109 protein-coding genes (2 of these 109 cut by a window edge) are annotated in these 110,625 nt (G+C 64.6%); 60 read left to right on the top strand and 49 right to left on the bottom strand.

Features of this window, described 5'->3' with window-relative positions; all coding sequences use genetic code 11:
- A protein-coding gene (locus tag ACO2Q4_RS10895) for an ABC transporter permease (protein WP_423319221.1) crosses the window boundary here: on the bottom strand, positions 1-373 show its beginning. The gene continues 698 nt to the left of window position 1, outside the view; 373 of the gene's 1,071 nt are visible here — the first part of the coding sequence; its start codon is at positions 371-373; the stop codon falls past the left edge of the window.
- Positions 360-1,877, bottom strand: a complete 1,518-nt coding sequence (locus ACO2Q4_RS10890) for an ABC transporter ATP-binding protein (protein ID WP_423319219.1) — start codon at positions 1,875-1,877, stop codon at positions 360-362. Before ACO2Q4_RS10890 ends, ACO2Q4_RS10895 begins: the two co-directional genes overlap by 14 nt.
- 94 nt (positions 1,878-1,971) lie before the next feature.
- On the opposite strand from ACO2Q4_RS10890, the gene dnaE reads away from it, so the two are divergent.
- Positions 1,972-5,442, top strand: a complete 3,471-nt coding sequence (dnaE, locus tag ACO2Q4_RS10885) for a DNA polymerase III subunit alpha (protein ID WP_423319217.1) — start codon at positions 1,972-1,974, stop codon at positions 5,440-5,442.
- Between the two features lie 6 nt (positions 5,443-5,448).
- On the opposite strand, the gene ACO2Q4_RS10880 is transcribed toward dnaE, so the two are convergent.
- The gene (locus ACO2Q4_RS10880; RefSeq protein WP_395132331.1) at positions 5,449-5,775 is read right to left on the bottom strand and encodes a YnfA family protein; all 327 of its coding nucleotides are present in this window, start codon (positions 5,773-5,775) and stop codon (positions 5,449-5,451) included.
- 60 nt (positions 5,776-5,835) lie between these two features.
- The gene (gene ilvC, locus ACO2Q4_RS10875; protein WP_311758201.1) at positions 5,836-6,858 is read right to left on the bottom strand and encodes a ketol-acid reductoisomerase; all 1,023 of its coding nucleotides are present in this window, start codon (positions 6,856-6,858) and stop codon (positions 5,836-5,838) included.
- A gap of 128 nt (positions 6,859-6,986) precedes the next feature.
- Between ilvC and ACO2Q4_RS10870 the strand changes: the two genes are divergently transcribed.
- The 5 genes from ACO2Q4_RS10870 to ACO2Q4_RS10850 all read left to right on the top strand — a co-directional run bounded on the left by ACO2Q4_RS10870 (position 6,987) and on the right by ACO2Q4_RS10850 (position 10,558).
- Entirely contained in the window at positions 6,987-7,442 is a 456-nt protein-coding gene (locus ACO2Q4_RS10870; protein WP_311758202.1) for an Lrp/AsnC family transcriptional regulator, read from the top strand.
- Positions 7,439-7,906 carry an Lrp/AsnC family transcriptional regulator gene (locus tag ACO2Q4_RS10865; protein WP_311758203.1) on the top strand — a complete coding sequence of 156 codons (468 nt, stop codon included), beginning with the start codon at positions 7,439-7,441 and terminating at the stop codon, positions 7,904-7,906. Before ACO2Q4_RS10870 ends, ACO2Q4_RS10865 begins: the two co-directional genes overlap by 4 nt.
- A gap of 85 nt (positions 7,907-7,991) precedes the next feature.
- Entirely contained in the window at positions 7,992-9,293 is a 1,302-nt protein-coding gene (locus tag ACO2Q4_RS10860) for a lipoprotein-releasing ABC transporter permease subunit (RefSeq protein WP_395132335.1), read from the top strand.
- Positions 9,286-9,948 carry an ABC transporter ATP-binding protein gene (locus tag ACO2Q4_RS10855; RefSeq protein WP_423319213.1) on the top strand — a complete coding sequence of 221 codons (663 nt, stop codon included), beginning with the start codon at positions 9,286-9,288 and terminating at the stop codon, positions 9,946-9,948. Before ACO2Q4_RS10860 ends, ACO2Q4_RS10855 begins: the two co-directional genes overlap by 8 nt.
- Before the next feature lie 103 nt (positions 9,949-10,051).
- Positions 10,052-10,558 (top strand): phosphatase PAP2 family protein, encoded by a 507-nt coding sequence (locus ACO2Q4_RS10850; RefSeq protein ID WP_423319211.1) that lies wholly within the window; start codon positions 10,052-10,054, stop codon positions 10,556-10,558.
- Positions 10,559-10,562: 4 nt separating this feature from the next.
- On the opposite strand, the gene ACO2Q4_RS10845 is transcribed toward ACO2Q4_RS10850, so the two are convergent.
- From ACO2Q4_RS10845 to ACO2Q4_RS10810, 8 genes are all read right to left on the bottom strand, one after another.
- Positions 10,563-11,627 (bottom strand): Hint domain-containing protein, encoded by a 1,065-nt coding sequence (locus tag ACO2Q4_RS10845; protein ID WP_423319209.1) that lies wholly within the window; start codon positions 11,625-11,627, stop codon positions 10,563-10,565.
- Between the two features lie 126 nt (positions 11,628-11,753).
- Entirely contained in the window at positions 11,754-13,724 is a 1,971-nt protein-coding gene (gene parE, locus ACO2Q4_RS10840; protein WP_395132339.1) for a DNA topoisomerase IV subunit B, read from the bottom strand.
- Positions 13,725-13,848: 124 nt separating this feature from the next.
- Positions 13,849-14,508 carry a glutathione S-transferase family protein gene (locus ACO2Q4_RS10835; RefSeq protein WP_395132341.1) on the bottom strand — a complete coding sequence of 220 codons (660 nt, stop codon included), beginning with the start codon at positions 14,506-14,508 and terminating at the stop codon, positions 13,849-13,851.
- Between the two features lie 34 nt (positions 14,509-14,542).
- Positions 14,543-15,715: a dipeptidase gene (locus ACO2Q4_RS10830; RefSeq protein WP_423319206.1), complete on the bottom strand. Its 1,173-nt coding sequence runs from the start codon at positions 15,713-15,715 to the stop codon at positions 14,543-14,545.
- 48 nt (positions 15,716-15,763) lie between these two features.
- Positions 15,764-16,249: a GNAT family N-acetyltransferase gene (locus tag ACO2Q4_RS10825; protein WP_423319204.1), complete on the bottom strand. Its 486-nt coding sequence runs from the start codon at positions 16,247-16,249 to the stop codon at positions 15,764-15,766.
- Complete coding sequence (locus tag ACO2Q4_RS10820; protein ID WP_423319289.1) at positions 16,246-18,075, bottom strand: M3 family oligoendopeptidase; 1,830 nt, start codon at positions 18,073-18,075, stop codon at positions 16,246-16,248. Before ACO2Q4_RS10820 ends, ACO2Q4_RS10825 begins: the two co-directional genes overlap by 4 nt.
- Positions 18,076-18,186: 111 nt before the next feature.
- On the bottom strand, positions 18,187-19,134 hold the full coding sequence (locus ACO2Q4_RS10815) for an alpha/beta fold hydrolase (RefSeq protein ID WP_395132347.1): 948 nt from the start codon (positions 19,132-19,134) through the stop codon (positions 18,187-18,189).
- A 15-nt stretch (positions 19,135-19,149) separates the two neighbouring features.
- Positions 19,150-19,434 (bottom strand): SCP2 sterol-binding domain-containing protein, encoded by a 285-nt coding sequence (locus ACO2Q4_RS10810; RefSeq protein ID WP_311758213.1) that lies wholly within the window; start codon positions 19,432-19,434, stop codon positions 19,150-19,152.
- Positions 19,435-19,570: 136 nt separating this feature from the next.
- Here ACO2Q4_RS10810 and ACO2Q4_RS10805 point away from each other — a divergent pair, with 136 nt between their 5' ends.
- From ACO2Q4_RS10805 to ACO2Q4_RS10785, 5 genes are all read left to right on the top strand, one after another.
- Positions 19,571-20,209, top strand: coding sequence for a tetratricopeptide repeat protein (locus tag ACO2Q4_RS10805; protein WP_423319202.1), 639 nt, complete (start codon positions 19,571-19,573; stop codon positions 20,207-20,209).
- A 1-nt stretch (position 20,210) separates the two neighbouring features.
- Complete coding sequence (locus ACO2Q4_RS10800) at positions 20,211-23,189, top strand: helicase-related protein (protein WP_423319200.1); 2,979 nt, start codon at positions 20,211-20,213, stop codon at positions 23,187-23,189.
- Positions 23,186-23,464 carry an RNA-binding S4 domain-containing protein gene (locus ACO2Q4_RS10795; protein WP_423319198.1) on the top strand — a complete coding sequence of 93 codons (279 nt, stop codon included), beginning with the start codon at positions 23,186-23,188 and terminating at the stop codon, positions 23,462-23,464. Before ACO2Q4_RS10800 ends, ACO2Q4_RS10795 begins: the two co-directional genes overlap by 4 nt.
- Before the next feature lie 165 nt (positions 23,465-23,629).
- Positions 23,630-23,968, top strand: a complete 339-nt coding sequence (gene fdxA, locus ACO2Q4_RS10790) for a ferredoxin FdxA (RefSeq protein ID WP_311758217.1) — start codon at positions 23,630-23,632, stop codon at positions 23,966-23,968.
- 340 nt (positions 23,969-24,308) lie between these two features.
- The gene (locus ACO2Q4_RS10785) at positions 24,309-24,818 is read left to right on the top strand and encodes a CarD family transcriptional regulator (protein ID WP_311758218.1); all 510 of its coding nucleotides are present in this window, start codon (positions 24,309-24,311) and stop codon (positions 24,816-24,818) included.
- 124 nt (positions 24,819-24,942) lie between these two features.
- Here ACO2Q4_RS10785 and ACO2Q4_RS10780 read toward each other — a convergent pair whose 3' ends face one another.
- Entirely contained in the window at positions 24,943-25,266 is a 324-nt protein-coding gene (locus tag ACO2Q4_RS10780; protein ID WP_311758219.1) for an FYDLN acid domain-containing protein, read from the bottom strand.
- Between the two features lie 140 nt (positions 25,267-25,406).
- Here ACO2Q4_RS10780 and ACO2Q4_RS10775 point away from each other — a divergent pair, with 140 nt between their 5' ends.
- Both ACO2Q4_RS10775 and ACO2Q4_RS10770 read left to right on the top strand, forming a co-directional pair.
- Positions 25,407-26,111, top strand: a complete 705-nt coding sequence (locus tag ACO2Q4_RS10775; RefSeq protein WP_423319195.1) for a M48 family metallopeptidase — start codon at positions 25,407-25,409, stop codon at positions 26,109-26,111.
- Positions 26,112-26,142: 31 nt separating this feature from the next.
- Positions 26,143-26,793: a GntR family transcriptional regulator gene (locus ACO2Q4_RS10770; protein WP_311758221.1), complete on the top strand. Its 651-nt coding sequence runs from the start codon at positions 26,143-26,145 to the stop codon at positions 26,791-26,793.
- Positions 26,794-26,825: 32 nt separating this feature from the next.
- Here the strand turns inward: ACO2Q4_RS10770 and ACO2Q4_RS10765 are convergent, their stop codons facing one another.
- From ACO2Q4_RS10765 to scpA, 5 genes are all read right to left on the bottom strand, one after another.
- A complete protein-coding gene (locus ACO2Q4_RS10765; RefSeq protein WP_311758222.1) occupies positions 26,826-28,142 on the bottom strand; it encodes a homoserine dehydrogenase in 1,317 nt (438 codons plus the stop codon).
- Between the two features lie 64 nt (positions 28,143-28,206).
- Positions 28,207-28,740: a hypothetical protein gene (locus ACO2Q4_RS10760; RefSeq protein WP_423319193.1), complete on the bottom strand. Its 534-nt coding sequence runs from the start codon at positions 28,738-28,740 to the stop codon at positions 28,207-28,209.
- Positions 28,728-29,552, bottom strand: a complete 825-nt coding sequence (locus tag ACO2Q4_RS10755; protein WP_311758224.1) for a glycosyl transferase — start codon at positions 29,550-29,552, stop codon at positions 28,728-28,730. Before ACO2Q4_RS10755 ends, ACO2Q4_RS10760 begins: the two co-directional genes overlap by 13 nt.
- A 58-nt stretch (positions 29,553-29,610) precedes the next feature.
- Entirely contained in the window at positions 29,611-30,099 is a 489-nt protein-coding gene (locus ACO2Q4_RS10750) for a GNAT family N-acetyltransferase (RefSeq protein ID WP_395132359.1), read from the bottom strand.
- 102 nt (positions 30,100-30,201) lie between these two features.
- Complete coding sequence (gene scpA, locus ACO2Q4_RS10745) at positions 30,202-32,346, bottom strand: methylmalonyl-CoA mutase (protein WP_423319190.1); 2,145 nt, start codon at positions 32,344-32,346, stop codon at positions 30,202-30,204.
- A gap of 57 nt (positions 32,347-32,403) precedes the next feature.
- Here scpA and ACO2Q4_RS10740 point away from each other — a divergent pair, with 57 nt between their 5' ends.
- Complete coding sequence (locus tag ACO2Q4_RS10740; RefSeq protein WP_311758227.1) at positions 32,404-32,928, top strand: DUF4174 domain-containing protein; 525 nt, start codon at positions 32,404-32,406, stop codon at positions 32,926-32,928.
- Between the two features lie 99 nt (positions 32,929-33,027).
- Entirely contained in the window at positions 33,028-33,216 is a 189-nt protein-coding gene (locus ACO2Q4_RS10735) for a hypothetical protein (protein ID WP_311758228.1), read from the top strand.
- Here ACO2Q4_RS10735 and ACO2Q4_RS10730 read toward each other — a convergent pair.
- The 8 genes from ACO2Q4_RS10730 to ACO2Q4_RS10695 form a co-directional block, all read right to left on the bottom strand.
- The gene (locus ACO2Q4_RS10730; protein WP_311758229.1) at positions 33,182-33,841 is read right to left on the bottom strand and encodes a hypothetical protein; all 660 of its coding nucleotides are present in this window, start codon (positions 33,839-33,841) and stop codon (positions 33,182-33,184) included. The genes ACO2Q4_RS10735 and ACO2Q4_RS10730 overlap by 35 nt on opposite strands.
- An 80-nt stretch (positions 33,842-33,921) precedes the next feature.
- Positions 33,922-35,919, bottom strand: coding sequence for an acetyl-CoA carboxylase biotin carboxylase subunit (locus ACO2Q4_RS10725; protein ID WP_423319187.1), 1,998 nt, complete (start codon positions 35,917-35,919; stop codon positions 33,922-33,924).
- 115 nt (positions 35,920-36,034) lie between these two features.
- Complete coding sequence (locus tag ACO2Q4_RS10720; protein ID WP_311758231.1) at positions 36,035-36,247, bottom strand: hypothetical protein; 213 nt, start codon at positions 36,245-36,247, stop codon at positions 36,035-36,037.
- Between the two features lie 66 nt (positions 36,248-36,313).
- Positions 36,314-36,559: a hypothetical protein gene (locus ACO2Q4_RS10715; RefSeq protein ID WP_311758232.1), complete on the bottom strand. Its 246-nt coding sequence runs from the start codon at positions 36,557-36,559 to the stop codon at positions 36,314-36,316.
- 127 nt (positions 36,560-36,686) lie between these two features.
- Entirely contained in the window at positions 36,687-37,097 is a 411-nt protein-coding gene (locus tag ACO2Q4_RS10710; RefSeq protein ID WP_395132367.1) for a hypothetical protein, read from the bottom strand.
- A 93-nt stretch (positions 37,098-37,190) separates the two neighbouring features.
- Entirely contained in the window at positions 37,191-37,325 is a 135-nt protein-coding gene (locus ACO2Q4_RS10705; RefSeq protein ID WP_311758234.1) for a hypothetical protein, read from the bottom strand.
- Between the two features lie 181 nt (positions 37,326-37,506).
- Positions 37,507-38,184, bottom strand: coding sequence for a DUF6497 family protein (locus ACO2Q4_RS10700; RefSeq protein ID WP_395132369.1), 678 nt, complete (start codon positions 38,182-38,184; stop codon positions 37,507-37,509).
- 23 nt (positions 38,185-38,207) lie between these two features.
- Positions 38,208-39,740: an acyl-CoA carboxylase subunit beta gene (locus ACO2Q4_RS10695; protein ID WP_395132370.1), complete on the bottom strand. Its 1,533-nt coding sequence runs from the start codon at positions 39,738-39,740 to the stop codon at positions 38,208-38,210.
- Between the two features lie 153 nt (positions 39,741-39,893).
- Here ACO2Q4_RS10695 and alr point away from each other — a divergent pair, with 153 nt between their 5' ends.
- From alr to ACO2Q4_RS10665, 6 genes are all read left to right on the top strand, one after another.
- Complete coding sequence (gene alr / locus ACO2Q4_RS10690) at positions 39,894-40,913, top strand: alanine racemase (RefSeq protein ID WP_423319288.1); 1,020 nt, start codon at positions 39,894-39,896, stop codon at positions 40,911-40,913.
- On the top strand, positions 40,910-41,668 hold the full coding sequence (locus ACO2Q4_RS10685) for an MlaE family ABC transporter permease (RefSeq protein WP_311758238.1): 759 nt from the start codon (positions 40,910-40,912) through the stop codon (positions 41,666-41,668). The genes alr and ACO2Q4_RS10685 overlap by 4 nt, the downstream gene beginning before the upstream one ends.
- A complete protein-coding gene (locus tag ACO2Q4_RS10680) occupies positions 41,668-42,405 on the top strand; it encodes an ABC transporter ATP-binding protein (RefSeq protein ID WP_423319183.1) in 738 nt (245 codons plus the stop codon). Before ACO2Q4_RS10685 ends, ACO2Q4_RS10680 begins: the two co-directional genes overlap by 1 nt.
- A gap of 118 nt (positions 42,406-42,523) precedes the next feature.
- Complete coding sequence (locus ACO2Q4_RS10675; RefSeq protein ID WP_311758240.1) at positions 42,524-43,627, top strand: PhoH family protein; 1,104 nt, start codon at positions 42,524-42,526, stop codon at positions 43,625-43,627.
- Entirely contained in the window at positions 43,620-44,144 is a 525-nt protein-coding gene (gene ybeY / locus ACO2Q4_RS10670) for an rRNA maturation RNase YbeY (protein ID WP_311758241.1), read from the top strand. The genes ACO2Q4_RS10675 and ybeY overlap by 8 nt, the downstream gene beginning before the upstream one ends.
- Positions 44,141-45,079, top strand: a complete 939-nt coding sequence (locus tag ACO2Q4_RS10665; RefSeq protein WP_311758242.1) for a hemolysin family protein — start codon at positions 44,141-44,143, stop codon at positions 45,077-45,079. The genes ybeY and ACO2Q4_RS10665 overlap by 4 nt, the downstream gene beginning before the upstream one ends.
- Here the strand turns inward: ACO2Q4_RS10665 and ACO2Q4_RS10660 are convergent.
- The 3 genes from ACO2Q4_RS10660 to ACO2Q4_RS10650 all read right to left on the bottom strand — a co-directional run bounded on the left by ACO2Q4_RS10660 (position 45,076) and on the right by ACO2Q4_RS10650 (position 49,423).
- On the bottom strand, positions 45,076-45,894 hold the full coding sequence (locus tag ACO2Q4_RS10660; RefSeq protein ID WP_423319181.1) for a GNAT family N-acetyltransferase: 819 nt from the start codon (positions 45,892-45,894) through the stop codon (positions 45,076-45,078). The two genes, ACO2Q4_RS10665 and ACO2Q4_RS10660, sit on opposite strands and share 4 nt — an antisense overlap.
- Positions 45,895-45,994: 100 nt before the next feature.
- On the bottom strand, positions 45,995-48,166 hold the full coding sequence (gene purL, locus ACO2Q4_RS10655) for a phosphoribosylformylglycinamidine synthase subunit PurL (RefSeq protein WP_423319179.1): 2,172 nt from the start codon (positions 48,164-48,166) through the stop codon (positions 45,995-45,997).
- Between the two features lie 354 nt (positions 48,167-48,520).
- Positions 48,521-49,423: a LysR family transcriptional regulator gene (locus ACO2Q4_RS10650; protein WP_311758245.1), complete on the bottom strand. Its 903-nt coding sequence runs from the start codon at positions 49,421-49,423 to the stop codon at positions 48,521-48,523.
- A gap of 156 nt (positions 49,424-49,579) precedes the next feature.
- Between ACO2Q4_RS10650 and ACO2Q4_RS10645 the strand changes: the two genes are divergently transcribed.
- The 8 genes from ACO2Q4_RS10645 (at position 49,580) to ACO2Q4_RS10610 (ending at position 58,872) form a co-directional block, all read left to right on the top strand.
- On the top strand, positions 49,580-52,978 hold the full coding sequence (locus ACO2Q4_RS10645; RefSeq protein WP_423319176.1) for an indolepyruvate ferredoxin oxidoreductase family protein: 3,399 nt from the start codon (positions 49,580-49,582) through the stop codon (positions 52,976-52,978).
- A gap of 64 nt (positions 52,979-53,042) precedes the next feature.
- Entirely contained in the window at positions 53,043-53,855 is an 813-nt protein-coding gene (locus tag ACO2Q4_RS10640; RefSeq protein ID WP_423319175.1) for a glutamate racemase, read from the top strand.
- 18 nt (positions 53,856-53,873) lie between these two features.
- Positions 53,874-54,317 (top strand): cytochrome c maturation protein CcmE, encoded by a 444-nt coding sequence (gene ccmE, locus ACO2Q4_RS10635; protein WP_423319173.1) that lies wholly within the window; start codon positions 53,874-53,876, stop codon positions 54,315-54,317.
- A gap of 77 nt (positions 54,318-54,394) precedes the next feature.
- Entirely contained in the window at positions 54,395-55,006 is a 612-nt protein-coding gene (locus ACO2Q4_RS10630) for a holin-associated N-acetylmuramidase (RefSeq protein WP_423319171.1), read from the top strand.
- Positions 54,997-55,527, top strand: a complete 531-nt coding sequence (locus ACO2Q4_RS10625) for a holin family protein (protein ID WP_423319169.1) — start codon at positions 54,997-54,999, stop codon at positions 55,525-55,527. Before ACO2Q4_RS10630 ends, ACO2Q4_RS10625 begins: the two co-directional genes overlap by 10 nt.
- An 86-nt stretch (positions 55,528-55,613) precedes the next feature.
- Positions 55,614-57,578, top strand: coding sequence for a heme lyase CcmF/NrfE family subunit (locus ACO2Q4_RS10620; protein WP_423319167.1), 1,965 nt, complete (start codon positions 55,614-55,616; stop codon positions 57,576-57,578).
- A 5-nt stretch (positions 57,579-57,583) separates the two neighbouring features.
- Positions 57,584-58,036 (top strand): cytochrome c-type biogenesis protein, encoded by a 453-nt coding sequence (locus ACO2Q4_RS10615; RefSeq protein ID WP_311758251.1) that lies wholly within the window; start codon positions 57,584-57,586, stop codon positions 58,034-58,036.
- A gap of 65 nt (positions 58,037-58,101) precedes the next feature.
- On the top strand, positions 58,102-58,872 hold the full coding sequence (locus tag ACO2Q4_RS10610; RefSeq protein ID WP_423319165.1) for an enoyl-CoA hydratase-related protein: 771 nt from the start codon (positions 58,102-58,104) through the stop codon (positions 58,870-58,872).
- A 3-nt stretch (positions 58,873-58,875) separates the two neighbouring features.
- Here ACO2Q4_RS10610 and ACO2Q4_RS10605 read toward each other — a convergent pair whose 3' ends face one another.
- The 3 genes from ACO2Q4_RS10605 to ACO2Q4_RS10595 form a co-directional block, all read right to left on the bottom strand.
- On the bottom strand, positions 58,876-59,568 hold the full coding sequence (locus tag ACO2Q4_RS10605) for an NUDIX domain-containing protein (protein ID WP_423319163.1): 693 nt from the start codon (positions 59,566-59,568) through the stop codon (positions 58,876-58,878).
- A complete protein-coding gene (locus ACO2Q4_RS10600) occupies positions 59,565-60,002 on the bottom strand; it encodes a DUF983 domain-containing protein (RefSeq protein ID WP_311758254.1) in 438 nt (145 codons plus the stop codon). The genes ACO2Q4_RS10605 and ACO2Q4_RS10600 overlap by 4 nt, the downstream gene beginning before the upstream one ends.
- A 78-nt stretch (positions 60,003-60,080) precedes the next feature.
- Positions 60,081-61,493, bottom strand: coding sequence for a diguanylate cyclase domain-containing protein (locus tag ACO2Q4_RS10595; RefSeq protein ID WP_423319160.1), 1,413 nt, complete (start codon positions 61,491-61,493; stop codon positions 60,081-60,083).
- A gap of 101 nt (positions 61,494-61,594) precedes the next feature.
- On the opposite strand from ACO2Q4_RS10595, the gene ACO2Q4_RS10590 reads away from it, so the two are divergent.
- Positions 61,595-61,864: a DUF3572 domain-containing protein gene (locus ACO2Q4_RS10590; RefSeq protein ID WP_311758256.1), complete on the top strand. Its 270-nt coding sequence runs from the start codon at positions 61,595-61,597 to the stop codon at positions 61,862-61,864.
- A 16-nt stretch (positions 61,865-61,880) separates the two neighbouring features.
- On the opposite strand, the gene ACO2Q4_RS10585 is transcribed toward ACO2Q4_RS10590, so the two are convergent.
- Positions 61,881-63,242, bottom strand: coding sequence for an aminotransferase (locus ACO2Q4_RS10585; RefSeq protein WP_423319158.1), 1,362 nt, complete (start codon positions 63,240-63,242; stop codon positions 61,881-61,883).
- Positions 63,243-63,420: 178 nt separating this feature from the next.
- Between ACO2Q4_RS10585 and ACO2Q4_RS10580 the strand changes: the two genes are divergently transcribed.
- Positions 63,421-63,870 carry a DUF2380 domain-containing protein gene (locus tag ACO2Q4_RS10580; RefSeq protein WP_423319156.1) on the top strand — a complete coding sequence of 150 codons (450 nt, stop codon included), beginning with the start codon at positions 63,421-63,423 and terminating at the stop codon, positions 63,868-63,870.
- Here ACO2Q4_RS10580 and ACO2Q4_RS10575 read toward each other — a convergent pair.
- A complete protein-coding gene (locus ACO2Q4_RS10575; RefSeq protein ID WP_423319154.1) occupies positions 63,849-64,190 on the bottom strand; it encodes a TfoX/Sxy family protein in 342 nt (113 codons plus the stop codon). The genes ACO2Q4_RS10580 and ACO2Q4_RS10575 overlap by 22 nt on opposite strands.
- Before the next feature lie 67 nt (positions 64,191-64,257).
- On the opposite strand from ACO2Q4_RS10575, the gene miaB reads away from it, so the two are divergent.
- The 4 genes from miaB (at position 64,258) to ACO2Q4_RS10555 (ending at position 67,147) form a co-directional block, all read left to right on the top strand.
- Positions 64,258-65,607 carry a tRNA (N6-isopentenyl adenosine(37)-C2)-methylthiotransferase MiaB gene (gene miaB, locus ACO2Q4_RS10570; RefSeq protein ID WP_311758318.1) on the top strand — a complete coding sequence of 450 codons (1,350 nt, stop codon included), beginning with the start codon at positions 64,258-64,260 and terminating at the stop codon, positions 65,605-65,607.
- Between the two features lie 97 nt (positions 65,608-65,704).
- Positions 65,705-66,202 carry a 50S ribosomal protein L21 gene (rplU, locus tag ACO2Q4_RS10565; protein ID WP_423319286.1) on the top strand — a complete coding sequence of 166 codons (498 nt, stop codon included), beginning with the start codon at positions 65,705-65,707 and terminating at the stop codon, positions 66,200-66,202.
- A gap of 12 nt (positions 66,203-66,214) precedes the next feature.
- Complete coding sequence (gene rpmA, locus ACO2Q4_RS10560) at positions 66,215-66,487, top strand: 50S ribosomal protein L27 (protein ID WP_134679265.1); 273 nt, start codon at positions 66,215-66,217, stop codon at positions 66,485-66,487.
- A gap of 111 nt (positions 66,488-66,598) precedes the next feature.
- A complete protein-coding gene (locus tag ACO2Q4_RS10555) occupies positions 66,599-67,147 on the top strand; it encodes a GNAT family N-acetyltransferase (protein WP_395132493.1) in 549 nt (182 codons plus the stop codon).
- 57 nt (positions 67,148-67,204) lie between these two features.
- Here ACO2Q4_RS10555 and ACO2Q4_RS10550 read toward each other — a convergent pair whose 3' ends face one another.
- Positions 67,205-67,726, bottom strand: a complete 522-nt coding sequence (locus tag ACO2Q4_RS10550; RefSeq protein ID WP_311758321.1) for a hypothetical protein — start codon at positions 67,724-67,726, stop codon at positions 67,205-67,207.
- 142 nt (positions 67,727-67,868) lie between these two features.
- Between ACO2Q4_RS10550 and ACO2Q4_RS10545 the strand changes: the two genes are divergently transcribed.
- Positions 67,869-68,276 carry a SufE family protein gene (locus ACO2Q4_RS10545; RefSeq protein ID WP_311758322.1) on the top strand — a complete coding sequence of 136 codons (408 nt, stop codon included), beginning with the start codon at positions 67,869-67,871 and terminating at the stop codon, positions 68,274-68,276.
- Positions 68,277-68,278: 2 nt separating this feature from the next.
- Here the strand turns inward: ACO2Q4_RS10545 and mnmA are convergent, their stop codons facing one another.
- Complete coding sequence (gene mnmA, locus ACO2Q4_RS10540) at positions 68,279-69,448, bottom strand: tRNA 2-thiouridine(34) synthase MnmA (RefSeq protein ID WP_311758323.1); 1,170 nt, start codon at positions 69,446-69,448, stop codon at positions 68,279-68,281.
- Between the two features lie 167 nt (positions 69,449-69,615).
- Between mnmA and ACO2Q4_RS10535 the strand changes: the two genes are divergently transcribed.
- The 4 genes from ACO2Q4_RS10535 to recG all read left to right on the top strand — a co-directional run bounded on the left by ACO2Q4_RS10535 (position 69,616) and on the right by recG (position 75,321).
- On the top strand, positions 69,616-69,891 hold the full coding sequence (locus ACO2Q4_RS10535; RefSeq protein ID WP_311758324.1) for a DUF1153 domain-containing protein: 276 nt from the start codon (positions 69,616-69,618) through the stop codon (positions 69,889-69,891).
- Positions 69,892-69,983: 92 nt separating this feature from the next.
- Positions 69,984-70,703 (top strand): response regulator transcription factor CtrA, encoded by a 720-nt coding sequence (gene ctrA, locus ACO2Q4_RS10530; RefSeq protein WP_423319151.1) that lies wholly within the window; start codon positions 69,984-69,986, stop codon positions 70,701-70,703.
- A gap of 98 nt (positions 70,704-70,801) precedes the next feature.
- Positions 70,802-73,234, top strand: coding sequence for an NAD-dependent DNA ligase LigA (gene ligA, locus ACO2Q4_RS10525; protein ID WP_423319149.1), 2,433 nt, complete (start codon positions 70,802-70,804; stop codon positions 73,232-73,234).
- Positions 73,210-75,321 (top strand): ATP-dependent DNA helicase RecG, encoded by a 2,112-nt coding sequence (gene recG, locus ACO2Q4_RS10520; RefSeq protein ID WP_423319147.1) that lies wholly within the window; start codon positions 73,210-73,212, stop codon positions 75,319-75,321. The genes ligA and recG overlap by 25 nt, the downstream gene beginning before the upstream one ends.
- A gap of 330 nt (positions 75,322-75,651) precedes the next feature.
- Here recG and ACO2Q4_RS10515 read toward each other — a convergent pair whose 3' ends face one another.
- Positions 75,652-76,089 carry an iron-sulfur cluster assembly scaffold protein gene (locus ACO2Q4_RS10515; RefSeq protein ID WP_423319145.1) on the bottom strand — a complete coding sequence of 146 codons (438 nt, stop codon included), beginning with the start codon at positions 76,087-76,089 and terminating at the stop codon, positions 75,652-75,654.
- Between the two features lie 69 nt (positions 76,090-76,158).
- Between ACO2Q4_RS10515 and hisI the strand changes: the two genes are divergently transcribed.
- Positions 76,159-76,524, top strand: a complete 366-nt coding sequence (hisI, locus tag ACO2Q4_RS10510; protein WP_423319143.1) for a phosphoribosyl-AMP cyclohydrolase — start codon at positions 76,159-76,161, stop codon at positions 76,522-76,524.
- Here hisI and gluQRS read toward each other — a convergent pair.
- The 3 genes from gluQRS to ACO2Q4_RS10495 form a co-directional block, all read right to left on the bottom strand.
- Positions 76,506-77,345, bottom strand: coding sequence for a tRNA glutamyl-Q(34) synthetase GluQRS (gluQRS, locus tag ACO2Q4_RS10505; protein WP_423319141.1), 840 nt, complete (start codon positions 77,343-77,345; stop codon positions 76,506-76,508). The two genes, hisI and gluQRS, sit on opposite strands and share 19 nt — an antisense overlap.
- Positions 77,342-78,682 carry a methylenetetrahydrofolate--tRNA-(uracil(54)-C(5))-methyltransferase (FADH(2)-oxidizing) TrmFO gene (trmFO, locus tag ACO2Q4_RS10500; RefSeq protein ID WP_423319139.1) on the bottom strand — a complete coding sequence of 447 codons (1,341 nt, stop codon included), beginning with the start codon at positions 78,680-78,682 and terminating at the stop codon, positions 77,342-77,344. The genes gluQRS and trmFO overlap by 4 nt, the downstream gene beginning before the upstream one ends.
- 104 nt (positions 78,683-78,786) lie before the next feature.
- A complete protein-coding gene (locus ACO2Q4_RS10495) occupies positions 78,787-79,410 on the bottom strand; it encodes a 50S ribosomal protein L25/general stress protein Ctc (protein ID WP_311758332.1) in 624 nt (207 codons plus the stop codon).
- A 174-nt stretch (positions 79,411-79,584) separates the two neighbouring features.
- Here ACO2Q4_RS10495 and ACO2Q4_RS10490 point away from each other — a divergent pair, with 174 nt between their 5' ends.
- Entirely contained in the window at positions 79,585-80,598 is a 1,014-nt protein-coding gene (locus ACO2Q4_RS10490; RefSeq protein ID WP_311758333.1) for an acyltransferase family protein, read from the top strand.
- Positions 80,599-80,616: 18 nt separating this feature from the next.
- On the opposite strand, the gene ACO2Q4_RS10485 is transcribed toward ACO2Q4_RS10490, so the two are convergent.
- Together ACO2Q4_RS10485 and ACO2Q4_RS10480 are read right to left on the bottom strand one after the other, a co-directional pair.
- Positions 80,617-81,780, bottom strand: a complete 1,164-nt coding sequence (locus tag ACO2Q4_RS10485; protein ID WP_311758334.1) for an alpha-hydroxy acid oxidase — start codon at positions 81,778-81,780, stop codon at positions 80,617-80,619.
- Between the two features lie 20 nt (positions 81,781-81,800).
- Positions 81,801-82,190, bottom strand: coding sequence for a hypothetical protein (locus tag ACO2Q4_RS10480; protein ID WP_423319136.1), 390 nt, complete (start codon positions 82,188-82,190; stop codon positions 81,801-81,803).
- Between the two features lie 96 nt (positions 82,191-82,286).
- Here ACO2Q4_RS10480 and ACO2Q4_RS10475 point away from each other — a divergent pair, with 96 nt between their 5' ends.
- The 10 genes from ACO2Q4_RS10475 to ACO2Q4_RS10430 all read left to right on the top strand — a co-directional run bounded on the left by ACO2Q4_RS10475 (position 82,287) and on the right by ACO2Q4_RS10430 (position 92,892).
- Entirely contained in the window at positions 82,287-82,871 is a 585-nt protein-coding gene (locus ACO2Q4_RS10475) for a TetR/AcrR family transcriptional regulator (protein ID WP_423319135.1), read from the top strand.
- A gap of 42 nt (positions 82,872-82,913) precedes the next feature.
- On the top strand, positions 82,914-84,842 hold the full coding sequence (dnaG, locus tag ACO2Q4_RS10470; protein WP_423319133.1) for a DNA primase: 1,929 nt from the start codon (positions 82,914-82,916) through the stop codon (positions 84,840-84,842).
- 162 nt (positions 84,843-85,004) lie between these two features.
- A complete protein-coding gene (gene rpoD / locus ACO2Q4_RS10465) occupies positions 85,005-86,996 on the top strand; it encodes an RNA polymerase sigma factor RpoD (RefSeq protein ID WP_395132509.1) in 1,992 nt (663 codons plus the stop codon).
- A complete protein-coding gene (locus tag ACO2Q4_RS10460) occupies positions 86,997-87,410 on the top strand; it encodes a BLUF domain-containing protein (protein WP_395132511.1) in 414 nt (137 codons plus the stop codon).
- 140 nt (positions 87,411-87,550) lie between these two features.
- On the top strand, positions 87,551-88,999 hold the full coding sequence (gene rmuC / locus ACO2Q4_RS10455) for a DNA recombination protein RmuC (protein ID WP_423319130.1): 1,449 nt from the start codon (positions 87,551-87,553) through the stop codon (positions 88,997-88,999).
- The gene (locus ACO2Q4_RS10450) at positions 88,996-89,421 is read left to right on the top strand and encodes a secondary thiamine-phosphate synthase enzyme YjbQ (RefSeq protein WP_423319128.1); all 426 of its coding nucleotides are present in this window, start codon (positions 88,996-88,998) and stop codon (positions 89,419-89,421) included. The genes rmuC and ACO2Q4_RS10450 overlap by 4 nt, the downstream gene beginning before the upstream one ends.
- A 100-nt stretch (positions 89,422-89,521) precedes the next feature.
- Positions 89,522-90,391 carry an ABC transporter permease gene (locus tag ACO2Q4_RS10445; RefSeq protein WP_311758342.1) on the top strand — a complete coding sequence of 290 codons (870 nt, stop codon included), beginning with the start codon at positions 89,522-89,524 and terminating at the stop codon, positions 90,389-90,391.
- The gene (locus tag ACO2Q4_RS10440) at positions 90,388-91,194 is read left to right on the top strand and encodes an ABC transporter permease (RefSeq protein ID WP_423319126.1); all 807 of its coding nucleotides are present in this window, start codon (positions 90,388-90,390) and stop codon (positions 91,192-91,194) included. Before ACO2Q4_RS10445 ends, ACO2Q4_RS10440 begins: the two co-directional genes overlap by 4 nt.
- Positions 91,195-91,250: 56 nt before the next feature.
- Positions 91,251-92,348 (top strand): ABC transporter ATP-binding protein, encoded by a 1,098-nt coding sequence (locus ACO2Q4_RS10435; RefSeq protein ID WP_423319284.1) that lies wholly within the window; start codon positions 91,251-91,253, stop codon positions 92,346-92,348.
- A gap of 97 nt (positions 92,349-92,445) precedes the next feature.
- Positions 92,446-92,892: a pore-forming ESAT-6 family protein gene (locus ACO2Q4_RS10430; RefSeq protein WP_311758344.1), complete on the top strand. Its 447-nt coding sequence runs from the start codon at positions 92,446-92,448 to the stop codon at positions 92,890-92,892.
- Positions 92,893-92,993: 101 nt separating this feature from the next.
- On the opposite strand, the gene ACO2Q4_RS10425 is transcribed toward ACO2Q4_RS10430, so the two are convergent.
- Positions 92,994-93,335 carry an MmcQ/YjbR family DNA-binding protein gene (locus tag ACO2Q4_RS10425; RefSeq protein WP_395132515.1) on the bottom strand — a complete coding sequence of 114 codons (342 nt, stop codon included), beginning with the start codon at positions 93,333-93,335 and terminating at the stop codon, positions 92,994-92,996.
- A gap of 181 nt (positions 93,336-93,516) precedes the next feature.
- Here ACO2Q4_RS10425 and cysS point away from each other — a divergent pair, with 181 nt between their 5' ends.
- The 3 genes from cysS to ACO2Q4_RS10410 are packed head-to-tail and all read left to right on the top strand — an operon-like array spanning position 93,517 to position 97,315.
- Positions 93,517-94,941 (top strand): cysteine--tRNA ligase, encoded by a 1,425-nt coding sequence (cysS, locus tag ACO2Q4_RS10420; RefSeq protein ID WP_423319123.1) that lies wholly within the window; start codon positions 93,517-93,519, stop codon positions 94,939-94,941.
- Positions 94,938-96,557 carry a citramalate synthase gene (gene cimA / locus ACO2Q4_RS10415; protein WP_423319121.1) on the top strand — a complete coding sequence of 540 codons (1,620 nt, stop codon included), beginning with the start codon at positions 94,938-94,940 and terminating at the stop codon, positions 96,555-96,557. The genes cysS and cimA overlap by 4 nt, the downstream gene beginning before the upstream one ends.
- Positions 96,554-97,315: a squalene/phytoene synthase family protein gene (locus ACO2Q4_RS10410; protein ID WP_423319119.1), complete on the top strand. Its 762-nt coding sequence runs from the start codon at positions 96,554-96,556 to the stop codon at positions 97,313-97,315. Before cimA ends, ACO2Q4_RS10410 begins: the two co-directional genes overlap by 4 nt.
- A 45-nt stretch (positions 97,316-97,360) precedes the next feature.
- On the opposite strand, the gene eno is transcribed toward ACO2Q4_RS10410, so the two are convergent.
- From eno to ACO2Q4_RS10390, 4 genes are all read right to left on the bottom strand, one after another.
- A complete protein-coding gene (gene eno / locus ACO2Q4_RS10405; protein WP_423319117.1) occupies positions 97,361-98,638 on the bottom strand; it encodes a phosphopyruvate hydratase in 1,278 nt (425 codons plus the stop codon).
- A 63-nt stretch (positions 98,639-98,701) separates the two neighbouring features.
- Complete coding sequence (locus ACO2Q4_RS10400; RefSeq protein WP_311758350.1) at positions 98,702-99,460, bottom strand: endonuclease/exonuclease/phosphatase family protein; 759 nt, start codon at positions 99,458-99,460, stop codon at positions 98,702-98,704.
- Positions 99,461-99,475: 15 nt separating this feature from the next.
- A complete protein-coding gene (locus ACO2Q4_RS10395; protein WP_423319115.1) occupies positions 99,476-100,894 on the bottom strand; it encodes a protein adenylyltransferase SelO in 1,419 nt (472 codons plus the stop codon).
- A 65-nt stretch (positions 100,895-100,959) separates the two neighbouring features.
- The gene (locus ACO2Q4_RS10390) at positions 100,960-101,298 is read right to left on the bottom strand and encodes a DMT family transporter (protein WP_423319113.1); all 339 of its coding nucleotides are present in this window, start codon (positions 101,296-101,298) and stop codon (positions 100,960-100,962) included.
- 119 nt (positions 101,299-101,417) lie between these two features.
- Between ACO2Q4_RS10390 and obgE the strand changes: the two genes are divergently transcribed.
- Positions 101,418-102,449 (top strand): GTPase ObgE, encoded by a 1,032-nt coding sequence (gene obgE / locus ACO2Q4_RS10385; RefSeq protein ID WP_311758353.1) that lies wholly within the window; start codon positions 101,418-101,420, stop codon positions 102,447-102,449.
- The gene (gene proB / locus ACO2Q4_RS10380) at positions 102,437-103,549 is read left to right on the top strand and encodes a glutamate 5-kinase (RefSeq protein WP_311758354.1); all 1,113 of its coding nucleotides are present in this window, start codon (positions 102,437-102,439) and stop codon (positions 103,547-103,549) included. The genes obgE and proB overlap by 13 nt, the downstream gene beginning before the upstream one ends.
- A 126-nt stretch (positions 103,550-103,675) precedes the next feature.
- On the opposite strand, the gene ACO2Q4_RS10375 is transcribed toward proB, so the two are convergent.
- Positions 103,676-104,563 carry a 1-acyl-sn-glycerol-3-phosphate acyltransferase gene (locus ACO2Q4_RS10375; RefSeq protein ID WP_423319110.1) on the bottom strand — a complete coding sequence of 296 codons (888 nt, stop codon included), beginning with the start codon at positions 104,561-104,563 and terminating at the stop codon, positions 103,676-103,678.
- Between the two features lie 70 nt (positions 104,564-104,633).
- On the bottom strand, positions 104,634-107,183 hold the full coding sequence (gene pepN, locus ACO2Q4_RS10370; RefSeq protein WP_423319108.1) for an aminopeptidase N: 2,550 nt from the start codon (positions 107,181-107,183) through the stop codon (positions 104,634-104,636).
- Between the two features lie 154 nt (positions 107,184-107,337).
- On the opposite strand from pepN, the gene ACO2Q4_RS10365 reads away from it, so the two are divergent.
- The 3 genes from ACO2Q4_RS10365 to ACO2Q4_RS10355 form a co-directional block, all read left to right on the top strand.
- Positions 107,338-108,012 carry a hypothetical protein gene (locus ACO2Q4_RS10365; protein ID WP_311758357.1) on the top strand — a complete coding sequence of 225 codons (675 nt, stop codon included), beginning with the start codon at positions 107,338-107,340 and terminating at the stop codon, positions 108,010-108,012.
- Positions 108,013-108,181: 169 nt separating this feature from the next.
- On the top strand, positions 108,182-110,320 hold the full coding sequence (locus ACO2Q4_RS10360) for a malate synthase G (RefSeq protein ID WP_423319106.1): 2,139 nt from the start codon (positions 108,182-108,184) through the stop codon (positions 110,318-110,320).
- Between the two features lie 206 nt (positions 110,321-110,526).
- On the top strand, positions 110,527-110,625 hold the start of the coding sequence (locus ACO2Q4_RS10355; RefSeq protein ID WP_423319104.1) for a Re/Si-specific NAD(P)(+) transhydrogenase subunit alpha. It continues 1,476 nt past the right edge of the window; the window shows 99 of its 1,575 coding nt (coding positions 1-99); its start codon is at positions 110,527-110,529; its stop codon lies beyond the right edge, outside the window.

The raw sequence follows: 110,625 nt of genomic DNA, 5'->3' as shown, positions 1-110,625 counted from the left end.
CCAAAATCATCGCGGGAAAGATCCAGACAGCATCCAGAGGATAGGCGGCCAGCGCCACCGACGCCCCGCAGATGCCGCCGATGATGTACTGCCCCTCGGCCCCGATGTTCCAGATGCCCGCGCGGAATCCCAGCGCCAGCCCTGCCGCGATCAGGATCAGCGGACCGGCCTTGATCAGAAGCTGTGGCCGGGAATAGCCGGCGGCCGGGCCGAAAAGCGGGTCCCAGAAGATGGTGCGGATCGCGGCGACGGGATCGAACCCCAGTGCGGCGAACAGCAGGCCGCCCACCAGCATCGTCGCGATCACGGCAAGGACGGGCGTCGCGACCTGCCAGCCGGTCGAGACGCTGGCGCGGGGTTCAAGCCGGAACATGGCCGACCTCCATCCCGTGGGCGCCGCCCAGCATCAGGCCGATCTCGTCGATCGTCAGGCCCTCGGTCGGGCGGGGCGCGGAAAGCCGCCCCTGGTTCAGCGCGCAGAAGCGGTCGGACAATTCCAGCAATTCATCAAGATCCTGACTTATGACGATGATCCCCGCGCCACTGGCGGCAAGGTCCAGAAGCGCCTGCCGGATCGCGGCGGCGGCCCCTGCGTCGACCCCCCAGGTGGGCTGGTTCACGACCAGCACACGCGGCCTTCCCAGGACTTCGCGGCCGATCACGAATTTCTGCAGGTTGCCGCCCGACAGCGCTCCTGCCGCCGTTCCCGGGCCGGGCGTGCGGACGTCGAAGGCCGAGATCACACGCTCGGCAAAGGCGCGCGCGGCCTTGTGGTCGATGATCCCGTGCCGGGCAAGCCCCTGCCGCGAGGCCGAGGTCAGCAGCGTGTTCTCGATCAGGCTGAACTCGGGCACGGCGGCGTGGCCAAGGCGATCCTCGGGCGCGGCCAGAAGTCCGGCGCGGCGGCGCGTTTCGGGACTGGCGGCGGACAGGTCGTTGCCCTCCAGCAGCACGGTACCGGGCGCGCTTGGGATTTCGCCGGACAGGGCCAGAAGCAGCTCCTCCTGTCCATTTCCGGCGACGCCGCCGATGCCCAGGATTTCACCGGAATGCAGCGCAAGGGCCAGATTTTTCAAGGTGACGCCTTCACCCGCCGGATGGGTCGCAAGCGCGTTAACCGTCAGAATTCGCGCGCCGGGTTTACGGCCCGTCCGGTCGATGACCCGCATCTCGGCACCGACCATCATTGCGGCAAGTTGGCGCGCCGAATGGGCGCGGGGATCGACGGTGCCGACGACCTTGCCCTGGCGGAGGATGGTCGCCCGGTCGCAATGGGTGCGGATCTCGTCCAGCTTGTGGCTGATATACAGGATCGCGGTCCCGGCCTGCGCAAGCTGGCGCAGCGTGGCAAACAGGATCTCGGCCTCTTGCGGCGTCAGGACGCTGGTCGGTTCGTCCATGATCAGCAGGCGCGGGTTTTGCAGCAGGCAGCGCAGGATCTCGACCCGCTGGCGTTCCCCTGCCGAAAGCGATGCGATGCGCCGCGCCGGATCCAGCGGCAGGCCATAGCTTTGCGACAGGTCGAGGATGCGGCGCGCGAGTTCGGGCCGAGGGGGCGGGTTCTCCATCCCCAGCGCGATATTCTCGGCCACGGTCAGTGCATCGAAAAGCGAGAAGTGCTGGAACACCATCGCGACCCCCGCCGCCCGCGCGGCGCGGGGATCGGCGGGCATGTGGGGCGTACCCATGAACGTCATCTGCCCATCGTCCGGGCGGACAAGGCCATAGATCATCTTGACCAGCGTCGACTTGCCCGCGCCGTTCTCGCCCAGCAGGGCGTGAATTTCACCGGCGTCGACGGTGAACGAGACGTCGTCATTGGCGCGGACGCCCGGATAGGTCTTGCCCAGGCCCTCAGCCTGGAAAATATTCGTCACGTCCCGCGCCTCTTCTCACTTTTCAGGCAAGCATTAGCGGTTTTCCGCCATCGGGCAATTGCACAGATGGACAGGTCGGGCCTAGATTGGCGCCATGCCGGAAAATTCGCCCCGATTCATCCACCTGCGCACGCATTCCGAACATTCGTTGCTGGAAGGAGCCGTGCCGGTCAAGAAACTTGCTGATCTTGCAGCACAAAACGGAATGCCCGCGGTCGCCCTGACCGATACGAACGCGCTGTTCGCCGGGCTGGAGTTCTCGATCAAGGCGCAGGACGCCGGGATTCAGCCAATTGTCGGTTGCCAGATGACGCTGCAGGCCGAAACGACCGGTCCCATCGTGCTACTGGCGCAAAATGAGGCAGGCTGGCTTAACCTGATGGCGCTTTCCAGCTGTCTTTACCTGCGTGAGGGCAGTTCTCTGCCCCATATTCTGCCCGAAGAGTTGGCGGCCCATGCCGAGGGGCTGATCTGCCTGACCGGCGGCGCGAACGGGCCGCTGGGGCAACTGGTGGGACAGGGGCGTATGCCAGAGGCGCGAGCCCTGCTCCAGCAGCTCGGGACTGCATTTCCGACCCGGCTTTATGTCGAACTTCAGCGCCACAAGGACGGAAACGGCGCCCCCATGCCCGAGGAACTGGCCTCGGAAGGGGGCATGATCGATCTGGCCTATGATCTCGACCTGCCGCTGGTCGCGACGAATGACGTCTATTTCCCGAAACCCGACCTGTTCGCCGCGCATGATGCGCTGATCTGCATTTCCGACCGGGCCTATGTCGATCAGACCGCGCCGCGCCGCCGCTTGACGCCGGACCATTACTTCAAGTCCCCGGCCGAGATGGCGACCCTGTTCGCCGATCTGCCCGAAGCGATCGAGAACACGGTCGAGATTGCCCGCCGCTGCGCCTTTGCCGTCAAGAAGCACAAGCCCATCCTTCCCCGCTTCGCCGAGGACGAGGTCGAGGAATTGCGCCGTCAGGCCTGGGACGGTCTGCGCGCGCGCCTTGCGATCATTCCCCATGCGGTCCCCGTCGAGGAGTATGAGGAGCGGCTGCGCTTTGAGCTGGGCATCATCGAGCAGATGGGCTTTCCCGGCTATTTCCTGATCGTTGCGGACTTCATCAAATGGGCCAAGGATCGGGGCATTCCGGTCGGGCCGGGGCGGGGTTCGGGTGCGGGCTCTCTGGTGGCCTATGCGCTGACCATCACCGACCTTGATCCCCTGCGTTACAGCCTGCTTTTCGAACGCTTCCTGAACCCCGAGCGGGTGTCGATGCCGGACTTCGACATCGACTTCTGTATGGACCGGCGGGAAGAGGTCATCCGCTACGTCCAGGAAAAATACGGCCGCGACAAGGTCGGCCAGATCATCACCTTCGGCGCACTGCTGTCCAAGGCGGCTGTCCGCGATGTCGGGCGCGTGCTGCAACTGCCCTTCGGCCAGGTGGACCGCCTGTCGAAGATGATCCCGGTCGAGGGAGTTAAGCCGGTTTCCGTGACAAAGGCGCTGGCGGATGAACCACGCCTGCGCGAGGCCGCCAAGGAAGAGGTGGTGGGCCGGCTGCTGGACTATGCCGCCAAGCTGGAGGGGTTGCTGCGCAATGCCTCGACCCATGCCGCGGGGGTGGTGATCGGCGACCGGCCGCTGGACAAGCTGGTGCCGCTGTATCGCGACCCGGCCTCGGACATGCCGGCGACGCAGTTCAACATGAAATGGGTCGAACAAGCCGGGCTGGTGAAGTTCGACTTCCTGGGCCTCAAGACCCTGACCGTCATCCAGAACGCGGTCGACCTGATCAATGGGGGCGGCCGTCCCCTGCACGTCGCTGCCGATGGGCGCCAGCTTTACGAACCCGCCGACGGGGCGGAAAATCAGATCAACGCCATCCCGCTGGACGACGTACCCAGCTATGAGCTTTTCGCCAGCGCCCGAACGGTCGCGGTGTTCCAGGTCGAAAGCTCGGGCATGATGGACGCGCTGCGGCGCATGAAGCCCACCTGCATCGAGGATATCGTCGCGCTGGTGGCGCTGTATCGCCCCGGCCCGATGGAGAACATCCCGACCTATTGCGAGGTCAAGAACGGCCTGCGCGATCTGGAATCGCTGCATCCGTCGATTGACCCTATTCTGGCTGAGACGCAGGGCATCATCGTCTATCAGGAACAGGTGATGCAGATCGCGCAGGTCATGGCGGGCTACAGTCTTGGCGGCGCCGATCTGTTGCGCCGTGCCATGGGCAAGAAGATCGCCGAGGAGATGGCCAAGGAGCGGCCGAAATTCGTCCAAGGCTCGGTCGGGAATGGCGTCGATGCGAAGAAGGCCGGCGAGGTCTTTGACCTGCTTGAGAAATTCGCCAACTACGGCTTCAACAAATCGCATGCCGCCGCCTATGCCGTGGTCAGCTATCAGACCGCATGGCTGAAGGCGAACCATCCGGTCGAGTTCATGGCCGCCGTGATGAACTGCGATATCCACCTGACCGACAAGCTGGCCGTCTATAAGCGCGAGGCGGATCGCATGGGGATCGAGACGGTCCCGCCCTGCGTCAACCGCTCGCTTGCGACCTTCAGCGTCAAGGATGGCCGCATCGTCTATGCGCTGGGTGCGCTCAAGGGCGTGGGGGTCGACGCGATGAACATGATCGTCCAGGCGCGGGGAGACAGACCCTTCCGTGACCTGCATGATTTTGCCCGCCGCGTGGATATGCGTCGCGTCGGCAAGCGGCCGCTGGAAATGCTGGCCCGCGCCGGGGCCTTCGACATGATCGAGGAAAGCCGCGCCAAGGTGCTGAAATCACTTGATGGTCTGGTGGCGTGGTCGTCGGCGGTGCAAGAGGCCGCGGCTTCGAACCAATCGTCGCTTTTCGGCGGGGGCGAGGATCTGCCGCCGCCGCGCGCCGTGGTCGCACCGATCTGGATGCCAGCCGAGAAGCTGGGCGAGGAACATGCCGCGGTCGGTTTCTATCTTTCCGGGCATCCGCTGGACGATTACCTGCCCGCGCTGCGGCGCAAGAACGTGCAGACTTTGGCCGAGGTGACACAGGCCGCGCAGGACGGGGCGCTGGTCGCCTCGCTGGCGGGAACCGTGGCCTTCCGACAAGAGAAGAAATCCGCACGCGGGACACGTTTCGCCTTTGTCGGCCTGTCGGATCCGACCGGGCTTTACGAGGTCACGGTCTTTTCCGACACTCTGGATGCTCATCGCCAGCACCTTGAGCCGGGAGAGAATGTCGTCCTGCAGGTGCAGGTCGAACCTTCGGGCGAACAGGTGAAGTTGCTGGCGCGCAGCGTGGTGCCGCTGGAACAGGCGGTGGCCGATGCCGGAGCGAACCGCCTTGCCGTCGAGATCACCGGCCTTGACGCGGTGCCGGGGATTGCAGCGGCCTTGGCCCGCATTCTGGCCGAAGTGAACGCTCCCTCGCGCGCAAGGGGTCCGATCACCCTGCGGCTGAAGGATGGCGACGATCTTGTCGATATCGAGATTACCGAGGATGCGCCCCTGACCACTCCGGCGCGGCAGGCCCTGCGGGTGGTACCGGGCGTGCTGGAAGTGCTGGAGGAATAGCGCGGCTCAGCCGCCGCGCGGCGCGAACAGGATGACCGCCGTGCCGATCAGGCAGATGGTGGCCCCGGTCAGATCCCAGCGATCGGGGCGCATCCCTTCGACGGCCCACAGCCAGACCAGCGAGGCGGCGATATAGATCCCGCCATAGGCGGCATAGGCGCGGCCGGCGGCATCGGCGGGAACCAGCGTCAGCGCGCAGGCGAACACGATCAGCGAGGCCACGCCCGGCACCGCCCACAGGGCCGAGCGATCCAGCCGCAGCCACGACCAAAAGGCGAAGCACCCCGCGATTTCGGCGATGGCCGCGATGATGAATGTCAGCGCCGTCTGCATTGCTGCGTCCTGTCCGGGAAAGAAAAGCCCCGCACGGGGCGGGGCTTTTCGGAGCAAGTCTTAGTTGCGGGCCTTGTCGACCATCTTGCCCTTGGAGATCCAGGGCATCATGGCGCGCAGCTTCTCGCCGACCTTCTCGATTTCATGCTCGTCGTTGATGCGACGGGTCGCCTTGAAGAAGGGCTGGCCGACGGCATTTTCCTGCATGAAGTCACGCACGAACTTGCCGGTCTGGATGTCGGACAGCACGGCCTTCATGCGGGCCTTGGTCTCTTCGTAGGGCAGGATGCGCGGGCCCGAGACATACTCGCCGTATTCGGCGGTGTTCGAGATCGAGTAGTTCATGTTCGCGATGCCGCCTTCATAGATCAGGTCGACGATCAGCTTCACTTCGTGCAGGCACTCGAAGTAGGCCATCTCCGGCTCGTAGCCAGCTTCGACCAGGGTTTCGAAGCCCATGCGGATCAGTTCGACCAGACCGCCGCACAGGACGGCTTGTTCGCCGAACAGGTCGGTTTCGCATTCCTGACGGAAGTTGGTCTCGATGATGCCCGAGCGGCCGCCGCCGATGGCCGAGCAATAGGACAGGGCAATGTCCTGCGCCTTGCCGGTCGCGTCGTTGTGGACCGCGAACAGGCAGGGGACGCCGCCGCCCTTGGTGTATTCGCCACGGACCGTGTGGCCGGGGCCCTTCGGCGCCATCATGATGACATCGACGCCGGGCTTCGGCTCGATCAGGCCGAAGTGGATGTTCAGCCCGTGGGCAAAGGCAATCGCGGCGCCTTCGCGGATGTTGTCATGGACGTATTTCTTGTAGGTTTCGGCCTGCAGTTCGTCGGGCATGGTGAACATGACCAGATCGGCCCAGGCGGCCGCTTCGGCAATGCCCATGACCTTCAGACCTTCGGCTTCGGCTTTCTTGGCCGAGGCCGAGCCTTCGCGCAGCGCGACGACGACGTTCTTGGCACCCGAGTCGCGCAGGTTCAGCGCATGGGCGTGGCCTTGCGAGCCATAGCCCAGCATGGCGATCTTCTTGTCCTTGATCAGGTTCACGTCGCAATCGCGATCATAGTAAACGCGCATCAGCGTCTCTCCTCATATCCGATGCCGGGGTTTTAGCAGGCAAACGGGGACAGTTCTGTGCATTCTTCGCATTCATGGTGGAAAATTCGAAAGAATCATGTCAGTCGCGATCATGAGGTGAAAAAATCATGCCTGATGAGACGGATCGGCGCATTTTGCGCCAATTGCTGGCCGATCCCGGCATCGGCAATGCGGAACTGGCCGAGCGGGCCGGCGTGACCGCGGCCAGCCTGTGGCGCCGGTTGGAACGGATGCGCGAAACCGGTGTGATCCGCGCCATCGAGACCCGCATCGACTGGCGCAAGCTCGGATACGAGGTGCAGGTCAGCCTGCGCTTCACGCTGGACAAGACCGTGCCCCGCGCATTCGACGATTTTGTCGCCGCCGCGCGACTGGTGCCCGAGGTGACCGAGATCCAGAATTTCCTGGGCTCGGTCGACCTGCGGCTTTCCGTCATCGCCCGCGACATGGCGCATTGGCAGGAGATCTATCGCGAAAGCATCCTGACGCTGCCCCATGTCTCGGATTCCGATGCGCTGATGCTGGTCAGCAACATCAAGGACGTGCAGGAGTTGCCGTTATGAGCGGCCCGGCGTTTTCCCCCGATGCCACCGACCTTGCGATCCTGCGGCTTCTCGCCGCCGATGCGACGCGCAGCGCCGCCGAGATCGGGCGCGCCCTTGGCATGACCCAGCCCGCGACATGGCGGCGCATCCGCCGTCTGACCGAGGCAGGGGTGATCGCGGGCCGGCGCATTGTGGTCGACGAGGCAGCGCTGGGTTTTGGCGTGACCGTCTTTCTGGGGGTTCGACTGGCTGCCAAGGGCCGCACCAGTCTGGAAGATTTCGAACGCGCCGCCACCGCCATCCCCGAGGTCCAGACCGTGCAGCATGTGCTGGGGCAGTTCGATTACCGCCTGCGTGTCCGCGCCCGCGACATCGCGGATTTCGAGCGCATCCTGCGGCGTCGCATCATGACCCTGCCGGGCATCGGCCAGGTCGAGGCCAACGTGATGCTGTCCGAAGAGCGCAGGCCCGGCCCGTTGTGATGCCGGGCAGGCAGTCACACCCTTGTTGGCTTGCATAAAGGCGCGGGACACGCCAATCAGGCTCGAACCGAAAGACAGGTGATCGATGGCAAATCCGGCCCCTTTCTCGCGCTATGAATTCATGATCGCATGGCGCTATCTGCGCGCGCGACGGGCCGAGGGCGGGGTCAGCGTGATGACCTGGATCAGCCTGATCGGGATCACGCTGGGCGTGATGGCGCTGATCGCCACACTGGCCGTGCGCGCGGGATTCCGGGCCGAATTCGTGGACACGATCCTGGGCGCGAATGCCCATAGCACGGTCTATTACGCGCCGACCTCGTTCTATAACGACCTGACCGAGGAAACCTATATCACCCCCGGCCGGATCGAGGATTTCGACGCGCTGGCCGCCAAGATGGCGGCGCTGCCCGGCGTGGTCCGCGCCACGCCCGTCGTGCGCGGTCAGGTCATGGCCAGCCAGAACGACGCGAACAATGTGGCCGAGGTCTATGGGCTGACGCTGGACGCGTTGAAGGCGATCCCACGGATCGCCGATCCGGCGACGGGCGTGGGGAATATCGACGATTTCGACAAAGGCATTGCCATCGGGTCGGGCCTTGCGCGGGAACTGGGGGTGAACCTTGGCGACCGTGTGCGGCTGATCTCTCCGGACGGGGCGCAGACCGCGCTGGGGACGGCACCTCGCGTCGAAAGCTATGAAGTGACCTATGTCTTCACGGCCGGTCGCTATGACATCGACCGCACGCGCATCTATATGCCGATGGCCGAAGCGCAAAGCTATTTCAACCGCGAGGGCGTGGCGGACGAAATTCAGGTCTTTGTCGATGATCCCGAAAGGGTCGATGACTGGACGCCGCAACTGCTGGAGGCGGCGGGCGACAGGGCGCAAGTCTGGACCTGGCGCGATGCCTCGGGGTCGTTCCTGAAGGCGCTGGATGTCGAGGATGACGTGATGTTCATCATCCTGTCGATCCTTGTGCTGATCGCCTCGATGAACATCACCTCGGGACTGATCATGCTGGTCAAGAACAAGGGGCGCGACATCGGCATCCTGCGGACCATGGGCCTGACCGAAGGCGCGGTCCTGCGCGTCTTTTTCCTGTGCGGGGCATTCACCGGGGTAATCGGCACCATCGCCGGGGTCGTGCTGGGGGTGATCTTCGCGCTGAATGTCGACCATGTCATGAGCTTCGTGAACTGGTTCTCGGGCGGCGGGGCTTGGGATCCGTCGGTGCGCGGGATCTATGAACTGCCGGCAAAGCTGCGCGGTATCGACATTGCCAAGGCGGTGGGGCTGTCGCTGGTCCTGTCCTTTGTCGTCACGATCTTTCCGGCGCGCCGCGCGGCGCGCATGAACCCGGTGGAGGCCCTGCGCTATGAGTGACGTTCTGGTGCTTGAGGGGATCTCCAAGACCTACGGTAAGGGCGGCCCCGCGCCGGTCCCGGTGCTGGCCGATCTGTCGCTGACGGTCGGGCGTGGCGAGGTTGTGGCGCTGGTCGCGCCTTCGGGCGCGGGGAAATCGACGCTGTTGCATATTGCCGGGCTTCTGGATAGCGCGGACGACGGACGGGTGCTTCTGAACGGGCGCGACATGACCCGACAGAACGACCGCGTCCGGACCGAGGCGCGGCGGCGCGATTTGGGCTTCGTCTATCAGTTCCACCACCTGCTACCCGAGTTTTCGGCGGCCGAGAATATCGTCCTGCCACAATTGGCCAACAGCGTCGCCGACAGCGCTGCCAAGGCGCGTGCGCAGGATCTGCTGGCCCGTGTCGGGCTGGCGCATCGCGCCGGGCATCGACCCGCGCAGATGTCGGGGGGCGAACAGCAGCGCGTGGCCTTTTGCCGGGCGCTGGCGAATTCGCCCTCGCTTCTGCTGGCGGACGAGCCGACGGGCAACCTCGACCCCGGCACCTCGGACAAGGTTTTTGACGTCCTGATGACCTTGGTGCGCGAAACGGGGCTTTCCGCCTTGATCGCGACCCACAATCTGGATCTGGCCGGACGCATGGACCGGGTGATCCGACTGGGAGAGTAGGGCGCGGGCGTTGCGTCCGGTGCTGTGCCTGCGGCAGGATGCGTGGCAAATGCTGGAAACCGGCCCATGCCGCGCGCGGCGGGTATCTGATCTGGGAGGCGGCATGACAAGGATCGTCGCGGCGCTGTGCGCCTGCTCACTGGCCATGTCGGTGTCAGCCGTGGCCGACCCGTTCGAGGATTTCGGCACGGCGATGAAATACGGTCTGCCTCTGGCCGCGGCGGTCTGCGCGGCGGATCAGGACCGGCTTGAGGATTTTGCCGTGCGCGGCGTCCTGCAAGCCGCGCTGGTCTGGGGAATGAAGCAGTATTTCGATGGTGAGCCGATTTCCCGCCGCCCCTCGGGCGAGGGCAAGGGGTTTCCTTCGGGCCACACCGCCGCCGCTTTCTTCGGCGCGTCCGACCTTGCCGGGAAATGCTTCAAGGACGACCCTTGGGCCGGGGCAGCGGCCTATGGCGCGGCCGGGCTGACCGGGTGGAGCCGCGTCCACGCCGGAGAGCACACGCCCGAACAGGTCTGGACCGGCGCGCTGATCGGCTTCACCTTTGGGGCGGCCAGCTTCGGCATCGGGACCGAGGGGGCAAGCTTCTCGGTCGGGATGCGTTTCTAAGGGATCATTGCAGGGCGCAGGCCTGCACCGCATGGCCCGCTACCAGCCGCTTGCTGTCCCTTGGGTCCGGCAGGAAGCAGGCGGGCGCGTGCCCGGGCTGTCCGTCCATCAACTCGGGGAAGATTGCGGTCAGTTCCTCGACGGCCTCGGGTGACAGTGAGCGCCGGGCTTGCGGCCCCAGGTAAAGGCTCTCGGCGGCGGCGCCTTCGGCGTAAAGGATTTCGTGCCGGTCGCAGAGCAGGTGGAAATACTCGACCTCAGGCAGACCCTCCTCGACCGTGATGCCGGGCAAACCGACAAGTTTGTTCGCTGGCACCAGCGCCTCGCCCAGGTCAAACATGCTTTGCACGATGGCCGAACGGACAAGGATCCGGTGCTGGCGCGACACCAGCAGCGCGCGGCGCGGCAGCCCATTGCCAAGCGCGCCCGCCGCGATCCGGACCGGGGCAAGCTTGCCGGTCGCTGCGACGCGGCTGCGACCGACCCAGCGGATCGGCGCGCTGCCTTGCGCGGTCACCACAAGGTCGCCCGCTTTCAGTCCTTCGACCGGAAGTGGGCCGGTCGGGGTCTCGATCAGGGTACCGCCGCAAAAGCACAGTACGTCCAGCGAGACATTGTCGACGACAAGGTCGTTGTTCGTGGTGTTGGTGGTCCCGTCGATGACCTCGACCACGACCTCGGTCACACCGTCGGGGATGGTGAAGGTGCCGGTGATGGACTGGTCCAGCGCCGCCGGGCTGCGATTGGCATAGGTGGGTCCGGTCGCATCCGTCGCGGTCTGGTTCAGCAGTTCGACCTGATTGCCATTGTCCAGGTAGAAGATGCGGACCTGCAACCGCGCCACCGCCCCGCCCAATCCCAGCTTGCCGAAATCGACGGAGAAGGTCGCGGTCTGGTTCGGCGTGACGGCCACGGTCTGGGACAAGGTTGCCCCGCCTGCCGATCCGCCGCCATTGAAGATCACGGCATTTCCGGTCGCCGCATCCAGTTGCACCTGATTGCCGGTGCCCGTGCTGATCCAGTTTTCCAAGGCGGAGGCAAAGCTGCCGTCCAGAATTCGTTCAGGCATGACGACTTCTCCTTTGGGAGGGCAAGGGGAGGAGTGGGTCTTGTCGAGTGAATCCCAACCGACCCTAGGTCCTTGCGCGAAGAAGTCTAACAGAAAATGGCTTTCGCCCCGGTCCTGCGGCCGGGGTCAGACGTCCAGTTCGGCAGTATCCGCGAATTGGGCGTTTTCCTGGATGAATTGATAGCGCAGCTCGGGTTTCTTGCCCATCAGGCGTTCGACCAGATCGCCAGTCTCTCCGCCCTCGTCCTCGTCGATGGACACCCGGATCAGCTTGCGCGTCTTGGGGTTCATCGTCGTGTCTTTCAGGTCCTTGGCGTCCATCTCTCCCAGACCCTTGAAGCGCTGCACGTCGATCTTGCCCTTGCCGCCGATGCCCTTGGCAAGCCAGGCCTCTTTCTCGGCGTCGTCGGCGACATAGATGCGATGCGCGCCCTGCGTCAGGCGATAAAGCGGCGGGCAGGCCAGATACAGGTGCCCCTTGTCGATCATCGGCCGCATCTGGGTGAAGAAGAATGTCATCAAGAGCGAGGCGATATGCGCGCCGTCGACATCGGCATCGGTCATGATGATGATCTTGTCGTAGCGCAGATCCTCGACATTGAACTTGCTGCCCATGCTGACGCCAAGCGCCTGACACAGATCGTTGATTTCCTGATTGGACCCCAGTTTCGAGCTGGCCGCGCCCAGCACGTTCAGGATCTTGCCGCGCAGCGGCAGCAGCGCCTGCGTCGTGCGTTCCCGCGCCATCTTGGCGCTGCCGCCTGCCGAGTCGCCCTCGACGATGAACAGTTCGGTCCCTTCGCGGTTGGTGGCCGAGCAATCGACCAGCTTGCCGGGCAGGCGCAGCTTCTTTGTGGCGGTCTTGCGGGCAGTTTCCTTTTCCTGCTTGCGGCGCAGGCGCTCCTCGGCGCGCAACACAAGGAAGTCCAGGATCGCGCCCGCGGATTTCGTATCCGCCGCCAGCCAGTTGTCGAAATGGTCGCGGACCGCGCCCTCGACCAGACGCGCGGCTTCCACGGTAGCCAGCCGGTCCTTGGTCTGGCCCACGAATTCGGGCTCGCGGATGAAACAGCTGACAAGGGCGCAACCGCCGGTCAGCAGATCCTCACGCGTGATGTTGGCGGCCTTCTTGTTGTTGATCAGCTCGCCATAGCCGCGGATGCCCTTGAGAATCGCCGACCAGAAGCCGGCCTCATGCGTGCCGCCTTCGGGCGTGGGCACCGTGTTGCAATAGGACTGGATGAAGCCGTCGCGGGCGGGGGTCCAGTTGATCGCCCAGTCGACCTTGCCGGGAACGCCGAATTTCTCCTTGAAGTCGACATTGCCCGCGAAGGGCCGGTCGGCATAGGTCGAAGACTTGCCCAGCGTCTCGGTCAGGTAATCGGCAAGCCCGCCGGGGAAATGGAAGGTGGCCTCGACAGGGGTCTCGCCATCATCGATCTCGGACTTCCAGCGGATCTCGACGCCCGAGAACAGATAGGCTTTGGACTTCACCATCTTCAGCATTCGCGCGGGCTTGAAGCGGTGGTGGCCGAAGATCTGTTCGTCGGCATGGAAGGTGACGGTGGTGCCGCGCCGGTTCGGGGCCGCGCCGATCTTTTCGACCGGGCCCTGGGGGATGCCGCGTGAGAAGCTTTGCTGGAACAATTCGCGGTTGCGCGCGACCTGCACGACCATCGTATCCGACAACGCGTTCACGACCGAGGCACCGACGCCGTGCAACCCGCCCGAGGTCTGATAGGCATCGCCCGAGAACTTGCCGCCCGCGTGCAGCGTGCACAGGATGACTTCCAGTGCCGATTTGCCGGGGAATTTGGGATGCGGGTCGATCGGGATGCCGCGGCCGTTGTCGCGGATCACGACCGAGTAATCGGCCAGCAGCTCGACCTCGATCCGGCTGGCATGGCCGGCCACGGCCTCGTCCATCGAGTTGTCGAGGATTTCTGCGACAAGATGGTGCAGCGCGCGTTCATCCGTGCCGCCGATATACATGCCGGGGCGCTTGCGAACGGGCTCGAGTCCTTCCAGCACCTCGATGGAGGATGCCGAATAGCTCTCGGCTGCCTTGTCCGAGACCGGAAAGAGATCGTCTGCCATCGCACCTGCTCGTCTTGTTCTTCTGAAGCGGGGTTATCTCATGCCGTGGCAGGTCTGGGCAAGGGGAAGCGGCCGGTTCCGGGAAAACCCCAAGCGATAGTGTCCCGGCCGCGATATGCTGTCTCTATTCCGGCTCGGCCGATCGGTCTTTCCACATGCGCTGGAAGGCGGGCCGGGCCTGACAGTCCTGAAGCCAGGCGGTCGTCGCGGGGAAGCGGTCCATCAACTCGTGATAGCCTTGGGCATAGCGCAGCACCTCGGCCATGTTGATGTCGGCGACGGTGAAACGACCACCGACCAGATAGGCGCCGCGGGACAGATGATCCTCGATCACCGACAGGGGGCGGACCAGCCTTTCGGCCGCATTCGCGATGGCGGCCTGATCCGCGCCCGACTGGGTCCGGCCCGGACGGTGCAGAAACAGCAGTGTCAGGGCATCCGCCTCAAGCGCGGTTGCGGCGTAAAAGCTCCATTGCAGCATCTGCGCGTCTTCGGTCGCATCGGCGGGACCGAAGGGCTGGCCGTGCTTGCGCGCAAGGTAAAGCGTGCAGGCCAGCGATTCCGTCAACACCAGATCGCCGTCGCGGATGACCGGAATGGCGCCCGCCGGAGACATCGCAAGGAAGCTGGGCGAGTGCGTGTTCAAGGGCGCGCCTTGCGCATCTGGATCGGGCAGGCGATAGGCTTGGATCACGGGCACATGTTCGAAAGGCAGGCCCAGCTCGTGGCAAAGCCAGACGACGCGCGATGCACGCGAGCGGATGACGCCATAGATGGTCAGCATGATTTCCTCCGATTTTGGGTGCAGACTGGCGCGGTCACAGCGTCTCGGCAAGATAGCGCATCATGTTGCCGCCCATGACCTTTGCGATCTGGTCGTCGGACAGGCCCGCATCCATCAGCGCCTGCGTCAGGACCGCCAGATTGGACACATCGAAGGGCGCATCGACCGAGCCGTCATAGTCCGAACCAAGCGAGACGTGATCCTCGCCCACCAGCGCGATCGCGGCGCGGATTGCCTGCGCGATGTCGGCGGGCTTGTCGCCGCAGACAACATCCGCCCAATAACCGATGCCGATGACGCCGCCCTTTGCCGCGATCGCCTTGACCAGATCATCGGGCAGGTTGCGCGGGCTGGGGCATTGGCTGTGGATGCCGGTATGGGACAGGATCGGCCGCGTTCCCGGCATGTCCAGCACGTCCTGCACCATCTGCGGGCTGGCATGGGCCAGGTCGATGATCATGCGGCGGTCCTGCATCTCGCGCACGACCTGCTCTCCGAATTCGTTAAGACCCGATCCTTCTCCGCCTTCGCCATGCAGGCTGCCGCCCAGCTCGTTGTCGAAGAAATGCGTCAGGCCGATCAGTCGGAAGCCCGCGCCGTAAAGGACGCGAAGATTGTCGAGATTGCCTTCAAGCGGGTGTGCGCCTTCTGTCCCCAGCAGGATGCCGACGGTGTGGGCGCCGTTTCGCCGCGCCTCCAGCAGGTCCTGCAGGTCCTGGGCCGATCGGATCATCGTGACCGCCTGCGGGTCCTCTTCCACCGCGCGGGACAGAGCGGCCGCCTGCGTCAGGGCGCGCTCCTTAAGGCTGAACCAGCTGGGAACCGGGCGCAGTTGGCCGATAAAAAGCGGCGTGATGTTGTCGGGCGCCTCGGCCGAGTTTTGGCTGTAGTTCTGCCCGCGCGGGCTTTTGGTGACAGTGGTATAGACTTGGACGGCCACGTTGCCTTCGGCCAGGCGCGGGATGTCGGTATGGCCGCGATCCGCGCGGCGCAGGATGTTGCGGTCCCAAAGCAGCGTGTCGGCGTGCCAGTCGCCGATGACCAGACTGTCATGCAGCGCCTGTGCCTGGGGCGAGACGGGCCAGCCTTCAGCCGGGCCGGTAACGGGGTTCAGCTTGCGTTCGACATAACCCGGTCCGAAATAGGCAACCACCGCCGCCAGGATTGCCACAAGCCCCAGCAGGGCGAAAAAGATGCGCCGGATCATGGCGTTCCTCCCAATCATTGCGGCGGCAGAATAGGCGAGGCCGTCCGGCTAGGCGACCGCCAATTTCGGCAAACGCAGCCGCAGGATGTGCTGGGGACCGATCCGGCCGCCGTGATACAGCGCGCCATCATCGACAAAGCCGCCCGCAAGATAGATCGCGCGCGCCGCCGGGTTGACGACGTTGACCGTCAGCACGCAGCTCCCGGCTGCCGGATAGTGTCGGGCAAGATAGGGGCCAAGCGCCAGCATCGCGGCTTTGCCGCTTCCGCGCCCCTGCTCGGCCCGGTCGATCATCACGGCCCGCAGGCCAAGCTCTCCCTCTGCGGCAAAATCGAAGCGCGAGGGATATTCGCGATCGATCTTGAAGAAACCGACCGGCAGGGCGCCGCGGGTGACGGCGTGAAAGTCGCAGCCGGTTTCCTCGGACGCGAAATGTCCTGCGATGGTCCCGCAGAACGGCTCCTGTTCGGGCGTGACCCTGATATGGGCCACGCGATCGTATTCGTCCCGGCCGATCGGCTCGAGATGGATCATGCCTCCATCGCCTCAAGCTCGTCGATGAAGCCTTCGATCATCGACAAACCCTTGTCCCAGAATGCGGGGTCCGAGGCGTCAAGGCCGAAGGGTGCCAGCAGATCCTTGTGATGCTGCGAGCCGCCCGCCGCCAGCAGGGCGAAATACTTGTCCTGGAAGTCGGGAAGCCCGTCCTCATAGGCGGCGTAAAGCGCGTTCACCAGGCCATCGCCAAAGGCATAGGCATAGACGTAGAAGGGCGAGTGGACGAAATGCGGCACATAGGTCCAGAAGGTTTCATAGCCCGGCATGAACTCGAACGCATCGCCAAGCGATTCCCCCTGCACCGACATCCAAAGCGCGTTGATGTCGTCCGGGGTAAGCTCTCCTTCCGCGCGGGCGGCGTGAAGCTTGCACTCGAAGTCATAGAACGCGATCTGACGCACGACGGTGTTGATCATGTCCTCGACCTTGCCGGCGAGCAGGGCCTTGCGCTGGGCGGGGTCGGTGGTCTTGGCCAGCAGCGCGCGGAAGGTCAGCATCTCGCCGAAGACGGAAGCTGTTTCGGCCAGCGTCAGCGGGGTCGAAGCCAGAAGCTCGCCCTGTGCGCTGGCAAGGCGCTGGTGGACGCCGTGGCCCAGTTCATGCGCCAGCGTCATCACGTCGCGCGGCTTGCCCAGATAGTTCAGCAGCACAAAGGGATGCACGGTCGTCACGGTCGGATGGGCGAAGGCACCGGGGGCTTTGCCCGGCTTCACGCCCGCATCGATCCAGCCCTTGTCGAAGAAGGGCTCGGCCAGATCCGCCAGCTTGGGGGAAAACCCGGCATAGGCGTCAAGAACCGTCGCGCGCGCGTCAGCCCAAGGGATCAGCCGCGGAGTTTCGTTCGGAAGGGGGGCATTGCGGTCCCAGACCTGCAGCTTGTCCAGCCCCAGCCATTTCGCCTTGAGCCGGTAATAGCGATGCGACAGGCGCGGATAGGCGGCGGTGACAGCATTCCTGAGCGCCTCGACCACCTCGGGTTCGACATGGTTCGACAGGTGCCGCGCGGTTTGCGGGGTCGGCATCTTGCGCCATTTGTCCTCGATCGCCTTTTCCTTGGCGAGCGTGTTGTGGACGCGGGCGAACAGCTTGATGTTCTTGCCAAAGACCTTGGCCAGTGCATGTGCGCCAGCCTCGCGTTTTGCGCGGTCGTGGTCGGTCAGCAGGTTCAGCGTCGCCTCGATCCCCATTTCCTCGCCTTCGACATCGAAGGTCAGGCCGGCGGTCGTCTCGTCGAACAGGCGGTTCCAGGCGGCGGCACCGACGACCGAGTTATCGTGCAGGAAGCGCTCCAGCTCATCCGAAAGCTGATAGGGACGCATGGCGCGCATGCGGTCGAAGACCGGCTTGTAGCGGCCGGGACCGGCGGGATCTGCAAAGACCTCGGCATAGCGGTCGTCGGCGATGCGGTTGAACTCGAGGCTGAAGAAGACAAGCTTCGTCGTGTGTTCGGTGATCTGGTCCTGAAGGTCGCCTAGGAACTTGGCGCGCTCACCATCGGTGGTGTTCTGGTAGTAGCGCAGCCCGGCATAGGACATCAGCCGCCCGCCAAGGGTGTCGATCCGTTGATAGCGTTCGATGCATTCCAGCATCTTCGGCCCGTCCAGCGAGGCAAGGCGTCCCTCATAGTCGCGGGCGAACTGGCAGCATTCCTTGCGCAGCGCGGCCATGTCATCGGCCAGCTCGGGCGCATCCGGCGCGGGGTAAAGATCGGTCAGATCCCAGTCCGGCAGCTGACCCAGGTCGGCACCATGGGCGGCGCTGGGCAGGGCGTTCTCGTCGCGGGGAATCGTGCGGCCAAGCATCGGGGACGGAAAGCGAATCGCGGCGGAAGTCGTCATGGTCAATCCTTTCGATTGCCAAGGAATTTGGCTGTTAAGCCGTCCAGCCGCAAGGCATCGCCCGCAAGGAAGTTGTCAGACGGAGTGCGCCACTGTGCCGAAATGCTGGAGGATCGCCCGAAGGAAGGGGGTGCGCACGCTTTCCCGCTCCATCATCGGCTCATGTCGGGCACCGGGCAGAAGCATCAGCTGCGCGCCGGCCCAGCCATCGACACGGCTGCGGATTGCGCGGGCAGAGACAATGGCCTCGTCGCTGCCAAGCCCGACAAGGACGGGCAGATCGGGCGAGGGCAGGGCGGCCAGTCGCGTGCATTCGGCCAGGGCCTGCCCCAGCCAGCGATTGGTCACGCCGCCAAGGGAAAGTTCGGGCCAGGAGGCGGCCTCGGCCACGAAGCGGCCCCAACGGACCGGGTCGGTGGTCAGCAGGTTGCCGTCGAACGGGCATTTCAGCACGAAGGGTTCGTACCCGCCCGAGCCAAGCGCCGCACGTTCGTCCAGACGCAGGCGCTGGGCGAGAGCGGTCATGGCGATGGCAAGAAGCCGGGTCGGCGGACGCAGGTGCAGTCCCCACATCGGGGCGGAAAACACCGCGCTGTCGACCGGCAGCCCGTCCTGCAGCGCCGCAAGCCCGATGGCACCGCCCATCGAATGGGCCAGCAGATGCCAGGGGCGGGGAAGGTCGAGTTCGTTCGCGGCGACGACCAGTTCGACGACATCGCGCTGATAATCGCTGAAGCTGCCGATATGTCCGGGGCGGCTGTCGGCGATCAGGCGATCCGATAGCCCTTGTCCGCGCCAGTCCATTGCCAGGACATCCAGCCCGGCGCCGCAAAGGTCCAGCGCGAGGGCGTTATATTTTTCAAGATACTCGGTCCGGCCCGGAAACAGCAGCACGCTGCCCCGTGGCCGGTCCGAGGCCCAATGTCCGGCCCGCAGGCGAACCCCGTCCTCGGCCCGAAGCCAGAAAGGCCGGGCCAGGGGGTGGGGGTCGCCGGGCAGGGACCGGAAGGGCGCGGGGTCCACGGGGGATGCCGCGTCTTAGCCCAGCAGGGCGCCCAGCTTCATGGCGGTACCCATCGCGCCATCGACCTTCAGCTTGCCGGTCATGAAGGCCATGGTGGGGTTCACGTCGCCGGAAAGAAGTCCCTCGAAAGTTTCGCGGCTGGCGGTCAGAGTGACGTCCGCCTCATCATCCGCCGCGCGTGCGCCATTGGCGTCGATGTAGACGCTGCCCTCGCCCTCGATCACGAATTTGGCGGTGCCATCAAAGCCCTTGGCTTTGGGATCCAGAGCAGCGACGGCTGCCTCGACCACTTTACTCATCTGAATTCTCCCTTGACTGTGTCTGGAAATGGGTTGGGTGGAAAGTTACATAGTGGATATGCGATGGCTAGGCCCCCTTTTCCATATTGCCGTGGCGGCAGGCCTGATCCTGTCGCCGGCCATGTCGGGACATGCGTTGGCGCAACAGCTTTCGCCCCCGGATGCGCCGCAACCCAAGGATGATGGGGCACCGCCCGGCACCGCGCCCGATCCCGATTCGCCAGAGATGGCAGAACCCCCGACCGGGCTTGAACCGGCCGAGCCGGACCTGCCCACCGCCGATGCCCGCCTGCAGGAGCGTGAGGATCTGGATCTGCTGTTTGCCGAACTGGCCCAGCCGGATGGCGAGACCTGGGCGCGGGCGGAAACCGATATCCTGCGAATCTGGTCACGCTCGGGCTCGGCGGCCTTGGACTTGCTCTACAAGCGTGGAGAGGCGGCACTGGATGCAGGGGATACCGAAGCCGCGATCGGCCATCTGACCGCCCTGACCGACCATGCCCCGGATTTTGCAGGGGGCTGGTATCTGCGGGGGGTGGCGTTCTATCTGGAGGGGCAGGTCGGTCCCTCGATCTCGGACATGGCGCGGACACTGACGCTGGAGCCACGGCATTTCGGTGCCCTGACCCAGCTTGGCGCGATGTTCGAGGAACTGGGGGACGACAAGCGCGCGCTGGAGGCATATCGCGCCAGCTTGAAGATCCACCCGCATCAGGAAGATGCAGCCGACGCCGTCGAGCGTCTGGAAGACAAGACAAAGGGCACGGACGCCTGACATGCAGGACAGATCACGGGTCACGGCCGTTCTCGGCCCGACCAATACTGGCAAGACGCATTACGCGATCGAACGGATGCTGGCGCATCGCACGGGGGTCATCGGCCTGCCGCTGCGCCTGCTGGCGCGCGAGGTCTATGACCGCATCGTGAAGGCACGCGGCCCCTCGGTCGTGGCGCTGGTCACGGGAGAGGAGCGCATCGTCCCCGACCGGGTGCAATACTGGGTCGCCACCACCGAGGCGATGCCCGAGGTTGGCGCGGACTTCGTCGCCATAGATGAAATCCAGCTTTGCGCCGATCCCGAGCGCGGCCATGTCTTTACCGACCGGCTGCTGAACATGCGCGGCCTGCACGAGACGCTGCTGCTGGGAAGCGACACGATGCGTCCCGCCATCGCGGCGCTGGTGCCGGGCGTGCAGTTCATGCGGCGCGAGCGTTTCTCGACCCTGACATGGGCGGGATCGAAAAAGATCAGCCGGATGCCGCCGCGCTCGGCCATCGTCTGCTTCTCGGTCGACGAGGTTTACGCCACGGCAGAGCTGATCCGCCGCCAGAAGGGCGGTTGCGCGGTCGTCATGGGGGCGCTCTCGCCCCGGACACGAAACGCTCAGGTCGCGATGTATCAAGCCGGAGAGGTCGATTACCTGGTGGCGACCGATGCCATCGGCATGGGGCTGAACTTGGACATCAAGCATGTCGCCTTTTCGGGAACCGAGAAATTCGACGGCCGGCGCTATCGCCCGCTGTTCCCGCATGAGCTGGGACAGATCGCCGGGCGCGCTGGGCGGCATACCGAGCCGGGCACCTTCGGCATTACCGGTGATGCCGGGCATCTGGAAGACGGGCTGATCGAAGCGATCGAGAATCACCGCTTCCAGCCGATCTCGCGCCTGATGTGGCGCAACGGGGCGCTGGAATTCGGCACTGTCGACCGGCTGATCCAAAGCCTTGAGACCAGTCCCCAGTCCGAATGGCTGACCCGGGGACGCGAGGCGGACGACCTGCGCGCGCTGAAGGCGCTGGCCGCGATGCCCGAGATTCGCGATCGCATGACCCACCCCAAGGATGTCCGCCTGCTGTGGGATGTCTGCCGGATTCCCGATTTTCGCGGCATCTCGCCCGCCGAGCATTCGACGCTGCTGGCCCGCATCCTGGGCTTTCTGCAGGAAGGCGGGGTTCCCAGCGACTGGCTGGCGGGCCAGATCCAGCGCATCGACAAGGTGCAGGGGGACATTGATACCCTGTCGAAACGATTGGCATTCATCCGGACATGGACCTATGTCGCGCAGCGGAGTGGCTGGGTTTCGGACGAAAGCCATTGGCGCGCCGAGACGCGCGCTGTAGAAGATCGCTTGTCGGATGCGCTGCATGCCGCTCTGACGCAAAGATTCGTGGACCGGCGCACATCTGTCCTGCTGCGCCGGCTCAAGCAGAAGGAGAGCCTTTTGGCCGAGGTGAACGACAAGGGCGAAGTGACGGTTGAGGGCGAATTTGCCGGCCGTCTGGAAGGTTTCCGCTTCCGCGCCGATCCGAATGCAACCGGGGACGAGGCGCGGACGCTGACCCGCGCCGCCTATGAGGCCTTGCGCCCCGAATTCCATCTTCGGGCCGACAGGTTCTATAACGCTCCCGATACCGAGCTGGACTTTACCGAGCAGGGCGGCCTCATGTGGGGCAGCTCGGCCGTTGGAAAGCTCGTCAAGGGTTCCGAGGCGCTGAAGCCCGGCGTCGAGCCCTTCGTGGACGAAGAGGCCGGCCCCGAGATCATCGAGAAGGTGCGTCGCCGCCTTCAGCATTTCATCGACCGCAAGGTGGCGACCGCCTTCGAGCCGCTGAACACGCTGAAGAACGACGAGACGCTGTTGGGCCTCGCCCGCGGCTTTGCCTTCCGTCTGGTCGAGGCGCTGGGCGTCCTGCCGCGCGAAGGCGTGGCGAACGAGGTCAAGGATCTGGATCAGGACGCGCGCGGCCTGCTGCGCAAGCACGGCGTCCGCTTCGGCCAGTTCACGATCTTCCAGCCCGCGCTGCTGAAGCCCGCGCCGACCCGGCTGCGGCTGGTGCTGTGGGGACTGGATCAGGGCATGGGCGAATTCCCCGAAAGCCCGCCGCCGGGCCTGGTGACCATCCCCAATCTGCCGGACGTGCCCAAGGGCTATTACACGCTGTCGGGCTATCACCCTGCAGGCGAGCGCGCGATCCGCATCGACATGCTGGAGCGTCTGGCCGACATGCTGCGCACGCAGGACAGCCGCGCCGGTTTCGAAGCGACGCCCGACATGCTGTCGATTACCGGCATGACGCTTGAGCAGTTCTCGGGCCTGATGCAGGGCCTGGGCTATCACGCCGAAAAGGGTGAGCGTCCGAAGGCCCGCGCGGAAGCGCCCGCCGTGGTCGAGGCCGCACCGGAACCCGCCGATCACGACCGTCCGCTGACCGAGGAGGAAAGCGTCCTCGTCGCCGAAACGCGCGCCAAGTGGGAAGCCGAGCAGGCCGCCCGTAAGGCCGAGGAGGCCGCTGCTGCTGCCGCCGAGGCCGTCGAGGCCGGTGAAGTCGAGACGGTCGAGGCAGCTGCGCCCGAGGTCGAATCCTTCTATACCTTCACCTGGGCGCCGCGCCCGCGCGGCAACCGCCGTCCCGAACGTGGCGGCGAGCGTGGGGGTGAGCGCAATGGCGAGCGCCAGCCGCAGGGGCAGGGCCGCCGTTCCGGCGATGCCGGTCAGCGCCGCGAGCGCGATGCCTCGGGCGAAGCGCCGCAGGGCAAGCCGCGCGAGAACCGGTTCGAAGGCAAGCGCCGCGACGACAATCGCGGCGAGCGTTCGGATCGCGGTCCCAAGGGCAAGCCGCGTCATGACGGCGGCAAGGGCAAACCCCGCCACGAAGCCCCCAAAAGCTTCGAGGCCCGGCCCCCTAAGACCGAGAAGAAGATCGACCCGGACAGCCCCTTCGCGATTCTTGCCTCGCTCAAGAATAAGACGTGACCGAAGAGGGGACGGCCGACAGCATCCGGCTGGATCGCTGGTTGCATCACGCGCGTCTTTTCCGCACACGCACCCTGGCCGCCGACGCGGTCGGCCAGGGTGGCATCCGCCTGAATGGCAATCCCTGCTCCAAGCCAGCACAGATCGTCCGGCCGGGTGACGTCGTCACCGTTTCGGCGCATGGCCGCGTGCGCGCCCTGCGCGTCCTGTTGCTTGGCGAACGCCGCGGGCCCTCCAGCGAGGCGGTTGGATTGTACGAGGAAGTCGGGGTTTGAAGAGCCCGTGACGGCGAACCGGTTTCCGCCGGAAGGGCCTTCCTGAAAACGTCCGTCCGGCTTCGGCCCGACCTTGGCCAATGGCCGTCTTTTCCAGCGTCGCGGCCTTGAATGATCGACCGCCGAAGCGTAACTAGCCGGCAAGATACAGGATAGCTTGCCGCCATGACCTACGTCGTCACCGATAACTGCATCATGTGCAAATACACCGACTGCGTGGAGGTGTGCCCCGTGGACTGCTTCTACGAGGGTGAGAACACGCTTGTCATTCACCCGGACGAATGCATCGACTGCGGTGTCTGCGAACCTGAATGCCCCGCGGACGCCATTCGCCCAGACACCGAGCCGGACATGGAGCAGTGGGTGGAATTCAACCGGAAATACTCGGAACTCTGGCCGGTCATCACCCGCAAGAAAGAGCCGATGCCTGGTTACGAGGAAATGGACGGCCAGTCCGGAAAACTTGCGAAGTACTTCTCGGAAGCGCCGGGCGAAGGCGATTGAACCTTTCGTGACCTTGCGTCCTTTCGCCGCGATTCGCGCGGCGGGAATGCGAAGCGTTGGCGCGATTCCGCTGGCTTTTCGCTGAAATATCGGCGCAAATCGCTACGCGGCAAGGCGGGATGCCGTCCATTCCGCTACCTTTGATTTCGGCCCGATTTTGTGATATCTATATGACATAAGTCGCCGAACCGGTCGCGAGAGTGGCCTGTCCGGCGATGCTGCCTGCCCTGCCGACTGCCCGGTTAAGGGAAAAATCATCTATGCTGGCCCAGAAGGTTGGGGCGAACCCGCCTTTGGGGTTTTTTGCGCCGTGGACGGGCGCCGCTGTGAAGGAAGCTCAATGTCGAAATCCAAGAAGACTGAATTCCGCCCCGATGATTTCGTGGTGTATCCGACCCATGGCGTGGGCCGTATCGTTTCCATTGAAGAGCAGGAAGTCGCCGGCCTGCGCCTTGAGATGTTCGTCATCTCGTTCGAAAAAGACAAGATGACCCTGCGGGTCCCCACTGCGCGCGCCAGTGAGATCGGGATGCGTGGTCTGTCGACCCCTGATCTGGTTGAACAGGCGCTTGCCACGCTGAAAGGCAAGGCTCGCGTGAAACGGGCCATGTGGTCGCGCCGCGCCCAGGAATATGAACAGAAGATCAACTCGGGTGACCTGATGTCGATCGCCGAGGTCGTGCGCGACCTGCATCGCAGCGACGACCAGCGCGAGCAATCCTATTCCGAGCGTCAGCTGTACGAGGCCGCGCTGGACCGCCTGACCCGCGAGGTCGCCGCCGTCAGCGGCATCGACGAGGCCGGGGCCCAGAAGAAAGTCGGTGCCGTGCTGGTTTCGCGCGCGGCCTGATCCGACCGACATTTGTATTCGGGGCGTCCATCGGGGCGCCCCTTTTTCATGTCCGCATGGTCGGAATGAAAAACCCCCGGTCAGACTTGCTGCCGGGGGCTCTCGATTTCATGCGGCGACGGGATCACTCCTCGTCGGAATCCGGCACATCGGCAATATCGTCCAGCGACACGTCGCCGTCGTCATCGTCGTCGTCAAGCAGATCGTCGTCGAGATCGCCGGTGTCGGCATCATCGTCCAGATCCTCGTCATCCACCAGGTCGGTGCGGTCTTCGCCGCGCGCCGCGGTCTTCTCGGCGATCAGCGAGCGCGAGCGGCCGCTCGTCAGGCTTTCCAGCGAGAAGACGTTGCCGCAGGCCGGGCACGTCATCGGGTCGTTCGTCAGATCGTAAAAGCGGGTCGCACAGTGGGGGCACAGACGCTTCGTGCCCCATTCCTCTTTGGGCATGGTAATCTCTTTCCGCCGCAGTTAGGTAAATCCGCTGTCCCCTGCCACAGGTGGTGCAGGCTGTCAAAGCCTTTTCCCCTTGCGTGCGGGCACCGGTCAAGGCGCTATAGGTAACCAAGCAGGGGGACAGGTTCAAGAGCATGACCGGACAGGATGACGGGTTCCTTGTGGGCGGCGATATTCCGGTGCTTCTGCGCCGGTCGTCGCGCGCGCGGCGCATGACCCTGCGGGTCACGCGTGCCGAGGGGCAGGTGGTCCTGACATTGCCCACGAAAGCCAGCCTGACCGAGGGGCGTGCCTTCGTCGAATCCCGTGTCGATTGGCTGCGACGGATAAGAGCGACCATGCCGGTACCCAGCGTCATCCGCCACGGTGCCGTCCTGCCGGTCGAGGGGTTCGACGTGACCGTTACCCCCGCCGCAGTGCGGTCGGCGCGAATCGAGGGGGATCGGCTTCTGGTGCCCAGCGGTCGCCCGGTTGGCGTGGTCGTGGCCGCCTATCTCAAGCATCTGGCCCACGCGCGGCTGGTCCCGGCCTGTGACCACCACGCCGCCCGGCTGGGGCAACGCTTCCGCGCCATCTCGCTGCGGGACACGCGGTCCCGCTGGGGCAGCTGCACCCATGATGGTCGCCTGATGTTTTCCTGGCGGTTGGCCATGGCCCCGCGCGCCGTGCTGGATTACGTCGCCGCGCACGAGGTCGCGCATCTGGCGCATATGGATCATTCCGCGGCCTTCTGGGCGACCACCGCGCATCTTGTGCCCGATTATCAGCGCCATCGCGGCTGGTTGCGGCAGAACGGCCACGATCTTCTGGCCTGGCGTTTTCACGGGCAGGACGGTTGACCTTGGCCCTGTTTGTGATCACACGTGCGGGATGAACAAGCTTCCCATCCGTCCCGCAGAAATTTCTGCCCATGAACGCGTCTATCGCAGCCTGCGCGGCCGCATCATGCTGGGCGAGTTGCCTCCCGGCCTGCCGCTGACCTTGCGGGGACTGGCGGCCGAGCACCGCGTCTCGATGACCCCCGCGCGCGAGGCCGTGCGCCGATTGGTGGCCGAGGGCGCATTGACGCTGTCCTCTTCCGGACGGATCTCGACCCCCGAGCTTTCCGTCGAGCGGATCGAGGAACTGGCCGCGCTGCGGGCCCTGATCGAGCCAGAGCTTGCCACGCGCGCCCTGCCCAGGGCCCACCAGGCGCTGATCGACCGGCTGGCCCTGATCAATGCCGCCATCGGCGAGGCGGCCGAGGGGCATGATGCCGTGGGCTATATCCGCACCAATCTGGAGTTTCACCGCACGCTTTACCTGCGCGCGCAGGCCCCGGCCATGCTCGCGATCCTGGAGACGGTGTGGTTGCAACTGGGGCCGACCATGCGGGCACTTTACGGCCGGGTGAAGCGGCAAGAGCCGCCGCGTCATCACCGCCTGATCCTAGCCTCGCTGCGGGCCGGGGACGAACCCGGCCTGCGACTGGCGGTCCGGGCCGACGTGACCCACGGGCTGCGGCATCTGTCGCAGACCTAGATGCCCACCCACGGGGGGCGGGCGAGGGCTGTTCAGACTTCCTCGATCCTCAGCTCGACCGGCTCGCCATGGATGACGCCGGTGCGCGGCAGCGCCTCGATGGCCAGGTCGATGGCTTCGGGCGTGGTCTTGTGAGTGACGATCAGGACTGGTGCGACGCCCTCGGTGTCGTGCTTGCCATATTGGCGCATCCGGTCGATCGAGACCCCGGCATCGCCCAGCACCGTCGCGACCTTCGCCAATGCGCCCGGCTTGTCGGCCAGTTGCAGTCGCAGGTAATAGGCGGCGGGAACGGCGGTGCGGGCGCTGACGGGGGTGGAAAGCTGACTGGCGGGCTGGGCAAAGGCCGGCATGCGCACGCCACGCGCGATCTCGACGATGTCGGACAGGACGGCGCTGGCGGTCGGGCCCTCGCCCGCGCCCGCGCCGCGCAGGACGATCTGGCCGACCGAATCGCCTTCGATCACCACCATGTTGGTGCCGCCCTGAAGTTGTCCGAGCGGGCTGTCGGCGGGCACGAGGCAGGGGGACATGCGCTGTTCCAGCCCTCGTCCGGTCATCTGGGCGACGCCCAGCAGCTTGATGCGATAGCCCATGTCGGCGGCGCGGCGGATGTCGTCGATGCTGACGCGCTCGATCCCCTCGATTTCGACCGCGCCAAAGGTCGGGCGCGTGCCGAAGGCGATCGAGGCCAGGATCGCCAACTTGTGGCTGGCGTCGATGCCGCCCACGTCCAGCGTCGGATCGGCCTCAAGATAGCCAAGCTGCCGGGCTTCCTCGAACACGGTGTCATAGGGCAGGCCCGCATTCTCCATCCGAGTCAGGATATAGTTGCAGGTGCCGTTCATCACGCCCATGACGCGTCGGATGTCGTTGCCGGCCAGCGACTCGGTCATGGTCTTGATGACCGGGATCCCACCCGCGACTGCAGCTTCGAAGCGCAGGACGCAGCCGTTCGCCTCGGCCAGTTCGGCCAGCTCCTGTCCGTGGATCGCCAGCAGCGCCTTGTTCGCGGTCACGACATCCTTGCCGGCCTTCAGCGCGGCGGTGACGGCTTCGCGCGCCACACCCTCATCCCCGCCGACCAGCTCGACGAAGACATCGACATCGTCGCGCACGGCAAGGCTGCGCGGGTCGTCTTCCCAGGCATAGCCGGACAGGTCGATGTCGCGGTTCTTGGCGCGGCTGCGCGCGCTGACGGCGGTGACAGAGATGGGGCGACCCGCACGCGTTGCCAGCAGCGCGGCATGTCTCTGCAGGATCTTGACGGTGCCGGTGCCGACCGTCCCGAGGCCAGCGATGCCGAGACGAAGCGGAGAGGCGTCTTGCCCCGAGTTCTGGGCGGTCATGTGAAGCTCTTTTCTACAGGTGAGGCGGTGTTAGCGGATGGCGGATCGCGTTGCAACGCGTGGCTTAGCCGTCATCATCCCCGGACCAATGGCCCTGGATCCCGGTCGCCCGCATGACGCCCAGGACGCGGTTGCCGATCTCGACCGTGGTGCGGCCGATTGCCTCAAGCTCGGCCACGGTCAGCGCGTGGTCGAAGATCTCGCCCTTCATGTTGACGAAGGCGGGATGCCAGCGCGCGGGATCGTCGGTCGGACGCCACGAGGCGTGGCAAAGCAGGTTCCGCTGCCGCTTGATTTCATTCAGGTGCTGGGTCAGGCGATCGCGATCCGGCAATCCGGGATGGCGGCGCATGGCGGCATCCAGCTGCTCGATCAGCGTTCCCATCGAATCGTCGGCCAGGCTGGACATGCGGGAAAGCCAGGCGTGCAATTCTCGTTCGGTCAGGTCGTCAGCCAGCCGGGCCTTGTCCAGCGCATAGATGGTGCGCTTGATGATCTCTTCCAGCCAGCCGAAGGTGGCCACGCAATGCCCAAGCGTCGCCGCGAAATCGGCGGGCAGGGTATAATGCGTCGCGGGCGGGGCGCCTATTCGCGCCACAGCTCTTTCACCCAGCTGACCGGCCGCAGATAGTGGCGCAGGTGCTTCGACAGGCTTTCGCGCCGACGCCCGTCAAAGGTCGCGCGCAGGTGGTCCATCGCGGCCAGAGGCGGGGTCTTGTGGTCCCAGCGCCCCTCGATCGCGTCGGGCGGGTTCAGGTTGCCCGGAAAGATGACGATCCGCGTTCCCTTCGGGATATGCGCCTCGCGGATGTAGTTCAGCGGAAAGATCGGCACGCATTGCATGCGGAAATGCGCCAGCCAGCGCCGCGGCCAGAACTTGACGCCGCCCGGCGCGTTGCGGGTGACGAAGCGCTGTTCATAGCGGTACTTGTCCGCAGCCCCCTGCGGATCGGCGCGGAACAGATCCTGCAGCGGTTTCAGCTTGCCCACCCGCATCCGATAGACCGAGGTCTGGCCCAGCTTTTCCAGCGGTGTGTTCGGGTTCAGTCCCAGGACGGTATCGTCGGGATCACCGAAGCTGAAGAATTCATCAAGGCTGCCGGTCACGATCACGTCGAGGTCAAGGAACAGGACCACGCCCGTCACGTCGCCCAGATCGCCCCAAAGCCGCGATTTCGGCCATTTGCCACGAGTATTCACCGGGGCCTGATATTCGAACTCGGGCAGGGGGCGGACGGCGATGTCGGGATGCAGCCCGGTCCCGTCATCGGTAAAGCAGAACAACCGGAACGGGGGCGTGATGTTGCGCGCAATCATCCCGTGCAGGCGGTTGACATATTCCGGCCCGAATTTCGTGCCCCACTTGATGCAGATGATCTGCTTGACCGTGCCGTTGCGACCGTCGTTCATGCCGTCCTCGTCGTTTCACGGGACTCTTTCACAGGCCCCGCGGGCTGGCAAGGCGGGGTCACAGGATCTTCTGCAGCAACACCAGATCCAGCCAGCGCCCGAACTTGCGCCCCGACTGCGGCAGGCGACCGACCGGTTCATAGCCAAGCGCCAGGTGGAAGGCGACGCCGCCCTCGTTCTCGGCCGAGACGGCGGCGACCATGGTATGGGCGCCCCCGCTACGGGCATGATCCTCGACCGCGCGCATCAGGTTGCGGCCAAGCCCACGGCCGCGTGCCTGACCGGACAGGATGATCGTGTGCTCCATCGCGTGGAGATAGCCATTGCCGCCCCGGAACTGGTCATAGGTGGCAAAGCCCATGATCTGGTCGTCTTCCTCGGCGATCAGGAATTCGCGCCCCTTGCCACGGCGCGTCGCGATCATCTGGCCCAGGCTTTCCAGCGTTCTTTCCTCGGACGAGAAGGTGACCGTGGTTTCGCGGATCATCGGGTTCCAGAAGGCGAGGATCTCGGGCAGATCCTCGGGCGTGGCGGGGCGGATGGGCATGGTATCCTCGCATTGATGGCGCGCCGCCGATGCAGCGGCGGCGCGCCCTTCTTGTTCCACAGATATCGCCGCGACGCCAAGCGGAACCGGCAAGGCCCCGTGTCAGGCCGGTCGTGCTGCCCGGATCAGCGACAGGATGTCGCGCGCCGCCGCGGGGATGTTGGTCCCCGGACCGAAGATCGCCTTCACGCCCGCCTTCTTCAGGAAGTCGTAATCCTGCTGCGGGATGACGCCGCCACAGATCACGATGATCTCTTCGGCGCCCTGGTCGCGCAGCGCCGCGATCAGTTTCGGGGCAAGGGTCTTGTGGCCCGCCGCCTGGGACGAGATGCCGACGACATGGACGTCGTTGTCGATGGCGTCCTGTGCCGCTTCCTCGGGTGTCTGGAACAGGGGGCCGACATCGACGTCGAAGCCAATATCGGCAAAGGCGGTCGCGATGACCTTGGCGCCGCGGTCATGGCCGTCCTGGCCCATCTTCACGACCAGCATCCGGGGGCGGCGGCCCTCATCCTCGGCGAATTTCTCGACGTCGCGCTGGATCTGCGCGAAATCGTCGTCACCCTCATAGGCGGCGCCATAGACCCCGGCCAGGGTCTTCACCTCTGCCCGGTGGCGGCCGAATTCCTTTTCCATCGCCATGCTGATCTCTCCCACGCTGGCCCGGGCGCGGGCGGCCTCGACCGCCGCTTCGAGCAGGTTGCCGCCTTCCTTCGCGCGCCGCGCCAGTTCCTCAAGCGCGGTTTGGCATTTCACCTCGTCCCGGCTGGCGCGAATGCTGTTCAGCCGTGCGATCTGGGCCTCGCGCACCTTGTGATTGTCGATGTCGAGGATGTCGATCGGATCTTCCTTGGTCAGGCGATACTTGTTCACGCCGACGATGACCTCGTCCCCGCGATCGATCTGGGCCTGACGGCGGGCCGCTGTCTCCTCGATCCGAAGCTTCGGCATCCCCGAGGCCACGGCCTTGGTCATCCCGCCCATCGCCTCGACCTCTTCGATCAGCGCCCAGGCCTTGTCAGCCAGCTCTGCCGTCAGGCTTTCGACGTAATAGCTGCCGGCAAGCGGATCGATGACATTGGTGATGCCCGTCTCCTCCTGCAGGATCAACTGGGTGTTCCGGGCGATGCGGGCGCTGAATTCAGTCGGCAGCGCGATCGCCTCGTCCAGCGCATTGGTGTGCAGCGACTGGGTGCCGCCAAGCGCCGCGGCCATCGCCTCATAGGCGGTGCGGACGACGTTGTTATAGGGATCCTGCTCCTGCAGGCTGACTCCCGAGGTCTGGCAATGCGTGCGCAGCATCAGGCTGCCGGTCTTTTTGGGATCGAATTCCTTCATGATCCGCGTCCACAGCAGACGGGCCGCGCGCAGCTTGGCGACTTCCATGAAAAAGTTCATGCCGATGGCGAAGAAGAAGGACAGACGCCCCGCGAACTGGTCGACATCCATGCCGGTTTTCAGCGCCGCGCGGACATATTCGCGCCCGTCCGCCAGCGTATAGGCAAGCTCCTGCACCAGGTTCGCGCCCGCTTCCTGCATGTGATAGCCGGAAATCGAGATCGAGTTGAACTTCGGCATCTCGTTCGAGGTGTATTCGATGATGTCGGCGATGATCCGCATCGAGGGTTCGGGCGGATAGACATAGGTGTTCCGCACCATGAACTCTTTGAGGATGTCGTTCTGGATCGTGCCGGACAGGACCGAACGCGGATGCCCCTGTTCTTCTCCCGTGACGATGAAGCTGGCGAGGATCGGGATGACGGCCCCGTTCATCGTCATCGAGACCGAAACCCGGTCCAGAGGGATGCCGTCGAACAGGATCTTCATGTCCTCGACGCTGTCGATGGCAACGCCCGCCTTGCCGACATCGCCTTCGACGCGGGGATGGTCGCTGTCATAGCCGCGATGGGTCGCAAGGTCGAAGGCGACCGAGACGCCCTGCTGTCCCGCCGCCAGCGCCTTGCGATAGAAGGCGTTCGATTCCTCGGCGGTCGAGAAGCCCGCATATTGACGGATGGTCCAGGGCCGCCCCGCATACATCGTCGCGCGGGGGCCGCGGGTAAATGGCTCGATTCCCGGCAGGCTGCCAAGGTGGGGCAGGCCGGTGGTATCGGCCTCGGTGTAAAGCGGTTTGACCTCGATCCCTTCCAGCGTGTGCCAGGTCAGGCTGGCGGGATCGGCCCCCTTCAGCTCCTTCGAAGCAAGTTTTTTCCAATCATCAAGGCGGGCTTCGGGGCTTTTGCTCATCTGACATCCTTTCGCGGCGCCCGGCGGCTCTTATATGATGCAAGAGGCAAGAGGGCGATGAAACTGAAACGGCTGATCTTTCTGATTGCGGTGCCGCTGCTGGCGGCGATGGGGCCAAGGCCCCAGGGGGCCGACGATGGCCATAGCCCCTTTGTGCGCGGCGAGGTGCCTGCTGCGACCAGCGAGGCCAAGCCCATGTCGCGCAAGCTGCCCGAGGGCGAGTTGCAGATCCTGTCGGGGTCCGAGGTCGAGCCCGCGGAATTCACCTGGCAGGCCCGGCCGCTGGTCATCTTTGCCGACACGGCGGCGGACCCCGATTTCACCGCCCAGTTGGCACAGTTGCGACGCGATCCGGCCGCGTTGTTGATCCGCGACGTGGTGGTGATCACGGATACCGATCCCGCGGCAGCCAGCGCCTGGCGCAAGCAGTTGCGCCCCGAGGGGTTTTCGGTCGTGCTGATGGACAAGGACGGCCAGGTCAAGCAGCGCATGCCCGCGCCGCGTTCGGTGCGCGAAATCACCCGCGCGATTGACAAGTTCCCCCTGCGCCGGCGCGAGATCGGTCGTGCGGCGCTGCCATAGGTCGTTGCGAAACTCGCAACAAGTTCATTGCGGCAGGGGCCCGGGCACACTATCTTGAAGGCAGGGCGCAGGCTGCGCCCGAATGAAAGGGGTTCCGACATGGCCAAATCGACCTCGCCGCGCAAAGCCGACGATACCGCGTCGGCCATGGCCCCGCGCGGCAAACCCGATCCGCGTCTTGAATCGCTGATCGAGCGGCTGGCGCGCGCGCGCAGCGCCAACGAAATTACCAGCGTGATCGGCCTGAAACCCATCAAAGGCCGCTCCGGTCCGAAAATCGCGTATTGAGGCGCTCGCGCATCTGCGCCAGCTCCTGCGGCAGGGTGGTTCGTAGCCTGCTGCCCGCATCCTCGCGCTGCTGACGCAGCATCGCCTGGATCTCGGCCTCTCCGCCACGCAGGCTGGCCGTCAGGATCTCCAGAACATCAAGCCCGGCTTCGCGGGTTTCCTGAGTCAACAGGAAGTAATCCACCATCATCTCACTTGCGCGGTCGGGATGATTGCGCGCCAGGCGCCGGATGGAATCGGCCATTGCGTCCATGACTGCGACCAGGCGGTAATAGATCACCACCGGATCGATCACGGCGCCGGGCAGGACGTGGATCTCGGCCAGAACCGCCCGAAAGATCCGGTCATTGCCGCCATGTGCGATGACCAGCCGAGCATCCCCGTCCTGGATCTGCGCAAGGATACCGTCCAGGCTGTCGTCCTGGACCTGACGCTCCAGCGCGACGACATGGGCACGCACCTCGGCCACCAGGGCGCGTTGCATATCGTCCACGCGCTCGGCCCGGAGCTTGGCGTCCCGTCTGCGGTTCTGAAGGGCAACCACCCACCAGCCTGCCGACAGGAACAATCCGGCAATCAGCGCCTGCTGCGCGGGTGGGCTGAGGTAACCGTCCAGAAGCGGCATGATTCCCTAATCGCGCTGTTGAAGGATGCGGCCCGTGGCGGGCCGCAACGTGGGCAGGTCAGGACCGCCGGGGCGGGCCATCATTCGAATTCCATGATGATGTCATCGACCTTCAGGCTTTCGCCTGCGGCGGCGTTGACGGATTTGACGACACCCTTGCGCTCTGCACGCAGGATGTTCTCCATCTTCATCGCCTCGACCGTGGCCAGCGCCTGGCCTTCCTGCACCTCGTCACCGGCGGCGACGTTCACGCGCACGACCAGCCCCGGCATCGGGCAGAGCAGAAATTTCGAGGTGTCGGGCGGCAGCTTCTCGGGCATCAGGCGCGCAAGCTCGGCCGCGCGCGGGCGGCGGACATAGGTTTTCAGCTCGGCCCCCCGCACACGCAGCCTGAAGCCCGAGGGCAGCCGGTCCACCTTCATCACCAAGGGCGCACCATCCACCGCGATGCGGGCCAGGGATTGTCCCGGCAGCCAGTCGCTTTCGACGCGCAGCTTACGGCCCTCGATCTCGACGGTCGAACCCTGCTTGTCGGCGGTGATGCGAACCGGGAACTCGCGCCCGGAAACCGTCACCACCCAATGCTCCCCGACATGGCGTTCATGGTTGTCGAGCCGTCCGGAAATGCGGGTGCGCCGGATTTCCGCCACGCGATGCATGGCGGCGGCCGAGGCGGCGACCCGGATGATCTCGGCCTCGGGCAGGGCCGCGCCCAGGAACCCCTCGGGGTATTCCTCGGCGATGAAGGCGGTCGAGATGTCGCCGGAAACGAATTTCGGGTGGTCCATCACCGCCGACAGGAAGGGCAGGTTGTGGCCGATGCCCTCGACCTCGAACTCATCCAGCGCAAGGCGCATCTGCTCGATCGCCTCATGGCGGGTCGGGGACCAGGTGCACAGCTTGGCGATCATCGGATCGTAATACATGCTGATCTCGCCGCCCTCGAACACGCCGGTATCGTTCCTGACGACATGCGCGCTGTCAGCGACCTCGGCCGGGGGGCGATAACGCGTCAACCGCCCGATCGACGGCAGGAAATTGCGATAGGGATCCTCGGCGTAAAGGCGGCTTTCGATGGCCCAGCCGTTGATCTTCAGATCTTCCTGGGCAAAGGGCAGCGGCTCGCCATTCGCGACGCGGATCATCTGCTCGACCAGGTCGATGCCGGTGATCAGCTCGGTCACGGGATGTTCGACCTGAAGGCGGGTGTTCATTTCCAGGAAGTAGAAATTCTTCTGCGCATCGACGATGAATTCCACCGTCCCCGCGCTGGTATACCCCACGGCGCGCGCCAAAGCGCAGGCCTGTTCCCCCATCGCGCGCCGGGTCGCTTCGTCCAGGAAGGGCGAAGGCGCCTCCTCGATCACCTTTTGGTTGCGGCGCTGGATTGAGCATTCGCGTTCGTGCAGATAGACGCAATTCCCATGCTGGTCGGCCAGAACCTGAATTTCGATATGGCGCGGCTGGGTGACGAATTTCTCGATGAAGATGCGATCGTCGCCAAAGCTGGCTGCGGCCTCGTTCTTCGAGCTTTCGAACCCTTCGCGCGCCTCCTGATCGGTCCAGGCGATGCGCATCCCCTTGCCGCCGCCGCCGGCGCTGGCCTTGATCATCACCGGATATCCGATCTCTTTCGAGATCTTCACCGCCTCTTCGGCATCCGCGATCAGTCCCATATAGCCCGGAACGGTCGAGACGCCGGCCTCCTGGGCGATCTTCTTCGAGGTGATCTTGTCGCCCATCGACTGGATCGCGCCCGAGGGCGGACCGATGAACGCCACGCCCTCGGCCTCAAGCGCCTGGGCGAATTTCATGTTCTCGGACAGGAAGCCGTAACCCGGATGGACAGCTTCGGCACCGGTTTGCCTGATCGCCTGCATGATCTTGTCGATCACGATATAGGACTGGTTCGCGGGCGGGGGACCGATATGGACCGCCTCGTCTGCCATCTTGACGTGAAGCGCGTTGCGATCTGCATCGGAATAGACCGCCACGGTCGAAATGCCCATCTTCCTTGCGGTCTTGATGACCCGGCAGGCGATTTCGCCACGGTTGGCGATCAGGATCTTCTTGAACATGCGTTCCCCCTATGCCCGCAGGCGGAAATGAAAAAGCCGCCCCGGTACTGGACCGGGACGGCTAAATCCGATGGGCGCCGGACCGAAGCCGGGCGCGACGCTCAGATGACCAGCGTTACTGGCAGAGGCGGACGTCGTCGCAAAGCGCGCCGGCGGCAGCGCCAGCGGCAGCACCGCCAAGGACGCTATGGCCCGAGAGGTCAGCGATGACCGCGCCGGTGCCGGCACCGATAAGCGCGCGGTCGGTATCGGTCGGGTTGATGCCCTGGGTGCAGCCGGCAAGTGCCAGAAGGCCGAAAGCCAGGACGGCGGCGATTTTCTTCGACATGGTCTATACTCCGTAAAAGGGGCCGCGAGCTGACATTGCGTGCCGCGGCCAACCCGGTATTCGGGATTAGTAGCGGCGCTGGCAGACGCCGGCGTCGTCACAAAGTGCGCCCGCGCCAGCACCGATAAGTGCGCCCGTGGCGACATTCTCGTCAAGGATCTTGGCGACGGCTGCACCCGCCAGGGCGCCGCCTGCCGCACGCTGCGCGTCGGGCGAAAGGGTCGAACCGCCATACGGGCTGGGTTCGCAGGCCGCGAGACCCGCAACCAGAAGCACGGCGCCCGAAAGGCGGAGGATGACGGAATTTTGCATAGCTCTTTGCCTGTATTATTGGCCCGTTTGCGGGCCATTCGTGAATGAGGTAGTTGCAATATTGCATGGGGGTGTGTCAGCCGGAACTGACTTCCATGTGAAATGTCACAGCTACGCGGCATTCCGCTCATTCCTCGTCGTCCCAATCCTCGTCGTCGCCCCAGTCGATATCGTCCCAATCGAAGGTGGGGGCGTCCGCCGCGAAAAGGGCCGGGAAACTGGCCTGGGCGCGCTTCATGTCGATGCGCAATTCCTGCTCATAATCGACCGGATCAAGCTTTCCGATGGGCACCACCTCGCGTCCGATCAGCCAGGACAGGCGACCGGCATCAAGGTTGCCGCGCACAAAGGTTTCTTCGCCGAAACACTGGATCAGTGCGGCCATGAAGCCCTCGTCCGCCTTGCGGTCGGGCGCCCTGCGGTCGCGAAACCGCTCGCGCCGGACAAGCGGCGTTGCGCCCTTCTTGTTGGCGCGGCGAATGGTGAACTGGAAATCCGTTCCCGGAAGGCGGCCGGGAAAACCGCGATGCTTCAGCATGATCTGCCCCGTTCTTGAATAAGGTGTTCAAGCGGGCAACGGGCCGAGCGTGCGAGACGCGGGCCGCCATGCAGCCCGCGCTTGGCAAAAGGCTTAGTTGGCGCCGTATTTGCCTTGGAAGACCGGCTCGGTCGTGACCGGCGCGGGGGTGATGACTTCAGGCTCTTTCTTGGCGCAGGCTGCGGCCAGGCCGACAAGGACCAGGGCCAGGGCAAGTTTCTTCGACATGCTGTCGTGCTCCTGTTGAGCGGGACCGCAAGATCCCGACTGCTCGGTTGAGATTCGGCCACTCTGGGCGACCACTGACCGACCATATAGACCGGGTCCGGGATGGCACAGGCAGGGCCCGGACGAATGGCGCCGGGGTTGCAGGGCTGTGGCAGGGCTGCATCAGCAGGGCAAGGGCACATCACCAGGGTTCCCATTCGCAGGCATTGCGATCCGCGGGCAGGCGGAACGCCTCGAAAAGCTGAAGGACATCAGGATCATAGGTTCCGAACGAGATCTTCTTGTCGGCCAGGCTGACGATGATCTGCGTCGGCCGGGGGCCGGGGCTGGCGATCCGTGGCAGCACCCAGTTTTCACAAAGCCACACGACATCGTCATGAACCGGATCCTGCGCCAACGCGTCCGGCGCCGCCGGAAGCGCGGGTTCGTCGACCATCGCGTCGGCGTCCTCCTCAGCCTGGACATCGGCGGCAGCGGGGTCTGCGTCCGGAGTCGCTGCACCGATCTCGACCGACCTGTCGTCCAGGTATTCGCCCGCCCCATTGGCATCGGCGTCGCTGCCATCCCCGCCCTGAACCTCGGCGGTTTCGGTGTCGATCTCGATCGGGGCGCGGTCGGCGTCATCGGGTTCCGTCGCCGATCCCTCGGTCGAGGGGACGCGCGCGGCAAGGTCGGGCATTACGAAACGGAAGCGATAGGTCAGGCCTGTCCCCCCCGCGCTGTCGTGCAGCGTTTCCTGCCAATAGGCGACGGCGCCCGAAGGCAGCCTGATCGCCTCGTTCGCGTCGCCCTTGATCTCTGCCGCTGCGGGCAGGGCCAACAGGGCAAGGCTTGCGCATACCGCTGCGGGACGTGTCATCAAATCTTCTCCGGGCTGTCCAATCACAGCGGGATATTATCGTGCTTTTTCCAAGGATTGGTCAGCTTTTTTCCGCGCAGGCTGGCAAATGCCCTTGCGACGCGGCGTCTGGTCGAGCGGGGCTGGATGACTTCGTCCACGAAACCCTTTTCGGCGGCCACGAAGGGATTGGCGAAGCGGTCCTCGTAATCCTTGGTTCGGGCGGCGATCTTTTCGGGATCCCCCAATTCGCTGCGATACAGGATCTCGACCGCGCCCTTTGCCCCCATCACGGCGATTTCGGCGGTCGGCCAGGCATAGTTGAAGTCGCCGCGCAGGTGCTTTGACGCCATGACGTCATAGGCCCCGCCATAAGCCTTGCGGGTGATCACAGTGACCTTGGGCACCGTCGCCTCGCCATAGGCGAACAGAAGCTTGGCCCCGTGCTTGATGACCCCGCCATATTCCTGCCCGGTTCCCGGCAGAAAACCCGGCACGTCCACGAAGGTCAGGATCGGGATCTCGAACGCATCGCAAAAGCGCACAAAGCGCGCGGCCTTGCGCGAACTGTCGATGTCAAGGCAACCCGCCAGCACCATCGGCTGGTTCGCGACCACGCCGACGGTCTGGCCCTCGATGCGGATGAAGCCGGTGATGATGTTGCCCGCGTAATCCTTTTGGATTTCGTAGAAGTCGCCTTCGTCCGCGACCTTCAGGATCAGCTCCTTCATGTCATAGGGCTGGTTCGGGTTGTCGGGGATCAGGGTATCAAGGCTGGTCTCGATCCGGTGGGGATCGTCGAAGAAGGGCCGGGTCGGGGCCTTTTCGCGGTTGTTCAGCGGCAGGAAATCGACCAAGCGCCGAATTTCCGTCATTGCCTCGACGTCGTTTTCGAAGGCGCCATCGGCGACCGAGGATTTCTTGGTGTGGGTCGATGCGCCACCAAGCTGCTCGGCGGTCACGACCTCATTCGTTACCGTCTTCACGACATCGGGACCGGTCACGAACATATAGGACGTGTCCTTCACCATGAAGATGAAGTCGGTCATCGCCGGTGAATAGACCGCGCCGCCCGCGCATGGACCCATGATGACCGAGATCTGCGGCACCACGCCCGAGGCCAGCACGTTGCGCTGGAACACGTCGGCATAGCCGGCAAGCGAGGCGACGCCTTCCTGAATGCGGGCACCGCCCGAATCGTTCAGCCCGATCACCGGTGCGCCATTCTGCATGGCCATGTCCATGATCTTGCAGATCTTCTGGGCGTGGGTTTCGGACAGCGAGCCACCGAAAACGGTGAAATCCTGCGAGAAGACATAGACCATGCGGCCGTTGATCGTTCCCCAGCCCGTCACGACCCCGTCACCATACGGGCGGTCCGCGTCGATCCCGAAATCGACCGAACGGTGACGGACGAACATGTCGAATTCCTCGAAGGAGCCCTCGTCCAGCAGCAACTCCAGCCGTTCGCGTGCAGTCAGCTTGCCGCGGGCATGCTGGGCGTCGATGCGCCTTTGGCCGCCGCCAAGCCTTGCATCGCGGCGTTTGGCTTCAAGTTGGCCAAGGATGTCCTTCATCTGCGGTCCCCCATTTTTCGGCAAGGTAGAACCTGTGCCGCATTGCGGAAAGTAGAATTGCGAATATTTGCAAAGTCGTTTGCAAGCTCGACGTGCAAACAGCAAAATGTAAAGCCCTTGACGAAAGCCGGGCCACGGGCCATGCCGCTGCACATGGGAATGAGCATCGATCTTTCGGCCATTCAGGCCAACTGGAAATCGCTGGCCGAGCGGGCGCCCGGTGCGCGCGCGGCGGCGGTGGTCAAGGCGGACGCCTATGGGCTTGGCGCGGCGCGGGTCGCGCCGGCGCTTTACGAGGCCGGAGCGCGCGAGTTCTTCGTCGCTCTGGCGGCCGAGGGGCGCGCCCTGCGTCCCCTGCTGGGCGATGATGCCCGCATCTTCGTCCTGTCCGGGCACATGGATGGCCAGGATCTGACGGGCCTGATCCCGCTTCTGAACAGCCCCGAGCAGTTTTTCCGCGACCGTGCACTGCGGCCGCGCGGCGCGTTCGGCCTGCAGCTTGATACCGGCATGAACCGGCTGGGGCTGGAGCCGGGCGAATGGGCCGCGATCCGGTCCGAAGCGCTGGCGGCTGGCCCCAGCCTTCTGATGTCGCACCTGGCCTGCGCCGACGAACCCGAACATCCTGCCAATGCCGAACAGCTGGCCGCGTTCCGCGCGATGACCGACGGAACCGGCGTTCCGCGTTCGCTTTCGGCGACTGGTGGAATCCTTCTGGGTGCGGATTACCATTTCGACATCGTGCGGCCAGGCGTCGGCATGTACGGCGGTTTGCCCTTTGCCGAGGCGCGCCCGGTCCTGAGCCTTGATCTGCCGGTGATCCAGACCCGCGACGTCAAGGCAGGGGAATCCGTAGGCTATGGTTATAGCTGGACCGCGAAACGGCCCTCGCGCGTCGCGACCGTCGCAGCGGGTTATGCCGACGGGCTGGCGCGGGCCCTCGCGCGTCAAGGAGAGTTGCGGCTTTGGGCGGGTGAGCGCGCCTGCCCGGTTGTGGGCCGCATCTCGATGGATCTGATCACCGTTGACGTCACCGACCTGCCGGACATTCCGAAAAAGCTTGCCATCCTGAACGCGGCGCAGGGGATCGATGCCTTGGCCGACCTGTCGGGAACCATCGGATACGAGATCCTGACCTCGCTGGGGCAACGCTACGCACGGACTTATTCGTGACGCCAGTCCGGCTGATCGGAAGGGCTGCGATGACGCTGACCCGGACCACGGGCCGGGTTTCCATTTTTGCAGCGCAGGGCCTGACGCGCGTCGGCGCGCATCCGGCAGAGCTTTTGCGCCAGATCCTGCATATCGGCTGGCTGTCACTTCCCGTCGTCGGGCTGACCGCGCTGTTCACCGGCGCGGCATTGGCGCTTCAGATCCATTCGGGGGGCGAGCGGTTCCAGGCTTCGGACGTGGTGCCTGCGATCGTCGCCATCGGCATGGCGCGTGAACTTGGCCCGGTCCTGGGCGGGCTGATGGTTGCGGCGCGCGTCGCAAGCTCGATCGCGGCAGAGCTTGGAACGATGCGCGTCACCGAACAGGTCGATGCACTGGTGACGCTGTCGACGGATCCGGTCGGCTGGCTGGTCTCGCCCCGGCTTTGGGCGGCGATCCTGTCCCTGCCGGTGCTGGTCGGGGTCGGCGACGTGATCGGGATCATGGGCGGCTGGCTGATCGGGGTCAACGCGCTTGGCTTCAACTCGGTCACGTATCTTTCGAACAGCTGGGCTTATCTTGAAGGCTGGGATGTGGTCTCTGGTCTGATCAAGGGCGGCTTCTTCGGTTTCGTCGTCGCACTGTCAGGGTGCTGGTTCGGCATGAACGCCGGGAATGGGGCAGCCGGGGTGGGGCGCGCCACCACGAACGCGGTTGTCGCGGCCTCGGTCGGCATCCTGGCCGCGAATTTCGTTCTGACGGGGCTGTTCTTCTGATGATCGAGGTGCAGGGCCTGACCAAAAGCTTCGGGCCAAAGCGGGTTCTGGACGGCATCGACCTGACTTTGGCGAGGGGCGAAAGCCTTGTCGTCATCGGCGGCTCGGGGACCGGGAAATCGGTGCTGCTGCGGTCGATTCTTGGCCTTGAACGGCCGGATGCAGGCCGGATCCTGTGGAACGGCAGGCCGCTTGCCGATCAGCGCGCCACCTTCATGCAGGGCTTCGGGATGCTGTTCCAGAACGCGGCGCTGTTTGACAGCCTGCCGGTCTGGCGCAACGTCGCCTTTCGCCTGCTGCGCGAGATGCCGAAGGCAAGGGCGCGGGCGATTGCCCTGGACAAGCTGGCCCGGGTGGGCCTTGGCCCCGAGGTCGCCGATCTTTACCCGGCCGAGTTGTCGGGCGGGATGCGAAAGCGCGCCGGGCTGGCCCGTGCCATCGCCGCGGATCCGGACGTGATCTTTTTTGACGAGCCGACAACCGGGCTGGACCCGATCCGCGCCGCTGCCATCAATACCCTGATCCGCGGCATCGTGGATGAGACCGGCGCCAGCGCGATCACCATTACCCATGACATGAGTTCGGTGCGCAGCATCGGCGACCGCGTGGCGTTGCTGGATCGCGGGCGCATCCGCTGGCAGGGGCCGGTTTCGGACATGGATGCGGCCGAGGATGAATACCTGCGGGATTTCATCGCCGGTCGGGCCCTTGTGCCGGGGTCGCAAGCCGGCGCATGAATGCTTATATATGCACCAGCGCCTGCGCAGATCCGCGTCATCTCGGAACGGGGTCTTGTGCGAATCCCGCGCAGTTGCAACCATGAAGATTGTGTTCCTGACCTGACCGGAGACGAATTTGGGTCTTTCCCCGACTGCCCCCGCGACCACCACTGCCGGCGAAACCCTGCTGGAATTCCACGACAACAGGTTGCTGATCGATCTGTGCGGCCCTCATGACCGTCACCTGGCGCGGATCGAGGAGGCACTGAAGGTTCATGTCCTCCGCCGCGGCAACCTGCTTTCCGTTGTCGGCCCCGCCGATGCGCAGGCCGAGGCTGCGCAGGTGCTGCGAGCACTTTATGCCCGCCTTGAACAGGGTCGCCATGTCGAGTTGCCCGAGATCGAGGCCGCGCTGCGCATGGGCGTTGAACAGCCGCAGGAGCCGATGACGCCGGCCGAGCAGCTTGAGATGTTCCAGACCGGGCATATCGAGCTGCGCACCCGCAAGAAGACCGTCGAGCCCCGGACCGAAGCGCAAAAGGACTATGTCCGCAACCTGTTCGCGAACGAACTGGCCTTCGGCATCGGTCCGGCCGGGACGGGCAAGACCTATCTGGCGGTCGCAGTCGGGGTCACCATGCTGATCGGTGGCCATGTCGACAAGATCATCCTGTCCCGCCCCGCCGTCGAGGCGGGCGAGCGTCTTGGCTTTTTGCCGGGCGACATGAAGGAAAAAGTCGATCCCTACATGCAGCCGCTTTACGACGCGCTGAACGACTTTCTGCCCTCGAAGCAGATGCAGAAGCTGATGGAAGAAAAGCGGATCGAGATCGCACCGCTGGCCTTCATGCGCGGGCGGACGCTGTCCAACGCCTTCGTCGTGCTGGACGAGGCGCAGAACGCCACCACCATGCAGATGAAGATGTTCCTGACTCGTCTTGGCGAAGGTTCTCGGATGGTCATCACGGGCGACCGTACGCAGATCGACCTGCCGCGCGGCATCCATTCCGGTCTGGTCGATGCCGAGAAGATCCTGAAGGACATCAAGGGTATCAGCTTCAGCTATTTCACCGCCAAGGACGTCGTGCGCCATTCTCTGGTCGCGCGCATCATCGAGGCCTATGATGCAGAAGCCGAGGCGGCGCTGGCACGCGGCGAGGCATTCGACGAACGCGGACAGCGCATCCCGCGCCGGGAACCGCGCTTTGTCGCGACGACCGGGGGACAGGCGGATGTCTGATCACTTCGCGCATGACGAGCAAAGTCCGGGCATCGTTGATCTTGTGATCGAGGACGCCCGCTGGGACGATGCCGATCTGCTGGGCATGTCGCAGCGCGCAGCGCGTGCCGTCGGTTCCTGGCTGGGGCTGGAAAATTTCCAGATCGTGGTCATGGGCTGCGACGATGCGCGCATCGCCGGCCTCAATGCCGAGTTCCGCGACAAGCCGACCCCCACCAACGTGCTGAGCTGGCCCGCGATCGAATTCGACCTGCGTGCGCCGGGCGAGGTTCCCGAATTGCCCGAGGTCGACGAACTGGGCGATATCGCGATCTCGTTCGATACCTGCTGGCGCGAGGCCGAGGCGCAGGGCAAGCCCTTTGCCGACCATGCGACCCATCTGCTGGTCCATGCTATCCTGCATCTTGCGGGATATGATCATATCGACGATCAGGATGCAGAGACAATGGAGGATGCCGAGCGGTCGATCCTGTCCAGCCTTGGCATACCTGACCCCTATCTGGAACTGGAAACATGAGCAACGATCGAAGTCCCGACACCCCCGTTTCCGCGGACCCGGCCTCTTGGGCGGATGGCGTCGGCGGTGACGGGCGGGATCTTCCGCAATCGCGCGGCTTTCTTGGCCGTATCCTTGGTGCTTTCGGCGGAGGTGAAGCCGAAAGCGAGCCTTCGTCCCCGCAGGGTGCGGGGGCAAAGGGCCCCAGCAAGACTGCGCTTGGCATGGTCAACCTGCGGCGACTGCGCGTCGATGACGTTGCGGTGCCCAAGGCGGAAATCGTGGCTGTTCCGGTCACCTCGACGCTGCCGGAGCTGGTCGAGATCTTTCGCGAGCACGGGTTCTCGCGCATCCCGGTCTTCAAGGGCACGTTGGACAGCCCGCTGGGCCTGATCCACCTGAAGGATCTGGCGCTGAAATACGGCTTCGGTGCCGCGACGCCCGCCAAATTCGCGCTGCGCCCGCTTTTGCGTCCGCTGCTTTACGTCCCGCCTTCAATGCCGATCGGCGTGCTGCTGCAGCAGATGCAGCAGAAACGCATCCACATGGCGATGGTGATCGATGAATATGGCGGGGTCGATGGCGTCGTCACCATCGAGGATCTGATCGAGCAAGTTATCGGCGAGATCGAGGACGAGCATGACGAGATCGACGGCGGCCTGCTGATGCTGGAGCAACCCGGTCAATGGCTGGTGCAAGCCCGTGCCCCGCTTGAGGAGGTCGAGGCTGAAACCGGACTGCGGCTTTCCTCGGAAGAGGAGGAGATCGACACTCTGGGCGGGCTGATCTTCATGCTGACCGGTCGCGTTCCGGTCAGGGGAGAGGTCGTCCCCCATGAAAGCGGCGTCGAGTTCGAGATCATCGATGCCGATCCCCGCCGCGTGAAACGCGTCCGCCTGCGTCTGCCAAGGGCGGCCGAACCCATGCAGGCGGATCCCGAACCGCAGGCCGGTTAAAGCGCCGAGAAGGCCCTTGCATGGGTGATGGCGCTGCCCTTGGGCAGCGCCGGGCCCAGTGCCATCAGATAGGGTCCGGCATAGGGCGAGTCCAGGTCCACTGGCTGGAAGCCGAAGCGGGTATAATAGGCCGGATCGCCCATCACCACGATCGTATGCCCCGGAACCGCGGCCAACGCCGCGCGGATCAACGCGTCCCCGATCCCGCGCCTCTGCACGGCCGGGTGGACGGCCACGGGGGCAAGGGCTAGCGCCGGTCCTTCGGCCTGCAGCGGGGACAGCGCGACATGTCCAAGGATGATGCAGCCCGCCGCTTCAGCGACCAGCGACAGCGTCAGGTCGTCCTGATCGCGCAGCATTTCGACCAGTCGCGCCTCGTCCCCGCCACCGAAGGACTGGCGCAGCAGTTCCGAAATTGCCGCGGCCTCGAGCGGGTGTTCGGGGCGGATGCGGGGCAGGGTCTCTGTCCGCTCAAAGTCGCGGGTAATATCCCGGCTGCGCTGGCCCCAGTCGCTGGCCGCGGTGCGGGACTGATGCGCGGCAAAGGCCTCGGCATCGGCGAAAAGTTCGTCCAGACGCCAGACCAGCGGATCTTCGGTCTGGGCAAGATCGAAGCGCAGGTTGCCCGGCTCGGCCCGGCTCAGCTTCACATGATCGGGCAGCAGGTCCAGCGCCAGCATCATTTGCGCCATGTCCGCGCAGGTCAGCCGTCCCGACAGCGCGACCAGCGGGCGCGACAGCGTGATCTCGACCCCGCCAGTGGCCGGTGCATGATGATGATGGGGGTGGTGATGTCCGCAGGCGCAGCCGCTCATGTCAGGGGGTCCTTTCAATTGCGGGCAGGCTAGCAGGGTCGCGCGCCAAGGGCCATTGCGACAAAGGAAAGGCCGGGCACTTGGCCCGGCCTTAGTTCGTTCAGGCGATGGCGAGGTTCAGTTGCTCGACGAAGGCGCCGCGATAAAGCGCCGAGAGTTCGGTCAGCGGCGCGGCATCGGTCCCAAAGGTGACGGTCTCGCCCCCAAAGCGTCCCACGACGGCAACCGGCACACCCGCTGCCGTCGCGGCTTCGGCCAGCTTTCCGGCATTGGCTTCGGTCGCCGCGACCAGATAGCGGGCCTGATCCTCGCCGAAAAGCTGGGCAATATCCGACGAGTCGAGCGCAAGGCCCAGACCTGCGGCCTCGGCCATCTCGAACGCCGCCAGTGCAAGGCCGCCATCCGACAGGTCGGTCGCAGCCGAGAAAAGCTTGCCATTGGCGCGCAGGAACTCGCCATGCTTGCGCTCGGCGGTCAGATCGACATGGGGGGCATCGCCCGCCTCGATCCCGAAAGCTTCGGCCGCGAGGGCGGATTGGCCCAGATGTCCCACAGTGCTGCCGATCACGATGGCGACATCGCCCGCAGAGGGCAGGCCCGCGATCAGGTCGTCGAGATTGGCGATCAGACCGACGCCGCCGATGGTCGGGGTCGGCAGGATGCCCTTGCCATCCGTCTCGTTGTAAAGCGAGACGTTACCCGACACGATCGGGAAGTCGAGCGCGGCGCAGGCCTCGCCGATGCCTTTGATCGCGCCGACGAGCTGACCCATGATCTCGGGCTTTTCGGGGTTGCCGAAGTTCAGGTTGTCGGTCGTCGCCAGCGGCAGCGCGCCGCAGGCGGTCAGGTTGCGGTAAGCCTCGGCCACGGCCTGCTTGCCGCCCTCGAACGGGTTTGCCTTGACGTAGCGCGGCGTCACGTCGCTGGTGAAGGCCAGCGCCTTTTCGGTGCCATGGACGCGCACAACGCCGGCGCCCAGACCGGGGCGGCGGACGGTGTCGGCGCCGACCTGCGTGTCATATTGCTCCCAGACCCACGCCTTGTGGGCATAGCTGGGCGAGCCGATCAGGGCCCTCAGTGCCGAGATGGGCGTGATCGCGGGCAAGGCGGGCAGCGCCTCGGCTGCGGGGGTCTCGACCCACGGGCGGTCATATTCCGGCGCGCTGGAGGACAGTTTCGACAACGGCAGGTCGGCCTTGACCTCGTTATGGTGCAGGATCAGGAAGCGGTCCTCGGCGATGGTCTCGCCAACGATGGCGAAGTCGAGGTCCCATTTCACGAAGATGGCGCGAGCCTCTGCCTCTTTCTCGGGCTTTAGCACCATGAGCATCCGCTCCTGGCTTTCGGACAGCATCATCTCATAGGCGGTCATGTTGGCTTCGCGCTGGGGCACGGCCTCGAGGTTCAGCTTGATACCAAGACCGCCCTTGTCGCCCATTTCCACGGCCGAGCAGGTCAGACCCGCAGCACCCATGTCCTGGATCGAGATCACGCTGTCGGTCTGCATCAGTTCGAGGCAGGCTTCGAGCAGGCATTTCTCGGTGAAGGGGTCGCCGACCTGCACGGTCGGGCGCTTTTCCTCGATCGTGTCGTCGAACTCGGCCGAGGCCATGGTCGCGCCGCCGACGCCGTCGCGGCCGGTCTTGGCACCCAGATAGACGACTGGCATGCCGACGCCCGACGCCGCCGAGTAGAAGATCTTGTCGGCATCGGCCAGGCCCGCCGCGAAGGCGTTCACAAGGCAGTTGCCGTCATAGGATTGGTGGAAGCGCACTTCGCCGCCCACGTTCGGCACGCCAAAGGCGTTGCCATAGGCGCCGATCCCCTCGACCACGCCCTTGACCAGATGCGAGGTCTTGGGGTGTTCGGGACGGCCAAAGGACAATGCGTCCATCGCGGCGATGGGGCGCGCGCCCATCGTGAACACGTCGCGCAAGATGCCGCCGACACCGGTCGCTGCGCCCTGATGCGGCTCGATATAGGACGGGTGGTTGTGGCTTTCCATCTTGAAGACCACGGCCTGACCGTCGCCGATATCGACGACGCCCGCATTCTCGCCGGGGCCGCAGATGACTTGCGGACCGGTGGTGGGCAGGGTGCGCAGCCATTTTTTCGAGGATTTATAGGAACAATGTTCGTTCCACATGGCTGAGAAGATGCCAAGCTCGGTGAAGGTCGGCTCGCGTCCGATGATCTGAAGGATGCGCTGATATTCGTCGGGTTTCAGCCCATGCGCGGCGATGAGGTCTTCGGTGATCTGCGGTTCGTTCATTTTCGCGCCCTTTTCCCCGGATTTCGGGGCCTTTTAAGCGGCGGCGGGGCATTAGGAAAGGGGCCGCGCGCAGCATCGGTCAAGGATGATGCGGATGGCCAGCCAAAGGCCTGTTTTCTGGTCCGGGCGGTCGCTGCCGAACGGGCAAAAAAAAAGCCGGGCATAAAGCCCGGCCTAAGTCCAACAGGGAGGTTGAAGGTGATGAGAGTTTCCTCAAACCATCTCCTTCGCAGCCTCAGATATGTGCAGTAAGCGAACCATTCAAGGATGAAAGGCCGCAGATATGACATGCCGGATATGCAGTTAACGAATGGCTGTCCGACATGCCCATGACGCAGGGGAACGCTGGACCCGTCACAGATCGGTTTCCGACTGTAGGCGGCGGATCGACTGGATCTCTTCCAGCACGAAATCGCGGAAGGCCGTGACGCGGCGCGAGGTGCGCAATTCCTCTGGGAAGGCCAGGAAAACAGGAACCTCGCCGGACTCGATCTCGGGCAGGACGCGGGTCAGATTCGGGAAGTCGGCGGTCAGGTAATCTGGCAGGACGCCGATGCCGACATGGTTCAGCACGCCCTGAAGCACGCCGAAATAGTTGTTGACCATCAGCATCGAGGTCAGGTTGTGCGTCAGCAACTGCTGGACCAGCACCGCCCCCGAGCTGACCTGCGGCGTTTGCGGGCTTTGGCAGATCAGGCGATGCGGGCGCAAGTCGTCGACCGTTTCCGGCGTTCCCGCGCGTTCAAGATACTCGGTCGTAGCATAAAGCCGCATCCGGATGTTCAGAAGCCGCCGCCGGATCAGGTCCTGCTGCGCTGGCTCCTTCATGCGGATGGCAACGTCGGCCTCGCGCATGGGCAGGTCCAGAACGCGCTCTTCCAGCATCAGGTCAATCTTGAGATCGGGGTAGCGGTCGTAAAGCTTGGCCAGCCGCGGCACCAGCCACATGGTCCCGAAGCCAGTGGTCGTCGTGACCTTGAGTTCACCGAACACCTCTTCCTCGCTGTCCCGGATCCGGGCGGCGGTGGTGTCAAGCTTGCGCACCATCGATGACGTCGCCTCGAACAGCAATTCGCCCTGTTCGGTCAGGATCAGGCCGCGCGCGTGACGGTGAAACAGTGTGGTGCCCAGCGAATCCTCAAGCGCGCGGATCTGGCGGCTGACGGCGGATTGAGACAGATGCAGCACGTCGCCCGCATGGGTGAGCGAGCCCGCATCCGCGACGGCGTGGAATATTCTAAGCTTGTCCCAATCCATAATATTGCTTTCGTGTTCTATCAGCCATGCAATTTTCGCAACCCTTAGCATATAGGTGCAACCGGACAATATGGGAGGGCGCAAGATAATCCTTTATCGGTCAGCTAGGCTGACCTACAATGCCTCCATACCAGTCATCAAGCTTGGGAGGGCCAGATGAGTGTGCAGGATTTTTCCCTCGCGGACCGATTCGATCTGACGAAGCGTCACGTTCTACTGAACGGGACGCAGGCGCTGGTTCGACTGATGCTGATGCAATCGGCGAGAGACCGTGCGGCGGGGCTGGATACGGCGGGGCTGGTCACCGGCTATCGCGGTTCGCCCCTGGGCGGCGTCGACCTGCAGATGATGAAGTCGAAAAAGGAACTGACGGCCGCGCAGGTCCTGTTCCAGCCGGGTCTCAACGAGGATTTGGCCGCGACCGCGATCTGGGGCAGCCAGCAGGCCGAATTGCGGGGTGAGGGGCGCCATGATGGCGTCTTTGCGCTGTGGTACGGGAAAGGGCCGGGGGTGGATCGCACGGGCGACGTGATGCGTCACGCCAACATGGCCGGATCGTCGAAGCATGGTGGCGTCATCATGGCGATGGGTGACGATCACACCGGCGAAAGCTCGACCGTGCTGCACCAGTCGGACTGGGCCATGGTGGATGCCTATATTCCCGTCCTTTCTCCTGCAGGCGTGCAGGAAATCCTTGATTTCGGTCTTTACGGCTTTGCTCTGTCGCGCTTCGCTGGGGTGTGGACCGGTCTGAAGACCATGAAGGACACGGTTGAGGCCACCAGCGTGGTCGATGGCGATCCCTTCCGCATGAAGTTCGTGACGCCGGATTTTGTCATGCCAGAAGGCGGGCTGAACATCCGGCTGGGGGACACGCCCGTAGCGCAGGAAGCGCGGATGATCGACTACAAGCGCTTCGCTGCCGAAGCGTTTGCCCGCGCCAACCGCATCGATCGCCCGGTCTGGAACAAACCCGGTGCGCATATCGGCTTTGTCGCGGCGGGCAAGAACTGGCTGGACCTTGTCCATGCCATGTCCCTGCTGGGCATTGACGAGGCCGAGGCGGACCGGCTGGGAATTTCGACCTATAAGGTCGGGCAGACCTGGCCGATGGACATGAAATCCTTTCAGGAATGGTCCGAGGGGCTGGAGGTCATCGTCGTCGTCGAGGAAAAGCGCAAGCTGATTGAAATCCAGGTCAAGGAGGCGATCTTCGACAACCGCCACGGGCGACGCGTCCTTGGCTGGAAGCATGACCGCACGCGGGAAGAGCTGTTTCCGACCCGCTATGCGCTGGACCCGGTGATGATTGCGCAAAAGCTGGGCGGAATCCTGATCGAGGAGGGGCGCGGGACCGAGGGGATCAAGGCCGGCCTGCAACGCCTGACCGAAGTGCGTCGCAACGACAACGCCCCCGAGATCGCGACCCGGACGCCGTGGTTCTGTTCGGGCTGTCCGCACAATACCTCGACCCGTCTGCCCGAAGGCGCCCGCGCCTATGCCGGTATCGGATGCCACTATATGGTCCAGTGGATGGACAGGGACACCGTCGGCTTCACGCATATGGGGGGGGAGGGCGCGAACTGGATAGGCGAGGGGCCGTTCAGCAAAAGACCCCATGTCTTTCAAAACCTTGGGGATGGAACCTATAACCACTCAGGATCTCTGGCGATCCGTGCGGCCAAGGCAGCGGGCGCGAACATCACCTACAAGATCCTTTTCAACGATGCTGTGGCCATGACCGGCGGCCAGCCAAACGAAGGTGGGCTGACGGCGCAGCAGATCGTGCGCGAGTTGCAGGCGATGGGCGTATCGCCGGTGATCGCGGTCTATGATGAAAAGGAAGAGATCGACCGCGCACAGTTCCCCTCGGGCCTGCGGTTCGAGGAGCGGGCCTCGATGCTGGCGGTGCAGAAGGAGCTGGAGCAGGTCAAGGGCGTCAGCGCCATCGTCTACATCCAGACCTGTGCTGCCGAGAAGCGCCGCCGTCGCAAGCGCGGCAAGTTCCCCGATCCCGACCGCCGCATCTGGATCAACCCCGACATCTGCGAAGGATGCGGCGATTGCGGGGTGCAGTCCAACTGCGTCTCGATCGTGCCCAAGGATACCGATCTGGGACGTAAGCGCGCCATCGACCAGTCGAGCTGCAACAAGGATTATTCCTGCGTCAAAGGCTTCTGCCCCAGCTTCGTCTCGGTCCGGGGCGCCAAGCTGAAAAAGCCCGAGGCCGCCGCTTTGGACCTGCCGAACCTGCCAGCCCCCGCTTTGCCCGCGATCAGCGGCACGCATAACGTCGTCATCACCGGGGTCGGGGGAACGGGTGTCGTGACCATCGGCGCGGTTCTGGCACAGGCCGCCCATATCGACGGCAAGGGCGCGGGCATGATGGAGATGGCGGGGCTGGCGCAAAAGGGCGGCGCTGTCCATATCCACCTGCGCCTTGCCAACCGCCCCGAGGATATCAGCGCAATCCGCGTCGCCGTGGGCGAAGCTGATTGCATCATCGGTGGCGACCTTGTGGTGACGGCGGGGGCCAAGACCATCGGCCTGATGACCAAGGGCCGGACTGGTGCGGTCGTGAACGATCACGAGATCATTACCGGTGAATTCACCCGCAAGCGCGACTTCCAGATCCCCGCGGATCGGCTGCGCCTTTCGCTGCAGGCGCGGCTTGGGGACCGGGTCTCGTTCCTTGATGCTTCGACGTTGGCGTTGCGGCTGCTGGGGGATTCCATCTATTCCAACATGCTGGTCCTGGGCGCCGCATGGCAGCAGGGACTGGTCCCCCTGACCGAGAGCGCGATCCTGAAAGCGATCGAGATGAATGGCGCAAAGGTTGCCGAAAACCAGCGCGCCTTCCAGGTCGGTCGCTGGGCCATGGTGGAGCGTGACGCTGCCGAAGCCCTTCTGCGCGCTCCGACGGAGCAGGCAGAGGTGGTGGACCCCGTCGAATATCGCGCGGCGCGGCTGGTGGATTATCAGGACGAGGCCTTGGCCCGCCGCTTCCGTGAACTGGTGAACCTGGCACCGCCCGAGCTGCGCGACAGCGTGGCGCAGGGATATTACAAGCTGCTGGCCTATAAGGACGAATACGAGGTCGCGCGCCTTCACTTGACGACCGCGGACCAGCTTGCCGAAGAGTTCGAGGGCGATGCGCGGCTTGGTTTTCACCTTGCGCCTCCGTTCCTGCCGGGGCGCGACCCGGACGGGCGTCCGTTGAAGCGTGAATTCGGTCCCTGGATCGTGCCGTTGTTCCGGTTGCTCGCACGCATGAAGGGGCTGCGCGGCACCGCGCTTGACCCCTTTGGCCGCAGTGCCGAGCGTCGGGCCGAGCGCGCGGCGATTGCCGAGTTCGAACGCGACATGCGCGAAGTCCTGTCCGCCGTCGGTCCGGCCACCATGGGACTGGCGCGCGAGTTGGCCGAATTACCATTGAGCGTGCGAGGCTATGGACCGGTCAAGGATGCTGCCGCAGCCGGCGCCGCCGAGCGGCGTCTGGCGCTGCTGGACGCCTTCCGCAAAGGTGGTTCGCCGCTGGCACAGGCCGCCGAATGACATATATCGTGGCGTTCGCGCGCGCTCCAGCCTAAAAGGGCCCGTCGCAAGCAGGAGGCTGATCATGGCGGTGGGCGTATTCGATTCGGGTCTTGGTGGTCTGACGGTGCTGGACGCCATTGCCGCCCGGTTGCCCGATCTGCCGCTGGTCTATCTTGGCGACAACAAGCACACCCCCTATGGCGTGCGCGATGCCGACGACATCTTCAACCTGACCTGCGCCGGCGTCGAACGGCTTTGGGCCGAAGGTTGCGACCTGGTGATCCTGGCCTGCAACACGGCCTCGGCTGCCGCATTGAAGCGCATGCAGGAAACCTGGCTGCCCGCGAACAAGCGCGTCCTAGGCGTTTTCGTCCCGATGATCGAGGCGCTGACCGAGCGCCGCTGGGGCGACAACTCCCCCCCGCGCGAGGTCGAGGTGAAGCACGTCGCCCTGTTCGCGACGCCGGCGACCGTCGCCAGCCGCGCCTTCCAGCGCGAGCTTGCCTTCCGCGCCATCGGCGTCGATGTCGAGGCGCAGCCTTGTGGCGGTGTCGTCGATGCGATCGAAATGGGCGACGAGATCCTGGCCGAGGCGCTTGTGACCAGCCATGTCGAGGCGCTGCTGCGCCGGATGCCCGTCCCAGAGGCCGCGATCCTTGGCTGCACGCATTATCCGCTGGTGCAGGCCGCCTTCCAGAAGGCGCTGGGGCAGCGGGTCAAGGTCTATTCCCAGGCGAACCTGGTCGCCGAAAGCCTTGACGATTACCTCAAACGTCGGCCCGAATTCCGGGGGACTGGCACCGTCTCACGCTTCCTGACCACCGGCGATCCGGAACGGGTCTCGGGCAAGGCCACGCAGTTCATGCGTCAGGCCATCCACTTTGAAGCTGCCTGAATAAATGGTTTTTGAACGATGAAATCGCTTAAGAAAAAGCGCCGTATCCAGATCCTTGTCGCCGCGGCGGTTGCGCTGGTGCTGGCGGTCGGGCTGATCGGCTATGGCTTCCGCGATGGCATCAACCTTTATCGCGCGCCAAGCCAGATGACCGAAAACCCGCCGCGGCCGGGTGAGGTTTTCCGCCTCGGAGGGCTTGTCGAGGAAGGTACCCTTGTCCGTGGTGCGGGCGAAACCGTCACTTTCCGAGTGACAGATGGCGGGGCCTCGGTCGCCGTCAGTTTCACCGGCGTTCCGCCCGACCTGTTCGGAGAGGGTCAGGGAATGATCGGGACCGGCCAGATGGAGGGTGACACCTTTGTCGCCTCCGAGATCCTGGCGAAGCATGACGAAACCTATATGCCGCGCGAAGTCATCGACTCGCTGAAAGCGCAGGGCGTCTACGAGGATCCAAACAGCTAGGCGCAACGCGCGTCGGGTTAACGAGACGTTAACCGCCCGGCGCCAGCCTTTCCGCAGCTTGTGGAAAGGGGCGCCAGATGAAGACAATCGACCAGATCGCAGCCGAAATCGTCGCGCGCGAAGGCGGCTATGTGAACGATCCCGACGATCCCGGAGGGGCCACGAAATACGGGGTGACGCTGGCCACATTGCAGCGATTGGGGATGGACCGGACGGGGGACGGAAAGGTCGACAGTGCCGATGTGAAGGCGCTGACCAGATCGGATGCCCAGCGGATTTTTGTTGAGCATTATTTCCGCACGCCGCGCCTGGGTGATCTGCCGCAATCGGTGCAGGCGCCGGTTTTCGACATGTATGTGAATGCCGGATCGAATGCCGTGCGCATCCTGCAACGGTTGCTGAGCCGGATGGGGTTTGCGGCCACGGATGACGGCATCGTCGGGCCGCGCACCAGCGATGCCGCCCGTCGTGCCGATGTTGCTGCCGCCGGCTATCTGCCCGATGCCTACGGGATCGCCCGCCGCAATTACTATTACGCGCTGGCGGATGCGCGACCGGCCAGCCGCAAATATGCCCGCACCGCGTCCGGCGGCAAGGGTGGCTGGATCCTGCGCGCCGAAGAGTTCGTCTCGGCCAGGTATCACCTGACGCTGGCGGAACATCAGAAAAGGACCGCGGCATGGGCATGATCGAGCGGGTGCTGGGAAGCAACGGCACCGCCGCAGTGGTGGCGAATGCCGCAAGTGGCGTGGCAGAGATCCTGTGCGAAGGCGCGGCGCGGCAGACGGGGGCAGATGACGAGGTGGTGTCATGCAGCCTGTGCGCCGTAGATTTTACTCCACCCAAGCCCCGGACATGGTTCGACGGGTTCGTTGACGGACTGAACCGGCTGCCGCGCCCGGTCCTGACCATGGGAACGCTGGCGCTTTTCGTCTATGCGATGGTTGAGCCGGTGGGGTTCGGATTGCGGATGACGAACCTCAACCTTGTCCCGGAACCGCTGTGGTGGCTGCTTGGCGCAATCATCAGTTTCTATTTCGGCGCAAGAGAGGCGCATTACTTTCGCGCCCGGCCACGGCCGGGCAGCAAGACCCCCGCGGGGCCCGACACCGGGCAGGGATCGCCGCCCTCACTGACAACCGCAAATTCTGGGGATTTCGCGGATAATGCTGCGCTGAGGGATTGGGCGCAGTCCTACGGCCGAAACTAGCCAGGCTGTGATCGCCCGGGTGGCTGCAAGGGCTGGCCTGCCCGGGCTGAGATCGTTATCCTCCGCCAACCTGTCCGGAGGAACCAATGAACGCGGAAATCGGCCATTTTGCCCTGATCCTTGCCTTTGCCGTAGCCGTGTTCCAGATGACGGTTCCGTTCATCGGTGCGGCTCGTGGTTGGACCGGCTGGATCGAAAGCGCCCGTCCGGCCGCACTGGCCCAGTTCGGGCTGATCGCGATTTCCTTTGTCGCGCTGACACTTGCTTTCGTTAACTCGGATTTTTCGGTGCGTCTCGTCTATGAGAATTCGCATACCGCGAAGCCGATGATCTACAAGATCTCGGGCGTCTGGGGCAATCACGAAGGGTCGATGCTGCTATGGGTGATGATCCTTGCGCTGTTCGGCGCGGCGGCGGCTGTGTTCGACGTCCATCTGCCCCCCCGGCTGCGGGCGCGGGTGCTGTCTGTCCAGGGCGCGATCGGCGCGGCGTTCCTGGCGTTCATCCTGTTCACCTCGAACCCGTTCCTGCGGCTTGAGAATGCTCCGTTCGACGGGCGTGACCTGAACCCGCTGTTGCAGGACCCCGGTCTCGCCTTCCATCCGCCGTTCCTGTACCTCGGCTATGTCGGGCTTTCGATGGCTTTCAGCTTTGCCGTCGCCGCCCTGATCGAGGGCAGGGTGGATGCCGCCTGGGCGCGCTGGGTGCGGCCCTGGACCCTGGCCGCCTGGATCTTTCTGACCATCGGCATCGCGCTTGGGTCGTGGTGGGCCTATTACGAACTGGGTTGGGGCGGCTTCTGGTTCTGGGATCCGGTTGAGAATGCCAGCTTCATGCCCTGGCTTCTGGCGGGCGCGCTGCTGCATTCGGCCATCGTCGTCGAAAAGCGCGAGGTGCTGAAAAGCTGGACTATCCTGCTGGCGATCATGGCCTTCGGTTTTTCGCTGATCGGCACATTCATCGTGCGCTCTGGCGTCATCACTTCGGTCCACAGCTTTGCCAATGACCCGAAACGAGGCGTCTTCATCCTGGCGATTTTGGCGGTATTTGTTGGTGGAGCGCTGGTGCTGTATTCGTTCCGCGCAGGAGCGATGCAGTCGAAAAGCGCCTTCTCTCCCGTATCGCGGGAGGGCGCGCTTGTGCTCAACAACATCCTGCTGGCGGTCGCGGCCTTCGTAGTCTTCATCGGGACGATCTGGCCGCTGGTGGCCGAAATGCTGTGGGATCGCAAGCTGTCGGTTGGTCCGCCCTTCTTCGAAAAGGCCTTTACGCCCTTCATGATCGTGCTGGCCTTGGTTCTGCCTTTGGGAGCCATTCTGCCGTGGAAGCGAGGGCGACTGGAAAAGGTGCTGCCGTCGCTGCGCGCCCCGCTGGTCTTGGCGCTGGCAGTGGCTGGGTTGGTTTATGCGCTGTCCACGGGGAATTCCGCGCTGGCGGTGATCGGTGCGGCGTTGGGGTCGTGGCTTATCGTGGGCGCGGCAATGGATCTGTGGTTGCGCACGGGCAAGTCAGGCCTGCAGCGCCTGTGGCGTCTGCCGCGCGCGGACTGGGGCAAGGCGATCTCTCATGCTGGGCTTGGGGTCACATTCATCGGCGTCAGCCTGCTGATGGCCTGGCAGGTCGAGGATATCCGCGTGGCTCAGGTCGGTGAGACCTTCAATGTCGGTGGCTATGACATCACCCTTGAATCGGTCGAGGACCGGCCTGGCCCCAACTATGACGCGACCATCGCCAGAATGAGCGTGACCCGCAACGGGCAGTCCGTCGCCGTGCTTTACCCCGAAAAGCGGCTGTACCCAGTCCAGGGTATGCCCACGACCGAGGCCGCGATCCAGAACGGGTTGTTCCGCGACCTGTATCTGGTCATCGGGGATCCGCAAAAGGGTGGGGGCTGGGCGGTGCGCAGCTATGTCAAACCCTTCGCAAGCTGGATCTGGCTGGGCGCCTTCTTCATGGCGCTTGGCGGGCTTGTCAGCCTGTCCGACCGCCGCTATCGCGTGGCCGCCGGCGCACGCAGCGGGCTTGCGCCGCTTGCCGGCCCCGCGGAGTAGGGGGGATGCGCTTTCTGCTGCTTTGCCTGTCGCTGCTGGTCGCGACGCCCGCCCTTGCGGTTCAGCCGGACGAAATGCTGTCCGACCCTGCGCTTGAGGCGCGGGCAAGGGAGATCTCGCAGGTCCTGCGCTGTCCGGTCTGCCAGGGCGAGACGATAGACGAATCCAACGCGCCGATCAGCCGGGATCTGAGGCTTTACCTGCGCGAGCGGCTGGTCGCGGGCGACAGCGACACCGAAGCGCTGGATGCGGTCGTCGATCGCTTCGGCGAATATGTCCTGTTCGAGCCGCGGGCGCGCGGGATCAACTGGGTGCTGTATCTTGCTGGACCCGTCATGGCGCTGCTGGCCCTGCTGGTCGCGTGGCGCTTCATCGGCTCGCGCAGGCGTGGCGAACCCGATGAGGAGGCGCTGGACCCCGAGGAAAGCGCACGGCTGGACAGACTGATGCGCGACTGACGCGAGGTCGCGCTTTTCCGGGCCCTCCACTGCGGTCAGGATGCCGCCAAGCCAGCGGAGGACGCATGACCTATCAGACCATTGCCGTTTTGCATCAGGATGATATCACCCGGGTCGCGTTGAACCGGCCCGAGGTCATGAACGCGCTGAACAGCCGGATGCGCTTTGAGATCGCGGCCGCGCTGACCGCTTTGCCCCCTGGCACGCGCTGCGTCGTGCTGACCGGGACCGGACGCGCTTTCTGTTCGGGGCAGGATCTGACCGATGCATCCGCAGGCATGGATGTCGAGCGTATCCTGCGCGAAGAATACGAACCCATGCTGAAGGCGATCACCTCGGCTCCGGTGCCGGTGATTGCTGCGGTGAACGGGGTGGCTGCCGGGGCGGGGGCGAACCTTGCGCTGGCCACGGACATCGTGATCGCGACGGAAAGCGCCAGTTTCGTGCAGGCCTTCAGCCGCATCGGCCTAATCCCAGACGCGGGCGGGACATTCATCGTTCCGCGCGCGGTGGGAACGGCGCGAGCCAAGGGCATGATGTTCTTTGCCGAGCCGGTCAGTGCGCGTCAGGCTGCGGATTGGGGCCTGATCTGGGAAGCCGTCGCGGATGCCGAGTTCGAATCCCGCGTCGCCGAAAGGGCGGCAATGCTGGCGCAGGGTCCGACGCAATCCTATCTTGCAATCCGCGAGGCCGTCCTTGAATCCGCGTCGAACGGGATCGAGGCACAGCTTGCGGTCGAAGCCCGGCTACAGGCGCGCATGGCCGCGACGGCGGACTTCGCCGAGGGCGTCGGGGCGTTCCTGCAAAAGCGCCGGCCGAAATTTTCGGGGCGCTGAATCCTAGCGGATTCGCAGGAAACGCGGCTTGCGCGCGCGATTGTCGAAGAAGGGCACGGCCTCGGGCGGGGCCAGCTGGGCCGGAGTGCGGGCAATCGCCGCGACTTCGGCCATCACCACCTCGGTGATGAAGGGCAGGTCCAGTGCGCGCGCCTCATCAAGGGGGACCCAGTGCAGGTGCGAAAGCTCATCACAGGCGGCGCTGAAATCGTTGCGGTCGCCGTGCAGACGGGTTGCGTCCAGCAGAAAGAACCGCGCGTCGAAACGCCGGGTCCGGCCCGGCGGCGTGATGGCGCGGAACAGAAAGATCAGCGCAGCGGGATCCGGGCTTAGTCCGGCGCGCGCGTAATGGTCCCAGCCTTCGGGTGCGGGACCAGCAGCGCCAGTCAGCATTCCCGTTTCCTCGGCCAGTTCGCGAAGGGCGGCGGCCAGCAGGCTTTCGGGGGTGGGAGCCGGATCCCGGGCCGGTTCGGCCGCAAGACGGTGGTGTTGCGAAGGATCTGACGGTGCCGAAAAGCGCACATCTGCATCCGCTGCATCGACAGCGCCGCCCGGGAATACATATTTCGAGGGCATGAAGGCCGCACCGGATCCCCGCTGCCCCATCAAGACCGTCGGGCCGTTCGGGCTACTGCGGTCAAGGACGATCACCGTCGCGGCGTCCCGGATCGGTGTGTCGGCGGGGGCGTCCGTCACGCGGCGGGAACCTTTTCGCGATGGACCGGTTCGGCCCGCGACGGGGGGGCGTCGCCAAAGCCATGCATCCGGCGCGCCCATTGGAAGCCGACAAAGCCCCCCTTGATCACCGGCAGCAAAGCCAGAGACAGGATGATCGCCCCCAGTCCGAAGCCGATCAGCATCGCCATCGCCGAGGGGCGGAAGGCGATATAGATCGCCAGCAACAGCGGCGCGCCCAGATGCGAGACCAGCAGGATCGTCAGGTAAGCCGGCCCGTCATCGGCACGCTGATGGGACAGATCTTCGCCACATTGATCGCAATGGTCGCGGACGGTCAGATAACCGTGAAACAGGGGGCCCTGGCCGCAGGCCGGGCAACGCCGCATCGCCCCGCGCAGCAGGGCAGGCTTCAGCGGCCTGTCGGTGGTGGGATATGCAGTGTGTCCGGACATTCGCACATTCCTTTTCCGTTCCCGCCCTATTTAGGGTGCCATGGCCCGAAATGAAAGCGGTCCGAATGTCGCAGGGCCTCAGGCGGCAAGGGCAGCGGGCGCGACCACGATCCGGTTCCGGCCCGACGATTTCGCGCTGAGAAGCGCGCGATCCGCCCGCGCCAGCAGCAGCGCGCTGTCAAGGTCGTTTGCTGACGCAGGGCCGCGATCGAATGCCGCGATCCCGGCCGAGATCGTGATCGACAATGCGCCCGTGCCGGATTCCGGGGGGAGGGGAATGGCAGGCGCCGCAATGGCACGACGCACATCCTCGGCCAGCAAATGAGCGGTCTGGGCGTCGCAATCGGGCAGGGCGACCAAAAACTCCTCTCCCCCCATCCGGGCGATCAGGGCATCGGGGGGCAGGCTGGCGGTCATACGATGGGCGACGGCCTGCAGGACGGCATCGCCTGCCGCGTGGCCGTGCAGGTCGTTCACCAGTTTGAACCTGTCAAGATCCAGCAACATGACGGCAAGCCCGCCTCCGTGGCGAAGCGAGTTGGCGAAAAGCTCGGCCAGGCGGGGCAATGCGTGGCGACGGTTGTGAAGCCCGGTCAGCGGATCCGTCATCGCCCACCGCATGTTGCGTCGCGTTTCCTCGCGCTTGCGGTCACATGCCAGCTTGCGGCCCAGTTGCCCTTCGATCCGGATCGCTGCCTCGATCGCTGCGGTGGGCTGTGTCAGGTCCGAGGTCAGGACATCGCCCGCCCCCAGGTCCAGCGCCATCGCGGTCAGGTCAGCCCGATCGGGACGAAGCGCGACGACGAAGCCCGCATCCCGCGACATCGGCCGAGAGCGTAGCTCGGACAACAAGTGCAGCCCGTCGCCCGGCTGCTGGATGTCCCCCGCGATCAGGTAAAGGTCGGGCACGTGGCCCCGCGCTGCTTGCGACAGGGCACGGTCCGGGTCGCTGATCGAGATCGAAAAATCCAGCCTGTCCCGCAGCGAGAATTGCCAGCCAAGGGCGATGGCCGGCTGCCCGGCCACGAAGACTGCCCTGGGCCGCGTATCATGACGGAACTCGGCCACCGGTTCGGCCATTCCAAAATCGGGATGCGTGCCGATGCCGCCGCGGTCCGACTGGCCGTCACCCCGCATCAGGCCGCGGATACGGGCGAAAAGCGTCAGGTCGTCGTCCATGCCGTCGATCAGTGCCGAGGCCCCAGCCTGCAGCGCGGCGATGCGCTGCGGACCCTGAACCTGGACCAGGACCGGAATCTCGGCTCCGTCCAACTGGGTGCGGAACTGGGCGCAAAGCTGGGCGCCGGTCATGTCGGGCAGGCTGGTGCCGATCAGCACCAGTTGCGGTTGGACCAATGCGGCCATGCGAAGCGCCTCGACCCCCGAACCGGCGGCGGTGACGTCGTAGCAGGCGGAACTGAGCCGCGCCTTCATCTTGATCCGCGTCTTCGGCGCGCCGTCTGCGACCAGAATGCGTCCAGCTACGTTCATCTGTCTGCTTTACACCTCTTGCCCTTGCGCGCATCTTGCCGCCGCAAAGATTAAGAAATGGTTTCCGGTCCTCCGGGAAAGCTGAGAAAGACGACACGCGCATGACACCATCCGAGGCCCGCGACATCGCCGATGCCGGGTTCAGCCATATCGCCGGGGATGCAGAGCTTGTCTCGGCCCTGCTGGCGCAGTCGGGAACGGATGTGGCCGGGCTGCGCCGCATGGCCGGGCGTCCGGAATTCGCGCAATTCGTACTGGATTTTCTGCTGGAGCAGGATCAGCGCGTGCTGGATTTTGCGGCGGATGCCGGGATCCAGCCGCAGCGGGTGCTGATGGCCCGTGCGGTTCTGGGCGGGGGCGATCCCTGGTAGGGACCGCCCGCACGCGTCAGGCGACTTCGGCGAAAACCGTGTCGAGCGCCTTTTCCAGTTTTTCGAACATTTCGTCCATCTGGCCCTCGGTCAGGATGAAGGGCGGGCAAAGCACCACCGACTGACCCAAGGGACGGCAGATCAGGCCAAGATCGGTGCAGGTATTCGCAATCCGTTCGCTGACCGAAAGCGAGCTGTCGAAGGGGGTCTTGGTCGGCTTGTCCTTGACCGCCTCAAGCGCCCACATGAAGCCGATGCCGCGATACTCGCCGATGTTCGGTTTCTGCGCCAGGCGCTGCAACCCTGCCTCGAACCGGGGGGCAAGGCGGCGCACATTGTCGGCCAGCCCCTCGTTCATGACCACGTCGATCGCTTTCAGCGCGATGGCGCAGCCGACGGGATGCCCCGAGGCGGTGAAGCCGTGAGGAAACTCCTCGATCGCCTCGATGGCGTTCTGCACGCGCTCGGACAGGGGGCCGGACAGGATCACCGCACCCATCGGGAAAAAGCCCGCGGTCAGGTTCTTCGACGAGATGATCGCGTCGGGGACATAGTCATAGGTCTCGCAACCCCAGGTGTTCCCGGTCCGACCGAAACCGCAGATCACCTCGTCCGAGATCATCGGGATGTCGTGCTTTTTCAGGATCGGCATGATTGCCTGGAAATACCCCTTTGCCGGAGGGATGACGCCCCCGGCGCCCATCACCGGCTCGGCGAAGAAGCCGGCGATGGTGTCGGCGCCCTCGCGCTGGATCGTTTCGTCCAGTTCCTTCGCAAGCCGCTGGACGAACTGTTCCTCGGTCTCGCCCGCCTCGCCAAATCGCCAGTAATGCGGGCAGGTCAGGTGGATGAAGCCCGGCAGCGGCAGGCCGAAGACCGAGTTGTAGGGCTTGCCGGTCATGCTGGCGGAAACCGCCGTCACCCCGTGATAGCCGTTCCAGCGCGTCAGGATCTTGCGGCGCTGGGGCTTGCCTTCGGCGGCATGCAGGAACCACAGGATCTTGACCATGGTGTCATTCGCTTCGGACCCGGAGTTGGTATAGAAGACCCGCCCGGTGTCAAAGGGCGATACCTCGATCAGCTTTTCGGACAGCATCACGGTCTGGTCGGACATGCGGCCGAAGAAGGAATGATAGCCGGGAAAGCGGTCATATTGGGCCTTCGCGGCCTCGATAAGGCCCCTGTGATCAAAGCCCGCGACCATGTTCCAAAGCCCGGAATTCGCGTCAAGGTAACGCCGCCCGTTGGTGTCGATGATATAGGGGCCCTCGCCATGCGTCACGACCACCGTGCCGCGCTGGTGGACCGAGGGCATGTCGGTAAAGCCGTAAAGCGAATACTCCTTGGCGCGGGCTTCCCAGCTTTGCGGTTGGTTCATGGCGTCAGCCTCCGTCCTCATGGTTGGGGTCAGGCTATCCGGGCATTCAAGCGCATTCAATGGGCAGGCAAGTGGACGCCACGCAGGGTCACGCACGGATGTTGCGACGTTTTTCCGGCTTGCCCGGGCATGGCGGGGCAGGCACACTTTCGGCGATTGCAACGCGGGCTGTGGTGCCATGCGCAAGCTGTTCATGCTTCTTTTGATGCTTCTGCCGGTGGTCGCGCGGGCAGAGCCGCCTGTGATCCTTCCGATCAAGTTGCTCGACACCTCGTACGAGGCCAAGGATCAGGTGCAGGACCACCAGAGGCGACTGGACCTGATGGCCTCGGTTCTGGCCGAGGAATTGCCGGGCACCGTCCTTGGCAGGGAGGAGGTTCAGGCCGCCTGCGTGCGCGAGACGACGGATTGCCTGATCGATCTTCTGAAGTCGCGGGGGGCGGAGCGCGGTGTTTTCATCGTGGTGCAGAAATCCAGCACGTTGATCCTGCAGATCTTTGCGAACGTGGTCGATGTCGGGCAGGGGCGCCTTATCACGCACCGGGAACTGAATTTCCGCGGCGACAATGATGAGGCGTGGCGGCGGGCGGGTCGTTTTCTGGCGCGTCAGCTGCGCGAGGCGGGTTGAGGTGCGATCAGGCCGATTTCGCGCAAGGCGGCCTCGATCCCGGTGGAATCCGCGCCACGCACCTGCGCGACCAGCTTGTCGAATTCGCGACGCAGCATGTCCTTTTCCTCGCCCCGACAATCGTTCCACGGGCGACCCTGCAAGCCCATGTGCAGGACGTAATATCCGATGAAATGCGGGCGCTCGCCCCCGGCCAGCAGTGCGCGATAGGCTTCATGCGCGCCCATCCCGCGCAGCGTGGCGGCGTCTGGAACGCCTGCTGCGATCAGGGCGCGGGCGGTGGCGGGGCCGATATTCGGGATGTCGGTCAGGTCGGACATTCTTCCCCAGACTTTCCAAGGCGCGTGCTTTCCTGTATCAGCGCGCGAACTCCAAGGACAGCACGGCATGACCGACCAAGCCAGCACAACCGGCCAGATTGAGAAATCGGCGGCCAAGAAGCTCTTCATCAAGACCTATGGCTGCCAGATGAACGTCTATGACAGTCAGCGCATGGCTGAGGCCATGGGCGCCGAAGGCTATGTCCTGACCGAGGACCAGTCTGAAGCCGACATGGTGCTGCTGAACACCTGCCATATCCGCGAGAAGGCGGCCGAGAAGCTGTATTCCGATCTGGGTCGCCTGAAGCCGCTGAAGGCCGAGCGTCCCGACCTGAAGATCGGCGTCGCCGGCTGTGTCGCGCAGGCCGAGGGCGAAGAGATCCAGCGTCGGATGCCGATCGTCGATCTGGTGGTCGGTCCGCAGGCCTATCACCGCCTGCCCGCCATGGCCCGCGCGGGCAGGGGCGTCGATACCGAGTTCCCGGCCGAGGACAAGTTCGAGCATCTGCCGAAGCCCGCCGCCACCCGCCGCGCCCCCGCCGCCTTCCTGACCGTGCAGGAGGGCTGCGACAAGTTCTGTGCCTTCTGTGTCGTGCCCTATACCCGCGGGGCAGAGGTCAGCCGCCCCGTGGACCGCATCCTGCGCGAGGCGCGTGACCTGGTATCGCGCGGCGTGCGTGAAATCACCCTGCTTGGCCAGAACGTCAACGGCTGGCACGGCGCTGGCCCCGAAGGCGGGGAATGGGGCTTTGGCCGCCTGATCCGCGCCGTCGCCGAAATCGATGGACTGGACCGCATCCGCTATACCACCAGCCATCCGAACGACATGGCCGACGACCTGATCGAGGCGCATGGGGCCGAGGCGAAGCTGATGCCCTATCTGCACCTGCCGGTGCAATCCGGCTCGAACCGCATCCTGAAGGCGATGAACCGCAAGCATACGGTCGATCAGTATCTTCGTCTGATCGACCGCATCCGCGACGCGCGCCCCGACATCATGCTGACCAGCGATTTCATCGTGGGCTTCCCCGGCGAAACCGACCAGGACCATGCCGACACGCTGGACCTGGTCCGCCGCGTGAATTTCGGCACGGCCTTCAGCTTCAAGTATTCGCCACGTCCGGGTACGCCCGCCTATGACCGCCCCGAGGTCGACAGCGCCATCGCCGACGCCCGCCTGCAGGAGCTTCAGTCCCTGCTGTCCAGTCAGCAGAAGGCTGCGCAGGAAGGCATGGTCGGACGCGAGCTTAGCGTGCTGTTCGAAAAACCGGGACGGCTTGCGGGCCAGATGGTCGGCAAGTCGGATTATCTGCACGCGGTCTTCGTCGAGGCGCCGGGCGCCAGCGTCGGCGATCTTGTGCGCGTGCGCATCACCCACAGCGCAGCGAATTCTCTGGGCGGAGAACTGATCGCCTGAAGCTGGGCTTTCGGGGCGTGAATGCCTGCATTCATGTTGACTTTCACCCTCGAATCCGCCATATACCCGCGACCGGCCGGGTGTCTGCCCGTTGCCGGTGCGTTATTTTAATCTCACCCGATATGCGGGTGCGCTGTCCGAAGGCGGGTCCGGGACCCGACGAACACCTGCCACGCAGGGGCCGAAGGACGCGATGGAAGCAAGGAAAGACGGAATGTTCGCAGTTCTCAAGACGGGCGGCAAGCAATACCGGGTTCAGGCCGGTGATGTGCTGCGCGTTGAAAAACTGAACGCCGAAGCTGGCGACAAGATCCAGTTCAACGAAGTGCTGATGATCGGCTCGACCGTCGGTGCGCCGCGGGTTGCCGGTGCCGCCGTTCAGGCGGAAGTCATCGACAACATCAAGGCTGACAAGGTCATCACCTATGTCAAGCGCCGCCGGAAGCACTCGTCGCAGCGCACCCGTGGCCACCGTCAGCAACTGACCCTGGTTCGCGTCACCGAGCTGCTGGAAAAAGGCGCGGACAAGTCCGACGTCAAAGCTGCTGTCGGTGCGCGTCTTGCACGCCGCCACGACGCCGAAACCGCCAACTGAGGAGACTGACCCATGGCACATAAAAAAGCAGGCGGTTCGTCCCGCAACGGTCGCGATTCGGCTGGTCGCCGTCTTGGCGTGAAACTGTTCGGTGGTCAGGCCGCCGTCGCAGGCAACATCATCGTGCGTCAGCGCGGCACCACCTGGTGGGCCGGTGCGAACGTCGGCATGGGCCGCGACCACACCCTGTTCGCGCTGACCGACGGCAAGGTGACCTTCCGCAAGGGTCTCAAGGGCCGCACCTACATTTCCGTGCTGCCGGCCAATCTCGAGGCTGCCGAATAAGCCGATTTTAACACCTAGGTGCTTAAAAAGGGGGATCGGCGCAAGCCGGTCCCCTTCGGTTTTCCAGAGATCGCGCCCATATATTCCGTGAGGACGAGGGAGGAGACTTTGATGAACGACCAGTTCGCGCCGGACCTGCACAGGCAGCCCGAGATCGCGACCGAACGATTTGTCCTGCGGCCGCTGCGGCGTTCCGATGCGGGGCTGATCGCGCATTACACCCAGGACCGTCGGGTAGCCGAAGGCACGCGCTCGATCCCCCATCCGCTTCCGCCGGGTGCGACCGAGGCCTATGTCACGCGTGCCATCTCGGCCGAGCGGGATGAGGATGTCTGGGCCATCGACGGCTCTGCCAACAAGCTGGCCGAGCTTCTGGGCGTGGTCTCGCTGACGCGCATCGAACCGGACCAGTCCGAACTGGGCTTCTGGATCGGCGCGGGTTTCTGGAATACCGGTTTTGCGACCGAGGCGGTCGCGGCTCTTGTCGCCGCCAATCCGCATGGCTCGCGCACTCTGTTCGCCGAGGCGTTTCAGGACAATCCCGGTTCGGCCCGTGTCCTGACGAATTGCGGCTTTGAATATCTGGGTGATGCTGAAAGCTGGTCCGTCGCGCGGGACGCCCGTGTGCCCACCTGGACCTATCTGCGCAAGATGGCCTGAGACCATTCTCGGTCAGAAAACGAAAGGGCGCCCGGTGGCGCCCTTTTCCATGCCCGCTTACTTCCGCAGGGTCACGGTATTGTTCGCGCCGGTAATCACGACCTCTTGCAGGCCGACCAGCGCTTCGTTCGAAATGGTTAGTGCCGCCGTCACAGTGTCGCTTGCCGGGTTAGGGGTGCTGCGACCGGCGACGCTGTCCGGGGCGGGTGGGTTCCCGACAAGGCGCAGGCGGAGGGTGCCGGTGTCATCGGCGCGGGTGCGGCCGCGCGGCATCGGCACTTCGGTCACAAGCTCGACGTTCCACCAGCCTTTTGTCGCGGGAACGGCGGTGACGACCAACAGGCGGCCTTCGTAAAGCGGCTCCCAACGCGCGCCGGTGATCTGCGCGATCCCCACTCGCCCGTCAGAGACGCCGGTCGGATAGCCACCTTCGGGCTCAAGCGAGGTCGGTTGATTCGAGGAGCCGCCGCCGAACCAGCCGAAAGGGTTCCAGCCGCTGCCGCCGCTGTCGCCGAAACGCCCACATCCCGCCAGCACCAGCATCGCACAGCCGATATGGCCCAATGTCCTGATCCGCATGTCCGATCGCCCCTCGTCCTGTCCCGGTTTCCGCGAAGTGATAGGGCAAAGTGCCGGTGCGCGAAAGCCTCTTTGACCTTGGGAGCGGGTCGCGCTATGCCAGAGCCGCCCCCGAACCTGCCCGACTGCGAAAGGACGCCTGATGGCCACGCCTGCCTTTGAAGAAATCGCCGAGACCTTCGACTTTCTTGAGGATTGGGAAGAGCGTTATCGGCATGTCATCGAACTGGGCAAGGCGATGCCCGCCATGGACCCGGCGCTGCAAGTCCCGGCGACGAAGGTCGACGGCTGCGCCAGTCAGGTCTGGATCATGCCACTGATCGAAGGCGGGCGCTTCGATTTCCAGGGCGACAGTGATGCGCTGATCGTGCGGGGGCTGGTCGCGATCCTGCATGCGCTGTATTCGGGCGTGCCCCTGGCCGAGGTCGGCGCAGTGGATGCGCCCGCCGAACTGGGTCGGCTGGGACTGCAGGAGCATCTTTCGGCCCAACGCTCGAACGGATTGCGCGCGATGGTCGAACGCATCCGTCTGCTGGCCGCGACCGCCTGAGATCAGCCGCCGCGGCGGTGCGAGATCCAGCCGCCGCCCAGGACGCGCGTGCCCTCATTCGCATAAAAGACGCAGGCCTGTCCGGGGCTTACGCCTTCTTCAGGATCCAGCAGTTCGATCTCGGCGCGGTTCTTGCCGGTCGGGCGCAGGATGGCGGGCCGGGGTGGGCGGGTCGAACGAATGCGCGCAGTGATCGCGATCTCGCCCTCGAAAGGCTCGTCGCCCAGCCAGTTCACTTCGGTCACCGGCACGATCTTGGTTGCCAGAGCCTGCTTCGGGCCGACGACGACGCGCCGCGTAGCTGGTTCAAGCCGCACGACATACAGCGGATCGCCCAGCCCGCCGATGCCAAGGCCGCGGCGCTGGCCGATGGTATAGTGGATGACGCCGCGATGCTCGCCCAGGACGTTGCCGTCCATGTCGACGATCTCGCCAGGATCGGCAGATCCGGGGCGCAGCTTTTCAATCACGCTGGCATAGTTGCCGTTCGGCACGAAGCAGATGTCCTGGCTGTCCGGCTTGTCGGCAACAGAAAGCCCGTATTCCGCGGCCAGCGCCCGGGTTTCGGCCTTGCTTTTCAGGCTGCCCAGGGGAAAGCGCAGGAAATCAAGCTGTTCACCAGTGGTCGAGAACAGGAAATAGCTTTGGTCGCGCGCGGGATCCGCCGCCATGTGCAACTCGGCCCCGTTGGCCCCGTCGAAGCGGCGGATATAATGCCCGGTCGCCATGCAATCGGCATCCAGTTCCCGAGCCGTTTGCAGCAGGTCGCGGAACTTCACCCGCTCGTTGCAGCGGATGCAGGGCACCGGGGTCGCGCCAGCCAGATAGGCGTCGGCGAATTCCTCGATCACGGATTCGCGGAACTTGTTTTCGTAGTCCAGGACGTAATGCGGGAACCCGATACGCTCGGCCACGCGGCGGGCATCATGGATGTCCTGGCCGGCGCAGCAGGCGCCTTTCTTGGCCAGCGCAGCGCCGTGGTCGTAAAGCTGCAGCGTCACGCCGATGACGTCATAACCCTCGGCGGCAAGCATGGCGGCCACGACTGAACTGTCGACGCCGCCCGACATGGCCACGACCACGCGCGTTTCCGCCGGAGGCTTCGCGAAACCCAGCGAGTTCAATGGAGTATCTGGCGCGTCGGCGCGAAGGGCTTGGCTGCGGCTTGTCATGGATCGTCCTTTGGCGGCGCTTCGGGGAAGCATGGGCGCCGGTTTGGGCCATATTTAGGGAAAATCCCCGGAATTCTCAAGGCCGGGTCCGGCCAGAAGGTCACTGCGCTTCACCGTCACTTAAGGAATTTCTGCCAAAACTTGGTGATCTGGACGGGATTTTGTAGATGTTCGTGAAGAAAGCACATGGCCGACGGACTGCCGTGCTGCCCGATGGCAGTATCCTGACCCTTGCCGATCTTCCCCCCGCGAATATCCGTTGGGTCGCCAGCCGCAAGGCAGTCGTCGTGGCTGCGGTCAAATACGGATTGCTGACCCGCGACGCGGCGTTGAAACGCTATGACCTGACCGGAGAAGAGTTCGACGCCTGGTGCCTTGCCGTCGACCGCCACGGCAGCGAGGCATTGAAGATCACGCGGCTGCAAAAATTTAAGCAACTATAGGTTGTATTGATTTTGCTATGTTCACCGCTAACGTGATATTAACGCTTTCGTGAAATGCAGGCGATCACCTCGGATCGACGAAAGGCAACGACATGCGAATTCTTCTGGTGGAAGATGATCAGACCATCGCCCGCAGTATCGAACTGATGCTGACGCAGGCGAACTACAACGTCTATCGCACCGATATGGGCGAAGAGGGCATCGACCTGGCGCGGTTGTATGACTACGATCTGATCCTTCTGGACCTTGATCTGCCGGACATGAACGGGATGGAGGTCCTGCGCCAGATCCGCATGTCCCACATCGACACGCCGATCCTGATCCTGACCGGATCGGACGATACCGAGATCAAGCTGCGCGGCTTTGGCTTCGGGGCGGATGATTACATGACGAAGCCCTTTATCCGCGATGAGCTGGTCGCCCGCATCCAGGCCATCATCCGCCGCTCCAAGGGGCATAGCCAGTCGGTGATCCGCACCGGAGAGATGGTCGTGAACCTGGACGCGCGCTCGGTCGAGGTGGGCGGGCGTCCGGTCAACCTGACTGGCAAGGAATACCAGATCCTTGAATTGCTCAGCCTGCGCAAGGGTACGACCCTGACCAAGGAGATGTTCCTGAACCACCTTTACGGCGGGCTGGATGAGCCGGAATTGAAGATCATCGACGTTTTCGTCTGCAAGCTGCGCAAGAAGCTGGCGGCGGCGATGAATGGCGCAAACCATATCGAGACGGTCTGGGGGCGCGGCTATGTCCTGCGCGATCCCGTGGCCGAGGGGCAGGGTTCGGACCGCGCCGCGCTGCGGATGGCCTGACCGATCGGCTGCCCGCGCTGGACAAGGGTTCCGCCAAGAAGCTATCACTCTGGGCCTGAAGAAAGGCCCTTGTCGGGCGATTGCGGCGGAGGCGACGGATGGCCCGTGAAACAAAGGATCAGGCTGCGGACGGGGCCCCGCCGGCAGATGCGGCACCCCTTGGCGTGGATGCTCTTGACCCGGTGCAGGCCGCGGGCGAGGCCGCAGTGCTGGCCGAAACCCTGCAGCGCGCCAATGACGCCTATCACGCCGAAGACGCGCCCTTTATCAGCGATGCGGAATACGACGCGAAAAAGCGCCGCCTTGCCGAGATCGAGGCGCGCTTTCCCGAATTGGGAACGCAGGACAGTCCGACCCGGCAGGTCGGCGCTGCCCCGGACGCGCGCTTTGCCAAGGTCACCCATCGGCTGCCGATGCTGTCGCTGGAGAATGCCTTCGACGAAGAGGACGTGACCGGCTTTGTCCAGCGCATCCGGTCTTTCCTAAGCCTTTCCTCGGCGGATCCGGTCGAATGCACGGCCGAGCCCAAGATCGACGGCTTGTCGCTTTCCCTGCGCTATGAGAATGGCGAACTGGTCCAGGCCGCGACCCGCGGCAATGGCGCGGTCGGCGAGAACGTTACGGCCAACGCCCGCACCATCGCGGATATTCCGCATCGGCTGGAAGGCAACGATATTCCCGCGATCGTCGAAATTCGGGGCGAATGCTACATGTCGCACGAGGACTTCGAGAAGCTGAACCATTCCGACAGCGGTCGTGTCTTTGCCAATCCGCGCAATGCCGCGGCGGGGTCGCTGCGCCAACTGGACGCCCAGGTCACGGCGGCGCGGCCGCTGCGCTTTTTCGCCTATGCCTGGGGCGAGTTGTCCGAGCCGCTGGCCGACACGCAAATGGGGGCCGTCGCCCGGATGCAAGGGTTCGGCTTTGCCATCAATCCACATATGCGCCTGTGCCGCTCAGTCGCCGAGATGATCAAGGTCTGGTCGGGGATCGAGCAGATGCGCGCCACGCTGGGCTATGACATCGACGGCGTCGTCTACAAGGTGAACGATCTTGCGCGGCAGGCGCGGCTGGGCATGCGCTCGACCACGCCGCGATGGGCCATCGCCCACAAGTTTCCCGCCGAACGCGCCTGGACCCGGCTTGAGGCGATCGACATCCAGGTCGGCCGTACCGGCGCGCTGAGCCCGGTGGCCCGCCTTCATCCCGTGACGGTCGGCGGGGTCGTCGTGTCGAACGCCACCCTTCACAACGAGGATTATATCTCCGGTCGCGGTGCCGACGGGCGCGAGATCCGGGGCGGCAAGGACATTCGCGTCGGAGACTGGGTCGAGATCTATCGCGCCGGGGACGTGATCCCGAAAGTCGCGGATGTCGACCTGGACAAGCGCGATCCTGTGGCCCTTCCCTATGAGTTTCCCCAGACCTGCCCGCAATGCGGCTCTCCCGCGACGCGGGAAGAGGGGGACTCGGTCCGGCGCTGTACCGGTGGGCTGATCTGCCCGGCGCAGGCGGTCGAGAAGCTGCGCCATTTCGTCTCGCGCGCGGCATTCGATATCGAGGGGCTGGGTGCCAAGCAGGTCGAGCTGTTCCATCGTCTGAACTGGATTGCCGAGCCTGCCGATATCTTCACGCTGGTCGAACGCGACGCAGCGGGTCGCAAGATGCTGTCCGCCAGTGCCAGCGACATCCTGCGGGATGCGGATGCCGAGGAGGACCGCGAGCTGCTGGTGTCCTTGGGGATAGATCCGCTCGAAATCGAGACTAAAGGCTTGGCCTGGGGGTTCGAAAAACTTTCGGCGACGCCTCTGGCTCAGGTGAAGGGCTGGGGCGAAACCAGCGCCAACAACCTTTTCAATGCGATCGACAGCAAACGGCAGATCGACCTGCACCGGTTGATCTTTGCACTGGGAATCCGGCACGCGGGCGAGGTGGCGGCCAACGACCTGGCCCGCCATTTTGCCAATTGGGAGGCGATGGTCAGAACGCTGGACGCGCTGCGTCCCGCCGCACTTGCAGAGCGCGAGGCCGATCTTGCGGCCGAGGCCGAACGCAAGGCCGCCGCCGCCGCAAGCCGTCGCGCCCGCGTCAGCGAGGCGCGCGGCGGGGTGCGTGCCAAGGCAGGCGTTCCGCCCGAAGCCGAGGCAGCCTGGCAGGACCTTGTTTCGGCCAACGGGATCGGACCAGTGCTGGCCATGTCCCTGTCCGACGCCTTCGCCAATGACCGCGAACGCGGCGCCATCGACCGGCTGCGGCAGGCGTTGCACAAGATCGTGCCGCCCGAGGCGCGTGCGACCGACAGCTCGATCACCGGCAAGACGCTGGTTTTTACCGGAACGCTTGAAAAGATGACCCGTGCCGAGGCCAAGGCCCGTGCCGAGGCGCTAGGCGCGCATGTCGCAGGCTCGGTCTCTGCCAAGACCGATCTGCTGATCGCGGGTCCGGGGGCGGGATCAAAGGCGAAGAAGGCTGCCGATCTGGGGATCAAGGTCATCGACGAGGACGAATGGCTGGTGATCGCCCAGGGGTAGGCGGGCGCCCGCCCGCCCTGTTCCCGCTGTTCGCATCGGTCGAGACACTGCCGGGGGTCGGTCCACGCGCGGCCGAAGCCCTTGAGCAGATGGGCGTCACCCGCCCGCGCGATCTGATCCTGACCCTGCCGCATTCCGGCATCCGTCGCCGCCCGATCGCAAGACTGACCGAGGCGCAGCCCCCCGAAACAGTCAGGGTCACCATCCGGGTCGAGCGTCACCATCCGCCCGCCAGCAAGGGGCGGCCCTGGCGTGTGCATTGCTCGGACGGGGCGGGAGATCTGCAACTGGTGTTTTTCCACCCGCGTCGCGACTGGATCGAAGGGCAACTGCCGGTCGGCGCGCGCCGCGTCGTTTCGGGCAAGATCGAGCTGTTCGACGGCATGGCCCAGATGGTTCATCCCGACTTCATCGCGCCCGAAGGGGCGGCGCTGCCACCGGAATTCGAGCCCGTCTATCCCCTTTCAGGCCGCTTGACCCAAGGCGTGGTACAAAAGGCGGTGCGCGCCGCGTTGACGCGTCTGCCCGATGTCGCGGAATGGATCGATCCCGCGGTGGTCGCGCGCGAAGGTTGGCCAGGCTGGCATCAGGCGCTGGAGCAGGCACATGCGCCGCAGGCGCAGGGAAACCTTTCCCCGACGGACCCGGCGCGGGCGCGGCTGGCCTATGACGAGCTTTTCGCCCACCAGATGACGCTGGCCCTGCTGCGCCGCGACCGGCGGCGTCAAAGCGGGCTTGTCACACGCTCGGACGGGCGACTGCGGGACTGGGTGCTGGCGGGGCTGCCCTGGCCGCCCACCAGCGCGCAGCGTCGCGCCGTCGATGAGATCGCTGCCGACATGCAGGCTCCGCGACGGATGAACCGGCTTTTGCAGGGCGATGTCGGGGCGGGCAAGACGCTGGTCGCGTTCCTGTCGCTTCTGATCGCGGTCGAGGCCGGCGGGCAGGGCGTCCTGATGGCCCCGACCGAGATCCTGGCACGCCAGCATTATCGCGCGCTTGAGCCTTTGGCCCGGCTGGCCGGTATCCGGCTTGAGGTGCTGACCGGGCGCGACAAGGGTGACGCTCGCGCCAATATCCTGACCGACCTGGCAGAAGGGCGGATCGACATTCTGGTTGGTACCCATGCCGTGATCCAGAAGACGGTCGAGTTCAACGACCTGCGGCTTGCGATCATCGATGAACAGCACCGCTTTGGCGTCAACCAGCGGATGGAGCTGGGGTCCAAGGGCAGCCATCTGCCACCCGACATGCTGGTGATGACGGCGACGCCGATCCCGCGCTCGCTGGCGCTGGCGCAGTTCGGGGACATGGACCTGTCGGTTCTGGACGAGAAGCCGGTCGGGCGCCAGCCGATCCGCACCACGGTCATGGCGGATTCGCGCATCCCCGAGGTCGTGGAGCACCTGGCCCGTGCGCTGGATTCCGGGGCGCGGGCCTATTGGGTCTGCCCTCTGGTCGAGGAAAGCGAGGCCGTGGACCTGACCGCGGCCGAGGCCCGGTTCAAGGAATTGCGGGCGCGTTTCGGCGATCAGGTGCGGCTTGTCCACGGCCAGATGCCGCCCGAGGAACGCGACGCCGCGATGGCCGATTTCGCGGCAGGGCGCGCGGGCATCCTGGTCGCCACGACCGTGATCGAAGTTGGCGTCGATGTGCCCGAGGCCACGATCATGGTGATCGAGCGGGCGGAAAGCTTTGGCCTTGCGCAGCTGCACCAGCTGCGGGGCCGGGTCGGTCGCGGCAGCAAGGCGTCAAGCTGCCTGCTGATCTATCATGAGCCCTTGTCCGAAACCGGACGCCGCCGCCTGGGGATTCTGCGCGAGACCGAGGACGGCTTCCGCATCTCTGAGGAAGACCTGGCCATGCGCGGCGCGGGTGACGTGATCGGCACCGCTCAATCCGGGCTGCCGCGCTTTCGTATCGCGGATCTGGAACGGCAGGCGGGGCTGATGGCGCTGGCCCGCAAGGATGCGCAGGCGTTCCTGGAACGCGACCCCGCGATGGAGGGAGATCGCGCACGCGCGGTCCGGCTGCTGCTGTGGCTGATGGATCAGGACCGCGCGATCCGGCTGATCTCGGCCGGGTGATGTTCCATCAATGTTCTTAAAAAGTTCTTTACTTTATTCCGATTCGGTGAGAACAAATTGGAAACAAACGTGGAGAACTGACATGACCCGCGAAACTCTCTCCGACCTTGCTGGTGTCGTTGCGATATCCGTGACCGCCATATTCCTGTTTTCCCTGCCGGCAATCGTCCATCCCGTGCTGATGGCATGATCCTGCTTGCCGATCGTCCTGCCCCGCGCTGGCGGCACCTTTCGCCCGGTCCTGCCGGGACCTTCCCCGGTCTCTGATGCGCGCAACTGCCGGCCCCTTGCGGGTCGGCATTTTCTTTAGCGTCGGTGGTGGATGGGGAGTTAGCCCTGCGAGTCGTCGATGGCGTCCAGCGTCGCCTGCCATGCCAACAGGATCGAGGCGTGGCGATTGGGGAATTCGCGGGCAGGCAGAAGCGCTTCCAGCCCGTCGAAGGGCGCCGAGGGGGGCGGTCCATCGGTCTTGAGCATCGCGGTCAACTGCTCGGTCGCCTGGGCGATGTCGTCCCGTGTCAGTCCGACCGCCAGCGCCCCCAGGACCGAAGCCGAGGCCTGACCCAGCGCGCAGGCCCTAACCTCTTGCCCGAATTCGGCAATGCGCCCGTCCTGCATCACGACATGGGCGGTCACCGACGATCCGCATTGCGGCGAGCGGCGATGCGCGCTGCCCGTCGGCGCGTCAAGTGTGCCAAGGCGCGGAATGTCGGACGCCAGTGCCAGGATTCGCCGCGAATAAAGCTGCATCAGATCGGTGTCGGCCATGTCTCGTCCGGGCTTTCGCTTGGGTCGCGTGATGTCTAGATAGGTGCGGCAATACCGAAAGGAAAGCCGATGTTCGATCCCGCAAGCCTGAAATACGATGCCCAGGGCCTGATCCCGGCGATCGCGCAGGACCATCGCAGCGGCGAGGTGCTGATGATGGCATGGATGAACGCGGAATCCGTGGCCCGCACGCTGGACAGTCGCAACGTCACGTATTGGTCGCGGTCGCGTCAGGGCTTCTGGGTCAAGGGCGAGAGTTCGGGCCATGTCCAGAAGCTGGTCGAGATGCGCGTGGATTGCGACCGTGACTGCCTGCTGGTGCTGGTCGAGCAGAGCGGCCCGGCCTGCCACACCAACCGGCGCAGCTGCTTTTACACCGCGATCCGCGATGGGGCCGAGGTCGAGATCATGCAGCCTCAGAACCCCAGCAACTGACGCATTTCGGCGGCGGGCATGCCCTGTTCGCGGTAAAGCCGCAGGGCGCGGGCGTCGTCGCGCTTGGCAAGCCGCTTTCCGGCATCATCGCGGATCAGCCGGTGGTGGTGATAGCGCGGCACGGGTAGCTCCAGCAGTCGCTGAAGCAAGACATGGATATAGGTCGAAGCCAGAAGATCCTTGCCGCGCGTGACCAGCGTGATCCCCTGTGCCGCATCGTCGACAACAACCGACAGGTGATAGCTGGTGCCCATGCCCCGCCGCGCCAGAACCACGTCGCCGATGCCCTCGATCATGTCCAGGGCCGACAGGTGCTGCGAGGTAGCGATGCCCTCATCTGCAAAGGCGATCCCATCGCTGCGCAGATGGTCCAATGCGCGCGCCATGTTTAGTCGGATCGCATCCTCGGGTCCGGCCTGATCCATGCTGCGATGACGGCAGGTGCCGGGATAGACCGGACCGTCGGGACCTATCACCGGGGTCACCCCTTCCTGCGGGGCAGAAAGCGCGGCGCGGATGTCGGCGCGGCGACATTCGCAGGGATAGGTCAGGCCCAGCCCCGCCAGCCGGTCCAGCGCCGCCTGATAGGCGGGCAGGCGCTCGGATTGGCGCATCACTGGAAGCGGCCAGCCGAGGCCCAGCCAGTGCAGATCCTCGGTGATCATCGCCTCATATTCCGGGCGGCAACGCGAGCGGTCGATATCCTCGATCCGCAGCAGGAACTGGCCGGGATCCGCAAGGCGGGCGGCGGTCAGGGCCGCAAAGGCATGGCCCAGATGCAGTGGACCCGTGGGTGAAGGGGCAAACCGCGTGCGGTTCAAGCCTGCCCCGCAAGCCACTGGTTGAAATCGGCTTTCGCGCGATCAGTGTAGGCGGGGTAACGGTCCTTGCGGCCCTTCCTGCCGCCCCGCATCTCGTCCAGCGGAGGATAAAGGCCGAAGTTCACGTTCATCGGCTGGAAGGTCTTCGCATCCGCGCCACCGGTGATGTGGTTGACCAGTGCGCCCATCGAGGTCGTCGGTGCAGGCGGCGGCAGGTCGCGTCCCAAAGCCTCGGCCGCGGCCATGCGACCTGCCAGCAGCCCCATCGCCGCGCTCTCGACATAGCCCTCGACACCCGTGACCTGACCCGCGAAGCGCAGGTTCGGGCGCGCGCGCAGGCGCAACCGGTCGTCGATCAGGCGCGGAGAGTTCAGGAACGTATTGCGGTGGATGCCGCCCAGTCGCGCAAAGCTGGCATTCTGCAGGCCGGGGATGCGGCGGAACACCTCGGTCTGCGCGCCGTATTTCATCTTCGTCTGGAAGCCCACGATATTGTAAAGCGTTCCCAAGGCGTTGTCCCGGCGCAGCTGGACCACGGCATAGGCCTTTTCGGTCGGATTATGGGCGTTCGTCAGGCCCACCGGCTTCATCGGACCGTGGCGCAGCGTTTCGCGGCCACGCTCGGCCATGATTTCGATGGGCAGGCAGCCGTCGAAATAGCCCGCAGTCTCGCCCTCGTGGAACTCGGTCTTGTCGGCGGCCAGCAATGCATCGATGAAGGCTTCGTAATCCGCCTTGGTCATCGGGCAGTTGATATAGGCGGTGCGCTCTTCCTCGGTCTCGCCCTTGTCGTAGCGGCTTTGTAACCAGCAGATCGACATGTCGATGCTTTCGGCATGGACGATGGGGGCAATGGCGTCGAAGAAGGCCAGCGAGCCTTCGCCGGTTGCCGAAAGGATCGACTGGCCAAGCGCGGCCGAGGTCAAGGGACCGGTCGCGACGATCCAGCGTCCGTGAGAGGGCAGGTCGGTGATTTCGCCGGGCGCAAAGCTGATCAGCGGCTCGTCTTGCAGCGCCTGCGTCACGGCTTGGGAAAAGGCGTCGCGGTCGACGGCAAGTGCGCCGCCCGCAGGCAGGCGATGGCGGTCGGCCATCGACATGATCAGGCCACCCGCGGCGCGCATTTCCCAGTGAAGCTGGCCGACCGCGTTCATCTGGTCGTCGTCCGAGCGGAAGCTGTTCGAGCAAACCATCTCGGCGCAGTCGCCGGTGCGATGGGCGAAGGTTTCGACCGTGGGGCGCATTTCGTGCAGCACGACGGGCACGCCGGCGCGCGCAATCTGCCATGCTGCCTCCGAGCCGGCGAGGCCCGCGCCGATGATGTGGATCGGTTCCATGTCTTGTCCCTTCGCGTCAGGGGGGCGTGATAGCATCCCCGCAAGACAAGAAAAAGGGCGGCATCCGCTGGGATGCCGCCCGGTCTTTCCAGCCTTCGGGCCGATCAGGCCTCGGTGGCTTCGCCTTCGGCGGCTTCCGCATTGTCTTCCGAACGCAGACCCGAGGGCGCAGCGATGTTCGCGATGACGAAGTTGCGGTCGATGGTCGGCTTAACGCCTTTCGGCAGCTCGATATCGTTGATGTGGATGGTGTCGCCGATCTGCTTGCCCGTCAGGTCGACGGTGATGTGATCGGGGATCTCCGAAGCGGTGACCATCAGTTCGACTTCCGGACGGACGACGACCAGGGTACCGCCACGCTTCAGGCCGGGGGCTTCTTCGTGGTTTTCGAAGTTCACGTGAATGAACAGGTTCACGCGGGTGTTGCGGTGCAGGCGCATGAAGTCGATATGCGTCGGCAGGTCTTTCACCACGTCGCGCTGAACGCTGCGGCAGACGACGCGAACGTCTTCCTGGCCTTCAACCTTCAGGTTCCACAGGGTCGACAGGAAGCGACCGGCCCGCAGCTTGGTCAGCAGCGAGTTGAACTCGACTTGGATCGGCTGCGGATCTTTTCCGTCGCCGTAGACGATGCCGGGCACCTTGCCTTCGCGGCGAGCTTGGCGGGCGGCCCCCTTGCCTGTCCCCGCGCGTGCCTCGACCACCAGATCAGGGATCTCTTTGGCCATAATGGTATTCCTTACATTTGAAGTTGCGGCCATCCTCCAAGGGTGCATGGCCGAAGACGCGCCTATAGTGTAATCGGTGCAGGTTGTGAAGAATAAAACCCGATCCTTTGGCGGAAAAACGCTTGTCGAGTTTTCAACTTCGGCGCAATCTTTGCATGTATGGCGGAGTTTTTCATGTTACAGCGTTCAGTTTCAATAGATTACCTGAAATGCCTTCTCGCCGTCGGGGTAGTTCTGGGTCACTCGATTCTCATCCATGCCAAGCTGGTCGAGTGGAGCTTTCTGACCGGCATGGGCTTGTTGCGCAGCCTTGTTCCCGCATTCTCGGTCGTCTCGGGTTATTGCTTCTTTGTAACCTACAATCGGGGCAAAGCCTTGAAATGGCTGTCCGGTCTGGTCGTCGCCTATCTGTTCTGGACGGTCTTCTATGCGCCGATCTGGGTCGAGCCCGACACCACATGGCGTGATGTCGCATATGTCTTTGTCTGGGGCACGATGCATCTGTGGTATATCGCCGGGCTGATCGTCGCCGCCATCCTGATCATCGCCTTCGCCAGTCTTGGCGAAAGGACCGGGACAGGGCTTTGGCCGATGATGATCTCGGCCTCGGTGCTGGCCGGCATCGGGTCGGTTCTGGCTTTCCTGGCCTTTTATCGCGATTGGCAATTACCACTGGAGTTTTCGCGCAACGGCTTCACGGTCATCTTCCCCTTCGCGGCAATCGGCTATGCTCTGGCGAGTTGGGTGGCGCGAAACGGTCGCGACAGCCTGCCGCGCCTTGGAGTCATCTGGCTGGTCGTCGCGGTGCTGTTCGGCCTGAGGCTGGGAGAGGCACTCTTCTCAATGCGCACCTATGGCCTTAGCCTTGCGGCGATGCCAGAGATACCGTTCCTTGCGCTGCCGGCACCGGTCTTCCTGTTTCTGGGCTTTCTGAGGATGGACCTGCCGGAACTGCCGGTGAACCTTAGCGGCTGGTCCTCCAGCATTTATTTCCTGCACATTTTCTTCATCTTGGCCGTCCATCGATTCCTTGGCATCGATAGCATCCCGGTTTTCCTGCTGGTTGGCGTGGTCGTCCCGATCATCTTGGCGCAGGTGATGGAACGGCTAAGGCCGCATCTGGCCCGCCTGCTTCGCACAGGAAAGCGGACGGTCGGCGAGCGCGGGCTGCGCGAAGGGTCCGCCTGACGGACCCCCCTGTTTCGCTTACAGATAGGGTTCCAGGAAGTCCCGCGGGATCATCAGGTTGTGGCGACCCAGGTTGCGCACATCGCGTTCGCCGCACAGCGCCATCGTGATGTCCAGTTCATTCCTGATGACCTCAAGCGCCTTGGTCACGCCCGCTTCGCCCATCGCACCAAGGCCATAGATAAAAGCGCGCCCGATATAGGTCGCGTGCGCCCCCATGGCCAGCGCCTTGAGCACGTCCTGACCCGAGCGGATGCCGCTGTCGAGATGGATCTCGACCTTGTCGCCGACCGCCTCGACGATCTCGGGCAACATGCGGATCGAGCTCGCCGCACCGTCCAGCTGCCGTCCGCCGTGGTTGCTGACGATGATCGCATCCGCGCCGAAATCGGCAGCTATTCGCGCGTCGTCGGGATCGTTGATGCCCTTCAGAATCAACTTGCCGCCCCAAAGATCGCGGATGCGCGCGATCTTGTTCCAGTCGAGCTGCGGGTCGAACTGTTCCGCAGTCCAGCTGCTCAGCGATGAGGTGTCGCCGACACCCTTGGCATGTCCGACGATGTTTCCGAAAAAGCGCCGCTTGGTCTGCAGCATCTCCAGCCCCCAGCGCCACTTGGTCGCCAGGTCCATCATCACCGGCAGCGTCAGCTTGGGCGGTGCGGACAGGCCGTTCTTCAAATCCTTGTGGCGCTGGCCGAGAATCTGAAGGTCGAGCGTCAGCACCAGTGCCGAACAGTTTGCACGCTTGGCCCGTTCGATGATCGCCTCGAGGAACTCCTGATCGCGCATGACATAGAGCTGGAACCAGAACGGGTGCTGGGTCGCGGCCGCCACATCCTCGATCGAACAGATCGACATGGTAGACAGGGTGAAGGGGACGCCGAATTTCTTCGCGGCCTGTGCCGCCTTGATCTCGCCATCGGCAGACTGCATCCCGGTCAGCCCGACCGGGGCAAGGGCAACCGGCATCGCCACCTTCTGCCCGATCATGGTGCTTTCGGTAGTGCGGCCGGTCATGTCCACGGCCACTTTTTGCCGCAGCTTGATCCTGGCGAAGTCCGAGCTGTTCTCGCGGAAGGTGCTTTCGGTATAGCTGCCGCTTTCCGCGTAATCATAGAACATCCGGGGCACCCGCCGACGATAGATCGCCTTCAGATCGTCGATGCAGGTGATAACGGGCATTGGGGCCTTCCTCCTTGGATTTATTCGCTGGCCGGGGTCTTGCCGGCCGGGTCGTCGCCGCCTGCGGGGGCGGGGCTTTCGCAGGTCGCCGCCCCATCGGGGCAGGCGTCAAGCGAGGTCTTGGACAATTGGGCCGCGCGTTCGCGAAGGGCGTCGGCGCGCGCCGAAAGCTCGGCCGCTCCGACGGCAGGCGCGGGCGTCCGGTCCGCCAGGCCCTTGGCGCGCCCGGTCAGCGCATCGGAAGTCGCCTGAGGGCTTTGCGCCACATCGGCCGCGTGCGAGGGCAGGGCGGGTTCGGCCAGAAGCTGGTCGGTCGGCAAGAGCGAGGGGTAATCCCCGATGCGGTCGTCGCAGCCCGCCAGCGCCAGCAGTGCCGCAAGCGCCAAACAGTTCCGTTTCGCCGTCATCATGCCTCCGATCCGAATGCGCGGGTACCATAGGCGCGAGGGGAAGCCGGACACAAGATGCGCTCTTTTACTGTCGCGATCCGCGGCCTAGAAGACTGAATGGCGCGCACACAAGGATCCAAGGCAGTCATCACCGGGCCGCTGGTCCGGGACGCGGCGCGCAGCCTGTTCGCGCGCCACGGCTACAGCGCCGTGTCCATGCGCCAGATCGCGGCTCAGGTGGGCGTGCAGGTCGGCACGCTTTACGCCTATACCCCCGACAAGCAGGCCTTGCTGGCGGATCTTCTGCGCGGTCACATGCAGGACCTGCTTGGGGCCTGGCAGGACGATCCCGAGCGTCCGGCGCTGGAGCGGTTGCACAGCTTCCTGCGCTTTCACATTGCCACCAGCATCGAGCGCCCCGAGGCGGTGTTCCTGTCCTACATGGAATTGCGCAGCCTGACGCCCGAAAACCGCCGTCAGATCGCCACCCTGCGCCGCCGCTATGAAGAAGCCCTGGAAACCATCCTGGCCGCCGGGGTGGCCGAGGGAACGATGCATATTCCCGACTTGCGGCTGGCGACAATGGCGCTGATCGCGATGCTGACCGGGGTCGTCAACTGGTATCGCGATGGCGGACGCCTGGACCAGGAGCGGGTCGTCGCCATCTATTGGGAACTGGTCCGCGGCGCGGTCGGGGCCTGATTTTCCTTTTCATCCGGCCGCCGCGAACCGATAAATGACGCCATGAGTCTTCCGCCCCAGTTCCTTGATGAAATCCGTGCCCGCGTGCCCCTGTCGCGCGTGATCGGCCGCAAGGTGACGTGGGATCTGCGCCGCTCGAACCAGGCCAAGGGCGATTGGTGGGCGCCTTGTCCGTTCCACGGCGAAAAGACGGCCTCCTTTCACGTCGATGACCAGAAGGGATTTTACTATTGCTTCGGTTGCCATGCCAAAGGCGACGCGCTGAGTTTCCTGCGCGAGGCTGAGGGGATGGGCTTCATCGACGCCGTCTCGCTTCTGGCATCCGAGGCGGGGCTGCAGATGCCCGAACGCGATCCCCGCAGTGTCGAGCGGGCGGACCGCCGGACCGAGCTGGTCGAAGTCATGGAGCAGGCCGTGCGCTGGTTCCGGATGCAGCTTGGCATGGGCGTGGCCGCAGATGCGCGCGACTATCTGGCCCGGCGCGGCCTTGACGCCCAGGCCTGCGAGCAATTCGGCATCGGCTTTGCGCCGGACCAAAGGCAGGGGCTGTTCAATGCCCTGCGCTCAAAGGGGATCTCGGACGCGCTGATTGTCGAGGCGGGCCTGGCAGCCCGGCCCGATGACGGCGGTGCGCCCTTTGACCGCTTCAGGGGCCGGATCATGTTCCCCATCCGCGACGGTCGCGGGCGCTGCATCGCTTTCGGCGGGCGCTCGATGGACCCGAATGCGCGGGCCAAGTATCTGAACAGTCCGGAAACGCCGCTCTTCGACAAGGGGCGGAACCTCTACAATATCGGGCCGGCGCGTGCGGCGGTCGCGCGGGGCAAGCCGCTGATTGTCGCCGAAGGCTATATGGACGTGATCGCGCTGGTGCGCGCCGGCTTCGAAGGCGCGGTCTCGCCCCTTGGCACCGCAATCACCGAGGATCAGTTGCGGCTGATGTGGCGCGTCTCGCCCGAGCCGGTCATCTCGCTGGACGGCGACACGGCAGGGCTGCGCGCCGCGATTCGGCTGATCGATCTGGCGCTTCCGCTGACCGCCCCCGGACAGGCGCTGCGCTTTGCCTTTCTTCCCGAAGGTCAGGATCCCGACGATCTGATCCGTGCACGGGGCGCTTCGGCAATGTCGTCAGTGCTGGACGAGTCGCGGCCCCTGGTCGATCTGCTTTGGCGGCGCGAGACCGAGGGCAAGGTCTTCGACAGTCCCGAACGCAAGGCCGCGCTGGACAAGGCGCTGGGGGACGCGATCGGCAAGATCCCCGACAAGGACACCCGCGACCATTACTTCATGGCGTTGAAGCAGATGAAATGGGAGCTTTTCGGCGCCCGCCGCCGCGAGCCGCAGGCCGAGCGCCCGCGCGCGCCCTGGCAGCCGCGGGGGATCCGCGGGGCCTCGATTGTCCCGGCGGCGCCGGTACCGTCGACGCGTGCGTCGCGCCTGTCCTTGCCCGGCGCGGGCGAGCGGGAAGCGGAAGAGATGATCGAGGCGATGATTCTGGCGATCTGCGCGACCCACCCCGAACTGATCGCGCCGGTCGAGCTGCGTCTTGAACGACTGGACCCCACGGATGCCGAGCGCGCGGCGCTGGTTCATGACCTGCTGGCGGGAAGCCAGTCGCAGGCGGGGCAGCGCGCCCTTGAAAGCATCATGGCCGAGCCCCATGTCAAAGCCGCTCCGGCGATCCTGCGTCCGCAAGAGGGCGATGCCGCCGCCGAGATCCTTGCCAATGCGCTGGACCGGATCGAGGCTCGCCGCGTCGCGCGTGACGAGATTGCCCGTGCCGAGGCCGAGATCCAGGGTCTGGCAGACGAGGGACTGACATGGCGCGTCGCGCAATCCGCCCGCGCCCGCCAGCAGGCGGATCATCCCTCGCTTTCGGACTTTTCCGATCTGGGAGAAGACCGCGCGGCGCTGTCGGCGCAGCTGAAGGCTGCGCTGGAAAACGAAATCTGGCGCAAGCCGCGCCGCTGACCGGGGTGCCGGATGAGGTCGGAGACGGCCGAATCACCGACGCCGAATCACGCTCGCCGCAAGTCCGGGCCGGGATTTGATTCCCGCCGCGACTTCGATAAAAACGGCCTAAAGCCGATCCCGATTCGCCGATTCGCGAATCACCGCTTCAAGGGAGCCAGCATGGCAGCCAACGACGACGACCAGAAGCCCGACACCAAGGACGACGATCACTCGCTGGACATGAGCCAGGCGGCGGTGAAGCGCATGATCGCCGAGGGGCGCGAGCGCGGCTTCATTACCTATGACCAACTCAATGCCGTCCTGCCGCCGGAGCAAGCCAGTTCCGACCAGATCGAGGACGTGATGTCGATGCTGTCCGAAATGGACATTCGCGTCGTCGAAAACGATGAGGAGGCGGACGACGGAGAGACGGGCGGCCAGGTCGCGACCACCAGCACCGGGTCGCGCGAGATTGCCGTCGCGACGACCGAGACCGAGAAGCTGGACCGCACCGACGACCCGGTACGGATGTATCTGCGCGAGATGGGTTCGGTCGAGTTGCTGTCGCGCGAGGGCGAGATCGCCATCGCGAAGCGCATCGAGGCTGGGCGCAACACCATGATCGCCGGGCTTTGCGAAAGCCCGCTGACCTTCAAGGCCATCACGATGTGGCGGCAGGAGCTTCTGGAAGAAGACATCCTTCTGCGCGACGTGATCGACCTTGAAACCACCTTCGGCCGCTCGATGGACGAAGAGGGTGAAGACGAGGAAGTCCTGACCGAAGAGACGCCGCGCGCCAATGCCGCCGGCCCGAGCACTGCCCGGGGCGAGGATGAGCTGGACGCCGACGGCAACCCGATGCGCCGGTCCGAAGACGAGGAAGAGGACGAGGACGGCCAGAACCTGTCGCTTTCCGCGATGGAAGCCACGCTGAAGCCCAAGGTTCTTGAGACGCTGGAAGCGATTGCGCAGGGCTATGAAGAACTGGCGCACATGCAGGACAACCGCATGTCCGCCACCCTGAACGAGGATGGCAGCTTCTCGGCCAAGGACGAGATCGCGTATCAGCTGCTGCGTTCGCGCATCGTTGCGCTGGTCAACGAACTGCACCTGCACAACAACCGGATCGAGGCGCTGGTCGACCAGATCTATGGCATCAACCGCCGCATCGTGACGATCGACTCGGGCATGGTGAAGCTGGCCGACGCGGCCCGCATCAACCGCCGCGAGTTCATCGACGCCTATCGCGGCGCCGAGCTTGACCCGACCTGGGTCGACCGCATGGCGGGCAACAAGGGTCGCGGCTGGCAGGTCCTGCTGGAGAAATCGCGCAGTCAAGTCGAGCAGCTTCGCGGCGACATGGCCATGGTCGGCCAGCATGTCGGCGTCGATATCGAGGAATTCCGCCGGATCGTGAACCAGGTCCAGCGCGGCGAGAAGGAAGCTCGCCAGGCCAAGAAGGAAATGGTCGAGGCGAACCTTCGCCTGGTGATCTCGATTGCTAAAAAATACACAAACCGTGGCCTGCAATTCCTTGATCTTATTCAGGAAGGCAATATCGGCCTGATGAAGGCCGTCGACAAGTTCGAGTATCGGCGCGGCTACAAGTTCTCGACCTATGCGACCTGGTGGATCCGTCAGGCGATCACGCGTTCGATCGCGGATCAGGCCCGGACAATCCGGATTCCGGTCCACATGATCGAGACGATCAACAAGCTGGTCCGCACCGGACGCCAGATGCTGCACGAGATCGGCCGCGAGCCGACCCCGGAGGAATTGGCCGAAAAGCTGCAGATGCCGCTGGAAAAGGTCCGCAAGGTGATGAAGATCGCCAAGGAGCCGATCTCTCTCGAAACCCCGATCGGGGACGAGGAAGACAGCCAGCTTGGCGATTTCATCGAGGACAAGAACGCGGTCCTGCCGCTGGATTCCGCCATTCAGGAAAACCTGAAGGAAACCACGACGCGCGTCCTCGCCAGCCTTACGCCGCGGGAAGAGCGGGTTCTGCGGATGCGCTTCGGCATCGGCATGAACACCGACCACACGTTGGAAGAGGTCGGCCAGCAGTTCAGCGTGACCCGCGAACGTATCCGTCAGATCGAGGCCAAGGCGCTGCGCAAGCTCAAGCACCCGTCTCGTTCGCGCAAGCTGCGGTCCTTCCTGGATCAGTAAGTGGAGACCTCTTTCTTTCTCTACCGGAGTCGGACTTCGCTGACCGCGAGGTCCACCGGCTGTGCGGATATCCTGGCCGAGTCGAGGGCGCGCAACAGCGTTCTGGACCTGACCGGCTATCTGCATCTTGAGGACGGTTCCTTCTATCAGTGGCTGGAAGGGCCGTCCGATGCGCTGGCCGATGTCGGCGACCTGATCGTTGCGGACCCCCGCCACCGCGATGTGGAATTCCTGTGGCAGGGCACCCAGCGCGGCCGGCAATTTTCGAATTGGAAGATGGGGTTTGGCACCTCGACTGCGGGGATCCTGTTCGACTGGGTGGCTGAACAGGGCGTCCAGGTCAGCGATCAGACCTCGTTCGCGCAGGGGTTGCTGGACTTCATGCTGTCTGAACTGCGCGCGGCCTCGGCCTGAACTTCCCCGATTTCCCTGGAGAAAATGGCCGTCCCGGTTCCTGTCGGGACGTCTGCTTCTTGCATTTCCGGGGTAAAAGGTGAACAGTTACGCCCAAGAAGAACGGCGGCCGCGGCGACGGCCCGGCGAAGGTGGGCAGAGTGACGGAACATATCCAGCAATGGCTTGCGATTGGCGATAACCTTCGGGTGCTGCTGATCCTGGCGCTTGCCGCCATCCTGGGCCTGGGGGCCGCGCTGTCGCGCATAAGGCGCTCATCCGAGCGCGCGGCCCGAGAGGCGGCGCTGGCCGAACAGGGCCTGCGCGCCCGGCTGGAGGAAGAGGGCCGCGCCACCCAGGACCATCTGCTGAAGATCAGCCGCATCGAGACCAAGGCCGAATCCCTAGCCCAACGTCTTCAGGAACTGGTGGAGGAGCGCGATGGCCTGACCGACGCGCTGCACCGGGAACGCAACCTTCTGGCGCAATCCCAGCGCCAGTTGGCCGAGGCGCGGCTTGCTTCGGACAAGGACCGCGAAGCGGCCGAGCGCGAGATCCTGACCCTGCGCGAGCTGCGCCAAGAGATGACCGGGCATTTCCGCCTGATGGCAAACGAGACCCTGCGCGTTCAGGGGGCCGAAATGCAGAAGTCCCACGGCGACCAATTGAACGCGCTGCTGACGCCGTTCCGCGATCAGGTGAACCGCTTCCAGACCGAGTTGCAGGCCCGCAACAAGGCTACCGACGAAGAACGCGCGCGCCTGAAGGAGCAGATCGAGTACCTGCACAAGCGTTCCGAACAGATTTCGCAAGAGGCGGTTGCGCTGACCCGCGCGCTGAAAGGCGACAGCCAGAAGCGCGGCGCCTGGGGCGAGATGATCCTGGAGCGCATCCTTGAGGATTCCGGCCTGATCGAAGGGACGCATTACCAGACCCAGACCAGCCATCGAGACGGTGACGGCAAGCTGTGGCGCCCGGATGTGATCGTGAAGATGCCGCAGCGCAAGCTGCTGGTGATCGACAGCAAGGTATCGCTGAACGCCTATGAAGAAGCCGTGAACGCCGAGGATCCGGTCGCGCGCGAAGCCGCCCTGCGGCGGCATGTCGCCTCGGTCCGGGGGCATGTCGCAAGCCTCGCGGCCAAGGGCTACCAGGCGCTGGATGACGGTTCGGTCGATTACGTGCTGATGTTCATCCCGGTCGAAGGCGCGTTTTCCGAGGCGCTGCGCGTTGATCCCGACCTGGCCCGCCACGCGATGGAAAACCGCGTGGGTTTGGCGACGCCGACCACGCTGATGCTGACGCTGCGCACCGTCGATCACATCTGGACAGTGGAACGGCGCGAATCGAACGCGATGCAGATCGCCGCGCGGGCCGGACAGCTTTACGACAAGCTGCATGGCTTCGTGTCCTCGATCGAAGAGGTGGGCGTGGCGCTGGACAAAGCGCAGAAAAGCCACGCCACCGCGATGGACCGACTGTCGCGCGGCTCGGGCAACGTCATCCGGCAAGCCGAGATGCTGCGCGAGTTGGGCGCGCGGACGCAGAAGCGTCTTGGCCTTGACCATGACGGCGGCAGCCTTCCGGCACCCGAAGAGGCAGCAGAGTGACGTTGACGCGGTTCCGCCTTCAGACGCGCGGACCCGCCTTGCATGAAATCACGCGCGATGTCGCGGGCTGGCTTTCCGCTATCCTCGCGGACGAGGGGGTGGTGACGCTGTTCGTGCGCCATACCTCGTGTTCGCTTCTGATTCAGGAAAACGCGGATCCCGATGTGCGCCGCGACCTGCTGAACTGGTTGGGCCGGATCGCACCCCCGGCGGTCGATCCCGCGATGGGCTGGATCACGCATCGCGCCGAAGGGCCGGACGACATGCCTGCGCATCTGAAGTCGGCGGTGCTGCCCACCAGCCTGCATATCCCGGTGGAAGGCGGAAGGATGGTTCTGGGGACGTGGCAGGGCATCTACCTGGTCGAGCATCGGCGCGCACCCCATCAACGAGAGGTCGTGGCGAAGTTTCAGGCAGGCTAAGCAACAGCATCGGGGACCGCTAAAACTCCTTTCACTTGTCGCGGCATTGTGGAAAATTTGCGCAACAAAAGCGGACCGTTCGCGGCAAGAAGGACAGGGCATGGCGACAGGTAGCCGATCGCAAGCGACACAGGGGCTGACCCTGATCTCTCCTCCGCTGGCCTATGCCGTCCTGGTCATGGCGGCGCCGCTGCTGACCATCCTGGCCTATTCCTTCCTGAAGGACGGCTATCTGACGGTGATCCGCGAATTCACTCTGGAGAACTATCGCGCGGTCTGGTCGGACCCGATCTTTCACACCATTTTGCGCCGTTCGCTGGGGGTGGCCGCGCTGGTCACGGCGGTTACGGTGCTCCTGGCCTTTCCGGTGGCCTATTTCCTCAGCTTCGCCGTCTCGGCCGAGCGCAAGTCGCTGTGGCTTTTCCTGATCACCATCCCGTTCTGGACCAGCTATCTGATCCGGGTTTTCCTGTGGAAGGTGATCCTGGGCTATAACGGGGTCATCAATTCGGGCCTGAAAACGCTTGGCATCATCGACCAGCCGCTGACCTTCATCCTGTATAACGTCAACTCGATGGTGATCACGCTGGCCCATGCCTATGCGCCCTTCGCGATCCTGCCAATCTTCATCGCGCTGGAAAAGATCGACCGCTCGCTACTTGAGGCTGGGCGCGACCTTGGCGAAAGCCGGGCAATGACGTTCTGGCGCGTGACCCTGCCGCTGGCGATGCCGGGTGTGGTCGCGGCATCGCTGATCGTCTTCATTCCGACCATCGGGGACTATGTGACCCCGGCGCTGATCGGGGGCGGCAAGATTCCGATGATCGCGAACATGATCCAGGCGCAGATGCTGGACCTGGACAACCGCCCGATGGGTTCGGCACTGGCTGTTTCGGCCATGCTGGTGGTCGCGATCCTCAGCCTTCTGTTCGTGGCCGTGAACCGCCGCTTCCTGAAGGTGCGGCAATGAAGGGCGGCGGGCTGCGGATCTATGCGATCGCCTATCTTCTGTTCCTGTACGCGCCGATCCTGCTGCTGCCGGTCTTTGCGTTCAATGCGGGGACCGTGATCACCTTTCCGCTGAAGGGGTTCACCACGCAGTGGTTCGTCCAGATGTTCGAGAACGCGTCGATGCGGCGCGCACTGATGAATTCGCTGACCATTGCCGTCTCCTCGTCGATCTTCGCGACATGCCTTGGCGTCTTTGCCGCGCGCGCCTCGACCCGGTTCGAGTTTCCGGGCAAGGGTGCGATCATGGGCCTGATCATGCTGCCGCTGGTCCTGCCCGAGATCATCGTCTCGATCTCGCTTCTGGTGGTTCTGCTGTCGATCGGCATCAAGCTGAACATCCTGACGGTGATCCTGGGCCACACGCTGATCTGCATGCCCTATGCGACGGTCATCCTCAGCACCGCGTTCAACTCGCTCGACCGCTCACTGGAGGAGGCGGCCTATGACCTTGGCGAAACGAAATGGAGCGCCTTCCGGCTAGTCATCCTGCCGCTGGTCATGCCGGGGATCATTTCCTCGCTGCTGATGAGCTTCACGATCAGCCTGGACGAATTCATCATCGCCTTCTTCCTGGCCGGGAACGAGCCGACGCTGCCGACCTATATCTTCAGCCAGCTGCGCTTTCCAAAGCAGACACCGATGATCATGGCGCTGGGAACGGTGCTGGTCTTCATGTCCATCATCCTTTTGACCATCGCCGAATATTTCCGCCGTCGCGGCCTTGCCAAGACCGGCGCCAAGGATACCGGAGGCTTCTTGTGACCACGCCCAGCAGCAGCACCGCCGCGCATCGCGCCAGGACCGCGACGGCGCGTCCGATGATCGAGATCAAGGGGGTCCAGAAGCATTACGGCGACTATCACGCCTTGCGGGGCATCGATCTGACCATCCGCGCGGGCGAGTTCTTCTCGCTGTTGGGGCCATCGGGTTGCGGCAAGACTACGCTTCTGCGCACGATCGCCGGGTTCGAGGACATTTCCGAAGGGGTGGTCCTGATCGACGGGCAGGACATGGACGGTGTGCCGGCGAACAGCCGCCCGACCAATATGGTCTTTCAGTCCTATGCGATCTTTCCGCACCTGACCGTGGCTGAAAATGTCGGCTTTGGCCTGCGCCGGGATCCGCGCTCGAAGGCCGAAAAGGCCGCCGCGGTCGAGCAGGCGCTGGAGATGGTGGGGCTGAAGGGGTATGGCAAGCGCGCCTCGCACGCGCTGTCGGGCGGGCAGCGGCAGCGCGTGGCTCTGGCCCGCGCGCTGATCCTGAAGCCCAAGGTGCTGCTTCTGGACGAGCCGCTTTCGGCACTGGACCGCAAGATGCGCGAACAGATGCAGGTTGAACTGATCAAGCTGCAACGCCAGGTGGGCATCACCTTCGTCCTTGTCACCCATGACCAGGAAGAGGCGCTGGTCATGTCCGATCGCATCGCGGTCATGTTCGAGGGACAGATCGCCCAGCTTGACGGGCCCGAGGCGCTGTATGCGCGCCCGACCAGCCGCCGAGTCGCGAATTTCATCGGCGTGATGAACTTCCTGCCCGCCCGCATCCTGGGCGAGACGCAAGATGGGATCGAGGTCGAGGTTTCGGGCCTGGGCCGGGTGGTGATTCCGGCCAGAAACGTCAGCAGCGCCGATCCCGGGGACGACGGCCCCTCGATCGGGTTCCGGCCCGAGGCGGTATCGCTTCTGTCCGCGTCGCAATCGGGGCAGGGCAGGGTCACGGGGGGCGTCATCGACGAGGTCGTCTATTATGGCGACATGACCTATTACGACGTCCGGCTGGACGGCTCGGCCAGTTTCGACGGCAAGGCACGGCCCGTCCGCATCGCCATGCGCAACGTCTTTGGTCGCGAAGTGCAGGATGTCGGAACACGCGCGAATGTGAGTTGGTCGCCGGGTTCGCTGGTGCTTTTCCGCTGATTCAAGGCGTTGGCGGCAAGATATCGCCACGCCGCATTTGCGACCTGCGGCCAGCCGTGCCACGTTCGAAAGGCAATGCAACAGACGGAGATCCATAATGATCGCACGTTCCGCCATTCTTCCCGCACTCGCCTTGGCCGCTTCGGCGCTGACCGCAGGCATCGCCCTTGCGCAAGAGGCCGCGCCCGCGGCTCCTGCCGCCCCGGCGACGACCCAGGCTCCTGCGGCGGCGCCCGTGCAGGACAATGGTGCTGCATATGAAAGCGCGCGCAACCAGTTGGGTGTGCTGACCTATTGCCAGCAAAAGGGCTTCATCGACGGCAAGGCGGTCGAGACCCAGACCAAGCTCCTCGCCATGATCCCGGCCGGTGACACCGCCAAGGGCGACGCCGCCGAGGCGAAGGGCAAGGAAGGCACCGTTTCCGCAATGGGGGTTGAGCGTTCGCTGGCGGATGCTGCCACCGAGCAGAAGACGACCGAGGAAGCGCTCTGCAAGCAGATGGACACCCTGCTGCAACAGCTTGCCGCACAGGTGCCCAGCTAGGGCGCAAAAGGGTTTGGCGGCAGTTCCGGTTTCGAGTCGCTCCGGCCGGGGCCTGCCATTCCGGGGTCGGTCCTTTGCGATGGGGGCCGGCCCCACTTCGTTCAGAAGGGGGGCAGTCCGACCTGCACCTTCTTCGGCAATCCCGTCCGCACCAGGCGATAGCTGTGGCGGATGCGGTGGGCCAGCTCGTCCGGCGCCGAATCAAGGGGCAGGGCGACCCAGCTTCGGTGCAGGTAAGGGGCGTGTTCGGCAACGCCGGTTTCGATCAGGAAGGCGGCAAGTTCGGCGCTTTCGGTCTTGACCGCGACATGGGTGCCAGCGGTGCCCGTCACGGCAAAGGTCTTGCCACCGATTTTCCAGCAATCATGGCCTCCGCCCCAGGGGTCGGACCATTCGGCCCCCGGTTGCGCGGCACATATCTCGTTGACTAGGTCTCGGCTCATGATGCGAGTTTTGCAGCGTCTCTTGGCAGAGACAAGACGATGGTTTAAGGCAGCGGCATGAAGCTGCACGCCGCCACCATCCGTTGCATCATTACCGGCTGAAAATTCAGGCGGGCGTTACTTCGTGACCTATGACGCCCGCGCCGGGAGAGGTTCGGGATGCCCAATTTCGAGGGAAGTCATGGTCGATATCAGACTGACGAATACCAAGACCCGGGGGAAAGAGGTCTTCCGGCCGCTGGACCCCGAAAACGTGCGGCTTTATCTGTGCGGCCCGACGGTCTATGACCGCGCGCATCTGGGTAATGCCCGTCCCGTCGTGGTGATCGACGTGCTGGTGCGGCTGCTGCGCGAAGTCTATGGCGCCGGGAACGTGACCTATGTGCGCAATTTCACCGATGTCGATGACAAGATCAACGCCAGCGCCGCTGCCCGCAAGGCAGCCGGCGCGCCCGGCACGCTTGAGGATCTGATCCGCGAACGGACCGAGGAAACCATTGCCTGGTATCACGCCGACATGGACGCGCTGGGGGCGGAGCGCCCCGATCACGAACCGCGCGCGACCGATTACATCCAGCAGATGATCGACATGATCGGCACGCTGATCGCGCAGGGGCACGCCTATGCAGCCGAAGGGCATGTGCTGTTCGATGTGCGCTCTTTCCCCGAATACGGTCGCCTTTCGGGCCGGTCGGTCGATGACATGATCGCGGGCGCGCGGGTCGAGGTCGCACCCTTCAAGGGCGATCCGATGGATTTCGTGCTGTGGAAGCCGTCCGATGCCGACCTGCCGGGCTGGGACAGCCCCTGGGGTCGGGGACGTCCGGGCTGGCATATCGAATGCTCGGCCATGGCCTATGAGCTGCTGGGCGAAAGCTTCGACATTCATGCGGGCGGGATCGACCTGCAATTCCCCCACCACGAGAACGAGATCGCGCAAAGCTGCTGCGCCCATCCGCATGGCGATTTCGCCCGCGTCTGGCTGCATAACGAGATGCTTCAAGTTGAAGGCAAGAAGATGTCCAAATCGCTGGGCAATTTCTTCACCGTCCGCGACCTGCTGGAAAAGCGTGTGCCGGGCGAGGTGATCCGCTTCGTCCTGCTGTCGACGCATTACCGCAAGCCGATGGACTGGACAGCCGACAAGGCCCAGGCGGCCGAGGATACCCTGTGGGACTGGCGCGTCCTGACCAAGGGGGTCGAACCCGCCCCCGCGCCCGATCCCCGCATCATCGAGGCGCTGGCCGATGACCTGAACACCGCAGGCGCAATCGCGGTGCTGCACGGCTTGCGTGATGATCCGGCGTTGCTGCTGGCCTCGGCACGCTTCCTGGGTCTGCTGCAGCCCGAAATGGGCGACTGGATGCGGCACGATCTTGCCAGCATCGCGAACGTCAATTTTTCGGTCAAGGACGCGTTGGAAGAATTGACCCAGAAGCTGACCGATCTGCGGGTCGAGGCGATGCAGACCAAAAGCTTCGGCTCGGTCGACGCGCTGAAGACGGCGCTGACCGAGGCGGGCGTGGAGGTACGCATGTCAAAGGCCGGGGTCGAGCTGCTGGCTGGGCCGCGGCTTGATGTCTCTCGGCTGGGGGCACTGCTGTGACCGATCGCCTTTATCTTTACGACACCACCTTGCGTGACGGGCAGCAGACGCAGGGCGTGCAGTTCTCTTCCGCCGAAAAGGCCGAGATCGCGCGGATGCTGGACCAGCTTGGCGTCGATTATATCGAGGGCGGCTGGCCGGGCGCAAATCCGACCGACAGCGACTTCTTCGCCTCGGCCCCCACGACCCGTGCGACGATGACCGCCTTCGGCATGACCAAGCGCGCGGGGCGTTCGGCGGAGAATGACGACGTGCTGGCGGCCGTCATGGATGCGGGTACGCCCGCGGTCTGTCTGGTGGGCAAGACCCATCCGTTTCACGTTCGTGAGGCATTGGGCATCACGCTGGACGAGAACCTGCAGAACATCAGCGCCTCGGTCGCGCATCTGGTCGCCTCGGGACGCGAGGCGCTTTTCGATGCCGAGCATTTCTTTGACGGTTATGCCGATGACCCGGATTACGCGCTGTCCTGCCTTCGGGCCGCGCTGACATCGGGCGCGCGCTGGATCGTTCTTTGCGACACGAATGGCGGCACCCTGCCAGCACAGGTCGGGCGCATCGTGCAGGAGGTGATCGCAGCGGGCATTCCGGGTGACAGGCTGGGCATTCATTGCCATGACGACACCGGCAACGCAGTCGCCTGCACGCTGGCTGCGGTCGAGGCGGGCGTGCGCCAGATTCAGGGCACGCTGAATGGGCTGGGGGAGCGTTGTGGCAATGCCAGCCTGACCACGCTGATCCCGACGCTGCTGCTGAAGGAACCCTATCGCTCGATCCTGCGCACCGGCGTTTCGGGCGAGGGGCTGGGGGCGCTGACCCGCATCTCGCGTCGGCTGGACGAGATCCTGAACCGCGCCCCGCTGCGTGCCGCGCCCTATGTCGGGGCGTCGGCCTTTGCGCACAAGGCCGGGTTGCATGCCAGCGCGATCCTCAAGAACCCGGCGACCTACGAGCATGTGGAACCGGCGGTGGTGGGCAATGCGCGCATCATCCCGATGTCCAATCAGGCGGGGCAGTCGAACCTGCGCGCGCGTCTGGCCGAGGCGGGCATCATCGTCGAACGCGACGACCCGGCTCTTGCCCGCATCCTCGATCTGGTCAAGAGCCGCGAGGATGACGGCTACGCCTATGACGGCGCGCAGGCGAGCTTTGAACTGCTCGCGCTGACCGAACTCGGCCGGATGAAGAAATTCTTCGAGATCGATCGCTACCGCGTCACTGTCGAGCGCAGGAAGAACGCCCTCGGCCGCCGGATCACCGTCTCCGAGGCGGTGGTCGTTGTCCGTATCGGGGACGAACGAATGTTGTCCGTCAGTGAAAGCATGGACGAAGAGGGTCAGGACCGCGGCCCGGTCAACGCGCTTTCCCGCGCGCTGGCCAAGGACCTTGGGCCCTATCAGTCCCATATCGAGGACATGCAGCTTGTCGATTTCCGCGTCCGCATCACCGCGGGCGGCACCGATGCCGTCACCCGCGTCATCATCGACAGCGCCGACGGGCAGGGGAACCGCTGGTCGACGGTCGGTGTCTCGCACAACATCGTGGACGCAAGTTTCGAGGCGCTGGTCGATGCCATCCGCTGGAAGCTGATCCGCGACGGGGTGACACCGGCATGAGCCTTGACCATTGCGCCGAGCAGCTCAGGGAGCATGATCCAGAGCGGTTCGGCATCTGCCTCCTTTCCCCTGCCGAGGCGCGTCCGCGCCTGTTGACGCTCTATGCGCTGAACCTGGAGCTGGCACGAACGCCACTTGCCTCGAACGAGCCGCTGATCGCCGAAATGCGTGTGCAGTGGTGGATCGAGCGGCTGGAAGCCATCGCCGAGGGGCAGGTCGCGTCCCACGAAATCCTGACGCCCTTGGCCGAGGCCTGGGGTCCGCGGGCGGCGGCCTTTGCCGTGCTGGCCGAGGGGCGCCGCCGCGACAGCGCGCGTGAGCCGCATGACGGTCCCGGGGCCGTTGCGGCCTATGTGCGGGAAACGGCGGTGCCGCTAATGGAATTCGCCGCCGAGGCCCTTGATGGGCCGCTGGCGGCGACGCCTGCGATTGCCGCTCAGGCCGAGGGGTTGGGCCTCGCAAGCTGGCTTGCAGCACTTCCCGCGTTGCAGGGTCTGGGGCTGGGCCTATGGGATCCGTCGGCGGAAGCCCTGTCGCAAATCGCGCGGGATGCGCGTGGAAAGCTCACCGAGGCGCGCGACCTGCGCCGAGATGTGCCCCGCGCGCTGGCTCCGGTCCTCTTTCCCGGTGCGGGCGTGAAGCTCGTTCTGGATGCGGCGCCGAACGGGCTGGAGGCGTTGGCCGCGGCGCAGCCGTCGGAGTTCCGAAAGCGGCTGGCGCTTGGTGCCTTCGCGCTGACACATCGCTGGTGGATATGAAAAGGGCGGCCGATTGGCCGCCCTGTCCGCATGTCGGTTCTGCGATCAGCCGCGCAGGATGCTGCGCCCGGCATACTCTGCCGAGGCACCCAGCATTTCCTCGATGCGGATCAGCTGGTTGTACTTCGCGAGCCGGTCGGAACGCGCGAGGCTGCCGGTCTTGATCTGGCCGCAATTCGTCGCGACGGCGAGGTCGGCGATGGTCGCATCCTCGGTCTCGCCCGAGCGGTGCGACATTACCGAGGTGTAGCGTGCGCGGTCGGCCATGCGCACGGCGTCAAGCGTCTCGGTCAGGGTGCCGATCTGGTTGACCTTGACCAGCAGCGAGTTGGCGCAGCCTTTCGCGATGCCTTCAGCCAGTCGGACGGGGTTGGTCACGAACAGGTCGTCGCCGACCAGCTGCACGCGGTCGCCCAGCGTGTCGGTCAGCAGCTTCCAGCCGTCCCAGTCATCTTCCGAGCAGCCGTCCTCGATCGACAGGATCGGGTAGTCGTTGCACAGCGCCTCAAGATAGGCGACGTTTTCGGCCGGGGTCAGGGACTTCCCTTCGCCCTTCATCTCGTATTTGCCGCCCTTGAAGTATTCGGTCGACGCGCAGTCGAGCGCCAGCATGATGTCGTCGCCGGGCTGGTAGCCTGCTTTTTCGATCGCCTTCAGGATGAAGTCGAGCGCATCGCGGGCCGACGAAAGGTTCGGGGCAAAGCCACCCTCGTCGCCGATCCCGGTCGAGAGACCTGCCGCCGACAGTTCCTTTTTCAGGGTGTGGAAGACTTCCGAGCCCATGCGGACGGCCTCGCGGATGTTTTCCGCGGCCACAGGCATGATCATGAATTCCTGGATGTCGATCGGGTTGTCGGCATGCTCGCCGCCATTGATGATGTTCATCATCGGCACCGGCAGGATGCGCGCGCCCGTGCCCCCGACATAGCGGTAAAGCGGCTGTGCGCTGGCTTCGGCTGCGGCCTTGGCCACGGCCAGCGAGACCCCGAGGATCGCGTTCGCGCCAAGACGGCCCTTGTTCGCGGTGCCGTCGATCTCGATCATCAGGCGGTCGATGCCGATCTGGTCGGTCACGTCCTCGCCGATCAGGTTTTCGGCGATCTCGCCATTCACGGCGGCGACGGCCTCCAGCACCCCCTTGCCCATGTAGCGCGACTTGTCGCCATCGCGCTTCTCGACGGCCTCATGGGCGCCAGTCGAAGCGCCCGAGGGCACCGCGGCGCGGCCCATCGTGCCGTCTTCCAGCGTGACATCGACCTCGACGGTCGGGTTGCCGCGGCTGTCCAGGATCTCGCGTGCGAAAATGTCGATGATGGCGGTCATGTCCGTCCCTCTCGTGACAAGGTTTGCGCAGATGTGTAGCGGCCTTCGCGCGTGCAGAAAAGTTCATTCGGCAGGGTTATCGCTCACACGGCCCATGATCCCGGGTTCGGGGGCGGCGGACCAGGGTTCCAGCGCCAGATCCGCCCAGATCGGCAGATGATCCGAGGCCTGGCGCGCGATATCGCTGTCCCAGACGCCCGAATCCACCACCTCGATCCCGCGCGAGACGGCGAACCGGTCATAGCGCAGGCGGGGAAACGGGGCGGGCCAGCTGGGACCGGGGGCCAGAACATGCATCGGCTCCAGCGCCTCAAGCCCGCGATTGTCGTGCCATTCGTTGAAATCGCCCGTCAGGATAAGGCGGTCGTGGCCCATGCGCCCGGCCTGGGCAACGATGCGGCGCAATTGCGCCCGACGGGACGATCGCGCCAGCCCCAGATGCACTGCGATGATGGTGATCCCCGGAATGCGCAGCGCCAGCGCGCCCCGCGGCTCAATCCCCGGCAAGGGAAGGCGGCGGACAGTCGCCTGCTCCATCAGTTCCGGACGCAGCAGGATGGTCTGGCCATGCCAGCCCAGCGAATTCGAGCCTGTCGGGTTGAAGACCGCCGGGACCATGCCCGTCGCTTCCTGGATCAGCGCGCGGGGCAGGGCCTCGGGCCGGCGGCCCAGGCGAAAATCGACCTCTTGCAGGGCGATGACATCGGGCTTGATGTCCGCGATCACTTGCAGGTTGCGTTCAGGTGCATGTGGCCCCGTCATGCCCCTGCACTTGTGCAGGTTATAGCTGGCCAGTCTGATGCGGTCCGTTTGTGACGACATGGGGCCTTTCGATGATCAGGTGCCGCAGAAGGTGCGTTGGACGATCTCATCCGGTTCGGGCGGGCGGGACAAGTCGTCCCATTCCGGGCGATCCGCAAAGGGGTCGCGCAGCGCCGCATCCAGCCGATGGAACAGGGTGAAATCGCCCTCATCCCGCGCAGCGGCAATCGCCTGCTCGATGCGGTGATTGCGCGGAATGCGCCGCGGGTTGGCTCGGGCCATGACTTCGGGCGCATCGGAGAGGGGCGCGATCCGCGCCTGCCAATCAGCGGCCCAGGCGTCAAAGGCGGCCCGGTCGACGAACTGGTCCCGCGCCGTGCCATCGCCAAGCGCCGCGAAGGTGGTGGTGAAATCCGCGCGCTCCGCAGCCATCAGGTTCAGCAGGCGTTCGACCAACTCTCGGTCGTCGGGGCGGGTCGACGCGATGCCCAGCTTGGCGCCGAAGCGGCGCAGCCATTCGCGCTGGTAAAGTTCGGGGAAGGAATGGACGATCCGCGTGGCCTCGGTCACGGCCTCGTCGTCATTGCCCATCAGGGGCACCAGGCAGCTTGCCAGCTGTGCCAGGTTCCAGACCGCGATCCGCGGCTGTTCGTTCCAGGCATAACGCCCTTGCGCGTCGATCGAGGAAAACACCTTGTCCGGCTGGTAGCCGTCGATGAAGGCGCAGGGGCCGTAATCGATGGTTTCACCGGAAACGGACATGTTGTCGGTGTTCATGACCCCGTGGATGAAGCCAAGCCCCATCCAGCAGGATATGGTGTAGGCCTGCGCCTCTACCACGCGTTGCAGCAGGTCGGCCGCGCCCGAGGCGTCCGGGTAATGGCGCGCGATGACGTGTTCCGCCAACAGGCGCAGCCGTTCGCGATCGCCGCGCGCGGCATAGAACTCGAAGGTGCCGACACGGATATGACTTGCCGCGATCCGGGTCAGGACCGCGCCCGGCAGCACGGTTTCGCGGATCACCGTCTCGCCCGTCGTCACGGCGGCCAATGCGCGCGTGGTCGGGACGCCGAAAGCCGCCATGAATTCGCTGACCAGATATTCGCGCAGGACCGGACCCAGCCAGGCGCGGCCGTCCCCCCGACGCGAAAAGGGTGTCGGCCCTGCTCCCTTCAGCTGGATGTCGAAGCGCGCGCCGTCGGGGGCCACGATCTCGCCCAGCAGTACTGCGCGTCCGTCGCCAAGCTGCGGAGAGAAGCCGCCGAACTGGTGCCCGGCATAGGCCTGGGCGATCGGCTCGGCACCTTTGGGCAAGACGTTTCCCGACAGCATCTGCAATCCTTCAGGCCCGGCCAGCCAGTCGGCATCAAGGCCAAGGCGGCTTGCGAGTGGCAGGTTCAGCGCGATCAGTGCCGGGTCGCGCACGGGGGTGGGCGCGGTCCGGGTGAAGAATCCTTCGGGCAGTCGGGCATAGCTGTTGTCGAAGTGGATCATCTCGACCCTCCTTTCGACCTTATCTAGCCTTCATTGCAGAAATGTTAAGGGCGCAGGCACGCGCTCTAGTGCGAGATGCTGCCGGAAAACAGGTTCACCACGATCACACCGGCAATGATCAGCCCAAGCCCGATGATCGCCGCCACGTCCAGCCGCTGGCCAAAGACGAAAAGCCCGATCAGCGAGACAAGGACGATGCCCAGCCCGCTCCAGATTGCATAGGCGATGCCAAGGGGCATGGCGCGCAGTGCGTGGGACAGGAAGTAGAACGATCCCGCATAGCAAAGCCCCATCATCAGGGTCGGGACCAGCCGCGTAAACTGCTCGCTGCGTTGCAGGAAGGTGGTTCCGGTGACTTCCAGAACGATCGCGACGATCAGGGTGGCATAGGTCAGGATCGGCATCTTGTCTCTCCACGGGCGCTCGGGCGATCTAGCCCAAGCCTGCCGGGAATGTCACGCTGCCCTTGAACCGGATACGCGATATGCGTATCCCAGTGTTTTGCCGCTGTAAGGATGCTGTCGTGAAGTTCCTCGATCTCGCCAAGGTCTATGTCCGCTCGGGTGGCGGAGGCGCGGGATGCGTGTCCTTCCGTCGCGAGAAATTCATCGAGTATGGTGGCCCCGATGGCGGCGACGGTGGCCGCGGTGGCGATGTCTGGGCAGAAGCGGTCGAAGGGTTGAATACCCTGATCGACTTCCGCTTCCAGCAGCATTTCTTCGCCAAGTCCGGCCAGCACGGCATGGGGTCGCAGCGCACGGGCGCTTCGGGCGATGACGTCGTGCTGCGCGTGCCCGTCGGGACCGAGATCCTGGACGAGGATCAGGAAACCATCATCTGCGACCTGACCGATCCCGGCCAGCGCGTTCTTCTGGCCAAGGGCGGCAATGGCGGTTTCGGCAACCTGCATTTCAAAAGCTCGACCAACCGCGCACCCCGCAATGCCAATCCGGGCCTGGCTGGAGTCGAACGGACGCTGTGGCTGCGCCTGAAGCTGATCGCCGATGCCGGGCTTCTGGGTCTGCCGAATGCCGGCAAGTCGACCTTCCTGTCGGCCGTGTCGAATGCCCGCCCGAAGATCGCCGATTATCCCTTCACCACGCTTCACCCGAACCTGGGCGTCGTCGGCATCGATGCGCATGAATTCGTCATGGCTGACATTCCCGGCCTGATCGAGGGCGCGTCCGAAGGTCGTGGCCTCGGCGACCAGTTTCTGGGTCATGTCGAACGCTCGCGTGTGCTTCTGCATCTGATCGACGGAACGTCCGAGGACGTGGCCGGCGATGCGCGGACCATCCTTGCCGAGCTTGCCGCCTATTCCCCGGCGCTGGCCGAGAAACCGCGCGTCACGGTTCTGAACAAGATCGACGCCCTTGACCCCGAGATGATCGAGGAACGCCGCGCCGCGCTTGAGGCCGAGATCGGCGGGCCGGTCCATCTGATGTCGGGCGTCTCGCGCGAAGGTGTGGCGACGGTACTGCGCGCGCTCTGGTCCGAAATCGCACCCTCGCGCAAGCCGTTGCGTCAGGAAGACAGTGGGTCGTGGCAGCCGTGATACCGGAACTGGGCCGCGCGCAGCGGCTGGTGGTCAAGATCGGTTCGGCCCTGCTGGTGGGCGCTGACGGTCTGCGCGGCGAATGGCTGCGTGCGCTTTGCGATGACGTGGCACAGGCGCGGCGACGGGGGACGGATATTGTTCTCGTCTCGTCGGGGGCCATCGCGCTTGGCCGCCAGGTCCTGGGTCTTCCGGCAGGGCCGCTGCGGGTCGAGCAGTCGCAGGCAGCCGCCGCGGTCGGCCAGATCCGTCTGGCTCGCGCCTATGAAGAGGCTCTGGTGCCCCATGGCGTCACCACGGCGCAACTGCTGGTCACGCTGGACGACACAACCGATCGCCGCCGCTATCTAAACAGCCGCGCGACCATGCAGACGCTGCTGGGCCTTGGCGTCGTTCCGATCGTGAACGAAAATGACACCGTCGCCACGGACGAGATCCGCTATGGCGACAACGATCGTCTTGCCGCGCAGATCGCCGTGACATGCGGCGCCGACCAGCTGCTTCTGCTGTCGGATGTGGACGGGCTTTACACCGCCAATCCCAAGACCGATCCCACGGCCCGCCATCTGCCGGTGGTCGACCAGATCACGCCCGAGATCGAGGCCATGGGCGGCGACCCGATATCGGGTCTCAGCAAGGGCGGGATGAAGACGAAGCTGATGGCCGCCCGCACCGCGGTCGCCGGCGGCTGTGCAATGGCAATTGCCGAAGGCTCGGTCCTGCATCCCCTGCGCAATGTCGCCGAGGGTGCGCGCGTGACCTGGTTCCTGCCCGACTCGGATCCGCATGCAGCGCGCAAACGCTGGATCGCGGCGATGAAGCCCAAGGGTGAAATCGTGGTCGATGCAGGCGCGGCCGTGGCTTTGTCGAACGGCAAGTCGCTGCTCCCGGCGGGAGTCAGCGCGGTCTCGGGACGCTTCGGACGGGGCGATCCGGTCTCGGTCCTCGACAGCCGCGGGGCGCGGCTCGCGGCCGGGCTTGTGCGCTATTCCTCGACCGAAGCCCGCGCCATCGCCGGCCATCGCAGTGACGAGATCGAATCGATCCTGGGCTATCCGGGCCGCGCGGCGCTGATCCATCGCGACGACATGGTGATCTAGGGCCCAGGACGGCTCGCTCTACGAGCGTGTTCAGCCTTGCATGGGTATTTTAGAAACGGTGAAGAACGGGTGCGACGAGTTCACCGTTTTCCAAATACTCCTGCGGCGCGTCCATCCGCGGGGCGACTAGTCGACTGGACTGGCCTTTACCACCGCGCGGTGCTGTTGGCCCAGCCTGCGGATTTGTGAGAACTGCGCCGCGTTCGGCGCGGGGGCGGGCAGGGCCAGGACGGCTTCGCGCAGCATCTGGATGCCGTCCTCACTGCGGGCAGGCAAGGTCGAGGCCGGGATCGGCGTGCCGATGGTCACACGATAGGGCTGGGAGGTCTTGTTCAACACCTCGTTGAACAGCGTGACATCGCGCAGTGTCGCGTGAAGCAGATCCAGCAGATAGAACAGTGTCGAGTTCCGAGCCCGGATCTGTAGCGGGATTACCGGCACGTCGAACTTCTTTGCGATCATTGCGGCGCTGGCCATCCAGGGGCGTTCGTGCAGTGTCAGGCCGCGACGCTTGGCCAGCCGTCCCGAGGGAAAGATCAGCCCTATCCGACCTCGCTCAAGCGCCTTGCGCGTGTAATCCATTGTCGCGCGCGTCTTGGCATGGCTGCGCTTTTCGACCCGCCATTCGACCGGGGCGATCAGGCTGCCGCATTGCGGAAGAACCCGCATGATGTCGTGATTGGCATAGATGAACAGGTCATCACGCACCGCCGAGACGACTGCGTTCAGCACGATCCCGTCCGCAATTCCCGTCGGGTGGTTCGACACGATCAGGGCCGGGCCAGTGGCCGGAATATGTTCCAGGCCCTCGACCTTCAGGTCCCGGATGATGAGCTGCGCAAGGCGACGCATGATCTCATCCGTGGGCAGGTCGCGGAATTCTGCGCCAAGCTCGACGGTGCGATCATAGCGCAGAAGCCACATCAGCCCCCGCCGTGCGAAGTCATGGTGCCAACGCGTTGAAAACAGCCAAGGTGCCCGCTCGTGGATCAGCGGATCAAGGCGTTGTTTCATGTCCTCGCGGGCATCCATGCTGGCAGTATTGCCGTGGCCGGCGGTGGCTGCAAGGGCCGTTCACACCACTTCAGGCTGCGCCGGCAAGGATGCGCGTAACCATCTCGGATGTGTTGCGCGAAAGCCCCGGCATGGCCGCGATGCGTCGAAGCGCCGCACGCGCCTTGTCCTGCCGTCCGGTGTCATAGCGCGAGATGGTTTCGAATGCCGAGCACATGCGTGCCGTGGTCTGCGGGTTGACCGGATCAAGCTTCATCAACCAGTCGGCCAGGAAATCGTAACCCGAACCGTCGGCTGCGTGGAAACCCGCATGGTTTGCCGTCAGGCCCGAAATCAGCGCGCGGAAACGGTTGGGGTTCTTCCAGTCGAAATCCGGGCGGGCGGCCAATGCGCGCGCGCGGGCGACCGCCTTTTCGGGCGCGGCACGCAAAGGCTGGACCATGAACCACTTGTCCATCACCAGCCGGTTGTCACGAAATTCGGCTGCAAACCGCGCCAGCGCGTCGGCGTCGCGGTCAAGCGCGATCAGCTGTTCCAACGCGCCCTGCCGTTCGGTCATGTTCCCGGCATCGGCGAACAGGGTGTCGGCCCGGTTGCCGTCATCGAGGCGACCAAGATAGCCCAGGCAAGCGAGCCGCAGGCTGCGCCGTGCCGATCCGTCCGCGTCCGGGCGATAGGGCCCTTGAGGGGCCATCGCGTCGAACAGCCGGGTCAGCGCAACTTCATGCGCCTCGGCAATGTCCTGGACAAGACCGCGACGGGCGGCATGGATCGCATCGGGATCCGGGACCGCACCCGAGGCCGCGATCGTGGTCGCGATTTCCTCTTCCCCCGGCAGAGACAGGCAAAGCGCGGCAAAGGCCGGGTCGGCTTCCGCATCGTCAAGAAGACCGCCAAGTGCGCGGATCAGCGCCTCGCCGCCTGCCTTGCCACGGGTGCGGTCGATCAGGGCGTCCAGCGCCAGGTCATGGCCCGCCTGCCAGCGCGCGCAGGGGTCGGTGTCATGGGCCAGAAGCAGGGCCTGTTCGTCTGCGGTCATCTCGCGCGCCACCGTCACCGGGGCAGAGAAGCCGCGCAGCAGCGAGACGACCGGGCGCGCGCCCAGCCCTTCGAACGAGAAGCTCTGCCGCTCCTCGGTCATCTCCAGCACCGTGGTCGGCAGTACTTCGTCCCCATTCGGGCCGATCAGGCCAAGGACGATCGGGATGACGCGGGCGGGCTTTTCGGCCTGACCCGGCGTCGGTGCGGTATGCTGGCGGAAATTCAGCACCAGCTTGCCGTTGGCCCATTCCTCGGTCAGGGACAGGCGCGGCGTGCCAGCATCGGTGTACCAACGCTTGAATTGCACAAGATCGCGGCCGGTCGCGTCCTGAAACACTGCGATCCAGTCCTCGATCGTGCAGGCCTGCCCGTCATGGCGGTCGAAATACAGGTCCAGCGCCTTGCGATAACCTTCGTCGCCGACCAGGCGCTTCAGCATCCCGATGACCTCGGCGCCCTTTTCATAGACGGTCGCCGTGTAGAAGTTGTTGATTTCCTGATAGTGATCGGGGCGCGGCGGATGGGACAGCGGGCCCGCATCCTCGCGGAACTGACGCGCGCGTAGGGTCTGCACGTCGTGGATGCGCTTGACCGCGGCCGAGCGCATGTCGCTGGTGAACTGCTGGTCGCGGAAGACCGTGAGTCCCTCTTTCAGGCAAAGCTGGAACCAATCGCGGCAGGTGATGCGGTTGCCGGTCCAGTTGTGGAAATACTCGTGACCGATCACGCCCTCGATGCGTTCGTAATCGCCATCGGTCGCGGTTTCGGCAGTGGCGAGAACCAGCTTCGAATTGAAGATGTTCAGCCCCTTGTTCTCCATCGCGCCCATGTTGAAATCATCGACGGCGACGATGTTGAACACGTCCAGATCGTATTCGCGGCCATAGGCCTCTTCGTCCCATTTCATCGACCGGATCAGAGATTCCATCGCATAGCCTGCGCGCGGCTCGTCGCCGGGACGAACCCAGACGTTCAGCGCGACCTTGCGGCCGGAGGCGGTGGTGAAGCTGTCGGGAATGGCCCGCAGGTCGCCCGCGACCAGCGCGAACAGATAAGCGGGCTTCGGCCAGGGATCGTGCCACGAGGCATGACCCGGCGCGGTGTTGACGGGATTGCCGTTCGACAGCAGCACGGGCTTGTCGGAGTGGATCTCGACCCGGAAGGGAGCCATCACGTCGGGACGGTCGGGATACCAGGTGATGTGGCGGAAGCCCTCGGCCTCGCATTGGGTGCAGAACATGCCGCCCGACAGATACAGGCCCTCCAGCGCGGTATTCGCCTCGGGATCTATCTGAACCTCGGCTTCGAACGTGAAGCTCTCGGGCAGTTGGTCGGCGGGAATGATCAGCTTTTCCTGGTCAGCACGGATCAGGGCGGGGTCGACGGGACGCCCGTCAATGGTCATCGACAGCGTCTTCAGCCCGGCTCCGTCAAGGACGAGGTCGCCGGGTCCGGTGCGGCGGAAATCGATCGCCGAACGCACCCGCGTGGTGCGGGCCGCCAGCGTAAAGTCCAGCCGGGTTTCGGCAATCGCGAAAGGATAGGGGCGCCAATCGGCGAGATATTGTGTGGCGGTCATGACGAACCCCTTCAAAAAACTTTCGCAATGCGCGGAACTCGCGTGGAAACAGATTGTTAATCGCGGGATAGGCGGGTCGCAAGCCGGCCGGGGCGTTATGTGGCGCGACCCCATCCGGGCGATCCATCGCAACCTTGTGCTGAGGAGAGCCAAGATGGCCAATTACGACCCGAACGATCCGAACCGGACCGATCCCGTCGAGCCGACACGTCCTGTTCAGACGAACCAGACCTATGTCGAGCCCGTCGAGCGCCGTGCCTCGCCCCTGCCGCTGATCATCGGTATCCTGCTGGCGCTGGCGATTGCCTATTTCGTGGTCCAGTATTTCATGACCGGTAACGAGGTCACGACCGGCGATGAGCCGGCTGCGACCACCACCACTGCACCCGCCGAAACCACCACCGCGCCTGCAGATACGACCACCGCCCCGGCCGCGACGGCGCCTGCCGCCGATGCAGCGGCTGACAGCGCGGCGGATGCTGCGAGCAGTGCCGCCGATGCCGCGAACAGCGCCGCCGATGCGGCGGGCAATGCCGCGGACGCGGCAGGTGACGCCGCGAGCGATGCTGCCACCGCCGTCGACAACGCCGCCGATGCAGCGGGTGCCGCCGCAGGCGAGGCGGCCAGCGATGCCGCGAATGCCGCGGGCGAAGCCGCCACCGCGGCCGAGGAGGCCGCTTCGGATGCGGCGAATGCGGCTGGCGAGGCGGTCAAGGATGCGGGCCAGGCGGTCGACGACGCAATCACCGTCGAGCCGACCACGCCGGCACCGGCCACGACCGCGCCCTCGACGGGCACCACGACCACGACGCCGCCCGCCAACAACTGATCGAAGCTTGGGCAGTTGCGCCGCCGGTCGTTTCGCGACCGGCGGTTTTCATTTTTTCCGCAAGGATCATTCAACCGCACGGATAAGATCGGTCCGGTTGAAAGGTGGCGGGGTTTGGCATACCACCGTGCACCAAATGAGAATTGCGGTATTGAAGGAAGGAAAAGCGATGGCGCGCGTGGAAAAGGCCGGTTTGCGAGTGGACGAGGCACTGGCGACCTTCATCAACGAGCGCGCTCTGCCCGGCAGCGGTGTCGATCCGCGTGTCTTCTGGGAAGGGCTGTCGACGCTGCTTCATGAGTTCGGTCCGCGTAATCGCGCGCTTCTGGATCGCAGGGACGAGCTTCAATCGACGATCGACGCCTGGCACATCACCCGGCGTGGCGCGACGATTGATGCCGGCGAATACCGCGAGTTCCTGTCCGAGATCGGCTATCTTCAGCCCGAGGGCGAAGATTTCCAGATCGAGACCAAGGCCACCGATCCCGAATTCGCCTCGGTCGCGGGGCCGCAGCTGGTCGTTCCGATCACCAATGCCCGCTATGCCCTGAATGCCGCCAATGCGCGCTGGGGCAGCCTCTACGATGCGCTTTACGGCACCGACGCGATGGGCGACCTGCCGCAGGGCAGGGGCTATGACGCCCAGCGTGGTGGCCGCGTCATCGCCTGGGGACGCAAGTTCCTGGACGAAGCCGTGCCGCTGGCTGAAGGATCATGGGCCGATGTGGCATCGCTGACGGTATGCGACGGTGCACTTAAACCCGCGCTGCGCGACGCAGCGCAATTCGCCGGGTTCCGGGGTGATGCCGCGCAGCCTTCGGACGTGTTCCTGACCAATAACGGCCTGATGATCCGCATCACCCTGGATGCATCGACCCCGGTCGGTGGCCAGGACAAGGCAGGGATCTCCGACATCGTGCTGGAATCCGCGATCTCGGCGATCATGGATTGCGAGGACTCGGTCGCCTGCGTCGATGGTGAGGACAAGGCGGTCGCCTATGCCAACTGGCTGGGCCTGATGGACGGGACCCTGGCCGAAGAGGTCCAGAAGGGGGGCAAAAGCTTCACCCGGACACTGAACCCCGACGTGACCTTCACCGCGCCCGACGGGTCGAGCGTCAGCCACAAGGGCCGGGCCCTGATGCTGGTACGCAATGTCGGCCACCTGATGACCACCCCCGCCGTGCTGGACCGCGACGGCAACGAGGTTTTCGAGGGGCTGCTGGACGCGATGGTGACCACGCTTTGCTCGCTGCGCGACCTGCAGAAGCAAGGGCCGAAGAACTCTGTCACCGGCTCGATCTATGTCGTGAAACCCAAGATGCACGGCCCCGAAGAAGTGGCCTTCGCCAGCGAGATCTTCGATTTCGTCGAGGACACGCTGGGCTTGCCGCGCCACACCGTCAAGCTGGGCATCATGGACGAGGAACGTCGCACCAGCGCCAACCTCAAGGAATGCATCCGCGCCGCGAAGCATCGCGTTGCCTTCATCAATACCGGCTTCCTTGACCGGACCGGCGACGAATTCCACACCTCGATCGAGGCGGGCCCGATGCTGGCCAAGGGCGAGATGAAATCGCAGCCGTGGATTTCCTCGTATGAGGATCGCAACATCGATATCGGTCTGGCCTGCGGTCTGGCCGGCAAGGCGCAGATCGGCAAGGGCATGTGGGCGATCCCGGACAAGATGGCCGAGATGCTGAAGCAGAAGATCGCCCATCCGAAGGCGGGCGCGAATACCGCTTGGGTGCCCAGCCCGACCGCCGCGACGCTGCACGCGACCCATTATCACCAGGTCGACGTCCACGCCCGTCAGGCCGAGATCGCGGCGATGAAGCGTCCCGCGCGCCTTGACGACCTGCTGACCATCCCGCTGGCTGGCGGCCGCAACTACAGCGACGAAGAAATCGCCCGCGAAGTCGCAAACAATTGCCAGGGCATCCTGGGCTATGTCGTGCGCTGGGTCGATCAGGGCGTCGGCTGCTCGAAGGTGCCGGACATCAACGATGTCGGGCTGATGGAAGACCGTGCGACGCTGCGCATCTCGGCACAGTCGCTGGCGAACTGGCTGCACCACGGCGTTGTCAGCCAGCAACTGGTGATGGACACGATGCGCAAGATGGCGATCGTCGTCGACCGCCAGAACGAAGGTGACGAGAACTATCTGCCGATGGCACCCGGTTATGACGGAATCGCCTTCCAGGCGGCCTGCGATCTGGTTTTCCTTGGTCGTGTGCAACCTTCGGGCTATACCGAACCGGTGCTTCATGCCCGCCGCCTTCAGGCCAAGGCCGACCGCGCCGCCTGATCCCAGAAGGGCATATCCCGATGAAAACACCCGGCTTCGCTGCATGCGAGGCCGGGTTTTTTCGTGTCAAGTCCCCGCCTCCCGGCAGTATTCCGGCGTATGACCCTACGTCCTTTTTCCCAATTGCATCCGACCTCGCGCCCTTGTGAAAGAATATTTCACGATGCTATGCAAACGGCTGGGACGCTAACAGGGGAGATGCTCTCGTGAAGATCGGCGCTTTGAAGGAGAGTTACGAGGGGGAGGCGCGGGTTGCGATCACTCCATCCTCGGCGGCTCATCTGAGGAAACTGGGGCACGAGGTC

The sequence above is a fragment of the Paracoccus sp. KR1-242 genome (genome assembly GCF_049446195.1).
Lineage (GTDB): Bacteria > Pseudomonadota > Alphaproteobacteria > Rhodobacterales > Rhodobacteraceae > Paracoccus > Paracoccus broussonetiae.
Note: the sequence above shows the minus strand (reverse complement) of the source record. Positions and strands in the feature narration are given on the sequence as shown.

Bases quoted from the DNA above. Each gene is read 5' to 3' on its own strand.
- ACO2Q4_RS10755 (WP_311758224.1), bottom strand. From the start codon at position 29,552: ATGAACGACGGTCGCAACGGCACGGTCAAGCAGATCATCTGCATCAAG.
- eno (WP_423319117.1), bottom strand. From the start codon at position 98,638: ATGACCGCCATCATCGACATTTTCGCACGCGAGATCCTGGACAGCCGC.
- ACO2Q4_RS10725 (WP_423319187.1), bottom strand. From the start codon at position 35,919: ATGTTCAAGAAGATCCTGATCGCCAACCGTGGCGAAATCGCCTGCCGG.
- ACO2Q4_RS10580 (WP_423319156.1), top strand. From the start codon at position 63,421: ATGCGCAAGCTGTTCATGCTTCTTTTGATGCTTCTGCCGGTGGTCGCG.
- ACO2Q4_RS10425 (WP_395132515.1), bottom strand. From the start codon at position 93,335: ATGAGCCGAGACCTAGTCAACGAGATATGTGCCGCGCAACCGGGGGCC.
- ACO2Q4_RS10375 (WP_423319110.1), bottom strand. From the start codon at position 104,563: ATGAAACAACGCCTTGATCCGCTGATCCACGAGCGGGCACCTTGGCTG.
- parE (WP_395132339.1), bottom strand. From the start codon at position 13,724: ATGGCAGACGATCTCTTTCCGGTCTCGGACAAGGCAGCCGAGAGCTAT.
- ilvC (WP_311758201.1), bottom strand. From the start codon at position 6,858: ATGCGCGTTTACTATGATCGCGATTGCGACGTGAACCTGATCAAGGAC.
- ACO2Q4_RS10700 (WP_395132369.1), bottom strand. From the start codon at position 38,184: ATGACACGTCCCGCAGCGGTATGCGCAAGCCTTGCCCTGTTGGCCCTG.
- ACO2Q4_RS10575 (WP_423319154.1), bottom strand. From the start codon at position 64,190: ATGTCCGACCTGACCGACATCCCGAATATCGGCCCCGCCACCGCCCGC.
- ACO2Q4_RS10390 (WP_423319113.1), bottom strand. From the start codon at position 101,298: ATGCCGATCCTGACCTATGCCACCCTGATCGTCGCGATCGTTCTGGAA.
- ACO2Q4_RS10730 (WP_311758229.1), bottom strand. From the start codon at position 33,841: ATGCCGCTTCTGGACGGTTACCTCAGCCCACCCGCGCAGCAGGCGCTG.
- rpmA (WP_134679265.1), top strand. From the start codon at position 66,215: ATGGCACATAAAAAAGCAGGCGGTTCGTCCCGCAACGGTCGCGATTCG.
- hisI (WP_423319143.1), top strand. From the start codon at position 76,159: ATGTTCGATCCCGCAAGCCTGAAATACGATGCCCAGGGCCTGATCCCG.
- ACO2Q4_RS10485 (WP_311758334.1), bottom strand. From the start codon at position 81,780: ATGCCCGTTATCACCTGCATCGACGATCTGAAGGCGATCTATCGTCGG.
- rpoD (WP_395132509.1), top strand. From the start codon at position 85,005: ATGGCAGCCAACGACGACGACCAGAAGCCCGACACCAAGGACGACGAT.
- ACO2Q4_RS10640 (WP_423319175.1), top strand. From the start codon at position 53,043: ATGGCGGTGGGCGTATTCGATTCGGGTCTTGGTGGTCTGACGGTGCTG.
- ACO2Q4_RS10800 (WP_423319200.1), top strand. From the start codon at position 20,211: ATGCAGGACAGATCACGGGTCACGGCCGTTCTCGGCCCGACCAATACT.
- dnaG (WP_423319133.1), top strand. From the start codon at position 82,914: ATGAGTCTTCCGCCCCAGTTCCTTGATGAAATCCGTGCCCGCGTGCCC.
- dnaE (WP_423319217.1), top strand. From the start codon at position 1,972: ATGCCGGAAAATTCGCCCCGATTCATCCACCTGCGCACGCATTCCGAA.
- ACO2Q4_RS10660 (WP_423319181.1), bottom strand. From the start codon at position 45,894: ATGAGCGGCTGCGCCTGCGGACATCACCACCCCCATCATCATCATGCA.
- ACO2Q4_RS10695 (WP_395132370.1), bottom strand. From the start codon at position 39,740: ATGAAGGACATCCTTGGCCAACTTGAAGCCAAACGCCGCGATGCAAGG.
- ACO2Q4_RS10785 (WP_311758218.1), top strand. From the start codon at position 24,309: ATGTCGAAATCCAAGAAGACTGAATTCCGCCCCGATGATTTCGTGGTG.
- ACO2Q4_RS10480 (WP_423319136.1), bottom strand. From the start codon at position 82,190: ATGATGACGGCGAAACGGAACTGTTTGGCGCTTGCGGCACTGCTGGCG.
- ACO2Q4_RS10430 (WP_311758344.1), top strand. From the start codon at position 92,446: ATGATCGCACGTTCCGCCATTCTTCCCGCACTCGCCTTGGCCGCTTCG.
- ACO2Q4_RS10600 (WP_311758254.1), bottom strand. From the start codon at position 60,002: ATGTCCGGACACACTGCATATCCCACCACCGACAGGCCGCTGAAGCCT.
- purL (WP_423319179.1), bottom strand. From the start codon at position 48,166: ATGAACGAACCGCAGATCACCGAAGACCTCATCGCCGCGCATGGGCTG.
- mnmA (WP_311758323.1), bottom strand. From the start codon at position 69,448: ATGACAAGCCGCAGCCAAGCCCTTCGCGCCGACGCGCCAGATACTCCA.
- ACO2Q4_RS10780 (WP_311758219.1), bottom strand. From the start codon at position 25,266: ATGCCCAAAGAGGAATGGGGCACGAAGCGTCTGTGCCCCCACTGTGCG.
- ACO2Q4_RS10820 (WP_423319289.1), bottom strand. From the start codon at position 18,075: ATGCTTGGCCGCACGATTCCCCGCGACGAGAACGCCCTGCCCAGCGCC.
- ACO2Q4_RS10615 (WP_311758251.1), top strand. From the start codon at position 57,584: ATGCGCTTTCTGCTGCTTTGCCTGTCGCTGCTGGTCGCGACGCCCGCC.
- ACO2Q4_RS10545 (WP_311758322.1), top strand. From the start codon at position 67,869: ATGGCCACGCCTGCCTTTGAAGAAATCGCCGAGACCTTCGACTTTCTT.
- ACO2Q4_RS10825 (WP_423319204.1), bottom strand. From the start codon at position 16,249: ATGATCCATCTCGAGCCGATCGGCCGGGACGAATACGATCGCGTGGCC.
- ACO2Q4_RS10810 (WP_311758213.1), bottom strand. From the start codon at position 19,434: ATGAGTAAAGTGGTCGAGGCAGCCGTCGCTGCTCTGGATCCCAAAGCC.
- ACO2Q4_RS10710 (WP_395132367.1), bottom strand. From the start codon at position 37,097: ATGCTGAAGCATCGCGGTTTTCCCGGCCGCCTTCCGGGAACGGATTTC.
- miaB (WP_311758318.1), top strand. From the start codon at position 64,258: ATGACCGACCAAGCCAGCACAACCGGCCAGATTGAGAAATCGGCGGCC.
- ACO2Q4_RS10735 (WP_311758228.1), top strand. From the start codon at position 33,028: ATGGCCAAATCGACCTCGCCGCGCAAAGCCGACGATACCGCGTCGGCC.
- ACO2Q4_RS10475 (WP_423319135.1), top strand. From the start codon at position 82,287: ATGGCGCGCACACAAGGATCCAAGGCAGTCATCACCGGGCCGCTGGTC.
- ACO2Q4_RS10850 (WP_423319211.1), top strand. From the start codon at position 10,052: ATGACAAGGATCGTCGCGGCGCTGTGCGCCTGCTCACTGGCCATGTCG.
- ACO2Q4_RS10610 (WP_423319165.1), top strand. From the start codon at position 58,102: ATGACCTATCAGACCATTGCCGTTTTGCATCAGGATGATATCACCCGG.
- ACO2Q4_RS10535 (WP_311758324.1), top strand. From the start codon at position 69,616: ATGTTCGTGAAGAAAGCACATGGCCGACGGACTGCCGTGCTGCCCGAT.
- ACO2Q4_RS10770 (WP_311758221.1), top strand. From the start codon at position 26,143: ATGAACAAGCTTCCCATCCGTCCCGCAGAAATTTCTGCCCATGAACGC.
- ACO2Q4_RS10855 (WP_423319213.1), top strand. From the start codon at position 9,286: ATGAGTGACGTTCTGGTGCTTGAGGGGATCTCCAAGACCTACGGTAAG.
- ACO2Q4_RS10435 (WP_423319284.1), top strand. From the start codon at position 91,251: ATGATCGAGATCAAGGGGGTCCAGAAGCATTACGGCGACTATCACGCC.
- ACO2Q4_RS10495 (WP_311758332.1), bottom strand. From the start codon at position 79,410: ATGGCCAAAGAGATCCCTGATCTGGTGGTCGAGGCACGCGCGGGGACA.
- ACO2Q4_RS10775 (WP_423319195.1), top strand. From the start codon at position 25,407: ATGACCGGACAGGATGACGGGTTCCTTGTGGGCGGCGATATTCCGGTG.
- ACO2Q4_RS10630 (WP_423319171.1), top strand. From the start codon at position 54,395: ATGAAGACAATCGACCAGATCGCAGCCGAAATCGTCGCGCGCGAAGGC.
- ACO2Q4_RS10360 (WP_423319106.1), top strand. From the start codon at position 108,182: ATGGCGCGCGTGGAAAAGGCCGGTTTGCGAGTGGACGAGGCACTGGCG.
- ACO2Q4_RS10620 (WP_423319167.1), top strand. From the start codon at position 55,614: ATGAACGCGGAAATCGGCCATTTTGCCCTGATCCTTGCCTTTGCCGTA.
- ccmE (WP_423319173.1), top strand. From the start codon at position 53,874: ATGAAATCGCTTAAGAAAAAGCGCCGTATCCAGATCCTTGTCGCCGCG.
- ACO2Q4_RS10445 (WP_311758342.1), top strand. From the start codon at position 89,522: ATGGCGACAGGTAGCCGATCGCAAGCGACACAGGGGCTGACCCTGATC.
- ACO2Q4_RS10720 (WP_311758231.1), bottom strand. From the start codon at position 36,247: ATGTCGAAGAAAATCGCCGCCGTCCTGGCTTTCGGCCTTCTGGCACTT.
- ACO2Q4_RS10765 (WP_311758222.1), bottom strand. From the start codon at position 28,142: ATGACCGCCCAGAACTCGGGGCAAGACGCCTCTCCGCTTCGTCTCGGC.
- ACO2Q4_RS10650 (WP_311758245.1), bottom strand. From the start codon at position 49,423: ATGGATTGGGACAAGCTTAGAATATTCCACGCCGTCGCGGATGCGGGC.
- ACO2Q4_RS10590 (WP_311758256.1), top strand. From the start codon at position 61,595: ATGACACCATCCGAGGCCCGCGACATCGCCGATGCCGGGTTCAGCCAT.
- ctrA (WP_423319151.1), top strand. From the start codon at position 69,984: ATGCGAATTCTTCTGGTGGAAGATGATCAGACCATCGCCCGCAGTATC.
- ACO2Q4_RS10490 (WP_311758333.1), top strand. From the start codon at position 79,585: ATGTTACAGCGTTCAGTTTCAATAGATTACCTGAAATGCCTTCTCGCC.
- ACO2Q4_RS10880 (WP_395132331.1), bottom strand. From the start codon at position 5,775: ATGCAGACGGCGCTGACATTCATCATCGCGGCCATCGCCGAAATCGCG.
- recG (WP_423319147.1), top strand. From the start codon at position 73,210: ATGGCTGGTGATCGCCCAGGGGTAGGCGGGCGCCCGCCCGCCCTGTTC.
- ACO2Q4_RS10410 (WP_423319119.1), top strand. From the start codon at position 96,554: ATGAGCCTTGACCATTGCGCCGAGCAGCTCAGGGAGCATGATCCAGAG.
- ACO2Q4_RS10830 (WP_423319206.1), bottom strand. From the start codon at position 15,715: ATGATCCGGCGCATCTTTTTCGCCCTGCTGGGGCTTGTGGCAATCCTG.
- ACO2Q4_RS10365 (WP_311758357.1), top strand. From the start codon at position 107,338: ATGGCCAATTACGACCCGAACGATCCGAACCGGACCGATCCCGTCGAG.
- ACO2Q4_RS10665 (WP_311758242.1), top strand. From the start codon at position 44,141: ATGAGCAACGATCGAAGTCCCGACACCCCCGTTTCCGCGGACCCGGCC.
- ACO2Q4_RS10550 (WP_311758321.1), bottom strand. From the start codon at position 67,726: ATGCGGATCAGGACATTGGGCCATATCGGCTGTGCGATGCTGGTGCTG.
- ACO2Q4_RS10515 (WP_423319145.1), bottom strand. From the start codon at position 76,089: ATGGCCGACACCGATCTGATGCAGCTTTATTCGCGGCGAATCCTGGCA.
- ACO2Q4_RS10680 (WP_423319183.1), top strand. From the start codon at position 41,668: ATGATCGAGGTGCAGGGCCTGACCAAAAGCTTCGGGCCAAAGCGGGTT.
- ACO2Q4_RS10870 (WP_311758202.1), top strand. From the start codon at position 6,987: ATGCCTGATGAGACGGATCGGCGCATTTTGCGCCAATTGCTGGCCGAT.
- ACO2Q4_RS10835 (WP_395132341.1), bottom strand. From the start codon at position 14,508: ATGCTGACCATCTATGGCGTCATCCGCTCGCGTGCATCGCGCGTCGTC.
- ACO2Q4_RS10845 (WP_423319209.1), bottom strand. From the start codon at position 11,627: ATGCCTGAACGAATTCTGGACGGCAGCTTTGCCTCCGCCTTGGAAAAC.
- ACO2Q4_RS10865 (WP_311758203.1), top strand. From the start codon at position 7,439: ATGAGCGGCCCGGCGTTTTCCCCCGATGCCACCGACCTTGCGATCCTG.
- ACO2Q4_RS10740 (WP_311758227.1), top strand. From the start codon at position 32,404: ATGAAACTGAAACGGCTGATCTTTCTGATTGCGGTGCCGCTGCTGGCG.
- ybeY (WP_311758241.1), top strand. From the start codon at position 43,620: ATGTCTGATCACTTCGCGCATGACGAGCAAAGTCCGGGCATCGTTGAT.
- ACO2Q4_RS10860 (WP_395132335.1), top strand. From the start codon at position 7,992: ATGGCAAATCCGGCCCCTTTCTCGCGCTATGAATTCATGATCGCATGG.
- scpA (WP_423319190.1), bottom strand. From the start codon at position 32,346: ATGAGCAAAAGCCCCGAAGCCCGCCTTGATGATTGGAAAAAACTTGCT.
- ACO2Q4_RS10395 (WP_423319115.1), bottom strand. From the start codon at position 100,894: ATGATCCACTTCGACAACAGCTATGCCCGACTGCCCGAAGGATTCTTC.
- ligA (WP_423319149.1), top strand. From the start codon at position 70,802: ATGGCCCGTGAAACAAAGGATCAGGCTGCGGACGGGGCCCCGCCGGCA.
- ACO2Q4_RS10715 (WP_311758232.1), bottom strand. From the start codon at position 36,559: ATGCAAAATTCCGTCATCCTCCGCCTTTCGGGCGCCGTGCTTCTGGTT.
- ACO2Q4_RS10555 (WP_395132493.1), top strand. From the start codon at position 66,599: ATGAACGACCAGTTCGCGCCGGACCTGCACAGGCAGCCCGAGATCGCG.
- ACO2Q4_RS10705 (WP_311758234.1), bottom strand. From the start codon at position 37,325: ATGTCGAAGAAACTTGCCCTGGCCCTGGTCCTTGTCGGCCTGGCCGCA.
- ACO2Q4_RS10625 (WP_423319169.1), top strand. From the start codon at position 54,997: ATGGGCATGATCGAGCGGGTGCTGGGAAGCAACGGCACCGCCGCAGTG.
- ACO2Q4_RS10645 (WP_423319176.1), top strand. From the start codon at position 49,580: ATGAGTGTGCAGGATTTTTCCCTCGCGGACCGATTCGATCTGACGAAG.
- trmFO (WP_423319139.1), bottom strand. From the start codon at position 78,682: ATGGAACCGATCCACATCATCGGCGCGGGCCTCGCCGGCTCGGAGGCA.
- ACO2Q4_RS10750 (WP_395132359.1), bottom strand. From the start codon at position 30,099: ATGCCCATCCGCCCCGCCACGCCCGAGGATCTGCCCGAGATCCTCGCC.
- cysS (WP_423319123.1), top strand. From the start codon at position 93,517: ATGGTCGATATCAGACTGACGAATACCAAGACCCGGGGGAAAGAGGTC.
- alr (WP_423319288.1), top strand. From the start codon at position 39,894: ATGGGAATGAGCATCGATCTTTCGGCCATTCAGGCCAACTGGAAATCG.
- ACO2Q4_RS10400 (WP_311758350.1), bottom strand. From the start codon at position 99,460: ATGTCGTCACAAACGGACCGCATCAGACTGGCCAGCTATAACCTGCAC.
- pepN (WP_423319108.1), bottom strand. From the start codon at position 107,183: ATGACCGCCACACAATATCTCGCCGATTGGCGCCCCTATCCTTTCGCG.
- ACO2Q4_RS10440 (WP_423319126.1), top strand. From the start codon at position 90,388: ATGAAGGGCGGCGGGCTGCGGATCTATGCGATCGCCTATCTTCTGTTC.
- ACO2Q4_RS10585 (WP_423319158.1), bottom strand. From the start codon at position 63,242: ATGAACCAACCGCAAAGCTGGGAAGCCCGCGCCAAGGAGTATTCGCTT.
- fdxA (WP_311758217.1), top strand. From the start codon at position 23,630: ATGACCTACGTCGTCACCGATAACTGCATCATGTGCAAATACACCGAC.
- ACO2Q4_RS10595 (WP_423319160.1), bottom strand. From the start codon at position 61,493: ATGAACGTAGCTGGACGCATTCTGGTCGCAGACGGCGCGCCGAAGACG.